The organism is Clostridium sp. UBA3061, assembly GCF_002367465.1.
GTDB classification, from domain to species: Bacteria; Bacillota; Clostridia; order Clostridiales; family Clostridiaceae; genus Clostridium_J; species Clostridium_J sulfidigenes.
This window is the reverse complement of the sequence record NZ_DFCF01000012.1, coordinates 1-115,343: the sequence shown is the minus strand read 5'-3', so window position 1 is coordinate 115,343 and position 115,343 is coordinate 1. Positions and strand designations below refer to the sequence as shown.

General features: G+C 29.1%; 116 protein-coding genes, 1 tRNA gene, 2 pseudogenes and 2 other annotated features (1 of these 121 running past the window's edge). Of the genes and pseudogenes, 7 read left to right on the top strand and 112 right to left on the bottom strand.

All coding sequences use genetic code 11. The features are described from left to right. The 10 genes from spoIVA to B2P65_RS10980 form a co-directional block, all read right to left on the bottom strand. Positions 1-1,173, bottom strand: the 5' portion of a protein-coding gene (gene spoIVA / locus B2P65_RS11025; protein ID WP_346848331.1) for a stage IV sporulation protein A. It extends 306 nt beyond the left edge of the window; only the first 1,173 of its 1,479 coding nucleotides appear in the window; it begins with the start codon at positions 1,171-1,173; the stop codon falls past the left edge of the window. Positions 1,174-1,311: 138 nt separating this feature from the next. Further along, entirely contained in the window at positions 1,312-2,262 is a 951-nt protein-coding gene (locus B2P65_RS11020) for a M15 family metallopeptidase (RefSeq protein ID WP_346878610.1), read from the bottom strand. 135 nt (positions 2,263-2,397) lie between these two features. Beyond that, positions 2,398-3,399, bottom strand: a complete 1,002-nt coding sequence (locus B2P65_RS11015) for an NAD(P)H-dependent glycerol-3-phosphate dehydrogenase (protein WP_346848329.1) — start codon at positions 3,397-3,399, stop codon at positions 2,398-2,400. 128 nt (positions 3,400-3,527) lie between these two features. Beyond that, positions 3,528-4,847 carry a ribosome biogenesis GTPase Der gene (gene der / locus B2P65_RS11010; protein ID WP_035132691.1) on the bottom strand — a complete coding sequence of 440 codons (1,320 nt, stop codon included), beginning with the start codon at positions 4,845-4,847 and terminating at the stop codon, positions 3,528-3,530. Between the two features lies 1 nt (position 4,848). After that, on the bottom strand, positions 4,849-6,183 hold the full coding sequence (locus tag B2P65_RS11005) for a DUF512 domain-containing protein (RefSeq protein WP_346848328.1): 1,335 nt from the start codon (positions 6,181-6,183) through the stop codon (positions 4,849-4,851). A 198-nt stretch (positions 6,184-6,381) separates the two neighbouring features. Next, positions 6,382-7,035, bottom strand: a complete 654-nt coding sequence (gene phoU / locus B2P65_RS11000; protein ID WP_346880163.1) for a phosphate signaling complex protein PhoU — start codon at positions 7,033-7,035, stop codon at positions 6,382-6,384. 60 nt (positions 7,036-7,095) lie between these two features. Then, positions 7,096-7,845 carry a phosphate ABC transporter ATP-binding protein PstB gene (gene pstB, locus B2P65_RS10995; protein ID WP_346848326.1) on the bottom strand — a complete coding sequence of 250 codons (750 nt, stop codon included), beginning with the start codon at positions 7,843-7,845 and terminating at the stop codon, positions 7,096-7,098. Between the two features lie 29 nt (positions 7,846-7,874). Beyond that, positions 7,875-8,699: a phosphate ABC transporter permease PstA gene (gene pstA, locus B2P65_RS10990; protein WP_346848325.1), complete on the bottom strand. Its 825-nt coding sequence runs from the start codon at positions 8,697-8,699 to the stop codon at positions 7,875-7,877. Position 8,700: 1 nt separating this feature from the next. Beyond that, a complete protein-coding gene (gene pstC, locus B2P65_RS10985; RefSeq protein ID WP_346848324.1) occupies positions 8,701-9,609 on the bottom strand; it encodes a phosphate ABC transporter permease subunit PstC in 909 nt (302 codons plus the stop codon). Between the two features lie 85 nt (positions 9,610-9,694). Continuing rightward, complete coding sequence (locus tag B2P65_RS10980) at positions 9,695-10,564, bottom strand: phosphate ABC transporter substrate-binding protein (RefSeq protein WP_346848323.1); 870 nt, start codon at positions 10,562-10,564, stop codon at positions 9,695-9,697. Positions 10,565-10,854: 290 nt separating this feature from the next. On the opposite strand from B2P65_RS10980, the gene B2P65_RS10975 reads away from it, so the two are divergent. Then, positions 10,855-12,161, top strand: a protein-coding gene (locus tag B2P65_RS10975; RefSeq protein WP_346848504.1) for an IS3 family transposase whose coding sequence is annotated in 2 segments (ribosomal slippage) — positions 10,855-11,197 and positions 11,197-12,161 — 1,308 coding nt in all. Because the reading frame shifts where the segments join, the coding sequence is not laid out codon by codon here. Positions 12,162-12,240: 79 nt separating this feature from the next. On the opposite strand, the gene B2P65_RS10970 is transcribed toward B2P65_RS10975, so the two are convergent. From B2P65_RS10970 to B2P65_RS10815, 32 genes are all read right to left on the bottom strand, one after another. After that, positions 12,241-13,974 carry a HAMP domain-containing sensor histidine kinase gene (locus B2P65_RS10970; RefSeq protein ID WP_346848322.1) on the bottom strand — a complete coding sequence of 578 codons (1,734 nt, stop codon included), beginning with the start codon at positions 13,972-13,974 and terminating at the stop codon, positions 12,241-12,243. Further along, positions 13,964-14,674 carry a response regulator gene (locus B2P65_RS10965; protein ID WP_278245238.1) on the bottom strand — a complete coding sequence of 237 codons (711 nt, stop codon included), beginning with the start codon at positions 14,672-14,674 and terminating at the stop codon, positions 13,964-13,966. The genes B2P65_RS10970 and B2P65_RS10965 overlap by 11 nt, the downstream gene beginning before the upstream one ends. Then, positions 14,674-15,408, bottom strand: coding sequence for a peptidoglycan editing factor PgeF (gene pgeF / locus B2P65_RS10960; RefSeq protein WP_346848321.1), 735 nt, complete (start codon positions 15,406-15,408; stop codon positions 14,674-14,676). The genes B2P65_RS10965 and pgeF overlap by 1 nt, the downstream gene beginning before the upstream one ends. 1 nt (position 15,409) lies before the next feature. After that, positions 15,410-15,865 (bottom strand): transcriptional regulator NrdR, encoded by a 456-nt coding sequence (gene nrdR / locus B2P65_RS10955; protein WP_035132824.1) that lies wholly within the window; start codon positions 15,863-15,865, stop codon positions 15,410-15,412. Between the two features lie 86 nt (positions 15,866-15,951). Further along, positions 15,952-16,209, bottom strand: a complete 258-nt coding sequence (locus tag B2P65_RS10950; RefSeq protein ID WP_346848320.1) for a YlmC/YmxH family sporulation protein — start codon at positions 16,207-16,209, stop codon at positions 15,952-15,954. A 91-nt stretch (positions 16,210-16,300) separates the two neighbouring features. Next, positions 16,301-17,863, bottom strand: a complete 1,563-nt coding sequence (locus B2P65_RS10945) for a ClC family H(+)/Cl(-) exchange transporter (protein WP_414632445.1) — start codon at positions 17,861-17,863, stop codon at positions 16,301-16,303. A 507-nt stretch (positions 17,864-18,370) separates the two neighbouring features. Continuing rightward, positions 18,371-19,144 carry an RNA polymerase sporulation sigma factor SigG gene (gene sigG / locus B2P65_RS10940; RefSeq protein ID WP_035132671.1) on the bottom strand — a complete coding sequence of 258 codons (774 nt, stop codon included), beginning with the start codon at positions 19,142-19,144 and terminating at the stop codon, positions 18,371-18,373. Between the two features lie 73 nt (positions 19,145-19,217). Next, positions 19,218-19,958 (bottom strand): RNA polymerase sporulation sigma factor SigE, encoded by a 741-nt coding sequence (sigE, locus tag B2P65_RS10935; RefSeq protein ID WP_346848319.1) that lies wholly within the window; start codon positions 19,956-19,958, stop codon positions 19,218-19,220. An 11-nt stretch (positions 19,959-19,969) separates the two neighbouring features. Then, positions 19,970-20,773, bottom strand: coding sequence for a sigma-E processing peptidase SpoIIGA (gene spoIIGA, locus B2P65_RS10930; protein ID WP_346878609.1), 804 nt, complete (start codon positions 20,771-20,773; stop codon positions 19,970-19,972). A gap of 312 nt (positions 20,774-21,085) precedes the next feature. Beyond that, entirely contained in the window at positions 21,086-22,198 is a 1,113-nt protein-coding gene (gene ftsZ, locus B2P65_RS10925) for a cell division protein FtsZ (RefSeq protein ID WP_346848317.1), read from the bottom strand. Further along, positions 22,195-23,454: a cell division protein FtsA gene (gene ftsA, locus B2P65_RS10920; protein ID WP_346848316.1), complete on the bottom strand. Its 1,260-nt coding sequence runs from the start codon at positions 23,452-23,454 to the stop codon at positions 22,195-22,197. Before ftsA ends, ftsZ begins: the two co-directional genes overlap by 4 nt. Positions 23,455-23,760: 306 nt before the next feature. Further along, on the bottom strand, positions 23,761-24,759 hold the full coding sequence (locus B2P65_RS10915; RefSeq protein WP_346848315.1) for a type IV pilus twitching motility protein PilT: 999 nt from the start codon (positions 24,757-24,759) through the stop codon (positions 23,761-23,763). Positions 24,760-25,035: 276 nt separating this feature from the next. Continuing rightward, a complete protein-coding gene (gene sigK, locus B2P65_RS10910; protein WP_035133266.1) occupies positions 25,036-25,737 on the bottom strand; it encodes an RNA polymerase sporulation sigma factor SigK in 702 nt (233 codons plus the stop codon). A 133-nt stretch (positions 25,738-25,870) separates the two neighbouring features. Beyond that, positions 25,871-27,535: a penicillin-binding transpeptidase domain-containing protein gene (locus tag B2P65_RS10905; protein ID WP_346880162.1), complete on the bottom strand. Its 1,665-nt coding sequence runs from the start codon at positions 27,533-27,535 to the stop codon at positions 25,871-25,873. A 90-nt stretch (positions 27,536-27,625) separates the two neighbouring features. Then, positions 27,626-28,252, bottom strand: coding sequence for a uridine kinase (gene udk / locus B2P65_RS10900; protein ID WP_346848313.1), 627 nt, complete (start codon positions 28,250-28,252; stop codon positions 27,626-27,628). Continuing rightward, entirely contained in the window at positions 28,252-29,478 is a 1,227-nt protein-coding gene (locus B2P65_RS10895; RefSeq protein ID WP_346848312.1) for a U32 family peptidase, read from the bottom strand. Before B2P65_RS10895 ends, udk begins: the two co-directional genes overlap by 1 nt. Beyond that, a complete protein-coding gene (locus B2P65_RS10890) occupies positions 29,429-30,127 on the bottom strand; it encodes an O-methyltransferase (protein WP_346848311.1) in 699 nt (232 codons plus the stop codon). Before B2P65_RS10890 ends, B2P65_RS10895 begins: the two co-directional genes overlap by 50 nt. A 168-nt stretch (positions 30,128-30,295) precedes the next feature. Then, positions 30,296-31,279 carry an endolytic transglycosylase MltG gene (gene mltG / locus B2P65_RS10885; protein WP_346876445.1) on the bottom strand — a complete coding sequence of 328 codons (984 nt, stop codon included), beginning with the start codon at positions 31,277-31,279 and terminating at the stop codon, positions 30,296-30,298. A gap of 24 nt (positions 31,280-31,303) precedes the next feature. Continuing rightward, entirely contained in the window at positions 31,304-33,127 is a 1,824-nt protein-coding gene (gene typA / locus B2P65_RS10880) for a translational GTPase TypA (RefSeq protein WP_346848309.1), read from the bottom strand. Between the two features lie 213 nt (positions 33,128-33,340). Continuing rightward, positions 33,341-35,008, bottom strand: a complete 1,668-nt coding sequence (locus tag B2P65_RS10875) for a ribonuclease J (RefSeq protein ID WP_346848308.1) — start codon at positions 35,006-35,008, stop codon at positions 33,341-33,343. Between the two features lie 177 nt (positions 35,009-35,185). Beyond that, positions 35,186-35,629: a Fur family transcriptional regulator gene (locus B2P65_RS10870; RefSeq protein WP_035133257.1), complete on the bottom strand. Its 444-nt coding sequence runs from the start codon at positions 35,627-35,629 to the stop codon at positions 35,186-35,188. A gap of 39 nt (positions 35,630-35,668) precedes the next feature. After that, positions 35,669-35,932 carry a DUF1292 domain-containing protein gene (locus B2P65_RS10865; protein ID WP_035133255.1) on the bottom strand — a complete coding sequence of 88 codons (264 nt, stop codon included), beginning with the start codon at positions 35,930-35,932 and terminating at the stop codon, positions 35,669-35,671. 128 nt (positions 35,933-36,060) lie between these two features. Then, a complete protein-coding gene (gene ruvX, locus B2P65_RS10860) occupies positions 36,061-36,474 on the bottom strand; it encodes a Holliday junction resolvase RuvX (protein ID WP_346848307.1) in 414 nt (137 codons plus the stop codon). A 377-nt stretch (positions 36,475-36,851) separates the two neighbouring features. Then, positions 36,852-37,103, bottom strand: a complete 252-nt coding sequence (locus B2P65_RS10855; protein WP_035133250.1) for an IreB family regulatory phosphoprotein — start codon at positions 37,101-37,103, stop codon at positions 36,852-36,854. Between the two features lie 62 nt (positions 37,104-37,165). Further along, entirely contained in the window at positions 37,166-39,811 is a 2,646-nt protein-coding gene (alaS, locus tag B2P65_RS10850) for an alanine--tRNA ligase (protein WP_346880161.1), read from the bottom strand. Between the two features lie 83 nt (positions 39,812-39,894). After that, positions 39,895-40,064, bottom strand: a binding site (T-box leader). 123 nt (positions 40,065-40,187) lie between these two features. Beyond that, positions 40,188-41,222, bottom strand: a complete 1,035-nt coding sequence (locus tag B2P65_RS10845) for an AI-2E family transporter (RefSeq protein ID WP_346848305.1) — start codon at positions 41,220-41,222, stop codon at positions 40,188-40,190. After that, positions 41,209-41,727 carry a PRC-barrel domain-containing protein gene (locus B2P65_RS10840; protein WP_035133245.1) on the bottom strand — a complete coding sequence of 173 codons (519 nt, stop codon included), beginning with the start codon at positions 41,725-41,727 and terminating at the stop codon, positions 41,209-41,211. The genes B2P65_RS10845 and B2P65_RS10840 overlap by 14 nt, the downstream gene beginning before the upstream one ends. Positions 41,728-41,831: 104 nt before the next feature. Then, positions 41,832-42,236: a Fe-S cluster assembly scaffold protein NifU gene (gene nifU / locus B2P65_RS10835; RefSeq protein WP_346848304.1), complete on the bottom strand. Its 405-nt coding sequence runs from the start codon at positions 42,234-42,236 to the stop codon at positions 41,832-41,834. A gap of 140 nt (positions 42,237-42,376) precedes the next feature. Continuing rightward, complete coding sequence (gene mnmA / locus B2P65_RS10830) at positions 42,377-43,456, bottom strand: tRNA 2-thiouridine(34) synthase MnmA (RefSeq protein ID WP_346848303.1); 1,080 nt, start codon at positions 43,454-43,456, stop codon at positions 42,377-42,379. 13 nt (positions 43,457-43,469) lie between these two features. Then, positions 43,470-43,898 (bottom strand): Fe-S cluster assembly scaffold protein NifU, encoded by a 429-nt coding sequence (gene nifU, locus B2P65_RS10825; RefSeq protein ID WP_035133240.1) that lies wholly within the window; start codon positions 43,896-43,898, stop codon positions 43,470-43,472. A gap of 2 nt (positions 43,899-43,900) precedes the next feature. Next, a complete protein-coding gene (gene nifS / locus B2P65_RS10820) occupies positions 43,901-45,109 on the bottom strand; it encodes a cysteine desulfurase NifS (RefSeq protein ID WP_346848302.1) in 1,209 nt (402 codons plus the stop codon). Further along, a complete protein-coding gene (locus B2P65_RS10815) occupies positions 45,102-45,542 on the bottom strand; it encodes an RrF2 family transcriptional regulator (protein WP_035133236.1) in 441 nt (146 codons plus the stop codon). Before B2P65_RS10815 ends, nifS begins: the two co-directional genes overlap by 8 nt. A 148-nt stretch (positions 45,543-45,690) precedes the next feature. Between B2P65_RS10815 and B2P65_RS10810 the strand changes: the two genes are divergently transcribed. Continuing rightward, positions 45,691-47,034 (top strand): aminotransferase class V-fold PLP-dependent enzyme, encoded by a 1,344-nt coding sequence (locus tag B2P65_RS10810; RefSeq protein ID WP_346848301.1) that lies wholly within the window; start codon positions 45,691-45,693, stop codon positions 47,032-47,034. 187 nt (positions 47,035-47,221) lie between these two features. On the opposite strand, the gene trpB is transcribed toward B2P65_RS10810, so the two are convergent. Further along, on the bottom strand, positions 47,222-48,388 hold the full coding sequence (gene trpB / locus B2P65_RS10805; protein WP_346880160.1) for a tryptophan synthase subunit beta: 1,167 nt from the start codon (positions 48,386-48,388) through the stop codon (positions 47,222-47,224). A gap of 676 nt (positions 48,389-49,064) precedes the next feature. Between trpB and B2P65_RS10800 the strand changes: the two genes are divergently transcribed. Then, positions 49,065-49,448: a DUF5658 family protein gene (locus tag B2P65_RS10800; RefSeq protein WP_346848299.1), complete on the top strand. Its 384-nt coding sequence runs from the start codon at positions 49,065-49,067 to the stop codon at positions 49,446-49,448. Positions 49,449-49,478: 30 nt separating this feature from the next. On the opposite strand, the gene B2P65_RS10795 is transcribed toward B2P65_RS10800, so the two are convergent. From B2P65_RS10795 to nadA, 7 genes are all read right to left on the bottom strand, one after another. Further along, positions 49,479-50,042: an NUDIX hydrolase gene (locus B2P65_RS10795; RefSeq protein WP_346848298.1), complete on the bottom strand. Its 564-nt coding sequence runs from the start codon at positions 50,040-50,042 to the stop codon at positions 49,479-49,481. Positions 50,043-50,141: 99 nt separating this feature from the next. Beyond that, on the bottom strand, positions 50,142-50,615 hold the full coding sequence (msrA, locus tag B2P65_RS10790; RefSeq protein WP_346848297.1) for a peptide-methionine (S)-S-oxide reductase MsrA: 474 nt from the start codon (positions 50,613-50,615) through the stop codon (positions 50,142-50,144). Positions 50,616-50,663: 48 nt separating this feature from the next. Then, positions 50,664-52,469, bottom strand: a complete 1,806-nt coding sequence (locus B2P65_RS10785) for an FUSC family protein (RefSeq protein ID WP_346848296.1) — start codon at positions 52,467-52,469, stop codon at positions 50,664-50,666. Positions 52,470-52,576: 107 nt separating this feature from the next. Beyond that, entirely contained in the window at positions 52,577-53,254 is a 678-nt protein-coding gene (locus tag B2P65_RS10780) for a pseudouridine synthase (protein ID WP_346848295.1), read from the bottom strand. A gap of 113 nt (positions 53,255-53,367) precedes the next feature. After that, positions 53,368-54,207: a carboxylating nicotinate-nucleotide diphosphorylase gene (gene nadC / locus B2P65_RS10775; protein WP_346848502.1), complete on the bottom strand. Its 840-nt coding sequence runs from the start codon at positions 54,205-54,207 to the stop codon at positions 53,368-53,370. After that, complete coding sequence (locus B2P65_RS10770) at positions 54,185-55,507, bottom strand: L-aspartate oxidase (RefSeq protein WP_346848294.1); 1,323 nt, start codon at positions 55,505-55,507, stop codon at positions 54,185-54,187. The genes nadC and B2P65_RS10770 overlap by 23 nt, the downstream gene beginning before the upstream one ends. Before the next feature lies 1 nt (position 55,508). Next, the gene (gene nadA, locus B2P65_RS10765) at positions 55,509-56,417 is read right to left on the bottom strand and encodes a quinolinate synthase NadA (RefSeq protein WP_346848293.1); all 909 of its coding nucleotides are present in this window, start codon (positions 56,415-56,417) and stop codon (positions 55,509-55,511) included. A gap of 244 nt (positions 56,418-56,661) precedes the next feature. Here nadA and B2P65_RS10760 point away from each other — a divergent pair, with 244 nt between their 5' ends. Further along, positions 56,662-57,453: a lipid II flippase Amj family protein gene (locus B2P65_RS10760; protein WP_346848292.1), complete on the top strand. Its 792-nt coding sequence runs from the start codon at positions 56,662-56,664 to the stop codon at positions 57,451-57,453. 72 nt (positions 57,454-57,525) lie between these two features. Here B2P65_RS10760 and B2P65_RS10755 read toward each other — a convergent pair whose 3' ends face one another. The 3 genes from B2P65_RS10755 to B2P65_RS10745 all read right to left on the bottom strand — a co-directional run bounded on the left by B2P65_RS10755 (position 57,526) and on the right by B2P65_RS10745 (position 61,398). Continuing rightward, entirely contained in the window at positions 57,526-58,419 is an 894-nt protein-coding gene (locus B2P65_RS10755; protein WP_346848291.1) for a class I SAM-dependent methyltransferase, read from the bottom strand. 233 nt (positions 58,420-58,652) lie between these two features. Next, complete coding sequence (locus tag B2P65_RS10750) at positions 58,653-60,638, bottom strand: ABC transporter permease (protein WP_346848290.1); 1,986 nt, start codon at positions 60,636-60,638, stop codon at positions 58,653-58,655. Further along, a complete protein-coding gene (locus B2P65_RS10745) occupies positions 60,628-61,398 on the bottom strand; it encodes an ABC transporter ATP-binding protein (RefSeq protein ID WP_346848289.1) in 771 nt (256 codons plus the stop codon). The genes B2P65_RS10750 and B2P65_RS10745 overlap by 11 nt, the downstream gene beginning before the upstream one ends. A gap of 1,936 nt (positions 61,399-63,334) precedes the next feature. On the opposite strand from B2P65_RS10745, the gene B2P65_RS10740 reads away from it, so the two are divergent. Beyond that, positions 63,335-63,568 (top strand): tyrosine-type recombinase/integrase, encoded by a 234-nt coding sequence (locus B2P65_RS10740; protein ID WP_346848288.1) that lies wholly within the window; start codon positions 63,335-63,337, stop codon positions 63,566-63,568. Positions 63,569-63,663: 95 nt separating this feature from the next. On the opposite strand, the gene B2P65_RS10735 is transcribed toward B2P65_RS10740, so the two are convergent. From B2P65_RS10735 to B2P65_RS10690, 10 genes are all read right to left on the bottom strand, one after another. Next, the gene (locus B2P65_RS10735) at positions 63,664-64,722 is read right to left on the bottom strand and encodes a sensor histidine kinase (RefSeq protein WP_346876432.1); all 1,059 of its coding nucleotides are present in this window, start codon (positions 64,720-64,722) and stop codon (positions 63,664-63,666) included. A 39-nt stretch (positions 64,723-64,761) separates the two neighbouring features. Continuing rightward, positions 64,762-65,433 carry a response regulator transcription factor gene (locus B2P65_RS10730; protein ID WP_346848286.1) on the bottom strand — a complete coding sequence of 224 codons (672 nt, stop codon included), beginning with the start codon at positions 65,431-65,433 and terminating at the stop codon, positions 64,762-64,764. A gap of 89 nt (positions 65,434-65,522) precedes the next feature. Beyond that, entirely contained in the window at positions 65,523-66,077 is a 555-nt protein-coding gene (locus B2P65_RS10725) for a histidine phosphatase family protein (RefSeq protein WP_346848285.1), read from the bottom strand. Positions 66,078-66,105: 28 nt separating this feature from the next. Then, the gene (locus tag B2P65_RS10720) at positions 66,106-66,933 is read right to left on the bottom strand and encodes a MerR family transcriptional regulator (RefSeq protein WP_346848284.1); all 828 of its coding nucleotides are present in this window, start codon (positions 66,931-66,933) and stop codon (positions 66,106-66,108) included. 92 nt (positions 66,934-67,025) lie between these two features. Then, positions 67,026-68,345 carry an MATE family efflux transporter gene (locus tag B2P65_RS10715; RefSeq protein ID WP_346848283.1) on the bottom strand — a complete coding sequence of 440 codons (1,320 nt, stop codon included), beginning with the start codon at positions 68,343-68,345 and terminating at the stop codon, positions 67,026-67,028. Positions 68,346-68,758: 413 nt separating this feature from the next. After that, positions 68,759-70,558, bottom strand: coding sequence for an oligoendopeptidase F (gene pepF, locus B2P65_RS10710; RefSeq protein WP_346848282.1), 1,800 nt, complete (start codon positions 70,556-70,558; stop codon positions 68,759-68,761). Positions 70,559-70,640: 82 nt separating this feature from the next. Then, entirely contained in the window at positions 70,641-71,063 is a 423-nt protein-coding gene (locus B2P65_RS10705) for a hypothetical protein (RefSeq protein WP_346848281.1), read from the bottom strand. A 530-nt stretch (positions 71,064-71,593) separates the two neighbouring features. Beyond that, a complete protein-coding gene (locus B2P65_RS10700; protein ID WP_035133205.1) occupies positions 71,594-71,923 on the bottom strand; it encodes a winged helix-turn-helix transcriptional regulator in 330 nt (109 codons plus the stop codon). Between the two features lie 140 nt (positions 71,924-72,063). Continuing rightward, positions 72,064-72,654 (bottom strand): TlpA disulfide reductase family protein, encoded by a 591-nt coding sequence (locus B2P65_RS10695; RefSeq protein WP_346848280.1) that lies wholly within the window; start codon positions 72,652-72,654, stop codon positions 72,064-72,066. 9 nt (positions 72,655-72,663) lie between these two features. Next, positions 72,664-73,341 carry a cytochrome c biogenesis CcdA family protein gene (locus B2P65_RS10690; RefSeq protein ID WP_346848279.1) on the bottom strand — a complete coding sequence of 226 codons (678 nt, stop codon included), beginning with the start codon at positions 73,339-73,341 and terminating at the stop codon, positions 72,664-72,666. 201 nt (positions 73,342-73,542) lie between these two features. Between B2P65_RS10690 and B2P65_RS10685 the strand changes: the two genes are divergently transcribed. Beyond that, positions 73,543-75,273, top strand: a complete 1,731-nt coding sequence (locus tag B2P65_RS10685) for a WG repeat-containing protein (protein ID WP_346848278.1) — start codon at positions 73,543-73,545, stop codon at positions 75,271-75,273. A 96-nt stretch (positions 75,274-75,369) separates the two neighbouring features. Here B2P65_RS10685 and B2P65_RS10680 read toward each other — a convergent pair whose 3' ends face one another. The 3 genes from B2P65_RS10680 to hflX all read right to left on the bottom strand — a co-directional run bounded on the left by B2P65_RS10680 (position 75,370) and on the right by hflX (position 79,422). Then, positions 75,370-76,137, bottom strand: coding sequence for a MerR family transcriptional regulator (locus B2P65_RS10680; RefSeq protein WP_346848277.1), 768 nt, complete (start codon positions 76,135-76,137; stop codon positions 75,370-75,372). A 147-nt stretch (positions 76,138-76,284) separates the two neighbouring features. Then, positions 76,285-77,619 (bottom strand): branched-chain amino acid transport system II carrier protein, encoded by a 1,335-nt coding sequence (brnQ, locus tag B2P65_RS10675; RefSeq protein ID WP_346876425.1) that lies wholly within the window; start codon positions 77,617-77,619, stop codon positions 76,285-76,287. A 201-nt stretch (positions 77,620-77,820) separates the two neighbouring features. Next, positions 77,821-78,090 (bottom strand) — a binding site (T-box leader). Between the two features lie 78 nt (positions 78,091-78,168). Beyond that, positions 78,169-79,422 carry a GTPase HflX gene (hflX, locus tag B2P65_RS10670; RefSeq protein ID WP_414632444.1) on the bottom strand — a complete coding sequence of 418 codons (1,254 nt, stop codon included), beginning with the start codon at positions 79,420-79,422 and terminating at the stop codon, positions 78,169-78,171. A gap of 638 nt (positions 79,423-80,060) precedes the next feature. On the opposite strand from hflX, the gene B2P65_RS10665 reads away from it, so the two are divergent. Further along, positions 80,061-80,387: a hypothetical protein gene (locus B2P65_RS10665; protein ID WP_346848274.1), complete on the top strand. Its 327-nt coding sequence runs from the start codon at positions 80,061-80,063 to the stop codon at positions 80,385-80,387. 101 nt (positions 80,388-80,488) lie between these two features. On the opposite strand, the gene hcp is transcribed toward B2P65_RS10665, so the two are convergent. From hcp to B2P65_RS10435, 46 genes and pseudogenes are all read right to left on the bottom strand, one after another. Then, positions 80,489-82,129 carry a hydroxylamine reductase gene (hcp, locus tag B2P65_RS10660; protein WP_035133194.1) on the bottom strand — a complete coding sequence of 547 codons (1,641 nt, stop codon included), beginning with the start codon at positions 82,127-82,129 and terminating at the stop codon, positions 80,489-80,491. A gap of 208 nt (positions 82,130-82,337) precedes the next feature. Further along, a complete protein-coding gene (locus tag B2P65_RS10655) occupies positions 82,338-83,018 on the bottom strand; it encodes a Crp/Fnr family transcriptional regulator (protein ID WP_346848273.1) in 681 nt (226 codons plus the stop codon). Positions 83,019-83,052: 34 nt separating this feature from the next. Next, on the bottom strand, positions 83,053-84,021 hold the full coding sequence (locus B2P65_RS10650) for a lysylphosphatidylglycerol synthase domain-containing protein (RefSeq protein WP_346848272.1): 969 nt from the start codon (positions 84,019-84,021) through the stop codon (positions 83,053-83,055). A 183-nt stretch (positions 84,022-84,204) separates the two neighbouring features. Continuing rightward, entirely contained in the window at positions 84,205-84,375 is a 171-nt protein-coding gene (locus B2P65_RS10645) for an aspartyl-phosphate phosphatase Spo0E family protein (protein WP_346848271.1), read from the bottom strand. A 158-nt stretch (positions 84,376-84,533) separates the two neighbouring features. Beyond that, a complete protein-coding gene (locus B2P65_RS10640; protein ID WP_035133185.1) occupies positions 84,534-84,731 on the bottom strand; it encodes a hypothetical protein in 198 nt (65 codons plus the stop codon). Between the two features lie 182 nt (positions 84,732-84,913). Further along, a pseudogene (locus tag B2P65_RS10635) lies at positions 84,914-85,418 on the bottom strand (IS3 family transposase); the annotation flags it as partial. A gap of 118 nt (positions 85,419-85,536) precedes the next feature. After that, complete coding sequence (locus tag B2P65_RS10630; protein ID WP_346848270.1) at positions 85,537-85,758, bottom strand: hypothetical protein; 222 nt, start codon at positions 85,756-85,758, stop codon at positions 85,537-85,539. A gap of 159 nt (positions 85,759-85,917) precedes the next feature. Then, a pseudogene (locus B2P65_RS10625) lies at positions 85,918-86,043 on the bottom strand (Gp15 family bacteriophage protein); the annotation flags it as partial. Positions 86,044-86,069: 26 nt separating this feature from the next. Beyond that, positions 86,070-86,144, bottom strand: a tRNA-Glu gene (locus B2P65_RS10620). A 150-nt stretch (positions 86,145-86,294) separates the two neighbouring features. Further along, the gene (locus B2P65_RS10615) at positions 86,295-87,611 is read right to left on the bottom strand and encodes a 2-hydroxyglutaryl-CoA dehydratase (protein WP_346880159.1); all 1,317 of its coding nucleotides are present in this window, start codon (positions 87,609-87,611) and stop codon (positions 86,295-86,297) included. A gap of 3 nt (positions 87,612-87,614) precedes the next feature. Beyond that, positions 87,615-90,521, bottom strand: a complete 2,907-nt coding sequence (locus B2P65_RS10610) for an acyl-CoA dehydratase activase (protein ID WP_346848268.1) — start codon at positions 90,519-90,521, stop codon at positions 87,615-87,617. Positions 90,522-90,903: 382 nt separating this feature from the next. After that, a complete protein-coding gene (locus tag B2P65_RS10605) occupies positions 90,904-92,916 on the bottom strand; it encodes an ATP-dependent DNA helicase (RefSeq protein ID WP_346848267.1) in 2,013 nt (670 codons plus the stop codon). 170 nt (positions 92,917-93,086) lie between these two features. Continuing rightward, a complete protein-coding gene (gene msrB / locus B2P65_RS10600) occupies positions 93,087-93,539 on the bottom strand; it encodes a peptide-methionine (R)-S-oxide reductase MsrB (protein ID WP_346848266.1) in 453 nt (150 codons plus the stop codon). 54 nt (positions 93,540-93,593) lie between these two features. Beyond that, positions 93,594-94,943 (bottom strand): TrkH family potassium uptake protein, encoded by a 1,350-nt coding sequence (locus B2P65_RS10595; protein ID WP_346848265.1) that lies wholly within the window; start codon positions 94,941-94,943, stop codon positions 93,594-93,596. 325 nt (positions 94,944-95,268) lie between these two features. Then, a complete protein-coding gene (locus B2P65_RS10590; RefSeq protein ID WP_035134530.1) occupies positions 95,269-95,502 on the bottom strand; it encodes a TIGR04540 family protein in 234 nt (77 codons plus the stop codon). A gap of 253 nt (positions 95,503-95,755) precedes the next feature. Beyond that, on the bottom strand, positions 95,756-96,697 hold the full coding sequence (locus tag B2P65_RS10585) for a lipoate--protein ligase (protein ID WP_346848264.1): 942 nt from the start codon (positions 96,695-96,697) through the stop codon (positions 95,756-95,758). Next, positions 96,690-98,384 (bottom strand): dihydrolipoyl dehydrogenase, encoded by a 1,695-nt coding sequence (lpdA, locus tag B2P65_RS10580; protein WP_346880158.1) that lies wholly within the window; start codon positions 98,382-98,384, stop codon positions 96,690-96,692. The genes B2P65_RS10585 and lpdA overlap by 8 nt, the downstream gene beginning before the upstream one ends. A 96-nt stretch (positions 98,385-98,480) precedes the next feature. Beyond that, a complete protein-coding gene (locus tag B2P65_RS10575; RefSeq protein ID WP_035134524.1) occupies positions 98,481-98,834 on the bottom strand; it encodes a carboxymuconolactone decarboxylase family protein in 354 nt (117 codons plus the stop codon). Between the two features lie 99 nt (positions 98,835-98,933). Next, positions 98,934-99,356 carry a MarR family transcriptional regulator gene (locus B2P65_RS10570; RefSeq protein WP_346848262.1) on the bottom strand — a complete coding sequence of 141 codons (423 nt, stop codon included), beginning with the start codon at positions 99,354-99,356 and terminating at the stop codon, positions 98,934-98,936. Between the two features lie 72 nt (positions 99,357-99,428). Beyond that, positions 99,429-100,334: an AEC family transporter gene (locus tag B2P65_RS10565; RefSeq protein ID WP_346880157.1), complete on the bottom strand. Its 906-nt coding sequence runs from the start codon at positions 100,332-100,334 to the stop codon at positions 99,429-99,431. A gap of 487 nt (positions 100,335-100,821) precedes the next feature. After that, positions 100,822-101,289, bottom strand: coding sequence for a hypothetical protein (locus B2P65_RS10560; protein WP_346880156.1), 468 nt, complete (start codon positions 101,287-101,289; stop codon positions 100,822-100,824). A gap of 24 nt (positions 101,290-101,313) precedes the next feature. Continuing rightward, positions 101,314-101,493 carry a hypothetical protein gene (locus tag B2P65_RS10555; protein ID WP_346880155.1) on the bottom strand — a complete coding sequence of 60 codons (180 nt, stop codon included), beginning with the start codon at positions 101,491-101,493 and terminating at the stop codon, positions 101,314-101,316. A gap of 147 nt (positions 101,494-101,640) precedes the next feature. Continuing rightward, positions 101,641-102,006, bottom strand: a complete 366-nt coding sequence (locus B2P65_RS10550) for a hypothetical protein (RefSeq protein WP_346880154.1) — start codon at positions 102,004-102,006, stop codon at positions 101,641-101,643. Between the two features lie 78 nt (positions 102,007-102,084). Next, positions 102,085-102,468: a hypothetical protein gene (locus B2P65_RS10545; protein WP_346880153.1), complete on the bottom strand. Its 384-nt coding sequence runs from the start codon at positions 102,466-102,468 to the stop codon at positions 102,085-102,087. Positions 102,469-102,615: 147 nt separating this feature from the next. Further along, positions 102,616-103,287, bottom strand: coding sequence for a hypothetical protein (locus B2P65_RS10540; protein ID WP_346876408.1), 672 nt, complete (start codon positions 103,285-103,287; stop codon positions 102,616-102,618). 130 nt (positions 103,288-103,417) lie between these two features. Next, positions 103,418-103,567, bottom strand: a complete 150-nt coding sequence (locus tag B2P65_RS10535; protein WP_346876407.1) for a hypothetical protein — start codon at positions 103,565-103,567, stop codon at positions 103,418-103,420. Positions 103,568-103,884: 317 nt separating this feature from the next. Then, positions 103,885-104,268, bottom strand: coding sequence for a hypothetical protein (locus B2P65_RS10530; protein ID WP_346876406.1), 384 nt, complete (start codon positions 104,266-104,268; stop codon positions 103,885-103,887). Further along, positions 104,265-104,648: a DUF2691 family protein gene (locus B2P65_RS10525; protein ID WP_346880223.1), complete on the bottom strand. Its 384-nt coding sequence runs from the start codon at positions 104,646-104,648 to the stop codon at positions 104,265-104,267. The genes B2P65_RS10530 and B2P65_RS10525 overlap by 4 nt, the downstream gene beginning before the upstream one ends. A gap of 530 nt (positions 104,649-105,178) precedes the next feature. Then, the gene (locus tag B2P65_RS10520; RefSeq protein WP_346880152.1) at positions 105,179-105,481 is read right to left on the bottom strand and encodes an immunity 53 family protein; all 303 of its coding nucleotides are present in this window, start codon (positions 105,479-105,481) and stop codon (positions 105,179-105,181) included. Positions 105,482-105,615: 134 nt separating this feature from the next. Beyond that, positions 105,616-106,170: a hypothetical protein gene (locus B2P65_RS10515; protein ID WP_346880151.1), complete on the bottom strand. Its 555-nt coding sequence runs from the start codon at positions 106,168-106,170 to the stop codon at positions 105,616-105,618. A 15-nt stretch (positions 106,171-106,185) separates the two neighbouring features. Further along, on the bottom strand, positions 106,186-106,347 hold the full coding sequence (locus B2P65_RS10510) for a hypothetical protein (RefSeq protein WP_346880150.1): 162 nt from the start codon (positions 106,345-106,347) through the stop codon (positions 106,186-106,188). Then, the gene (locus tag B2P65_RS10505) at positions 106,338-106,652 is read right to left on the bottom strand and encodes a hypothetical protein (protein ID WP_346880149.1); all 315 of its coding nucleotides are present in this window, start codon (positions 106,650-106,652) and stop codon (positions 106,338-106,340) included. Before B2P65_RS10505 ends, B2P65_RS10510 begins: the two co-directional genes overlap by 10 nt. Next, positions 106,631-106,930 carry an RHS repeat-associated core domain-containing protein gene (locus B2P65_RS10500; protein WP_346880148.1) on the bottom strand — a complete coding sequence of 100 codons (300 nt, stop codon included), beginning with the start codon at positions 106,928-106,930 and terminating at the stop codon, positions 106,631-106,633. The genes B2P65_RS10505 and B2P65_RS10500 overlap by 22 nt, the downstream gene beginning before the upstream one ends. Before the next feature lie 64 nt (positions 106,931-106,994). Further along, complete coding sequence (locus tag B2P65_RS10495; RefSeq protein ID WP_346880147.1) at positions 106,995-107,129, bottom strand: hypothetical protein; 135 nt, start codon at positions 107,127-107,129, stop codon at positions 106,995-106,997. Between the two features lie 607 nt (positions 107,130-107,736). Then, a complete protein-coding gene (locus B2P65_RS10490; RefSeq protein ID WP_346880146.1) occupies positions 107,737-108,504 on the bottom strand; it encodes a tetratricopeptide repeat protein in 768 nt (255 codons plus the stop codon). A gap of 24 nt (positions 108,505-108,528) precedes the next feature. Beyond that, positions 108,529-108,870, bottom strand: coding sequence for a hypothetical protein (locus B2P65_RS10485; protein WP_346876397.1), 342 nt, complete (start codon positions 108,868-108,870; stop codon positions 108,529-108,531). Positions 108,871-109,051: 181 nt separating this feature from the next. Then, the gene (locus B2P65_RS10480) at positions 109,052-109,354 is read right to left on the bottom strand and encodes an immunity 53 family protein (RefSeq protein ID WP_346876396.1); all 303 of its coding nucleotides are present in this window, start codon (positions 109,352-109,354) and stop codon (positions 109,052-109,054) included. A gap of 202 nt (positions 109,355-109,556) precedes the next feature. Continuing rightward, positions 109,557-109,814, bottom strand: coding sequence for a hypothetical protein (locus tag B2P65_RS10475; RefSeq protein ID WP_346876395.1), 258 nt, complete (start codon positions 109,812-109,814; stop codon positions 109,557-109,559). A gap of 873 nt (positions 109,815-110,687) precedes the next feature. Next, positions 110,688-111,362 carry a hypothetical protein gene (locus tag B2P65_RS10470; RefSeq protein WP_346880145.1) on the bottom strand — a complete coding sequence of 225 codons (675 nt, stop codon included), beginning with the start codon at positions 111,360-111,362 and terminating at the stop codon, positions 110,688-110,690. A gap of 11 nt (positions 111,363-111,373) precedes the next feature. After that, the gene (locus B2P65_RS10465; RefSeq protein WP_346880144.1) at positions 111,374-111,565 is read right to left on the bottom strand and encodes a hypothetical protein; all 192 of its coding nucleotides are present in this window, start codon (positions 111,563-111,565) and stop codon (positions 111,374-111,376) included. 216 nt (positions 111,566-111,781) lie between these two features. Next, positions 111,782-112,213 (bottom strand): hypothetical protein, encoded by a 432-nt coding sequence (locus B2P65_RS10460; protein WP_346880143.1) that lies wholly within the window; start codon positions 112,211-112,213, stop codon positions 111,782-111,784. 97 nt (positions 112,214-112,310) lie between these two features. After that, positions 112,311-112,532, bottom strand: a complete 222-nt coding sequence (locus tag B2P65_RS10455) for a hypothetical protein (RefSeq protein WP_346876391.1) — start codon at positions 112,530-112,532, stop codon at positions 112,311-112,313. 448 nt (positions 112,533-112,980) lie between these two features. After that, entirely contained in the window at positions 112,981-113,223 is a 243-nt protein-coding gene (locus B2P65_RS10450) for a hypothetical protein (protein WP_346880142.1), read from the bottom strand. 525 nt (positions 113,224-113,748) lie between these two features. Continuing rightward, positions 113,749-114,180, bottom strand: coding sequence for a hypothetical protein (locus tag B2P65_RS10445; RefSeq protein ID WP_346880141.1), 432 nt, complete (start codon positions 114,178-114,180; stop codon positions 113,749-113,751). Positions 114,181-114,444: 264 nt separating this feature from the next. Then, positions 114,445-114,693: a hypothetical protein gene (locus tag B2P65_RS10440; RefSeq protein WP_346848239.1), complete on the bottom strand. Its 249-nt coding sequence runs from the start codon at positions 114,691-114,693 to the stop codon at positions 114,445-114,447. Between the two features lie 53 nt (positions 114,694-114,746). Then, the gene (locus B2P65_RS10435; protein ID WP_346876386.1) at positions 114,747-114,962 is read right to left on the bottom strand and encodes a hypothetical protein; all 216 of its coding nucleotides are present in this window, start codon (positions 114,960-114,962) and stop codon (positions 114,747-114,749) included. Positions 114,963-115,343: the final 381 nt, after the last annotated feature.

The window sequence follows — 115,343 nt, the reverse complement described above, 5'->3', positions numbered from 1 at the left end:
TACTCCATATTGATTACCCTTCTTAACAATTTCAGGCTCTTCTAGTTTCATTTCAGTAAGCTGTGGTGCAACTAATCCATAACCTGTCTCATTAACTTCTTTTAATGCCTCCTCAACCTTATCATATTCTATTTTAGCCTTGTAGAAACTCTCCATAATATTTAATAAATCATTTTCATTTTTTATATTAGTATTACAAATCTCTCCAAGAATCTTATAAAATAATTCATGTTTTGGATTAATATCCACGCAGGAAGTACCTTCTCCCATGTTCATTTCTTTAACTTTTATGTCTGATAAGAATTCAATTCCTTTAAAGGCATCAAGACATCTCTTAACATCTCTAACTTTATAGATATCTTTACACATGGCTTTTAGAATAGTCATTATGTTTACCTTTAGCCAATGAGATGAATTTAAACTCTCCATCCACTGAGGCATATCAATATTTATTTCTTTTACCGGGAACTCTCTTAGAACTGTATCAAATATTTCTGTAATCTCATTATTTCCTATATTCATTACATCCATAACTTTTACAGGAACATCATACTTTTCTTCTAGTTCCCTTCCTAGTCCTTTACTCTCTTCTGAATTTGGATTTACAGTGTTTAGAACTATTATAAATGGCTTATTTATCTCTTTAAGCTCCTTTATAACTCTCTCCTCAGCATCTACATAATCCTCCCTATCTAAGCCTGTGATACTTCCGTCTGTAGTTACAACTATACCTATTGTAGAGTGATCTGTTATTACCTTCTTAGTTCCTATTTCTGCCGCTTGCTCGAATGGAATTTCATAATCATGCCATGGAGTAGAAACCATTTTAGGTGCATCAGCCTCTGTATAGCCTAATGCATTCTTTACTATATATCCAACACAGTCAACCATTCTAACTTTAAATTTCACTCCGTCCTCAAACTGAATTTCTACAGCCTCATTAGGAACAAATTTAGGTTCTGTAGTGTGAATAGATTTTCCTGATCCACTCTGTGGCAATTCATCTTTTGCTCTGTCCTTCTTATGAGGATTTTCTATGTTAGGTATAACCATTAGTTCCATGAACTTTTTAATAAAAGTAGATTTACCTGTTCTAACTGGTCCAACTACCCCCACATATATATCCCCTTGAGTTCTTTCTGCTATATCTTTATATATATCAAAATTTTCCAAGGCTACCCTCCCGCAACTACATATTAACATTATATATATATTGATATAGAATTAATATTATGCATTAATAAAATAAAAAAGTTCCCCTTTTTATTTTCAAAGGAAAACTTTTAATACTTGATAAGTTTTTAAATTAAATTATTCACTTTTAGCATAACTAAGTAATTCTTCTAATGTTAAGTCCTTATTGTGACAAAGTTTACTAATTGTTTTATTTCCAACATATCTATAATGCCATGGCTCATATTTATAACCTGTTATATCTTCTTTAGTCTTAGTATACCTTAAAATAAAGCCATACTTATAAGCATTTTCTAGAACCCAAGCACCTTCTTTGGTATTCTCAAAGGATTGATTTAAATCAAAGGCCATATCTCTGCTAGTAATATCAATAGCTAATCCAAGTTGATGTTCACTTTCACCAGGTTTTGCTACATATTCACTATGTTCACTGTCTTTATTTTGAATATCCTCATTGTAGATATATGTCTGAGAATCATATCCTCTAAATCCATTACTTAAAAATAAATTAATACCTTCTTCTTGAGCATCATAAAACATCTGCTCTAAATCTTCAATCATAGTTCCACTAACTAGGTTTTTTTCATTACTTCTTTCAGATACTAAGTTGATATTCGGAATAACTAAATTACCTGGCATATACTCCTTAGAAAGTAAATTTTCTTTGTTTACCAATGTATATAATCCTGTCGTATCACTATTAATAATATTTTTTATTTCATTTATCTCATCCTTTGTTAAGGTAGCGCTAACTGTAGAGTCATTTAAATCAGGTACTTCTTCTAAATCGTTATACTCATGTTCATTAATACTATTGCCCCTAGAAGGTGTTGTTTTCCCTTGGCTATATTTAGAAGTTTTATTCTCATAATCATTGTTGAATATATTAGCTGTATTAAGGACTTTTGAATCTTCCTTTAACACAAGTCCGATCATTATACCCACTAAAAATAACAACCCAATAATTATTGTAGTTCCATTATTAAAACCTGATTTCTTTTTATAGAAAATATCTTTTCTTTTATAAAATGCATTTTTTTTCTTTGTATAATTTTTATTATTTAACATACGTTTTTGTTAGCCTCCTACCTTTATCTTCAATTTTTCATTGAAAATAAAATTAATTCTCATCTATCTAACCTTATATCATTATATCAAATATTAAGATATTATCAAAATAAAATATTTTAATTAAATAAATGTTTACAATTCATTGTTTTCATCCTTATATTTTCTTCCCATTAATTTTGTAACACATTCTTTAGCATTCTTACCTTTAAAAAGAACTTCATACAATGCAGTAGTTATCGGCATATCTACATCAGTTTTAGATTTTAATTCATGAAAGGCTTTAACAGCCTCAATTCCTTCTACAACCATACCTATCTCTTTTACGGCTTCTTCCATTGTCTTTCCACTTCCAATTAATATTCCTGCTCTTCTGTTTCTACTATGCATACTAGTGCAAGTAACTATTAAATCACCCATTCCTGTAAGCCCATAGAATGTCTCAGCTTTTCCTGAGAGCTTAGTTCCAACCCTTATTATTTCACTCATACCTCGAGTCATTAGAGCTGCTTTAGTATTATCTCCATATCCAATGCCATCTGAAATCCCAGCAGCAAGGGCAATGATATTTTTAAAAGCTCCCCCTATTTCCACTCCAATAAGATCATTATTTGTATAAACTCTAAATGTATTATTGCTAAATACATCCTGGATTTTTTTTGCAGCTTTCATATCCTTTGATGATACCGTTACTGTAGTAGGTATATTCATTGCTACTTCTTCTGCGTGACTAGGACCTGATAGCACTACTACAGGATGACCTTTTATTTCATCTTCAATTATTTCTGACATTCTTTTTAATGTATGATTTTCTATGCCCTTAGCCACAGTTACAATTATTTCATCACCTTTAAGAAAAGGCTCTACTTTTTTTGAAATCTCTCTAATAGCCTTTGAAGGTACTGCAAGAACTATTATATTACTATTTTCTATAGTTTCTTCAAGATCACCATAGGCAGTAACTTTTTCTGGTATGGCAATTCCCTTAAGATACTTTGCATTTTCTCTTTTTATATTAATATCATTAACTGTGCTTTCACTATGGCACCATACAGAACATTCTGCCCCTTTCTTAGAAAGTAATACAGCTAAAGCTGTACCGAAACTTCCTCCTCCTATAAAAGAAATCTTATTCACCTTATCCCTACTTTCTTAAATTATATAAAACAATGAGAATAAATATTATATTATTTATTCTCATTGTCTCTATTAATTTCTTCTTATTTACTAAAAATCCATTTGTAATAAAGGATATAAAACTTTTATTAATCTTCTTTTCTCTTCCTAAATATAGTTTTTATTCCAGTACCTTTAAAATCAAAACTTTCCCTTAACTTATTCTCTAAATATCTCTCATAAGAGAAGTGTAGTAAAGCTGGATCATTTACAAAAAATATAAATGTAGGTGGTTTTATATCCACTTGGGTTACATAATAAATTTTTAGTCTTCTTAATGCAACTACTGGAGGTTCATTCATAAGTACAGCTTTACTTACCACATCATTTAATACCCCTGTAGCTATCCTCTTGGTATAATTATTGTAGCACTCTTTAGCTACATTTAAAACTTTGTTTACCCTTTGACCTGTTAATGCAGATATAAATAGATAATTAGCATATGGCATAAAAGATAATCCTCTACCGATTCTAGCTTTATAGTCATTCATAGTCTTGTCATCTTTTTCAATTAAATCCCATTTGTTAACTATTACAACTATTGCCTTATTAAGTTCATGGGCATATCCTATAATCTTTTCATCTTGATCACTTAACTCTTCTGTAGCATCAAGAATCAATATACATACATCAGCTCTCTCTATGGCTGTAAGAGTTCTTATAACGCTATATCTTTCTATCTCTTCTTTAATTTTACTTTTTCTTCTTAATCCTGCAGTATCTATTAATATAAATTTACCCTCATCAGTTTCTAATTTACTATCAATAGCATCTCTTGTGGTGCCTGGAATATTACTTACTATATTTCTATTTTCACCTAGTAACTTATTTATAAGTGAAGATTTTCCAACATTAGGCTTACCCACCATGGCAATTTTTATGTATTCTTCATCTTCTTCGCTACTTCCCAACTCATCAAAATGAGCTACAACTTCATCAAGCATATCTCCAAGACCTAATGCTTGAGTCGCTGAAATAGTTACTGGATTACCTATACCTAAGTTATAAAATTCATAAGCATTATCTTCTAATTCTCTTCTATCAATTTTATTTACTACTAATGTTATTGGTTTTCCTGATTTTCTAAGCATTTGTGCCACTTCATAATCTGATGGATGAAGACCGGCTTTACCATCTACTATAAATACAATTACATCTGCTGTTTCAATAGCAATATTTGCTTGCCTTCTCATTTGAACCATTATAATGTCTTCATTTTCTGGCTCAATTCCACCAGTATCAATAATTGTAAAGTTATGTCTTAGCCATTCAGCCTCTGCATAAATTCTATCTCTTGTAACTCCTGGTGTATCTTCTACTATAGCTATTCTCTTTCCTGCTAATTTATTAAAAAGTGTAGACTTACCTACATTTGGTCTTCCAACAATAGCAACTACTGGTTTTCCCATATTAATCCTCCCTTAAATGTTCATTTATTATGGTTATTAAATCATCTCCTGTGAAATCACAAATAATAACTTTTCTATTTAATTCTCTAGACAAATCTTCCACAGTATAATCATCTAACAGTATGGCTTCATCTGAATTAGAAAGTTCATATCCTTTTCTAAGGACGTTATCGGGTATTATTATATAGTCTCCAACTTCTCTTTCTTTAAGTGTGTTTATTATGTCTACTCCTGTTAAAAGCCCTGTTACTGTTATAGTCTCTCCAAAAAACTTATTTGGTATCTCCTCTACGGTAATATTTATATTATTATTTAACCTTTGAATTTTATCTTTTATATGTACTATTTCAGGATAAACTAAAGCCCCTGTTACAAAGGTAAAAGATCCCACTCCATCTTTCTTTAAATCTGGAAGTGTAGTATCTATGGTATCCTTTAATAGAGTTACCATTCCTACACCATCTTCAATTTGCTCAAATCCTTGGTAATGCTCAGAGTCTGGTAATTGCTCACCTGATACTATATAAAATTCGTCTGACAATCTAACAAAGGGTGTTCCACTTTCTTCATAATACTTTTTTTGTAGCTCTTTAACTAAATTGATTTGTTTTAAAGAAGTTTCTTGTGTAAATAAATTTAGCTTTTTTAATCCTTCTCTATGCTTAGTTATCCCTAAGGGTACTACTGCTACACTATTAACATTAGGATAAAGTCTATATAAATCTTCTATAGAGTTAACTAATTCTTCTCCATCATTAATTCCTGGGCAGCAAACAATTTGAGTGTTCATCTTTATTCCTGCTGCTGATAACCTCTTAAGTATATCATATATTTTACCCGCAAATCTATTGTTGAGCATTCTAACTCTAAGTTCTGGATTTGTAGTATGTACAGATACATTTATAGGACTTATCTTGTATTTTATTATTCTTTCTATATCCTCTTCTTTCATATTAGTTAAAGTTAAAAAATTTCCTTGTAAAAAGGATAGTCTAGAATCATCATCCTTAAAATATAAAGTTTCTCTCATTCCTTTCGGTAATTGATCTATAAAGCAAAAAATACAATCATTATGACATGTCATAGGTTTATCAATAATTCCTTCTCTAAATACTATCCCTAAATCTTCATCATAATCCTTCTCAATTTCAATTTCCCAAATCTCTCCATCTTTCTTCTCCACTTCTAAAAGAAGTACTTCATCAGTAATAAGAAATTTATAATCTATTATATCTTTAACATCATTTTCATTTATCCTTAAAAGTCTATCTCCAACCTCGATATCTACTTCTTCTGCAATAGAATTTGGAATAACCTTACTTATTTCATTTTTCATATTTGTATCTCCTTCATTCCTATAGCATGATTATACCACTATTATGTTATATTATCTTAATTATATTCCCTAGTCAATGCACCTCATTAAGATTACCTCAAAGCTTTCTATTTTTCAACAAAAATATAATTTAATTTCTAAGTAAAATAAAAAAGCTGACTACACATAGCCAACTTGTAATTTGAAGGTGGATTTAAATTAATTTAATTTTAGTTTTTCTCCGCTCTCTAAATATATAGTCCATTCACAAATATTGGTAGCATGGTCTGCCATGCGTTCCAAAAACTTGCATATAAATAAAAATTGACTAGCTTGATTTATAGTAGTTTGATCATTTCTCATTATTACAAGTAATTCATCAAATATACTCTTAAATAATCTATCTACCTGATCATCCATTTTACTTACTTCATGAGCTCTATTTATATCTGTAGTTATATATACCTCTAAAGAGTCTTTAATCATTTTTTCTACAATTTTAGCCATATTAGGTATATCTATAAGTTCCTTAATATAAGTTTCTCCTATAAGTTTTTTTGAAATCTTAGCTATGTCTACAGCATGGTCTCCCATTCTCTCTAAATCAGTTATGATCTTTGTAGTGATAAATATCCTTCTTAAATCACTGGCTAAGGGCTGCTCTGTAGCCATTAGTTTTATGCACTTATCCTCTATATCTTCTTCAAAGTCATCTATTACATCATCCTTTTGAATTACTTTTTCTGCTAAGATTTCATCCTGTTTTTTTAATGAATCAATGCTATCTTCTATTTGTTTGGCTACAGCCTCACCCATGGCCATTAAATCTTCATGAAGTTGTTGTAATTTAAGATCAAAACTATTTCTTGTCATCTTCTTCACCTACACTTTATAAATTTTAATTATTGATAACTACCTAATTTCATTCTATTATTAACCAAATCTTCCTGTGATATAATCTTCTGTTCTCTTATCCTTTGGCATATGAAACATCTCTTCTGTCTTTCCATACTCCACAATTTCTCCATTTAAGAAGAATGCTGTTTTATCTGATATACGTCCTGCTTGTTGCATATTATGAGTTACTATGACTATAGTGTATTTTTCTTTAAGCACGTCCATAAGTTCCTCTATCTTAGAAGTTGATATTGGATCCAATGCAGAAGTAGGTTCATCCATTAGTATGACCTCAGGTTCAACAGCTATGGTCCTGGCAATACAAAGTCTTTGTTGTTGACCTCCCGATAATCCTATAGCACTTTTTTTAAGCCTATCCTTTACCTCTTTCCAAAGAGCTGCTCCTTGAAGAGATTTCTCTACAATTTCATCTAACTTCTTTTTATCCTTTATTCCATGAATTCTAGGTCCATAGGCAATATTATCATAGATAGACATTGGAAATGGATTTGGTTTTTGAAATACCATTCCTATTCTTTTTCTTAATTCTATTTCATTTAGCTCTTTGTAGATATTGTTATCTTCAAAAAAAACTTGCCCTTCTATTTTTACATCATCAATTAAATCATTCATTCTATTTAAAGTTCTAAGAAAAGTAGACTTTCCACACCCCGATGGACCTATTAAAGCTGTAACACTATTCTTATCTATTTCTATATTTATATTTTTAAGAGCATGATTTGTTCCATAGTGTAAATTAAGATCTTTTACAGATATTATTGACATTATATTTCCTCCTAGTTACATTCTAATGATTAAAATTTTTCTTTATTTATTGTTTTGGTGATTCCCTTAGCTATCAAGCTTAAAGCTAAAATTATAAATATTAGTATAACTCCAATTGCAGATGCTAGCTCTATATTTCCAGCTTCCTTAGTAACTAGATAAGCATGTACAGTAAGAGTCCTACCACTAGACATAAGGTTTTGTGGCATTGCAGCTACTGTACCAGCGGTTAAAAGAATTGCTGCTGATTCGCCTATAATTCTTCCAATAGATAATATTACTCCTGATAAAATTCCTGGCATTGAACTAGGAACTACTATTTTGTATAAAACTTCAAACTTAGTTGAACCTAAAGCTACTGCACCTTCTTTATAACTTTGAGGAACTGTCTTTAAAGCTTCTTCTGTGGTTCTTATAATTACAGGTAATACAATAATAGCTAATGTTAAAGAACCTGATACAATTGAAAATTGCAATTTAAGAGTAGATACAAAGAATACTGTTCCAAATAGTCCATATATTATAGATGGTATACCTGCAAGACTTTCTGTTGCAAACCTAATTAATTTAACTCCTCTTCCTTGCTTTGCATACTCTTGTAAATATATAGCTCCACAAATCCCTATTGGAATTGATATTAATAAAGATAATATTACCGTTAACAATGTAGTAACAATCATCGGAAATATACCACCACCATTTGTGGGAGAATAATCTCCAAAAATGAAGTTAAAATCTACAAGTCCAAAACCTTTTTTAAATATATATCCTACTATAATAGCAATAATTAGAGCTGTAATAGCTGCAGATAACCATAAAATAGTTTTTAATATATTGTCTTTTATTTTTCTCATATTAATTACCTGCCTTTTCTGATATTTTAGCTATTACAAAATTTAACAATAGAATGAAAGAAAACAAAACTACTCCTGTTGCAAAAAGCATTTCTTGATGTGTTCCAAAGGCATATCCCATTTCCAATGCTATATTAGTAGTGAGAGGTCTTACACTATCTGTTATATTATTTGGTATTATGGGGCTATTCCCAGCAACTAAGATAACTGCCATGGTTTCTCCTATTGCTCTTCCCATCCCTAGTACTATAGCTGTTAAAACTCCAGACTTAGCTGCTGGTAAAATTACTTTAAATATAGTTTCAATTTTAGATGCACCTAAAGCTAAAGATGCCTCTTTATATTGCTTTGGTACTGATCTTATAGCTGTTTCTGCCACTGAAATAATAGTTGGTAGCATCATTACTGAAAGAACTATTATAATTGCAAGTAAACTTTGTCCTTTAGGAAGGGATAATTTACTTTGAATAGCTGGTACTATTATTCCAAGTGCAAAGACTCCAAATAATACAGAAGGAATTCCTGCTAATAATTCCACTCCCTGAGACATTATCTTTGCTACTGATTTAGGTGCTATTTCAACAATAAAAATAGCTGTTAATATTCCTATGGGTACCCCTATAACAAGAGAGCCTAGGGTTCCATATATAGAAGCAATTATCATAGGAAGAATTCCATACTTTTCTGAACTAGGTATCCACTCTGTTCCTAGTAAAAATTCTCCAAAGGAATATCCTTTAGATATAAACGGTGTCAAACCCTTATAAAATACAAAACCTATTATTAAAATTAAACTTATTACCGCTATTAAAGCACATACTTTAAAAACATTCTCTGATATATCATCAATTATATATTTTATCCCCTTAAGTTTGTGGGGTTTTTCCGTCTTAACTGATTTCACTGACATATATTTGACCTCCAATTTTAATTCAATAGACCTTTAAGATAATTTTTCTCTCAAAGGTCTATACCCATTGTGGCGCATAAATTATCTATTTTACTTTTATTCCACCAGCTTCTTCAACAATACCTTGACCTTTTTCACTTAAAATGTAGTCAATAAATTGTTTTCCATCCTTTGTTAATTTATCTTCTTTATATACTACTAAGAAAGGTCTTGATAATTTATACTCTTTGCTTAATACTTTTTCAGGTGTTGCTTCACTTCCCTCTATTTTTAAATCCTTAATTGAATCATCTAATTGTTCAAAAGAAATATATCCTATTGCATTTTTATTTGTTGAAACTGTAGTTTTAACACTTCCATTACCTTCTGCTATAGTTGCATTTTTCTCCAATTCTTCTGAAGTATATCCTACAATTTCTTGGAACGCATCTCTAGTTCCTGAACCATCTTCCCTTGAAACTACCACTATTGGGGCATCAACTCCTCCAACTTCCTTCCAGTTAGTTATAGCTCCTGTATATATGTCCTTAATTTGTTTCATAGTTAAGTTTTCTGCTTTATTTGATGGATGGACTACTAAGGCTATTCCATCATAAGCAATTACTGTTTCAGCAAGTTCTGATTTTTCTTCATCTTTTAACTCACGTGAAGCCATACCTATTTCACTAATACCTTCTACAGCATTTTTTATTCCTGCTGAAGATCCTATTTGTTGAACCTCTACAGTAACATTTGGATTTTCATCTTTGTAACTCTCTGCTTCCTTTTCCATTAATGGCCCTACAGAAGTTGAACCTGATATTTTAATAGTTATTGCTTTTGCTTTATTATCACTAGTATTATTACCGCTATTATTTGAATTGGAAGTATCCTTTCCGCCACAACCTACTAATAATCCCATGGTCATTGTTGCAACTATTCCTGCTATTAATAATTTTATTGACTTCTTTTTCATTTAAATTCCCCTCCAATTTGTTTTTTTATTTATCTTACAATATTGATTATATCCTTTCTTAGTTAAGCTATTATTATCCATATATTAAAAAAACTTTACTTAGGTTAATAATACTTAACATAAACAAAGCTCTTAACTTCATAAGAAAAAGACTAGAGAATTTTAAAATGTACCCTATAGGATAGACACTAAAAAAGTCTATCCCGTAGGGTACTTTTATGTATAATGAAATAAAGAGGAGTTTACATTAGGAGAAATATAATGAGCAAAAATTATTTACTGAATGTCAAATAGAGATTTTATCTAAAAATAAATATGTTAAAAAGGTTAGTATCAAAGGAATTACATACTCGGATGAGTTTAAAAGAATATTTATTAGTGAAAATGAACGCGGAAAGTTTCCAAGACAAATATTCGAAGAATATGGCTTTGATATAGAAATTATTGGAGAAAGTCGTATTCGATCATCAGGTAAAAGATGGCGTGCGGCTTTTCGAAAGAATGGAATTGCACAGCTGCAAGATACAAGGAAATTCAATAGTGGAAGGACTAGTGAATGTAATTTATCCATTGAAGAAAAATATGAAAAATTACAGGCTAAAATTAAATTATTAGAAGCAGAAAATGAACTTTTAAAAAAGTTAGAGATGTTAGAAAGGGGTGTGAAAACCCAAAAATAAAGTTGCTGACGCAAGAAAAATATCTCATCATAAAGTCAGTTATTGATAAATATAAACTTAAAAATATGGTTAGTTATTTATGTAAAATATCAAATGTTTCTCGTTCTGGATATTATAATTACTTTTCTATGAAAGCGCATACTAATCGTATAGCACGCGAAGAGCGTGATTTGGAGAGTTATAACAATGTATTATTAGCATTTAAATTTAAGAATCGTGAAAAGGGTGCTAAACAAATTAAAATGACTTTAGAAAATCAGTTTAATATGCAATATAATCTAAAGCGTATTAGAAGAATCATGGATAAATATGATATCATATGCCCACATAGAAAAGCTAACCCATATAGAAGAATGATGAAAGCCACCAAAGAACATTCAGTCCTACCAAACTTACTAAATAGAGAATTTAAGCAAGAAGTCCCTGGAAAGGTATTACTTACTGATATAACATATCTATTTTATAAAAATGGTCAAAGGACTTATTTGTCAACCGTTTTAGATGGTTCAACCAATGAATTATTAACCTATAATATATCTAAAAGTCTAAAAATAGATATTGTGACTGAAACTATTGAAAAATTGGTTTCATCAAATAACTATTTAATATCTTCAGATTCATTTATTCATTCAGATCAAGGAGCACATTACACTAGTCCCATATTTCAGAAATTGCTTAAAAAGTATAATATAGGACAATCTATGTCTAGACGAGGTAACTGCTGGGATAATGCTCCGCAGGAGTCATTCTTTGGACATCTTAAGGACGAAACAAATATTAAAAATTGTAATACATTTGCTGAACTCTTGGAAGAAATTGATGAATATATGGATTACTACAATAATTATAGAGGTCAATGGAATTTAAAAAAGATGACTCCTGTAAAATACAGAAATCATCTTCTTAGTACCGCCTAGTCTTTTTTAAAACTGTCCTTGACAAAGGGTACATTTTATTTTCTCTCTAGTCTTTTATGAATATCTTATCTTAATTATTCTATTTTTCTATATGATATGGAATTGTAATAATAAATTTTGTACCAACGCCTAAAGTACTTTCTACATCTATACTACCATTAAAACCAATAATTATATGTTTAACTATAGCAAGACCTAATCCTGTTCCACCCTTTGCCCTAGATCTAGCTTTATCTACCCTATAAAATCTTTCGAAAAGTCTTGGTATATATTCTTTTGCAATTCCCATACCACTATCTTCTACAATAACTTTAAAGTAGGTATCATAAATTATCTTTGTTATTACTACTGTATCAAAGGCTTCACTATATTTTATTGCATTATCTACTAGATTTATAAGCATTTGTTTAAATTTATCCTTATCTCCTAGAATATTAGGTATCTCATCTCCAACTATACTTACATGCACCTGCTTTTGTTCACCAGTATTCTTCATTAAATAAAAAACATCCTCTATAGCTTTATTTACATTAAATACTTCTTTCTTAAATTCTTGTTTATGCTCAATTTGTGATAACAATAATATATCTGATATAAGTGTTGTAAGTCTTTCTGCTTCTTCATTTATTATAGTTAAAAATTTTTTCTTAGTCTCATCATCATCAACCTCTTTTAAAGTCTCAGCAAAACCTCTTATAGATGTAAGCGGAGTTTTAAGTTCATGGGATACATTAGCCACAAATTCAGTTCTCATATTTTCTAGCTTTTTCAAGTCAGAAATATCTTGTATTACTGCTACTGCTCCAATATGCTGATGATTATGAACTATAATATCTGCGGTTCTAACCCTAAGAAATTTTATAGTAGGAGCACTTAACTTAAACTCTTTAATATCTCTATCTCTCATAGAAAATATAAATTTTAAATTCACTTCTTTACATATATTTTCAACTGGATTGCCTACTACATCTTCTTTAATATTAAAAATTTTCTTTGCATAGTTGTTTATCATTATTATATTGTGACTATTATCTATAGCAATTACGCCACTTTCCATACTTTGAAGAATTGCTGAAAGTCTATTTTGCTTTTCACTTATCTCATGTAAGCTACTTTCAAGTCTATCAGCCATATGATTAAAGTTCAAAGCTAACTTACCAAGCTCATCATTGGTGGTAATTTTAATTCTTCTACTTAAATTTCCATTAGTGATCATAGAAGTAATAACATCTAAATCTCTAATTGGTTTAACAATTATATAGGATAACTTATTGGCAATCCAAAGAGATATAAAAATCATTATAATTATAGCACTACCATACCATACTATATATGTATCATTTAATTTATGTGTTGCTTTTACAGGGGTTGAAACTCTAACCACTATACCATCTTCTATAGCTACAGCATAGTAAATAACATACGTTTCTTCCCTATCACTATATCTAGTAACAGTACCTTCCCCTTTAGATTTAGCCATGATAACTTCATCTTTATTATTATAATTTATTAATTTTTCCACATCTCCTAAAGAATCAAATTGGGCAGTGCCATTGCTATTTATAATAGTAATTCTAATATTCAAATTTTTCATTTTATCTACTACATTAGAAAAACTCGCCTGGTCAATGTTGTGTAACTGTTCACTTACTAAATAAGCATAAACATTTAATTGTTCTTTAGCACTCTCTTCACTTTCATAGGTAACTATTGTATAAAATACTGTAGTTAGAAATCCTAATACAAAAACTAATGCTGCAAAAACACTTAGCATTAGTCTTTTTTTCATAGTTCTTCGTGAATTATCTTTCATAACTGTCCCCAGAATTAAATTTATATCCTATACCTCTAATAGTTTGAATATAAATTGGATTTTTGTCATTATCTTCTATTTTCTGTCTTAAATGTCTCACATGGACATCTACAGTTCTAGTTTCTCCTACATATTCGTAGCCCCATATCTTATCTAAAAGAAAATCTCTTGTCATAACTTTTCCTTTGTTTTTTATCAGTATTTCTAAAAGTTCAAACTCTTTTAATGTAAGCTCTATTTTTTCTTTTCCTTTATATACTTCATGTTTTTGATAATCTATATTTATATCTCCAAACTTAAAGCTATTGTCTTCTTGTTTAAAACTCGTTCTTCTTAATATAGCTTTAGCTCTAGCTACTAGTTCCCTCACCGAAAAAGGTTTTGTTATATAATCATCTGCTCCTAACTCTAAGCCCAAAATCTTGTCTAACTCCTCACCTTTTGCTGTAATCATAATTATTGGTGTAGACTCTATAGATGATTTTTTTCTAATAGACTTACATACTTCTAACCCATCCATCCCCGGTAACATGAGGTCTAAAAATATTAGATCTGGTTTTTCATCTTCAGCTATTTTTAATGCATCAATTCCATTATCAGCAGTTATAACCTTAAACCCATTCTTAGTTAAATTAAATTTAATTAGTTCCTGAATATGTGCCTCATCATCAACTACTAATATTGTTTTTTCCATAAATATCACTCCTTAAACTCATGGATAAATACAAAGGAAAATAACCTACCATGAGATTCTTCTTCTTTTCTATATGAATATAACTTTTTATCCTTGCTACAGTATGTACATAAATTTAAACATACTATATCATTATTTTTGATACCTTCATTCATTAACTGTATCTCTACACACTTTTGTAAATCTAAATTTCTACCATAATTAATCTGTTGATTTTTAAATAAATCACAATCCTTGAAATTATCTATAAGCTCCTGGCTTACTTCATAGCAACAGCTTTTATTATGAGGTCCTATAAAAGCTTTAATATAGCTATGATTACACCCATAATTTTCTTTCATAACTTTAATTCCTTTAGAAACTATATTATTCAAAGTTCCTTTCCAACCACTATGAAGAGCTGCTATTACTTTATTTTTAGTATCTACTAAAATTATTGGTACACAATCCGCTGTAAATACTCCAATAGCAACCTGTTTTTCTTTTGTTACAATACCATCTCCATCATAGTTTACTATATCCATATTTTCTTCATAAGAAAATACTTTAGTTCCATGAACTTGATTTAAATATACAACCTCATTTACTTTAAACCACTTTTTTAAATTATTTAAACTAGACTTTCCTTCATTAAATGCTTTATTAAAGTTTAAATTATTTTTTGCTGTAGAAAATCCAATGGTTATATCATCTAAATCATAGGTTAGAAATTCATTATTTTCTATGTTATAAGATCTCATATTACTTATCACCACTTAAACCCTTTATCTCTTCTATAAAGCTATTAATATCATCAAACTTTCTATATACAGATGCAAATCTTATATAAGCAACTTCATCCATATACCTTAATTTCTCCAATATTAATTCTCCTATTTCCTCAGATCTTATTTCACTAGTCATGGTATTATTAAGTCTTTTTTCAATAGAATTTACTAAGTTTTCTATCTCTAATCTCGATACAGGTCTTTTCTCACAGGCTCTGATAACACCACTTATGATTTTATCCCTATTAAATAACTCTCTAGTTAAATTTCTTTTTATAACAAATATTTGTATATCCTCTATTTTTTCATAGGTAGTATATCTTTTATTGCAATTAAGACATTCTCTTCTACGTCTAATTGCACCATCATCTTCTGTTGCTCTAGAATCTACAACCTTACTTTCTTCTCCATTGCAATAAGGACACTTCACTATAATCACATCCTCTAAGTTTTTTCTGTTTATACTACGATTATACACAAAGTATTCACTATTTGTATATAATTAATTATTTTCTCCTAATTATTTTCAACAATACCCTCTCCATCTACTAAAATAACATCTACTCCAATTTTTTTAATTCTCTCCCAAGGCAATTCTATATCTTCATTTTTTGAAAACCATCCTGATTTTTGTGTTGGAAGTATTATTGCTTCTAATTTATATTCTTCACAATTAACTTTAAAATCTTTTATATAGCCAAGTTTAGTACCTGTGTTAATATCTATTATCTCCATAGTTTTTAAACTATTTATTGCAAACATTGAAGTTTCCATAAAAAAACTCCCTCCTTAAATTTTATATCATTTAATCTATATTCTCTTTAAAATAATATAGAACATAAAAAAAGAGCCTAGGCTCTATTTTTTATACTAAAGTAAGTTTATTTATTTCTTCTATTATAAAACATCGTCTATCTACATTTACTAAAACAACTATATAATCTCCACCTATTAATTTTACATTACCTGTTGGTATTATTTCTTTTTCTCCTCTTTTTATAGAGACAAGAAGACAGCCCTTCGGCCAATCAACCTCACTTATAAATTTCCCTTCACCTATACTTCCCATTTCAATGCAAAATTCTAATATGGTCTTTTTACTGTCACTTTCCTCTTTAGTTAATCCAACCCTTTTTAGCAATCTTTCTAATAGCACCTCATAAATTGGTTCATTTTTTAACAACTCTGAAGTAATGTATGAAATTATAACTACTACTGATAAAGACAACAAATGATTAAAAGAACCTGTCATTTCCATTATAAGAACAATTCCCGTTATAGGAGCTTTGACTACAGATGCAAAATATCCTGCCATACCTAAAGCTATAAAGTTAATAATATATGAGCTATTTATTCCAAAAACATCTATTGAAAAACTTCCAACTATAGCTCCTATAATTGCTCCTAATAATAACATTGGTAAGAATATCCCACCTGGTACCCCAGATCCAAAACAAATTAAAAGTAATAAAAATTTAATTATGTATATTATTATTAAAAATAAGATTGATTTTTCTTCTAAAGATAAATGTAATATCAGCTCATGACCTCCACCTAATAACATAGGTACTGTCAATCCAATAATTGCTGTTAGTACAAAGGGGATCATTATTTTTACTTCTTCAGGTATATTTTTAAATTTAGAATATAAATCTTGAAATAAATATATTCCCTTTGAAAATATAACTCCCATTATTCCTGTTAAAATACCTAATATAATTAAAATCCAATAATAATTTAATGGTAATGCATCCATTGCACCCACAGTTAAAGCTGGCTCAATGCCTAAAAATCTTTTTGTCACAAAATCTGCAGTTATAGCCGCCGGCATAACCGTCAATAATACTAATGGAGAAAAATTTCTATGAATTTCTTCTAATGCAAAGATTATTCCAGATAAAGGTGAATTAAATGCAGCAGACAAACCTGCCGACGCTCCAGCTGTTATTAAAAATTCCTTTTTAACTGGCATATTTTTATAACTTTTTTCTCCAACTCCTTCACCTATTGAAGCTCCAATTTGAACTGAAGGACCTTCTCTACCAACAGAAAGCCCAGCTGACAAAGCTAAAAATCCTCCAATAAACTTGTATATTAATATTCTAGACCAATTCATTTTTAATTTATTTATAACTCGTCCTTTTACTTGAGGAATACCGCTACCTGAAATCATGCCTTCATGTTTAACCATGATTCCTACTATTATTCCAATAGTTGCTAAAATTCCAATAACTAAAATCGCTTTTAATAAATCCTTATTTCCCCATGAATAAAAATTATTAAAAAGTAGCGAGAATTTATTTATTAGTATCCTATTAAGTACTATTACTACTCCTGTTACTAAACCTACAATAATTCCTTGAAAAACTAATCTATACTTCATATTTTTTCTCTGGATCATTATTTCCTTTATCCTTTCGCCTTCCACTATTCCATCACCTCAATTTCAAATATATACTTAACTTCATCCAATATTTCAGAATTACTAAAATCTGCTCAAATAACTTATCCTATAATAATCTATTTCGTTAATAAATTACAAACATACTATTTTTATCCATCAGCATGATAAATTCAAAAAAATTTAATACATAAGTTAAATAATATCTCCCCTAAAAATATTTTAACAGAACAGCTATCTTTTAATCAAATTTTACTCAATTTGAAATTTTCATAATTTTAAGCTTACCTATTCAATATATTGTATAAGATATAAATGTTTATTTTCATACAAAGGCTCATATCAAATTATCCACATATTCTAAATCTATAATAATCTATAAAGCAAAAAGGAGCCTAGGCTCCTTTTTGTAGAGTTATAATTTTTTAATTTTAACCTCATTGCAATGAATTTTAATACAATATGATTTCATTACATAAACTATTGCAACTAGTTTTAATTCTAAAATAAGCTACCTACCTGTAAATAAGCATATTACACATGTTTCCTCATATGTTTAAGTGCTGTCTTTTCCAATCTCGAAACCTGAGCTTGAGATATTCCAATTTCATCAGCAACCTCCATTTGGGTTCTTCCTTGAAAAAATCTTAAGTTTAAGATTAGTTTTTCCCTATCTGTAAGCTTTTTCATACCTTCTTTTATTGATATATTTTCAAGCCATCCATCATCTAAATTCTTACTATCACTAATTTGATCCATAACAAATATGGCATCTCCACCATCATGGTAAATAGGTTCAAATAATGAAATGGGGTCTTGAATTGCATCTAGTGCAAATACTATCTCCTCTTTAGGCATTTCTAGTTCTTTTGCAATTTGAGAGATAGTTGGCTCTTTATTATCTTTGTTAACAAGCTTATCTCTCACTTGTAATGCCTTATAAGCAATATCTCTTAAAGATCTACTTACTCTAATAGAGTTATTATCCCGAAGGTATCTTCTAATTTCTCCAATTATCATCGGTACTGCATAAGTGGAAAATCTAACATTCTGACTTAAATCAAAATTGTCAATAGCCTTCATTAGACCTATGCAACCTACTTGAAATAAGTCATCTACATTTTCCCCTCTGTTATTAAATCTTTGAATTACACTTAATACTAACCTTAGATTTCCTTTTATAAAATCCTCTCTACAGCCCTTATCACCTTGCTTTATCTTGATTAGTAGTTCCCTCATTTCCTTCTCTTTTAATACAGGTAGTTTCGAAGTATTCACTCCACAAATTTCTACTTTATTAATCATCATAAGGTCTCATTCCCTTCAGAATAATTACATTAAAATTATTTCCTGATGTAGCTTTTTTATACTAAAGACAACCTTATAACATTTTATTAATTTCTTTTTTAAGTCTCTTAATTATTCTTTTTTCCAATCTAGAAATGTAGGATTGAGATATACCAAGCATATCCGCAACTTCCTTCTGGGTTTTTTCTGTAATTCCATTTAGTCCAAATCTCAACTCTATTATTTCTTTTTCCCTACTATTTAATTTATCCATAGCAATTCCAAGAAGTTGTTTATCTACTTCTTCTTCTATATAGTTATATACTACATTACTATCAGTTCCTAATATATCTGATAATAACAGTTCATTTCCATCCCAATCAATATTTAATGGCTCATAAAAAGATATTTCTGTTTTTATCTTATTATTTCTTCTTAGATACATAAGTATTTCATTTTCTATACATCTAGAAGAATAGGTTGCTAATTTAATCTTCTTTTCTGGTGCAAAAGTGTTTACAGCTTTTATAAGTCCTATAGTACCTACTGATATTAAATCCTCTACATTTACTCCTGTATTTTCAAATTTTCTTGCTATATAAACTACCAATCTTAAGTTACGTTCAATTAATATGGATCTTATGCTTTCATCTCCCATTTCTAGGTTTTCTACCAATACTTCCTCTTCTTCTTTAGTCAATGGTGGTGGTAATGCATCATTTCCCCCTATGTAGTAAATTGATTTTGCAAAGCCTTTAAACTTACTTAAAAATCTACTTAGTATGCTTTGCAACCCATTTCTCACTTCTAAAAATTTTTTTGATATTTTATTCATAAAAATTCCTCCTATTCTATAATCCCCCTTGGTAAAAGTCCATTATAATCACTATGTTTACTAAGCTTATTATCACAAAATGCCAATATCAAACTTTCCTCTTTTATATTTCCGTTAATGTTTATCTTCACACTATCTGGTCTAATTCCAATAAGTTTTCCATTACATCCACTTACCACAGAATAAGGAATGTTATATATGCTATGGTTCTTTAAATTTAAATCTTTGAAAAACTTCCTTTCTACAATTATTACAGGCAAATTTGTTGCCGGCTCTCTAAGTTCATTACCTGTATCTAAAAAGGCTTTTATTATAGTCTTCACATTATCGATACATATTTCAGTAGTATATACATAATTAATTAATGAGCGTCTATCTTTTACATATACAGTCAACTTATAAATTAACATATAAATAATCATTAAAGACAATATAAGATTTTTATAGGAAAAATTATATATCATAGCACTTGATGATAAAGATGGATTATCCTTTATGGCTATATAAAAAGACATTCCTGCAAGAAGCACAGAATACAATATAAATATTCCCGTAGCTTTTAATACTTCACCCATGCTTTTATCTTTAATAGATATCATCATCATCAGTAGAGCTACTACTATTTTAAAGGGCGTAGATGTAAAAAACTGTAGCTTAGGAATAAGTATAGCAAAAACATATGAAGCACCAATAGCTGAACTTAGCATTAACCTACTCATTAAAACCTTCTTTTTTATAGTTTGCATAGTTATTGTTAATAAAAATAAATTCACTAAAAAATTTTCTAACAAAAGCATATCTAAGTACACTACCATTTTATTTACCCCCTTAAAGATTATTATATAGGTTACTTACGGTAAAATTTGTAAAATTGTATGGTAAAATTTCATATTATTACTAGAAAATTATGTCATTTTACGATTTTTTTTTTAAATTAAGTATCTGTTAAAAAATAAACTGTGTAATTTAAACAAAAGTCCCTGAAATAATAAAGGGCTGAAATAGAATACCTTTCATTCTAAATCAGCCTTTACATGGAATTTTTAAAATTTAAATAAGAAGAGACTATTGCAAAATGATNNATCATTTTGCAATAGTCTCTTAATAAAATATATAATAATCTTATATTATCTCATGCTTTTTCTTAGCCATGTAGGAACTGTAAAATCTTCACTTTCCTCTTTAGAAGTTGTAGTAGCTTCACTTGATTGAGTTGCTGCTACCTCTGATTTAGGACTCTGACTTTTAATAGAGTCAAAGCTTACTCCACTTTCCATTTTAGCTTTTTCACAATCAAATCCAGTAGCAATAACTGTTATTCTTATCTCATCATTTAAGCTCTCATCAATTACAGCACCAAATATAATATTTGCATCTGGATCAGCTTCTTCCTGTACTATTTGTGCAGCTTCATTAATTTCTAACAAAGACAAATCAGATCCCCCAGTAACATTTAAAAGTACTCCAGTTGCCCCTATAATTGAAGTTTCTAAAAGTGGGCTTGCTATTGCTTCTCTTGCAGCATCTTGCGCTCTATTATCGCCAGTTCCAACACCTACTCCCATATGAGCAAGTCCTTTATTAACCATAATAGTGCTTATATCTGCAAAGTCCAAGTTAATTAATCCTGGTATAGTTATTAAGTCAGAAATACCTTGTACACCTTGTTTTAAAACATCATCTGCTTTTCTAAAAGATTCTACAAGAGTAGTTTTTTTATCCACAAGAGATAATAATCTTTCATTTGGAATTGTTACTAATGTATCAACTGATTCCTTTAAAGCCTTAATTCCAGCTTCTGCATGAATCATTCTTTTTCTTCCTTCAAAAGGGAACGGTTTAGTTACAACACCTACAGTTAAAATCCCCATAGATTTAGCTATTTCTGCTACTACTGGTGCAGCTCCTGTACCAGTTCCTCCACCCATTCCACAAGTAACAAATACCATATCTGCACCTTTTAACGCTTCAATTATTTCTTCCTTACTTTCTTCTGCTGCTTTTCTTCCTATTTCGGGATTTGCACCTGCACCTAAGCCTCTAGTAAGCTTGTCTCCTAATTGGATTTTAAACTCAGCCTTAGATAAAACTAATGCTTGTTTATCTGTATTAATACCTATGAATTCAACATTTTTAAGTCCTTCTTCAATCATTCTATTTACAGCGTTGTTTCCACCGCCACCACAACCTACAACTTTAATTTTACATAAATCATCATTTTGAACATCGAAATCAATCACTTTATTACCTCCTCATTAGAAAAACTCTTTAGAATTCCTTTTAGTCTTGCTATAAACTTATTTTCTTTACTTCTATTATTGCTACTACTCAACTTTTCATTACAACTTTCACAGGAACTTTTTTCTTTATTAAATATTTCTTCTTTACTTAAAACATCTCTTATGATTCCTGTAGCTGTTGAATATATTGGGTTTGCTGCTCCAACATAATTTGGAACACCTATTCTAACTGGCTTTCCTAATATTTCTGAAGCTATAGTCGTAATATCTCTAAATAAAGATATTCCACCTCCAACAATTACGAAACTGCCAATTTGATCACTTAATTGCTCTTTTTCAATGCGCTTATTTATTATTTCAAGTAGTTCTTTAACTCTTTCACCTATTATATCTACTAACATTTCATAATTAATTTCCACTATACTATTTCCACTAGTATTAATCTTTATTTTATGACTTTCAGTTGAATTATCGTTCAATAAAGTATTACATTTAAATTTTAATCTCTCACTATCTTGTAATGATAACTTTAGGCAAATAGAAATATCATTTGTAATATTATTACCACCTAGGGGTACTGAAAAGTAATCTAAGAATCTATTATTCTTAAAAACTGTAACTTCCATATTAGAACTTCCAATATCGATAATTGCTACACCTTTGGCAAGTTCAAGATCTTCAATTATATCCTTGCTTATACCTATAGCATTAACTACCCATCCCTTTATCTCGATTCCAGTTTCTTTTAAACATTTTTTATATCCATCAACATATTTTTTACCTAGTATAAATGCGTTGCCTTCTGATTCTAGTACCTTCCCTTTCATTCCTAATGGATTAGTAATATTCTTCATAGAATCAACTATGTATTCTTCAATATCAACTTGGACAATTTCTTGCTCCTTGCCAACACAAAACTTTGCAACTTCTCCCACATTTAATATATCTTCTTTGCTAATCTCTTTCATTTCTGGGAAAGACAAAACACCTTTAGTCTTTACGATTTCACATAAAGAAATTGGTACAGATAAGTATGCTTCTTCTAATGGTGAATTTACAATTTCCTTTAAACGCTCTACTACATTGCGTAAAATATAAGAAATATCCTCTTCATCCAACATTACATTATCCTTAACTCCCTCATAATCTGAAGTAGTAATTCCCATAACTTGTATTTTGTTTTCTTGGTCTAATCTCCCAACTACTCCACATACCTTTGAAGAACTTATATCTATTCCAACAATGTAATTATTCATATAACATATTCCTCCCACATTCTACTCCCTAAGAAGTTTACAGTGTACAAAGGTATATTCAACATGAAAAATGAAATTCCTTCAAAATAGCAGAATATTTTTAGAATATATTTATATAATGCCTAGTCTCTATAATACCTTACTACCATATACAGGTAAATAACGAAATTATCTCAATATATTATAAATACGCCATTTAATCATTTATATTCTATCTATAGTATAAAACTTAATTAAAAAAAACACAATAGTTAAATTCCCTATACCATTGATATTATAGGTTTTCTAAGAAGCAAAGAACTCTGTTTACAGTTCTTCTTTATCAATATATCTTATAATTTTACTTATAGCCATTTCCATAGTCTGCATACCATATTTTGACGAAGTTTCCATAGTTGATGGTATTTGATGTATTTTCCCTTCTCTAATTAAATTTTGAACTGCTGGGGTATTAACCATTACCTCAAGAGCTGCAACTCTTCCACTACCATCCACCTTCTTAAATAATCTTTGACATACTATACCTTTTAACACCGTAGAAAGCTGATTTCTTATCCTTAATTGCTGTTCTGACGGAAAATAATTTATGATCCTATCAATTGTTTTGTAGGCACTTATGGTGTGTAATGTAGAAATTACTAGATGTCCTGTTTCTGCTGCCAGAAGTACTGCTGACATAGTTTCTAAATCTCTTATTTCTCCAACTAAAATTACATCTGGATCTTCTCTAAGTATGGCTCTTAGCCCACTATCATAGCTTTCCGTATCCCTTCCTATTTCCCGTTGATTAATTAGAGACTTCTTATGATTATGTAAATACTCTATAGGATCCTCCAAAGTCACAATATGAGTTTTTTTATTTGAATTTATCTCATTTATCATAGCTGCCATAGTAGTACTCTTACCACTTCCAGTTGGCCCAGTTATAAGAATTAAACCATCCTTTTTATTTGTAAATTCCTTTATAATTGTAGGCATATTTAAATCTTCTAGAGTTGGAACTTTTACTGGTATTACTCTAATTGCAATAGTATCAAAACTTCTTTCTTTATATACATTAACCCTATACCTGCCTACATCCGGTAGAGTATATAGTATATCTCTCTCCCCTATTTCATTATATATAAAGTAATCTTCTCCAAGGATTTCCTTACTATATTTCTTAACTATTTCTTCAGATAAAACTTCTTCTATTATATTTAATAATTCTCCATTTCTTCGTAGAATAGGAGGTGCTCCTACAGACAGATGCAAATCTGAACCTTGATTTTCAACCACATATTTTAAAAGTTCCTTTAGTTCCATTTTTTATCTCCTTACATATAATAAAATACATTTCCACCTACATTGCTATATTTATAATTATCTACTTTACATTAAGTTTACTATAATTTTAATTAGTATATCAATTTATATAATCGTATTAAATATATTTATATTTATATAATTCTTTAACATTAGTTAAAGTTTTCTAAAAAATATGATATGTATTGATTCATAAAGATATATGAATCAATACATATCAATACCTTTTATAATATAAATATAATTATATAGTAAATAATTAATTAATATATATTATTAGCCTTCTCCAAAATTTAACTCTTTAAGTAGTTTCTTTAATGCTCTTTTTTCTATTCTAGATACATAGGATCTTGAAATACCTAATATTGAAGCTATCTCTCTTTGTGTTTTTGGTTTCCCATCTATTAACCCGTACCTCATTTCTATTATTCTTCTCTCTCTTTCTTGAAGACATGTTTGCAGTATACAATATAATTTTTTCACTTGTATCTTATTTTCCACTACCTCCAAAATGGAATCTTTATCACTACTTAATATGTCCATAAGGGATATTTCATTTCCTTCTTTGTCTAGACCTATGGGATCTTGCAAGTATACTTCACTTCTAATTTTCTTATTGTTTCTAATAAGCATAAGAATCTCATTTTCTATACATCTTGCAGCATAAGTCGCTAACCTAGTTCCCTTATCCATATCAAATGAATCTATTGCCTTAATTAATCCTACTGTTCCAATTGATATTAAATCATCCACTTCTTTCCCAGGAAATGAATATTTTTTTACTATGTGTGCTACCAATCTTAGATTTCTCTCAACTAAGACACCCTTTGCTTCAGGATCTCCATCTTTTAATCTCTGTAAATATTCTTTTTCTTCTACTTCTGTAAGTGGCTGTGGAAAAGAGTTATTTCCTGAAACATATCCTGTAAGTAAGGCATATTCGCTAATTACATTCAATAACCAACTCAAGCAAAACATTTATGCTCCCCCTAATAGTGCTTATTATTATAATATGTTTACTTTAGGGGAAAAGTGACTATATGGTAATATTTATTTCAAAGAAAAATTTTAAATTTTAGGAATATTATATTATACAATGTAAAATCTAACTTTAGTTTAGTTTCATAATATTACTATGAGTTAAACTTTCTACTATATCCTTAAATACAGAACATGCAATTTGACTACTACCACTTTTTTCTTCTACCTGTGGTAAATATATAACCATTGAATAATACTTGTTATCATATTTGAAAAACCCTGCGAACCAGCCATCAGAACACTTTTTATCTCCATTCAAATATTCAGTAGTACCAGTTTTGCCGCCGATTTCTATATTATCTATTTTAGAATTGCTTCCTGTACCAAGCTCATCATTTACTACACCTATCATACCTTCTTTAATTATATTAGCAGTACTTTCACTGAAGACCTCTATAGATTCACTTTCATACTTCTTTAAAATTTTTCCTTCTTCACTTATTATTTTATTTATAATTTTAGGTTTAATATATTTACCACCATTAACTACTGTATTAGGAATGGATAATGCTGCTAGCGGTGTAGTTCTCACCGTTTGTCCTATAGATGTATTAGTAATGATATCTAAGTTATTTTCTACCTTATATCCTTCTATCGTTCCACTTTTCTCATCTTGAAGATTTAGCGTCTTATTAAATAACCCTAATCTATTAGATAATTCATATATTCTATCCATTCCAACCTTCCATCCAATTTGAGCAAAAGTATCATTAGATGATGCTATGTATGCTTGCTCCATATTATATGAACCTAGCTTTTCAATACTTTTGGGGAAAATTTTCTTTAAATAGAACTTTTCATCTCTTCCTATTAATTGATTTTCTAAAGCTGCTTCATATAGTATAGTTTTAAAGGTAGAACCAAGTAAAAAACCATTTCCACTAGGTATTCCAATATTTACATTAGATAAACTATCATTTTTCTGCGCCATTGATAATATATCCCCAGTGGTGCTTTCCATTAGTACTGCTCCAATTTGACCGTACTCTTCATAATTTTTACTTTTTAAAATCTCTTCTACTTTTTTTTGAATATTATAATCTAGGGTTGTAGCTACATTATTATTACCTTTTATATCACTAAATACTTTTTTAATAATATTACCACTAACATCCTTTTCAAGCTTTAATTGCTCTTTTTTATTATCCTTAATATATTCATATATTTCTCTTTCTAGTGTTCCCTCATCTTTCAGCTTTGAATTATCAGAATATTTTACTCCACTAGCTAGTATATTCTTTATATTCCAATCATTATACTTTTTATATTCAGTATATTCGTATACATACATCCCTCTTACATCTTCTATATTTTTTAACTTTTCATAACACTCTTTATTAATTTCATATTGTTTATTTCCATTTTCAATTTCATATTGTAATAAGGAAATATCATAATCTCTATTAAAACTTCGCAGTATATAGGATACATTTTTCATTGAAATAAAAGCTGCTTCCTCATTTAATGTATAAAAAGTTAATGGATCTATCACTATATAATATTTTAATGTACTTTCAAAAATATTATTGTCATTTCGATCAAGCAACTTAAAGTTAATATTATTTATATCCTCTTCATAGTAATATTGTTCATTAGCAGATACTGAAAGTGTAGGCCCCTCCATTAATTGAACATAGATAAACCTAATAATTAATCCTATAAACATTAATATCATAATGGATAATAGGTAATAATTTCTCTTAGTTACCTGTCCTTTATTACTTTTTTGAAACAATAAAAACACCTCCCTTAGTATAATCTTTGACTAAAGAAAGGTGTTTAATACCAAATTTTTGAAATTTGATTATACTGACCTATGTAATAATTACTCTTGTCTTGCTAATATCTGGTGGATATTTCCTTTAATAACTTCTATAGCTACTTTATTATGTCCACCTTCTGGGATAATAATATCTGCATACTTCTTAGTATTCTCTGTAAATTGTTCATGCATCTGCTTAACTACAGTTAAATATTGAGTTATTACTGAATCTACAGTTCTTCCTCTTTCATTAAGATCTCTTACTAGTCTTCTTATGAATCTTACATCTGCATCAGTATCTACATATATTTTTATATCTAACATATCTCTAAGAGATTCATCCTCAAGAACAAGTATTCCTTCTACTATTACTATTTCTCTTGGTTCTACCATTATAGTTTCTTTTTTTCTATTATGTACCTCAAAATCATACTGAGGCTTCTCAATAGCTTTACCATCAATTAAAGATTTTAAATGATTTACTAATAAGGCTGTATCGAAGGCATATGGATGATCATAGTTTGTCTTTACTCTGTCCTCCATAGTTAAATGGCTTTGGTCCTTATAATAACAATCCTGTTCTATCATAGCTATGCAATTTCCATCAAAACTTTTGCATATTTCCTTTGCTATGGTACTTTTCCCTGAACCAGTTCCACCTGTTATTCCTATTATAACTGGACGTTTCATTAAACTTCCTCCTTAGCCTTTATTATAATATCATTTTCTTCTAATTCTTCATTAACTTTAGCCGTATATATCATTTTTGCACTAGGTGCTGACTCAATTTTATTTCCTTTTTCATCATGAAGGTCTCTAAGAACAACTTGCTTATTTTCTCCTATTGGTCTTAAAACCTCTACTTGAGCTCCTTCAACTACTTTATTTCTATGCTCAATTGTAACTATTCCTGTTCCTTTATTATAATCCTTAACTATACCTATAATGTCATAATTTCTTACATAGGCTGAACTATCTTGAACTTGTTTATTTTCTTCATTGAAATAGAATCCAGTATAGTATTGCCTATGACTAGGTTTATTTAAGTCTTCTAACCATCTTGGATTAAACTTATAGTCTTCTGGAGACTTCATATATTCATCTATAGCTTCTCTATAAGCTTTAACAACACTTGCCACATAGTAAGTGCTCTTCATTCTACCCTCTATTTTAAATGACAGTGCTCCAGTTTCCATAAGTTCTGGAATATGCTCAATCATACATAAATCCTTAGAATTCATTATATATGTTCCCTTATCATCTTCCATGATAGGATAATATTCTCCTTCACGTTTTTCCTCTACTAGATGATATTTATATCTACATGGTTGCGCACAAGACCCTCTATTAGAATCTCTCCCTACCATATAGTTAGATATAAGACATCTTCCTGAATATGCCATACACATAGAACCATGAACAAATATCTCTAAATCCATAGTTTCAGGTATTTTCTCTTGTACCTTTCTTATTTCTTCAAGGGATAATTCTCTAGCTAAAACAACTCTTTTTACCCCCATCTTATGCCAAAACTCACAAGTCTTCCAGTTAACAGTATTTGCTTGAGTACTTAAATGCAACTCCATATTTGGTACAGTTTCTCTAGCCATCAAAATTATACCAGGATCTGATACTATAATTGCATCTACTCCTGCTTCATATAATTCCTTCAGATAATCTTCTAAACCATCTAAGTCATCATTATGTGGAAATACATTTAAAGTTACATATACTTTTTTACCTTTTGAATGAGCAAATTCTATACCTTCTAATAATTCTTCATTGCTAAAATTATCTGCAAAAGCTCTAAGATTTAACTTGCTACCACCTAGATATACTGCATCTGCTCCAAAATTTAATGCTGCTTTAAGCTTCTCCAAGTTCCCTGCTGGAGCTAATAGTTCCGGTGTTTTCATTTTCATTCCTCCTAACTGTCAGTGCTATACCATCTCCCATTGGTATTACTGTTGTAAGTAAATTTTCATCCTTTGAGATTGTTTCCATATATTTCTTCATTCTTTTTACTATAGTAATTTTTCTTCTTATCATCAAGTCTTTACATGCAACCATACCTCTAAATAATACATTATCTGATATAATTATTCCATCCTTTGATAACATTCTTATGCAATGAGGTAAAAATTCACTATAATGACCTTTACCTGCATCCATAAAAATCAGATCATACTCATCAACTAATCCTTCAAGAACTTCCAAACAATCACCTTGTATTATTGATATCTTTTCATCTAAACCTGCTTTTTTTATATTTTCAGTTGCTATGGTTACCATTTTTTCATCTCTTTCAATGGTAGTTATAGTAACATTATTTTCCGATGCTAAGGACATTAAAATGGAGGAGTATCCTATTGCTGTGCCAAGCTCAAGTATCTTTTTAGGTTTTTTTAAATTAATCATAAACTCTATTAATCTAGCAGTTTCCTTTTGAACTATAGGCACTGCATTTTCTTCTGCAAAATTTTCTAACTCTTTTAACATCCCTTTAGAATCTCCTATGAGACCTCTTAAGTAATTTTCCATATAATCATATGTAATACCGCTCATTTCTTCCTCCATATAATCCTATATAATTTAATCATTATTTATATACTCTATTTAAAATCTCTTATACATATCATATACATTTACTATTAAGAATATAATAATTTTATAATACAAAGTTATAAGCTCAAAATTATTGAGCTTACAACTTTTTATTCTAAATTTAATATCTTAGTATCCTAATTCTTTTAACTTATTCATAAAGTCTACATCATTATCAGTAAAATAATGATGTGTTTTATCTTTTTCTAAAACGTAAAATAAATAATCAGTACTTTCAGGCTTAGCTGCTGCTAAAATTGATGATATTCCTGGACTAGATATAGGCCCCAATGGCAATCCATGATTTTTATAAGTATTATAAGGTGAGTCTACCTCTAAATGTTTATTTAAAACAGTATCTACATGCTCACCTAAAGCATAAATAACTGTAGCATCAATCTGTAGCTTCATCTCCTTTTTCAACCTATTGTATATAACTGAGGAAACTAATGGTCTCTCTTCATCTACTCTAGTTTCATTTTCAATAAGAGAAGCTATAGTTATTATATCGTAAATATTAGTTCCTTCAGGAATAATGCTATTAATTTTAGAATTAAAAGCATTATTCATAGTAGCTATAACTTCATTAGGTTTAACTCCTTGATTAAAGAAATATGTATCAGGAAATAAAAATCCTTCTAAATCATATCTCCTTCCTTCCTTTGATGGAATATAATCAGGAGCTGCATATTCTTTTATAGCTTTTAAGAACTCATCCTTAGTAAATAATCCCTTTTCCTCAAATAATATAGCCATTTTTTCTATATCATATCCTTCTGGAATAGTTACAGATATAGAGCCTTCATTATTTTTATTCTCTAAAACAGCAATTATCTCCTCAAAGCTTAAATTACCTGATAACTTAAATGTTCCTGGTACAAGTTCTGCTGAAGTATTATGCAACTTCATATAAATCTTGATTAATGTTTTACTTTTTACAAAACCTTGATTATCTAACCTATCTAATACGTTGTAAAGCGAATCCCCTTCATTTACAACTACGGTGACTTCTTCACCTTTTAATGGAGACTTTGTCGAATAATTGTAATAAAAACCACTGACTGTTAATATTACTATTAATACTATTACAATTATACTTACAATTTTCTTCATATTACACCCCCATGAACGGAAATATTATTTCTTTAATGCTGCTCTCTTTCTTAGGGTTGGATCTAGTATTTTCTTTCTTAATCTTATAGTTTTTGGAGTAACCTCTACAAGCTCATCAGAAGCTATAAATTCTATACATTGCTCTAATGACATATTAGGTACTGGTATTAATTTAAGTGCATCATCTGATCCTGAAGATCTTGTATTTGAAAGATGTTTCTTCTTACATACATTAACTTCTATATCTTCATTTCTTGAACATTCTCCACAAACCATTCCTTGATATACTGGAACTCCTGGTCCTATAAATAATCTTCCTCTTTCTTGTGCATTGAATAATCCATATCCAATAGACTCTCCAGATTCAAACACAACTAGAGATCCTCTGTTTCTCTCTACTATATCACCTTTGTATTTTTCATAACCAACTAAAACGTGGTTCATTATTCCATTTCCTCTAGTTTCAGTCATAAACTCATTTCTTAATCCAATTATTCCTCTTGATGGAACTTTAAATTCAAGTCTAGTATATCCATTAACAGCACTAGTCATGTTAACCATCTCTGCTTTTCTTGGACCCATTTTTTCCATAACAACTCCCATATACTCTTCTGGTACGTCCATTGTTAAGTTTTCCATAGGTTCTAAAAGTTCTCCATTTTCATGTTTGTATATAACAGATGGCTTAGATACTTGGAATTCATATCCTTCTCTTCTCATAGTTTCAATAAGAATTGAAAGATGAAGTTCTCCTCTTCCACTAACTTTAAATGAGTCTGCTGAATCAGTTTCTTCAACTTTTAAACTTACATTAGTTTCAAGTTCTTTCATAAGTCTATCCCTTAAGTGTCTAGATGTAACAAAATCTCCATCTTGACCTGCGAAAGGTGAGTTATTAACTATAAAGTTCATACTAAGCGTTGGCTCATCAATATCAACAAATGGCAATGCTTCTGGGTTTGTAGCATCTGCTATTGTTTCTCCAATATTTATACCAGGAATTCCTGATATAGCTATAATATCACCAAGTTTAGCTTCTTCTACCTCAACTCTTTTTAATCCATCGTAAGTATAAACATTTGATACTTTTACATTTTTCTTTGATCCGTCCTTTGACATTTGAGCTACGGTTTGATTCTTTTTAATAGTTCCTCTTTCAATCTTACCTATTCCAATTTTACCAACATATTCGTTGTAATCTATTGATGTTACTAGCATTTGTAGTGGCTCGTCTATGTAACCTTTTGGTGGATGCACAGTTTCAATAATTGCTTCAAATAATGGAACCATATCTACAGGTTCATCTTCAAGTTCTGATACTGCAACTCCATCTCTAGCAGATGCATATATTATTTTAAAATCTAATTGCTCATCTGTAGCACCTAATTCTACAAATAAGTCAAAGATCTCATCTATAACTGCCTCTGGTCTTGCATCTTTTCTATCAATTTTATTGATAACAACCATTGGATCTAATCCAAGCTCAAGGGCCTTTTTTAGAACGAATTTAGTTTGTGGCATAGCTCCTTCATAAGCATCTACTACAAGTAAAACACTATCTACCATTTTAAGTACACGCTCAACTTCTCCACCAAAATCAGCATGGCCTGGAGTATCTATAATGTTTATTTTTACTCCATTATACATTACTGCAGTATTTTTTGAAAGAATAGTTATTCCTCTTTCTCTCTCTAAATCATTTGAGTCCATAACTCTCTCTTGCATTACTTCATTTTCTCTAAATACTTTACTCTGCTTTAAAAGCGCATCCACTAAAGTTGTCTTACCATGGTCAACGTGAGCTATTATAGCGATGTTTCTTATATCTTCTCTTGTATATAAATTCATATTTTTCCTCCAAAATTTTATTTTAATAATAAACCACAAAATAAAATTGGATACTTAAGTATCCAATTTAAATTAACTATTTCAATTCTAATATTATGTGGATAAAAAGTCAATGTTATTAAAACATTATTAAATCCCAATACAGAATAGATTTATCATTAATTACTATTTGTGTAATCTCAACTTATAACAATTAATGAAAAATGAAGTTTTTTAAACTTCCATAATTATAGGTAAAATCATTGGTCTTCTCTTAGTCTTTTCATAAAGGTACTCTCTAAGAGCTTCTCTAATTGTTGCTTTTATAGTAGGCCATTCCGTAATGTGTTTTTCTTCACAATGTGCAAGGGCCTCTTTAACAACCTCTCTAGCCTTATCCATTAAATCCTCAGATTCTCTAACATAGACAAAGCCTCTTGAAATTATATCTGGACCTGCAATAACACTTCCAGTATCTTTACCCATGGTAACTACAACAGTTAGGATACCATCTTGTGATAGATGTTTTCTATCCCTTAGAACAATATTTCCTACATCTCCAACTCCAAGTCCATCTACAAAAACTTGCCCTGAAGCTACTGTACCTGCTTTTCTTATAGATGTTCTACTTACTTCAATAAGATCTCCATTTTCTCCTATATACACATTTTTCTCCGACAAACCTAACTTAACAGCTAGTTCACCATGTTGTTTTAAATGTCTATATTCACCATGAACTGGTATGAAGAATCTCGGTTTTACTAAAGAATGCATAAGTTTTAACTCTTCCTGGCATGCATGACCTGATACGTGAACTTCTGCTAGTGATTCATATACTACTTCTGCCCCTTGTTTAAACAATTGATTTATAACCTTAGAAACTAATTTCTCATTTCCTGGTATAGGCGATGCAGATAATATTACTAGGTCTCCCTTTTGTATATTTACCTTCTTATGTTCAGAAGCTGCCATTCTTGAAAGAGCTGCCATAGGTTCTCCTTGACTTCCAGTAGTTATCATAACTATTTCATCATCACGATATTTCCCCATAGAATCTATACTTATTAATGCATCTTCTTCTATAGTAATATATCCAAGTTCTATAGCAACTGCGATTATATTTTCCATACTTCTACCAGAAAGTGCAACTTTTCTATTATACTTTCTAGCTGCTGTTATTATCTGTTGAACCCTATGAATATTAGAAGCAAAAGTTGCAACAATAACTCTTCCCTTAGCACCATGGAAAATCTTTTCGAAACTTTCTCCAACTATGCTTTCAGACATAGTGTATCCTGGTCTCTCTACATTAGTACTGTCTGCTAAGAGTACAGTTACTCCTTTTTTCCCTAGCTCTGCAAATCTAGTTAAATCTGTAACCTTGCCATCTATAGGTGTAAAGTCAATCTTAAAATCTCCAGTATGAAGTACTACACCTAATGGTGTGTGTATAGCTATAGCTACCGAATCTGCTATACTGTGATTTGTTTTAATAAATTCTACAGATACACTAGTAAGCTTTATGATATCCTTTGGCTTAACTTCTCTTAAGTCAACCACTCCTAATAATGCATGCTCTCTTAATTTACTTTCCACAATTCCCAGTGTAAGTTTAGTCCCATAAACAGGAACATTAATTTGCTTTAATACATATGGTAAAGCACCAATATGATCTTCATGAGCATGGGTTAAAAATATTCCAGTTACTCTATCAATATTCTTAACTAGATAAGTAACATCTGGTATAACTACGTCAATTCCCAACATCTCATCATCTGGAAATTTCAATCCGCAATCGATAACAACTATATCATTCTTATATTCTATAGCAGTTAGATTTTTACCTATCTCATTTAATCCCCCTAAAGGAATTATTTTAATCTTCTCTTTTTCTTTTTTCAAAACCTACCCTCCTTTTCTACATAATTTTCTTTATGCTCTGCCTAACTTTATTAATATAAAAGATTAGGTTTTTGAGCATCTTAATCTAATCTGTACATATATACATTTAATTTCTAATAGAAATTTTAATATCATATAGTATAGATTTATATAACATCTCTACTAATAATAAAGTTATTATTGTAAAGAACAATTATCACAAATTCCATAAAACTTTAAACTATGATTTTTTATTTTAAAGTTATACTTTTTTTCTATTCCCTGCTCTAACTCCTCTAAAAGATCTCCTTCAACCTCAATGACTTTACCACAATTTTGACAAATCAAATGATGATGTTGATGACTTTCATCTTCATCACAAAGTTCGTATCTACTGCATCCATCATCTAAATCAAGTTTATATAGCACTCCCATTTCTTCTAATAACTGAACAGTTCTATACACAGTTGCAAGTCCGATTTCCGGACAATTAACCTTTACTAAATCATATATTTCTTCTGTGGTTAAGTGGCTACCTTCATTTTTAATAATCTCATCAAGTATAGACCTTCTTTGAGGTGTCAATTTATAGCCCTTTTCTTTTAGAATAAGTTTTAAATTTTCAATTTTCTCATTAGACATAAATTAACACTACTCCTTTCACCACTAGGTGAAGTATATTTATTCTATAACACCTTCATCATATAGAGTTTCAAAAGCATCATTAACCATGTTAAACTCTTCTTCATCCTCTACTGTTGCAAAGTATTCTTCTCCATCTTCATCCTTAAGAACCTTTAATGCAATAGCATCCTCATTTTCATCATCAATAGGCGCTACTATAAAATACTCTGTATCTTCTATTTCTAACTTGGTTATAACTTCAAACTCAACGTCATTACCTTCTTCGTCAGTCAATGTTATATTTTCTAAAAAATTTTCCATAAAAATTTCCTCCTTCTACATATTGGTAGTATTTTTCTATATAGAAATTATCTATATTACAATTCTATTCTGTAAGCTATAAGTGCCTATTTAAGTTTATACTATATATTATCTTATTCATGATAATATTATTTACTAAGACTATCTAAGTACCCCTGTAAAATATAAGTAGCAGCTATCTTATCAACCAAGCCTTTTCTTTTTTTTCTTGACATATCAGCTTCTAACATAGCCATATGTGCTGCCCTAGTAGTAAGTCTTTCATCCCAAAATTTAATTTCTATGTTTACGTGCTCCCTTAACGCTTCACAAAATCTTTGTACCTTTTCTGCTTGCTCACCTATAGTACCATTCATATTCTTAGGTAATCCTGAAATTATAGTTTCAACATTATATTCGTTGCATATTTTTATAATTTCTTCTATATCTGCCTCTTCCTTTTTACGTCTTATGGTGGTAATTCCTTGAGCTGTGAAGCCTAGTGGGTCACTTATAGCTACTCCAATAGTTCTATCACCCACATCTAATCCAAGTACTCTCATGCTCTTCTCCTAACTGTATATTACAAATATAGGAGCTCCATTATGATAAACAGAGTTCTTTGCTTCAGAGGGAGTTTTTACTCCCTCTGAAGGTTAGAAATCGTTATCCAGGGTCGTAGCCGCTCTTTACTCCCACTTTGAAGAAGATGGGAGTATTAGAGCGGGTAGTCATAGGATAAACCTCTTCTTTATCCTTATATGGGTGCTCCTTATTCTGATCATTACAAATTAATAATTATATGCTATTATAATTAACACTAATGGATAAAATCAATTTATTATTCCAACACTATATACATCTTTAATGGACTGTATTACACTTTTACCTATTACATATTATGTGTAATTTTAAAATAAAAATGCCTTAAAAGGCATTTTTATTTTATATCTAGATAAGATTTTAAAACTTCTTCTAATATCTCGTCTCTCTCTAGTTTACTTACTAATGCTCTTGCGCCATTATAGTTGGTTATATAAGTTGGGTCGCCAGATATAAGATAGCCTACTAACTGGTTAACTGGATTATAGCCCTTCTCAATTAGAGCATCATATACATCAGTTAGTATAACTTTTGTCATATCTTTCTTATCTTTCATTACATCAAACTGAACTGTATGTTGTTTATCCATTATATCACCTTCTCAACCTTACTTTATTTTCTATTATACCATCATTGGATGCAAAAAGTATACTATTTTACTAAAGTTTCTACTATTTGACTTACCTTTGAAATTGCTTCATCTAGTTTTTCTGGTTTCTTTCCACCTGCTTGTGCCATGTCAGGTCTTCCACCACCACCACCGCCAGTGATGATAGCTACCTCTTTAATAATCTTTCCAGCATGAGCACCCTTTGCAACTGCTTCCTTACTAGCCATTACAACAAATTGAACCTTTCCAGCAACTCTACTCCCAAGAACTACAACTGCATCTGAAACCTTATTTCTAAGTTTATCACATAGATTTCTAAGTGCATCTCCTTCAATATCATCTAGCGCAGCTGCAATTACATTGATTCCTTTAATATTTTCAGCTTTATTAATTATTTCATCTTCAATACCACTAGCTAATTTTTCCTTTAATCCTTGTATTTCTTTTTCTTTTTCTTTTAAAGTAGTAAGTAATCCATTTAACTTATTTAATAAATCTTTTTCTCCACACTTTAAAGTTGCCGATATTTCTTTTAATAACTCCTCTTTTTCATTTACATAGCTTTCAGATTTAATACCTGTAACAGCTTCAATTCTTCTGATTCCTGCTGCTACTCCACTCTCATTTAGAATCTTAAACAGCCCTATTTCGCCAGAATTCTTAACATGAATTCCACCGCATAGTTCCTTGCTATATTCACCTACAGATACAACTCTAACATCCTCTTTATATTTATCATCGAATAAAGCCACAGCTCCCTTTTCTTTAGCTTCATCTATAGTCATAATCTCCGTGTTTACATCATAAGCTTTAAGAATTTCACTGTTTAAACTTTCTTCTACTTCTTTAAGTTGTTCTGAAGTCATAGCTGAGAAATGGGTAAAGTCAAATCTTAATCTATCCCCATCTACATAAGATCCAGCTTGATTTACATGGTCTCCTAAGACTTCTTTTAAAGCTTCATGAAGCATATGAGTAGCAGTATGATTTTTGCATATATTACTTCTCACAGTGGAATCTACTAACAGTTCAACAATTTCATCTATCTTAAGTTCTCCTTTAATAGCTTCTACAAAGTGAAGTATATGACCTCTGGTACTTTTTTTACAATCAAAAACTTTTCCTTGGAATTTATCCGTGTGTATAGTTCCAATGTCTCCTACTTGCCCCCCCATTTCTGCATAAAATGGAGTTTTTTCAGTAACAACTACAAATCTTTCCCCTTCTCCTACTTTGCTTACAAACTCATTATCTTTTATCATAGATAAAACTTTACCTTTACTACTTATAGTTCCATAGCCTAAAAACTCAGTAGTTATTTCCATTGGAATATTGTTTAAAGCACCTTCATCATTTCCCATGTAGTTTGATGTACCTCTTGCAGCTCTTGCTGTATTCCTTTGATTTTCCATTTCTTTATGGAAAGCATCAAAATCAATTTTCATTCCCTTTTCAACTAAAATTTCTTCGGTGAGTTCAACTGGGAATCCAAAAGTATCATAAAGTTTAAATGCTTTTTCTCCACTTAATACATTTATCTTTTCAGTATTCATTTCATCGATATAGGATTTTAATATATCCATACCTTGGTCTATGGTTTCTGCAAATCTTTCTTCTTCTAAGCTAATGACTTTCTTAATATAGTCTTTTTTCTCTTCTAATTCTTTATAAGCTCCCTTTGAACTATCAATAACTACGTTACAAAGTTCATTTAGAAATGTACGTGTGATTCCTAAAATTCTTCCATGTCTTGCAGCTCTTCTAAGAAGTCTTCTTAATACATATCCTCTACCTTCGTTAGATGGTAATATTCCATCTCCAATCATAAAGGTAATACTTCTTACATGGTCAGTTATTATTCTTATAGACACATCTAAATCTTTATTTTCGCCATAGGTTTTTCCAGCTTTTTTACAAACTGCACTTAAAACATCCTTAATTGTATCTACTTCAAAGATATTATCTACACCTTGCATTATAGTAGATATTCTCTCAAGTCCCATTCCTGTATCTATATTAGGATTTGCTAATCTCTCATATCCACCCTTACCATCTCCGTCAAACTGTGTGAAAACTAAATTCCAAAATTCAATTACTCTATCTTCATCACCAGCTTTAATAAATTCTTCAGTAGTTTCTATTTGCGGAAGATCTGATTTTCTATCATAATGAATTTCTGTACATGGACCACATGGACCAGCACCATGTTCCCAGAAGTTATCTTCTTTACCTAATCTAAAGATCCTACTTGACTCTATATCAGTTTTCTTAGTCCAAATATCAAAAGCCTCATCATCTTCAAGATATATAGTTACATATAGTTTATCCTTAGATATTTTTAAAACCTCTGTTATATACTCCCAAGCCCATACTATAATTTCTTCTTTGAAATAATCTCCAAAAGAAAAATTTCCTAACATCTCAAAAAAAGTACCATGCCTTGAGGTTTTTCCTACATTCTCAATATCACCAGTTCTTATACACTTTTGACAAGTTGTTACTCTTTTACTTGGTGGCGTCTGAATACCAGTAAAATATGGCTTTAATGGAGCCATCCCCGCATTTATTAGTAAAAGACTCTTATCATTCTTAGGTACTAAAGAAAAGCTATTAAGTCTTAAATGCTCTTTACTTTCAAAGAACTTTAAAAAGCTTTCTCTTATTTCATTTAAACCCATATTATCCATATTACATTCCTCCTAATTATTTCTAATAACAATGACTTTTATTCAATTTTTCTAAAATAAAATAAAAAAAACTTCCATCCCTGAAAAGGGACGAAAGTTTTCCGCGTTACCACCCTAATTATACTAGATTAACTAGTATCTCTTAATTAATTATAGCTCCAAGACAGCTTCAATATGTTTCACTGAAAGTTTTCACCTACCACTTTCTCTCTGAAAGTTTCCCATATCTACTAATTCTTATCATAACTTCATATTCAATTGGAACTCGACTCACTACGTTCGCTGAGTAAGTGAGTCACACCAAATCATAGATTCTGGTTCTCTACTTATATGATAAATTATATTTAGCATTTCAGCAATTGTCAATAATTCTAAACTAAAATAAATAATAATCTATTTCTCCTACAACTATTTTAATCATTACCCATACTGGAATTACAATAATCATCCCTAAAATTCCACCTATACTTCCACCTATTATAAGTAGTAATAATATGGTTACTGGATGAGAATCTACAGTTTCACCTAAAATTTTAGGGCATATAATATCTCCTTCTAGCTGTTGAATTACAAACAACCAAAATATAACAATAACAGCTTTCTTAGTAGATGTTAAAAGTGCTATTAAAATTATTGGAATAGCTCCTATAACCGGACCAAAATATGGTATTATATTAAACACTGCATTTACTAAAGATAATATTAAAGCATATTTTATACCACTTACCTTTAGTGCTATAAAGGTCAATATACCAATTATTCCACACAATTCAAACTGAGTTATTATATATCTTTCCATTACCTTATCCATGTGATTTAAAGCTCTTCTAATGGCATATTTATTGCTAAAAGGCATATACTTCATGATTCCTTTTGAAATACTATCTCCGTCGCTTAAAAAGAAATACACTAAAGTTGGTATTATAAATAGCAATAACAAATTTTCAGCTATAGATACAATTTTTGATAAAAAATTCGATATAATTACCATAAGAGCGTCTTTGAATCTTTCATAGGAATTATATAATACTTCCTTAACGAAAGGACTATCAGTAACATATTTAATATCTCCAGTAATTCTTTCATAATAACCTTTCATCTCACCTATTACTTCAGCAAAATTGGAGCTTTCATTATATATCCATGGAACTAAAATAGAAAATATTATAACTACAAATAATATAATAGATAGAATTACTATTAAAGCACTTAACTTTCTATTAAGTCCCCTTTCCATAAAGAACTTATGAAAAGGTCTAATACTATATGAAATTATAAAGGATATTATCACTACTCCTAAAACCTCAGTAAAAATAGGAAACTTCCACAATAAAAATATTATTATACCTATAATTAATAGAGCTATTGCTAATCTACCTAAGTTACTCCAATTCCAATCAATCTTTTTCATAATATACATCCTTATTAGTAGCTTTTTTCTTTCCTACATTAGGCATACATTCCAAAGCTATATTAGTGTTTTCAGCTGTATATAATATATAATCGTCTCCTAGTATCAAGTATGGTTTTAATAAAATACTTCTACTTTTAAACATGCTGAATATATTATAATCTTTTACTGCAAGTCCTTTTATTTTAAAGTCATCATCACCGAATATAACCTCACTTACTAAACCTAATATATTAGAACATTTATCTATAACATGCATATTCAGAATACTTGAAAATTCTAAGTACTTATCCTTAACTATATTGTTAATTACTAGCTGAGACTTATAATATACTATATTCTCTTTTAGTACGTTAAACTCCTTACCCAATAATCTATATGGGCTAATTTTAAATCCTATCACTTCCCCCTTATTAAAATCAACTAATAAATCCTTTATATATCCTATCTTTTTTCCTTGGATATTCATTACATCCATATAGATGTAATCTCTACTTTTAGCCATAAAATAAACTCCCTTCATAGGAAATGATATTTCTATCCTTGCCTATTTAAAGAGAGTTTATACTAATATTAATGTGGACTAAGTTATATAACCAAAAACATCATCTATTCATTGTTATACTTATCCTTCCACTTTTCAAGTCCATGAGATTCTCTATAGTTATTAATAGCCTTGTGTATAGTTTGTTCTGCAAGTACGGAGCAATGAATTTTAGAAGATGGTAATCCATCTAAAGCTTCTATAACAGATTCATTAGTAAGATTCCAGGCTTCTTCTAGAGTCTTTCCAATAATAAGTTCTGTGGCAATACTGGATGATGCAATAGCAGATCCACAACCAAAGGTCATAAATTTAGCATTTTTAATCACATTATCTTCTATAATTAAATATATCTTCATTACATCTCCACACCTTACATCTCCACATTCACCTATGCCATCAGCATCAGGTAAAGTACCTACATTTCTTGGTGAATAAAAATGTTCTAGAACTTTATCACTGTAATCCATAAAAATCCCTCCTAGAATGACTTCAAGGATTGTCTTAAAGATTGCTAAACTTATATCAATAAATCTAGCTAATTCCCTTTAAGACAACCCTAAAATATCATTCAATCTTTTTATTGTACTTTAAAATTATATTTAATTTACTATTTTATAACTCTTTCAATAATTCCTCCACCAACAACAAGGTCACCTTGATAGCAAACGACAGACTGACCCTTAGTTATAGCCCGTTGAGGGGTTTCAAAGTCTAACTTAATATGATTTTCATCTAATTGAGTTAGTTTTGCAGGAGCCGGTTTAGCTGAATATCTTACCTTAGCCTCAACCATAATCTCTCCTTCTATTTTATCCATAGGAATTAAATTTATGTTTTTAGCAATAAGCGTAGTATTAAAGATTTCTGATTCTTCGCCTAAAACTACTTCATTTCTTTCTGGGATTATGTTAGTTACAAATACAGGTTTTCCAAGAGCAATTCCAAGACCTTTTCTCTGACCTATAGTATAATATACTATGCCCTTATGCTTACCTAAAATTTTTCCAGTACTATCTACAAAGTTTCCTGGTACAACTTCTCTTCCACTAAATCTAGAAAGATAATTACCATGATTGTTATCAGGTATAAAGCAAATTTCTTGAGAATCTTTCTTTCTAAATACTTCCAAACCTATTTTTTCAGCGATAGCCCTGATTTCTGTTTTAGAATAAGCTCCACAAGGCATCAAAGTATGTGCCAATTGATCTTGTGTTAGAGTATATAGCGCGTAGGTCTGGTCTTTTCTATCATCTTCTGAACGCTTTAATCTATATCTTCCATCTTTGAAATCTATAGTAGCATAATGCCCAGTAGCAATATAATCAGCGCCTAGCCCTTGAACTTTTCTCAAAAATTCTTCAAACTTAATTTTTCTATTACATTCTATACAAGGATTTGGGGTTCTCCCACTAAAATATTCCTCTATAAAATTGTCTACTACATGCTCTTTAAAAGGAGCTTTAAAATTCATAACATAGAAGGGTATATCTAAAACATCTGCTACTCGTCTTGCATCATTAACTGCTGAAAGAGAACAACAACCACCTTCATTTTCTGCATATTCAGGATTATCTGGAGATAACTTCATCATTATTCCAGTTACATCATATCCTTGTTCTTTTAAAAGATATGCTGCTACAGAACTGTCAACGCCTCCACTCATCCCTATTACAACTTTTTTCTTCATCTAAGTATCACACCTATTCTCCATGAACTTGATCATGTATATCATCATGTTCTTCGTAATCCCAAGGCTGTAATCCTTGTTTCTCTCTGTAATCATTTATAGCTTTATGAATAGCTTCTTCTGCAAGAACTGAGCAATGCATTTTAACTGGTGGAAGTCCATCTAAAGCTTCTGCTACAGCTACATTTGTAAGTGTCCACGCTTCATCTAAAGTTTTTCCTTTTATTAGCTCTGTAGCCATACTAGAAGATGCTATGGCAGATCCACATCCAAAAGTCTTAAATTTACAATCTACGATTTTCTCATCTTCAACTTTTAAATAAACCCTCATTATATCTCCACATTTAGCATTCCCAACTTCTCCAATTCCGCTAGCATTTTCTATTTCTCCAACGTTTCTTGGGTTTGTAAAATGATCCATTACTTTTTCACTATATATCATAATTATTTATCCTCCTTGTTAAAAAAACTTTTAATTTTTCCATTTAAGAAACTGTCATATAATGGTGACATATCTCTAAGCCTTTGTACTATTGCAGGTACAGTTTCTATTACATAATCTACTTCTTCTTCAGTTGTTTTAGCACCCATTGTAAGTCTTAATGAACCATGTGCAACTTCATGAGGAAGTCCTATAGCCAATAATACGTGAGATGGATCTAAAGATCCAGATGTGCAAGCACTTCCACTTGATGCACATATTCCTTTAGCATCAAGCATTAAAAGTACTGACTCTCCTTCTATAAATTCAAAACTAATATTTACGTTTCCTGGCAGTCTTCTATCTCCTACAGAACCATTAAGTTTAGAATATGGAATCTCTAGTAATCCCTTTATAAGCTTATCTCTTAAATAAGTTAATCTTTCTTTTTCTTCAGTTAAATTTTCCATAGCTAGCTCTATAGCCTTTCCTAATCCAACTATTCCAGCTACGTTCTCTGTTCCAGCTCTTCTGTTTCTTTCTTGAGCTCCACCATGAACCAAGTTGTGAATTTTTATGCCTTTTCTTAGGTATAAAACTCCAACACCTTTAGGACCATAAATTTTATGTCCTGATAGAGATAGTGCATCTATATCCATATTTTTAACATCCATATCTATATGACCTATAGCTTGAACTGCATCTGTATGGAAGAAAACTTTTCTTTCTTTACATATAGCGCCTATTTCTTTAATAGGTTGTACAGTTCCAATCTCATTGTTGGCAGTCATTATAGTCACTAATATAGTACTTGGCTTTATAGCATTTTTTAGTTCTTCTAATCTAATAGACCCTTCTTCATCCACATCCAAATAAGTTACTTCAAATCCTTGTTTTTCAAGATATTCACAAGTATGAAGTACAGCATGATGCTCTATTTTAGTAGTTATAATATGATTTCCTTTATTTTTGTTAGCAAGGGCTATTCCCTTAATCGCCCAGTTATCTGCTTCTGATCCACCACCAGTGAAATATATCTCTGCTGGATCCGCATTAATAGCTTTTGCTATTCTATTTCTTGCTTTATCTATAGCTTTTTTAGTTTCCCTTGAAATCGAATATATAGATGATGGGTTACCATAAAACTCCGTAAAGTAAGGTATCATATCCTCTAATACTTCTGGTTTTGTGTATGTTGTTGCCGCATAATCCATATAAACTGTTTTATTCATTTAGGTTCACTCCTTTAATTTTCAATATGTTAGAATAATCGTCTACAATATCCTGTAAAGTTATTGCCATTGTTACAGAATCAATGCTATCCTTAATTTTTTTCCATACTATTCTAGTTGCGCAACAATCAATATTATTGCAGCCATCACTATCTAAGCAGGTTGAAATTTCGATAGGTCCTTCTAGCACCTCTAATACTTGGTATACTGTAATTTCTTTTGGATCCTTGGCTAGAATGTATCCTCCATTGGCTCCTCTTATACTCTTTATTAGCTCTGCTTTTCTTAACACAGAAAATAACTGTTCAAGATAATATTCCGAAATATTTTGTCTACTTGAAATACTCTTAATAGATATAGGGCTTTTTCCGTAGTTAATAGCTAGGTCAACCATAGCTTTAACCCCGTATCTTCCCTTAGTTGATAACTTCATAAAAATCATTCCTTAATGTTGAGTACTTTACTATGGTTTAATAATATCAAATCAGAGTATTTATGTCAACTATTCTTTTAATATCTGCACCAATAAAATATATCTTTAATATTATATAATAACAACTATTTAATTAAGGAGGTAAAAAATGAGTAACTTTAGGGATAATCCATATCGAGACTTAGTTTATGGAGTAGATATTAAAGTCCCATTGATAGATAAATCATATTGCATAGGTATCAATTTCGATAATGCAGCTACAACGCCTCCATTAAAATCTGTAATTGATGAAGTAGTAAATTTTTCTCCTTATTACTCCTCAATACATCGAGGAGATGGATATAAATCTCAGTTATCCACCTATATGTATGAAACTTCAAGAGAAATTGTGAAATTTTTCATTAATGATTATAGTGATATGATGGATGTTATATATGTAAAAAACTGTACTGAAGCTATAAATAAGCTAGCTAGTATATTAGCTAATCAAGATAAGGAGTCAATTATTCTATCCACTTCTATGGAGCATCATTCTAATGATCTACCATGGAGAAAAAATTTTGAAGTGAAATATATAGAAGTAGATGATGAAGGTTATTTAGATATGGATGATTTAAAGTCTAAACTAGAACAATATAATGGAAGAATTTCTTTAGTTGCAATAACCGGAGCTTCAAATGTCACTGGTATTAAAAATCCTATATATACCATAGCAAATTTAGCTCATAGTTATGGAGCTAAAATTTTAGTGGACGGAGCTCAACTGATTCCTCATAGTAAATTTTCTATAGGCCTTCAACTCCCTTTAGGACCTATTGACTTTGTTGCTTTTTCAGCACATAAGATGTACGCCCCCTTTGGTTGTGGTGTATTAATTGGACCTAAAGATTTTTTTAATGAGTATGAACCTGACCATACCGGCGGAGGAACCATTAAATTTGTATCTCACGATAAAGTAATATGGACCGCTTCCCCTGATAAGGAAGAAGCTGGTTCCCCAAACCTTATTGGTTCAATAACTTTAGGTGCTGCTATAAATGAGCTTTCAAAAATTGGAATGTCTAATATAGATGAATATGAAAAATATTTAACTGTATATACTACAAAACATCTTCAATCTATACATTCAGTAAAAATATATAGTAATTATTCCGATTTTCAAAATAAAGTTAGTATTATTCCATTTAATATAGAAGGAATACACCATACTATAGTGGCTAAAATACTAGCCTATGAATTTGGTATTGCTGTAAGAAGTGGATGTTTCTGTGCTCATCCATATCTACAAAGGCTTTTAAAAATTCCTAAATCTATGATAGAAGAAATGACTCTTGCATCTAAAGATATTCAGCCTGGTATGGTTAGAATTAGTTTTGGTATTTACAATACAATAGATGAAATTAATAAATTCTTATATGCCATAAAGAAAATTGTAGATAATAAGGGTTATTACACAAAAAAATATAGCTCAATGGGAGGTGGCTTAATATAATTTATTAATGTTTTTGAAAATGAAAAACCCCTCAAACCCACATGAATAAAACAACTATTTAAATAGTTTTATATTTACCTAGTTTCCTATATAANNTTATATAGGAAACTAGGTAAAGTTTTCATACTTTAAATAAAGGATTTTCAATTTAAATTAGATGATTAAATTTATAACAGTTAAAATCATACTAATTAAGAAGTTTATTTATAGCAGACACATCCTTATCCCCTCGACCTGAAAGATTTACTACTATGACTTCATTTTTCTGTAGGGTTTTTGCTAGTTTAATAGTATAGGCAATGGCATGAGCACTTTCAATTGCAGGTATTATTCCCTCTAACTTTGATAAAAGCATAAAAGCTTTTATAGCTTCATCATCTGTAATATATTTATAGTTTGCTTTACCAATCTCACTTAAAAATGCATGTTCAGGTCCAACTCCTGGATAGTCAAGCCCAGGGGAAATAGAATAAGCTTCCTTAACATCTCCACTATCATCCTTTAATACAAGGGTATTCATACCGTGAATGATAGCCTCTTTTCCTTTTGTTATTGTAGCTGCATGCATTTCTGTTTCTACTCCAAAGCCTGCTGCCTCTACTCCAATAAGATTAACATCTTTATCTTCTAGGAAAGCTGTAAAAATTCCAATGGCATTACTTCCTCCTCCAACACATGCAACTACATAATTGGGAAGTTTATTTTCCTTTTCCAATATTTGTTTTCTAGCCTCTTCACCAATTATTTTCTGAAATTCCTTAACAATTTTGGGATAAGGATGAGGTCCCACAGCGGAACCAAGGACATAAAAAGTATCTGAAATATTATTTACCCATTTTTCTAAAGCTTCATTCACTGCATCGTTTAATGTTTTAGTACCACTAGTTGCTGGAGTAACTTTTGCTCCTAATATTTTCATTCTAAATACATTGAGCTCTTGTCTTTTTATATCTTCCTCTCCCATTACAATTTCACATTCCATTCCAAATTTTGCAGCTAAAGTTGCTGTAGCTACTCCATGCTGACCAGCTCCCGTTTCTGCAATTACTTTATTTTTTCCCATTCTTTTAGCCAATAGAATTTGTCCTAAAACATTATTTATTTTATGTGCTCCTGTATGATTTAAATCTTCTCTTTTCAAATATACCTTAGGACCTCCACAAAATTTTGTTAGGTTCTCAGCAAAATATAAGGGTGTTTCTCTGCCGCTATAATCCTTTAAATAGTAATTATACTCCCTCATAAACTCCTTATCTTCAATAGCTTTTTCAAAAGCTTCTTCTAACTCATTTAAAGCTTTTTTCACCTCATTTGAAACAAATGCTCCACCATACTTACCAAAATATCCTTTCATGATAAAATCTCCTTCTCTCCAAAATTATTTCTATAATTTTTATTAAATATATTAAGTTTTGCTTTTAATTCTTCGCACTTTCACTTCATACATACCACCACCTAAAACATTTCAAATACTTCCATACAACAATAAAAAGATAAAAAAAACTCCGTCCTATAAAAATAGGACGGAGATACTTCCGTGGTGCCACCTAAATTGCTATTGATAAATACACTAATACAAATTTATCAATATGCCTCTTAATTTCAAGTACTTACATACTCTATCTACTGTAACGTGTAGCCTACGATATCAGGTATTCTCACTAATAATTTCCCCTTATTTCTCAAAGGTCCATTCATCTAATTCCTTCATGCTAGGATTCCACCATCCCCAACTCTCTTTATCAAAGCTAAATTAAACTACTCTTCCTTATCATCAAATTAAATTATATTTATTTTTACCATTGTATGTTTTTACTATTATATATTTTATAAAGTGGATATGTCAACACTATATTTAAAAGATTCTGTTGAAAATTACAGTGATAAAATATACAAACTATGTTGATACACCTTTACATTATCGCATAGAACTATTTATTCTACGATATAAGTTGTAACTCACATAAACTTTTAATATAATAGCATATTTTAACATAATATGGATATATTTCTTTGTGAGGTGTTATTTTATGAATTTTATTAAATTTACAACTAAATCAGAAGTTACAACTTCAAAGCCTATAAGAAAAAAATTACTCTTTATTCTTTTTTTTAATATTAGTGATTTGCTTTTTACTTGGCTTTTTGTGGGTAAGTACAGTGGTATATTTTACGAGGCTAATGCTATTGCAAAAGTCATTATGACTAATTTTCCTCTATGTTTCTTTTTAAAAATATCTATAGTATTATTAGTTATCCTTTACTGGAACTATAGGCTTAAAGGCGCAACCTTAAAAGGGCTTTTCATTTCAAATATCACTGCTAATTTAGTGCTTATAATGTATATATTAATCAATGTTCTTCACCTATTTAATCTATTAGTTTTATTATATACAAAAGGATTACTATCTTAAATGCACTTATAACTAATTATCCATTTTTCATTACCATCCTCTACTTTTTATTTTATCATTAAATTTTTCATATAATTTTATCATATTAGGCTCATTACTATGTTTGTGAATTTCATCAATAGGAAGCCATTTAACACCACTATTTTCATCTTCTTTAATTTTAACTTTTTCCTCTTCATCAGCTTCTAGCAAATATGCAAGAGATAAATGAAGATGGGCTGAGACGTATTTACCTCTTTTAAAATGTCCAATAACCTCTAATATATCTAGAGATAATATCTCTGGAGTAATGGCTCTCATATCTTCTAATCCAGTTTCTTCCTTTGCTTCCTTTATTGCTACATGAAGTAAATCTTCATCCCCATCAGCATGTCCACCTGTCCAACACCAAGTTCTATAAATATTATGATGAACCATTAAAACTTTAGTTCTATTTTTATTTACAATATATCCTGAACTGGTTACATGAATTAATGGATTTTCTCTAGTTAACAAATTATTAAATTTACTTATACTTAATAAAGCTACATTTTTATCCTGTTCCTCTTCCTCATTATGTGGAATATAATTTTTTATATCTTCAATCCATCCCATGATTAACTCTCCTTTATAACACGCTATGATTTTAATTTATATATTTAATAGTAACATAAAGGTTCAACACAGTGTAGAAATACTGCATTGAACCTATTATTAATCTAATTTTATATGGCAATATCCATTAGGATTTTTCTTTAAATACTTTTGATGATATTCTTCTGCTCTATAATAATTTTCTAAAGTTTTTACTTCTGTAACTATTTTCTTTATATAATTCTTCTGTACTTTTTCTATATTTCTTCGAATTATTTCTTCATCTAATTTATCAACATAATAAACTCCAGTTCTATATTGACTTCCTCTATCATTTCCCTGTCTATTCAGTGCGGTTGGGTCTATTATTCCCCAAAATTTATTTAGTATTTCCTCTAAGGAAATTATACTTTCATCATAATCTATCACACATACTTCTGCAAAATATGTATTACCATAGCATACATCTTCGTAGGTAGGATTTGTTGTTCTACCATTGGCATATCCTACTTCTGTATTTGTTACACCGTGAATTCTAGAAAAAAATTCTTCTACACCCCAAAAACATCCTCCTGCTAATACAATTCTTTTCATCTTGTTAACTCCTTTATATTTTTCTTTAATCTATATTTTACATTACCATTACATATGCCGTATATTATTATTAAAGTCTTCATATAGATTCAATATTGATTCTATATTTTCCTTCTTAACATTTTCATTTTTCCCATATAATATTAACACCTTATATCCTACCTGTATCACATATTTATTATTAATAGCTATAAATTTATTAATCTCATCATCATTGTATTGAAGATTTCTCATATATAGTTTTTGACATAAAAGCGTAGAATGGATAATCAAATCCCTTATTTCATGAATCTGCTTATTACTTTGTAAAAATTCCATACTATCTTCTATAAGCTTTTTATTCAACCTAGCAATTTTATCTATAAGTTGTTCTACTCCATCCTTTAGTCTATATTGGAAAACAACTCTATTCACTATAACCACTACAACTACCCCTATAATCACGTATACTATTCTATATAAAATCAATACATTTATATTTTCTGTTAAAGAGGCTATACATATAGATGCCATAGCTGCAAATAGTGATATTTTATAGTATTCCTTAAAGGCGTAGATAAGATAAAGAGATATAATTAAAATTCCCAAGGTAATTATTTGAGAACCTGCCACATTAATAAGTATACCTGTAAATAGAATTCCTAATATATTCCCTATAACTCTGTCTTTAGCCTTTTTAATGGTATCTTCATAATAAGGTTGCATAATAGACATTATTGTTATTGCTGCCCATATTATTTTATAAAATCCTAAAACCCCTCCTATTAGTAATGCTATAGTAAGAGTTATTGCCATTCTAATAGCAAATTTAAACCTTATAGTGTTGGGTCTGAAATATTCTTTAAAGGTTACTCTAGTTTTATCTATGTCAGCTCTAGCCCACTCTTTATATACCTTATTAGAACCTCTTTTTTCCATGGAGTTCAATTCCTTAATACTACCAAGAAGATTTTCTAGTATTAGGGATATCTCTAAATGATATTCTTCACCTTTACTCCACTCTTTTATAAAGTTATCAGTAGATTCTTTTATAGTTTGAAACTCTATATTATCTTTGCATAACTCTATTATAGCTTCTACTATTTCTTTTAATTTTTCTACATATTCCTTGGAAATACTTAGATTTTTAATACCTCCATACAGTTGAATTATATATAAATTAAAGTATTCTACATTGATAAATATTTGAAATTGAACCTTTCCTAAATTAGTTGTCAAATATCTTCTATGCCTTGTTACATATACTTTATAAGCAATATCTCTCATCATTTTAGAACATTTATCTTCTATGGTATGATCATACTCTTCCTTTAAGATATTTTTAAATTGATTATATATTAAAATAAAAGCCTCTTCCATACTTTTTCCTAAAATGGATCTTTCATTTACTCTATTTATATAACTTGCCCCTACTACTATTAAAACTCCAAATATTACAGATAAAATCCTAAAAGGAAGTTCTCCTAATGATACCTGTGCATATTGAGTAAATACATATAGCATTATAAAGGGTTTGTAAAAAGTTAAATCATAGGGCGATACGATAGTATACATTATAAGAAAAATAGCAAAAAAGTTTATAGGTATCCCCCAAAATATATTCATAGATGAAAAATATGCTGTTAAAACAATAACTAAATCAATAAGGATTATTTTAATTGCTTTGTTATAGGTCTTAACCTGAAAATTTTGCCTTCCCATAACTGTTGAAGTAAGGGCTATTGGAAAAGCAATCATTATATTCTTTATTCCAAATAATATACCTACTCCAAATAGAGTTATTACAGCTACAGATCCATGCTTTATCATAGAATATGTATTTATATTGAATTTCTTTACTAGTTTATTGTACATGACACTAACATCCTTATTATAGATATTTATTTACTTATTATTAGCTAATTTAATTTAGGTATTCTATATAATATTCTAGTATTTATCTACTTGTTATATATCATGCTCTATTTCATTAAGTCTATAACCTCTTCCTCAGTAAGATACCTCCACATACCTTCTTCTATTCCTTCTATATTTATAGAACAAATTCTTATTCTTTTTAAATCTACCACATTATATCCTAATGCCTTACTCATTCTCCTAATTTGTCTATTTAGTCCTTGAGTTAATATAATTTTAAATGTACATTCATCTACTTTTATGATGCTACAAGGTCTAGTTTTTTCTCCTAGTATATATACTCCTGCAGACATATTCATAAGAAAATTATCATCTATAGGTTTATCTGCTTTTACTTCATATTCCTTTTCGTGGTAATTATCTGAATTTAATATTTTGTTTGCTAGTTCACCATCATTAGTCATGAGAATTAATCCATGAGATTCTTTATCTAATCTTCCTACTGGAAATATATATTCTTCATAGTTTATAAAATCAATGATGTTATTTTCCACATCACTAGCTGCAGTGCATGTAACTCCCATGGGCTTATTAAAAGCTATGTAAATTTTCTTTTTAGCTATGATAGGCTTATCATCAATTAAAATTTCATCCTCTAGTTCTACCCACTGCCCAGGAATAGACAGTTCTCCATTTACTTTTACTCTTCCTTCTTCTATAAGCCTATTAGTATCTTTTCTTGAGCAAATTCCAAGATTACTAAATAATTTATTAATCCTCATATGTTGTCCTTTCCTTTGTCATACTAATATTTATTAAATAAACCAAATAAAAAAATATGATTACTATATATTTAGTATAGCAATCATATTTAAACAATTATATCATTTTATATTTATATTTTTCTAAAGTTTTTTAATGAAATATCAAAGGCTTTTACAGAATGGGTTAATTCTCCAGAGGAAATATAATCTACTCCTGTTTTGCCGTAGTCTGTAACAGTATCTAAGGTGATATTTCCTGAGCACTCTGTTAATGCTCTTCCATTAATTAATTTAACCATATCCCTTGCTAAGTCTGGACTCATATTATCAAGCATAATTATATCCGCTCCTGCTTCTAGAGCCTCTAAAACCTGCTCTTTAGTTTCAGTTTCAACTTCTATTTTTCTTACAAAAGAAGAATTCTTTTTAGCAAGCTCAATGGCTTTTTTTATACCACCTGCATATCCAATATGATTATCTTTAATTAGTATTCCATCAGATAAGGAAAATCTATGATTTACTCCTCCACCAATTTTAACTGCATATTTTTCAAGAGCTCTTAAATTAGGTGTAGTTTTTCTAGTATCTAGTATTTTTGTATTAAGTCTCTCTAGCTTCTTTACATATTTGTTAGTTAAAGTAGCAATACCACTCATTCTTTGAAGTAAATTGAGGGCTATTCTTTCTCCTACTAATATATTGCCGGCGTTTCCTGTTACTTTACCGATAACCATAGTATTCTTAACTAAGTCTCCATCTTTAACAAACACATCGACTTCAACTTCTCCTAAGATTTCAAATACCCTTTTAAAAATATCCAATCCACAAATTATCCCATCCTCTTTAGTTATTAAATCAACCTCAGCTCTTTCTAGAGGTGAAACTATAGCTGATACAGTTACATCCCCATAGGGACTATCTTCTTTTAAAGCCCTCTTAATAATATCATCAACAATTAAAAAGTTTAACATATTCACCATTTACCTTTCCCTTCAAATAACTAATAAACTTATACTTATATTCTTCATTTGCATTTTTAACATCACTTATAGCCTTAAGATTAATTCTTTCAACTAATTCTCCACTTAGTTTATCATCACATTCATCTACAAGTAAATTAATATGCTGTGCTGCCTTTCTACTGAAAACTAAGCCCTCTAATAAAGAATTGCTAGCTAGTCTATTGCTACCATGTACCCCGGTACAACTAACTTCTCCTATAGCATATAAATCTTTCATAGATGTTTTTGAATTCAAATCAACCTGAATTCCTCCCATACAATAATGATGAGCTGGAGCAATTGGTAATAAATCCTTCTCCATCCTATAACCACGTTTTAAACATTGCTCATAAATATATGGGAATCTATTTATTAAAAACTCCTTAGATTTATTAGTCATATCTAAAAAAACATAGGGTGTTTGTGGAGTCTTACATATTTCCTTTAAAATCTCTCTTGAAACTATATCTCTAGGTAGTAAAGGGTTTACAAATTTCTCTCCCAATGCATTTCTTATTACTCCCCCTTCTCCTCTAAGAGATTCTGATAGTAATAACTTTCGTCCCCTTACTTCTTCTTCATATAATGCAGTGGGATGAAGTTGAAGATAGGATATATCCTTCATAAGAATATTATGCTTTAATGCAATGCTAAGTCCATCACCTGTGATAGTTTCGATATTTGTTGTAGAATTAAAAATCCCCCCAATGCCACCAGTAGCTAATACTGTTGCCTTAGCATTTATATTTATAATCTCATTTGAGTGTTCTATAATTCCGCCTATACATCTATTTTTATATTGAATTATATCTAGTAATGTAGTGTCTTCCAATATAGTTATATTTTCTTTACTAGAAACATAATTTATTAGTTTTTCAATTACTTCCTTACCTGTTTCATCTTTAGAATGCACTATTCTAAACTTACTATGACCACCTTCTCTAGTATAGTTTAATTCATCAATATCCTTATCAAAATCTACTCCTAACCTCAATAATCTATTAATATTATCAGTAGAATTTTCAACTATCTGGGTAACAGCCTCCAATTTATTTTTATAATTGCCAGCTTTTAAAGTATCCTCTATAAAAGCTTCCTTGTCTCCAATATCCCTTAGGGTTGAAATGCCACCTTGAGCTAAATAACTGTTGCAATCTCTTAGCTTATTTTTAGTTATTATTAAAACTCTAAGATTATCCTTCAAATTACAAGCAGTGTAAAGTCCTGCAATACCTGTCCCTATAATTAATACATCATATTTTTTATTCATTTTACTTATTAGATAGAAGATGCATATTTTCTAAAGATTTATGAGCTTTCAATCTTAGCTCCTCTTCAATATGCACTTCAAACTCCTCATTAATTAAGCAATTATATAAATCTTTCATTGATATTTTTTTCATATTGGGACAAATCATTCCGTTGTCAATAGGGATAAAGGTTTTATTGGGACTTTTTTCTTTCATCTGATAAAGAACGCCTTCCTCTGTTACTACTATAAATCCATTAGTTCCATCTTGAACACTATAATCTATAAGTTCAGAAGTACTTCCTATAAAATCTCCCAAATCTCTTACTTTTTTAGAGCACTCTGGATGAACTAGCACCTTAAAATTTGGATATCTATTCTTTAAAGTTAAAACCTCTTCCTCTTCAACTCTCTCATGAACTGGACAAAGCCCATCATAAAGTATAAACTTCTTGTTCTGTATATTTTCTTGCAAATAACTACCTAGATTTCTATCTGGAAGGAATATTATTTCTTCTTCCTCTATGTTATTTAAAATTGCCTTAGCAGAGGATGATGTAACACAAACGTCAGATAATGCTTTAATATCTCCATTTGAATTTATATATGTTACTACCTTTGCTTTAGGATTTCTTAATTTCATAGCTTTTAATTTATCTACTGTAGCCATATCTGCCATTGGACATGTAGTATCATTTACTGGAATTAATATTCTTTTATTAGGTGATAATATTTTTGCACTCTCAGCCATAAATTTTACTCCACAAAATACTATTATATCTTTAGAACTTTCCATAGCTTTCTTGCTTAAAAAATATGAGTCTCCTACTATGTCTGCAACTTCCTGTATTTCTGCTTTTTCATAAAGATGAGCTAAAACTAAAGCATTCTTCTCTTTTTTTAACTTTAATATGTCTTCTTTTAAACCCAAATTTTACACACCTCCGTCACGTAACTATACATCTGTATATACACCTAGTATAGCACCATCTTGGAGCTTGTCAATAATATGTGAAGTTATATTAGAAAATATTTATATGAATTTTCCTCTCCTTAGTGCTTCTTATAATAATTGAATAACCTAGTTTTATTTATGAATATGTTATATACTATTAATACATTTCTAATTGTTGTAAAAATATAGATATATTTGAAAATGGAACGGAGGAATAACTTTGAGTACTCAAATTATAATTGTTTTAGTTTTGAATTTTATAATTGCCATAATAGGAACATTAGCTTACTCTGTAAGACTTGTAGGTGTTAGAACAGGTAAAATAGCAATAACCTTTGCTGTATTTAATATATTATCTTTAGTATCAAGAACAGCCTTAACTTTTCAAGCTCCTTTACTAACAAAGTTTGTTGAGAATAGTACAGGTGGAAGTGATGTGTTAAACCTTTTTAAGTTAATTATAATAGTTTCTGGTATAGCTACCCTAGTAGGCGCATTTTTAATTCCTACTTTTCAAAGATTATTTTATAAAGGTGTTATCCGATTTTCTATTGATAAATCTATACCCAAACTAATTATGCACAGTTTTTCAAAGGCAGGTGTCCATTATATGAGGGACTGTATTTCAATTCCAGTGAAAGAAAGTGTAACTAAAATTAATTTTAAAAAGTTACCTTTAAAAATAATAATTTATAATATAATTGCAGTTGCAATATTAACTGTAGGAGCCTTAGCACCAATTTATGCCGGTACCATAGTTCCTGATTTAAGGGCAACTTGTATAACCCTATCCTCAGTAATAAATGGATTTGCTACAATCCTAATGTCTATTTTTATAGATCCACAACTATCCATTATGACCGATGATGTAATAGATGGTAATTGTCCTGAAGAAGATTTTCGTAGCTGTGTTATTGCCATGATAGGAAGTAAAACTATTGGAACCTTCGCTGCTCTTCCACTTCTTATTCCAGCCTCTTATATAATAGTATTTGTAGCTAAAATTCTTTAATTTCTCAATGTAAAAATAGCTAGACTTGTATGAATACAACCCTAGCTACTTTAGATTTTTAGAGAATTTATTTTATTTTTTTGTACCATAAGATATAAGGGTACATGGCATTTGAATAATATATGCACTATCTTTATTACTCATAACATATTCACTTATTTTTGACTCACCATCTACGAATATTTTAGCTTCCTGCTCACTTAAACCTCTATCTATAAGAGCGTTTATATAGCCTACCTTCTCATTCTCTGATAGCTGTTTATTCCAATTCCAAGCATCAGTAATTGCATCAAATTGTTTAGCATGTTCTTCTTTATTACCATGGGGATTAATAAATTTAACCCTATCATTCATTCGCACATCAACATTATGTAATCCTAACTCTTGCATAATTTCAGGAATTTTAACACCAACTCTATAATCTCTACCTCCATTTTCTAATTCCTTCTTATACATTTTTCGATGTAAATGTATAATTCCAAGTTCAGTGTAATCTAATCCACTAAAATATTGACCTGTCTTTTCTATTTCTAGGTCTGCTTCCATACAAACAACTAAACCACCACTTACAACTGATTGTATCATTTTATCAAGAATATTCTTTGTATTTGGAATATGTCTTAATACCGCTTGCGATATAGCTATATCATAATCTTCAGTTGGTATATACTCATTCAAGTCTGCCTTTATAAATTTTGTTATATAGCCTGAATTTGCAAAAATGTCTTTTGCATCATCTAAGAGAGTATCACTAATATCAATACCTGTATATGTACTTCCTTTAGGTAATATGGGCAATAATAGTAATCCAACATATCCAAAGCCACAACCAAAATCAATTATATTTACAGGTTTACTAATTTTCCAAACCTTCTCTACAAGGAATTCTATATAATCATTATTACACCATCCAGTACGTATAGCTTTTAAAAAATCCAACCTTCCATTCCAATATGACTCATTCATATTTTTCCCCTCCTTAATAGAATAAAGATAATATTCCCTGTTCTTTCTACTCAACAAGCTCCTCAAATTATTTCTTTTAAAAAAGATTTTCTATTACATATAATTGAATTTTATAGCTTATATGGTAACATATTCTATTCTATATATCTATACATTAAAAAGAAACTACCTCAAATTCCATTTAATTTGAAGTAGTTTACTATACTAATATATTATAAAATTTAAACTTTTTATTAATTTCCTTTAATCATTTTTTTACTTCCAGAATAGGTGGCTAAGAAGTATCCACCATAAACTATTACTAATACCACCGATGCAACTATTATATGATCCACCATGCTTGCACCTCCAAATATAGCTACTATATCTGAAGCCAATTTTAATCCTACTATAGAGTGAACTATAGCTAAGGATAAGGGCATCATAAAGTAAATTGCTACTTGGGTTAATACAGAGTGATTTATCATCGATTCATCTACTCCAACCTTTCTTAGAAGATTGTATCTTTCTGTGTTATCTGCAGATTCTGATAACTGTTGAAGGGCTAGTACTGCTGCTGAAGTAATTAGGAATATGATTCCCATGTATATGGCAAGGTATGATGCTAAAGCTCCTAGCCCTGTAGACTGCTCCTTAATCTCTTCCTTAGTAATATATCTAGTATTTAAATCATCATTGCCACCATATTCTCTAATATTAACATCTAAAGCTTCTCTTATCTCACTACCATCCCCACTATAGTTTAAATTCAAATATCCCCTAGTGGGAGTTAGTCCCTCTACTATAGAATCCTCTACTAAAAATACACAAATATTTTGCTTCATCATAGAAGAATAAGTTACCGCCTCTAAAACATTACCATGATATGGTTTTAGTTTATTATCACCTATAGTAATTTCTTTTCCACTATCTACAGTTTCTTGTAAATTTTTAATCATATCGCTTATATCACCAAAGACCGCATATTCTCCAACCTTAAGTTTTACTTCTTCTCTATTTAACATTTTCATTATTTTATTAAAATCCGATACCTTCATAACACTAATTGGTAAATTCTTAAATACAGGATAATAGTTATTTCCATCTTCTAAGCCTTTTTCACTTAAAAAATCTCTATAGCTAACTCCACTATCATATTCCTTATAGCTTACATAGTTATTTTCATATTTTGATATATCTACATTATATTTTTTTAACACAGTGTCTATATCTTCTCCTTCATTGTCCCAAAAGCTCATATCGAATTGAGTTAAATCCTCAATTTCAGTATTCATAGCGGTACTAATTCCAAGTCCTCCTGAAAGAGTACATATAGCTACAAATAGCATCAAACATATAAAGGTCATAGATATAAAGGTAGTGTTAATTTTACTATTTATTTGTCTTAACACAAACATATTTAAATTTCTTAAATAAAACTTCTTACTACTTTGAACTACCTTGAGTAAGAATCCTGCAAGGGAAAAGAAAAATAGAAATGTTCCTACAGCTCCAAGTGCAATGGCTATTAATATATTTCTATCAAAACTAGATATTCCATTTTTAAGCACTATGTAATATCCACTTCCTATAGTTATTACACTAATTATAAATACAACTACAGAGGTCCATATGTTTTTTATTTTCATCTTTTCATTAAACTTAGCAGAAGTTAATAGATTTATTAGTTTTACTTTTCTTACAATAATTGAGTTAAAAATAAGAATTATAAGGTATATAACGCCGAAGCAAAGAATAGTTTTTATAAAGGCATCCATAGAAAATATAAATCTAAACCCTGTTAAATCCACTTTAAAAAGTTTTGCTGTAACTACAGATAGTCCTTGTGATAAAAATATTCCTAATATAAGACCTAATGCTAAAGAAATTACTCCTATCATCATAGTCTCTATAAATAATAAGGAGGATAATCTAGAGTTTTCCATACCTAAGGTCATATAAACTCCAAATTCCTTTTTTCTTCTTTTAATTAAGTAATTATTGGCATAGACTATCAGAAATCCTAATATAAAGGAAATAAATATTGATGCTACTCCCATAATTTCACTTATTAGGTGGAACATATTTTTATGCATTTCACTAACTTCCATTAAAATACTTTGAGCTTCAATGGAGTTAAAGGTGTAAAAAATACATACTCCAAATACTAGAGTTAAGAAATATATGGTATAATCCTTAAAACTTCTTTTTAAATTCCTAGCAGCTAATTTAAAATACATCTCTTTGGTCACCTCCAAGTAGAGTTACCACTTCAATTATCTTATTAAAGAATTCCTTCCTTGAATCCTTTCCTCTAATTAACTCATTAAATATTTTACCATCCTTTATAAACAGAATTCTACTAGCATAGCTAGCTGTAAAGGCGTCATGAGTTACCATCATAATAGTAGCTCCTAAATTAGTATTAAGCTCCTCCAAGCTTTCTAGTAACATCTTTGCTGATTTTGAATCTAAAGCACCTGTAGGCTCATCTGCAAGAACTAAAGATGGATTTGTAATTATAGCTCTAGCTGATGCCACTCTTTGTTTTTGACCACCTGACATTTCATAGGGATATTTATTTAAGACTTCCTCTATATTTAAACTCTTAGCAACCTCTTCAACTCTTCTATTAATCTCTTTGTGATTTACCTTTCCAATAGTTAGTGCTAATGCAATATTTTCATAGGCAGTTAAGGTATCTAAAAGATTAAAGTCTTGAAATATAAAACCTAAATTTTCTCGTCTAAATCTAGCTAATCCCTTAGAATTTATTGAAGTTACATCCTTTCCTTCAATATGAATATGACCACTAGTTACCTTATCTATGGTGGATATACAGTTTAACAAAGTTGTTTTTCCACTACCGGAAGCCCCCATTATTCCTATGAATTCTCCTTCTTCCACAGAGAAACTAATATTATTTATGGCCTGAGTTATATTACCATTACTTCCATAGTACTTTTCTATATTACTTACTTTTAATACTTCTTTATTCATTTGCTTTCCTCCTGTTCTCTATACCTATATATTACATGTATAGAAAATATCCATCCATAGAAAAACCTAACAGAAATCTTACGTTTTTGTAACTAAGCTTAATATTTTTAATAATATTAGATAATTCAAGGGAAATTAAGCTTTTTATAAAAATGAAAACTCAAATATTATAATAAAATTAAAAATTATTTTTGACGAATTTTTGACGTCATATAAAAAAGAGTAGATATATTCAGTTATATTCTACTCTTTTTTATTTTAAAACAAATTCTATAAAATATATAGATTTGTTATAAACTCTTCTTTACTTGACAATAATTAATTTGAGGTGATTTATAATGAAGAAAAAAAGAAAATTAAACGTAACTGTCACTACGCGACCAAATACATCTAGATTAGTAACAGAGTCGTTATTGAGGTTAGTAGATTCACGCAAAGAAGAACTTCTACACATTTTGAAAGGAAGATAAACTTAAGGAAATTGAGTAATGATTCTAAAAATCAAGAAAAGAATTTCATTATTATTATTTTTACATTTAATGTATATAATCAATATAAAGTGTCTATAATTTATTTGAGTTCACTCTTACATGTGTTTATACAAAAGAAAAATAAGGTAGAAAGTAATATTGCATTTCTTTCTACCTTTTAATAGTTAAATTTATACTTTGAAAAAATAGTAATGAATATGTTTAAATATTATAATTTTGTTTATAATTTAGATACATCTATCCTAAACCATATTCTGATATAAGTAAAAAAATAGGGGCATTAAGAGAAACCTTATTGCTCCTATTTTTTTATACTTATTTTTATATAACTAATTGTTGATATTCTTACATTTAATGTATATAATAAAAGTTAACAGTCTGTATTTTCTTTAATTCAACCTCTACTTATATCCTATTCAGTAGAAAGAGAGCTACAGTATATATAAATATACCGTAGCTCTTTTTCTATATTGTATCTAATTGTATTATTAATCCTCTAATTAAGAGGAAGTTCTATACTACATATTATTAAACTCCCTAAAATGTTTCCTATATTAAATTTAACAGTTTTTGAATACTCATATTTACATTTGCTAATACTAACTTAGAATATAAATTAATAGTTGTTGGAATTCCTAACACCCTTAATTAATAGTTGTTCCCTTGTATATTATAATCCTACACTAACTTTTAAAATTCAATACTGTTAATTTATATTAATCATAAATATTTAGTGACATAAATAAAAGCAGTAATTTCCCTCTATAAATTACTGTTTTTTATCTTTTGATAATATACTAATGACAACCTTAACAATTCTATTTCAGGCTGCTTTCAAGGAGATTATATAACTAAGTTATGAATAATGCTGTTATTTTGTTCCTAATTTAAATACATAGTCATATTTATTCTTATTTAGGAGAACCATATGCTATTTTTATTTAATTTATAAGATATAGTAGTTTCTAATATATCTTATTCCATTGATATTAATTGTGCTGCATTCTTGATCAATAAAAAATGTAGGAGCCAGTTCATTCCCTACTAGCCTTTAATATTATCTACCTAACTTCTTACAATAAGCTATACCCTTATCTAATGTTTCCTGTCTATTCTTCCCCTGGATAAGTACATTTGTATAACCACTCTTATTCTTAGCCTCTCCTACTGCAATAACTGTTTTATATTGTCCATAATGTGCATATGGTCTTAAACAGTTTATTGTTGGACAGTTAAGCCTATCAGCTATTATCTCAGCTATTGCCTGGTCTGTTGCATTTGAATATTGTAGTGTTACTTATTAAGGCTATTATCTCACCTTGTTGAATATTTAAGGCAGTAGTATTGCTCTCTGTAACTTCTTTCATGGTAGACAATGCACTTGCAAGACTTGTAGAGTACTCTAATTCTATAGTTGGATTTATTAGACTACCCTCAATTAAGAAATGAATGCGACTACTTGCAGAATAAATTTACACTATGCATTAAAAAAATCTTTTAATGTATATATACATGAATTAAGGCATACTTACACTACATTATTAATCCAAAATGGTTTTGATTTTAAAACTGTTGCTGAATATATTGGTGATAATGTGCAAGAGGTAATAAGGACGTATAGTCATGTAAATGACGATATGAGAAAAATAGGAAATGAGAAGATAGCAGAAATTTTTTAAAATTTATTTTTGACGAATTTTTTGACGAATTGTCTTAAATATAGTATTTTCAAAGCCTTGCAAGGATATAAACAGAAATCTTACGTTTTGTTAGGTTAATCTTTTAATATGAACATTTTATTTATAGGAAACAAGATAGATACTGTAGTACCTTTATAAGCTTTAGACCTTATCTTTATACCAAGCCCTAATTTTTCGCAGAGATTTTTACAAAGGTATAAGCCTATTCCTGTGGATTTTCCAAAGATTCTTCCATTTTCTCCGGTGTACCCTTTTTCAAATACTTTACCAATAGAGCTTTCGCCAATACCTATACCATTATCTTCTATGTTTAGAATAATGTCCTCTTCCTTTTCTATGCAATATATTTTAATAGTGTCTTGTTTTTTATGCTCTTCACCTAATGAGTTTTTTCTAACACTCTTAGGGAATTTCATATATTTAATAGAATTTGATATAATCTGATTTAATATAAATTCTACCCATTTACTATCCGCATAAACGATTTTATCTACATTATCAATTTCAATTTTAATTCCATTTTCAATAAGAACTCTAGCATTCCTTTTTATTGTTGCATTAATACAGTTTTTAAGACTTATCTCTCTAATCATATAATCCTTCTCTATATTATTACTTCTAGTATAAAAAAGAGCTTGCTCTATATAATTTTCTACCTTATCTAAATCTTCCTCTATACTCTTTGTAATGGGAGATGGGTTATTTTCTATGGTTAATCTACTAGATGCAATAGGTGTTTTAATTTCATGAACCCACAACTCTATATAATCTTTATATTCACTATTTTTAATGGTTAAAGTAGATATTTCATCATTCATAGCCTTATCTGTCTCTTGAATTACTTCGTATAAAATTCTTCCCTCTAAGAAGTTAGGCTCCTCTATAACTTCAGAAATAAGATATTTCTTATCTAGATTATTTAATCCATGTAAAAGGTTATTATAAAATTTTCTTTTTGTAAAATAATCAAATATATAAAACAGTGATGAGCCTATAAAATTTAGAACCTCCACAAAAAAAATGGCATAGATATCCACCTTTAATGCTTTTAACAATATTCCTGTAAATAGAAAAATTATTGAATTTATAATCAAAAAAACAATTTTTTCTTTTATATACTCTCTAAAACTCATTAAAATTTCCTTCCTTTAGGTTTAATTTACTTTAATGTTTTAACCTAAAATATACCCCTGACCTCTTTTAGTTTGTAAATAGTCAACAGCTCCTATTTCATCTAGTTTTTTTCTTAGCCTATTTATGTTTACAGTTAAGGTATTATCATCTACAAACTCATCAGATTGCCATAGACATTTCATAAGTTCATCTCTAGATACTATTTTTTCTTTGCTTTTAATTAATGTATATAGAATTTTACTTTCATTTTTAGTTAATTCTTGTTTTTTATCATCAAATTCTATTTCACTGGTAGAAAGATTATATTTAAGTTCTCTACAAGCAAAAATCTCCATATCATTACTTCTATAAGTTCTTCTAATAATTGATGCAATCCTAGCTAATAATATTTCAGTGTTATATGGTTTAGTAATAAAATCATCAGCCCCTAGATTCATACTCATTAATTCGTCCATATCACTATCTCTACTAGTTACAACAATAATAGGCACACTAGAGGTTTTTCTTATTTCTCTACAGATATAGTATCCATCATAATATGGTAAATTAATATCTAATAATATTAAATTAGGTTCTGCCTCTAAAGCCTCCTCTACTATGTTCTCAAAATTATCAGAGGTTATAATGTCATATCCATATCTATTTAAAAAAGTACCTAGTTCTCTTCTAATCTTTTCTTCATCTTCAATAATAAAAATCTTTTCTTTCATAAGTTAACCACCTCATCTATGATTATATCTAATTGGGTTTATTTTAACAAAATCTATTATGTTTCTTCAAAGAAAATTTTTATCTTATTCTAAGCCTTCCATACTCTCTTAATATCTACTATACTTTTTATATCATTAGTTTCAAATCTCAATAAATATACATCTGGATTACTTAAGTTCTTCCAAAAATCAAAACCTGAAACCTTATCAAAATACCTCATTATTAAAGAAAATAACTCTCCATGGGTGACTATTGCTACATTTTCCTCTTCTAGCTTTAAAATATCAGTTAAAGCTTCAATAGCCCTTTTAGTAGCTTCATTTGAAGATTCTCCTCCATGAAAGGTTATATCCATATCTTCATAGGCTTCTAATAAATAAGGTGTGTAATCATCTACCACATAAGGTATCAATAACTTTTCTCTCACTCTTTCATCAATATTTACTTCTAACCCTAAATGCTTTGCAAATGGTGTTATTGTCTTTATAGCCCTTACATAGGGACTAGATACTATATAATTAATATTATACTTTAGTAAATAGTCCTTTAATTCTAGCGCTTGATCTATACCAACCTCTGTTAACTCTGCCTCAGCTGGCTGTCCATATGCCTTACAATGTCTAATTAAATAAATGTTCTTCATGCTATCTCTCCTATATTGTCATTTAAAATTAATTATTCTCATCTATTAAAATTTGAATTTGTCCTAAAGCTTTTTCTTCTTTGTCTATCCCGCATCTTGTCATTATATATATCTCATAAAAATCCCCATTAACTATTATATTATTTTTTTCAATATACTCAACTAGCTTTCTGTAATATTTGCTTGTATCTTTATAATCGTCATCAAAGTTTATTGTAATATAATTTCCTGATTTTAGAGTAATTACTTTCTTTTCATCTATATCCATGTTTTCATTTATACTTATCATTAAATTATTGTATGTTAACATTTCTTTACTTTTAAAATCTTCATAAGATGTTGGAAAAACTAACTCTTTATTAGTGCTTCCATATTTTTTTTCTATATATCCTAAGGCTTTAGATAGATTTATTTCAAATTCTTCTGTATATCTATGGGTATTACTATATTTTATAAATTTTCTCTCAGTACAATATTTTATAAAAGGTTCATTTATTCCCTCTTTTAATACGGTTTGAATTCTATCCTCTAAAAAACATATATTATTTTTTATGCTATCTAACTCTTTTATCTTTTCTTCTACTATTTCTTTTTGCTTTGTTATTATTTCTAAAATAGAGTTAACGGAAGTATAATTATTCACTAGTATTTTTATTTCATCTAGAGATAACCCCATAGCTTTACATTGTTTTATCAAATCTAAAATTATAAAGTGTTTTACTGAGTAGTATCTATACTTACTCTTTTCATTTACATAAGCCGGCTTTAACAATCCAATTTTGTCATAATGCCTTAATGTTTGTATAGAAATATTATGTAATTTAGATACTTCACCAATTGAAAATCTTGTATCCATATACTCTCACCCCATTATTATTATATCCTAAATTTCAAAAATAGGCTGTCCAAAATCCTTAAATTTTGGACAGCCCTCTACTATTCTAAATTTTATGCACTTAATACTTCTTTAGTAGATACTCTTATATTAGCCACTATACTTATAGTTATAAATGTAAGGCTTTCCGATAATATTGTACCTGCCCAAATTCCATTGGCTCCAAAGACTTTATAAAGTATCATTAGTGAAATTGGCAAGTATATAACAGACCTTAAAAGACAACTTAAATTTGAGTATTTTGGCATCTCTAAGGCTTGGAAATAAACTAATGTATTTAAATTTATTCCAACGGCAAAATAACTTACACTTGCTATTCTAAGTGCTATATATGCAAGATTTGCAATTACAGGATCTGCTGTAAATATACCTATAAGTGCTGGACCAAATATAAAACATATTATAACAGAGAAACCACTAATTATTGTTGAAGATATACATGTTATCTTGAAAAATCCTAGCATTTGTTCTCCATCTTTTTTACCAAAATTATAGCTTATTAGAGGTTGTACTCCTAAAGTCAAGCCATAAAGAACCATATATATATTTGTTGTTATATAGTTAATTATACTATAGGCTGAAATTCCTTTTTCTCCAAGAAACATAACTAAAACAATATTATGTATTAATACCATTATTGAATAACTTCCTTGAGCAAAAAAAGACGGAAATCCTATTAAACAAAATTCTTTTAAATCTCTTTTATTTATTTTTACATTACCAAAGGTTAAATAACCTTTCTTCATAATAAAATGCGGCAATAACACAGATACTGTAATAATTTGACCAAGACCTGTAGCTATTGCAGCTCCCTTTATACCTAATCCAAATTTAAATATAAATATATAATCTAAGATAATATTAGTTACTGCTCCTGCAATTGTTGATATCATGGAAAGCTTTGGCCTTCCATCATTTCTTACAAAACTACTTAGTACTATTCCTATCAAGTTAGGGATACAAAAGATTGCATAAAATCTTAAATATTCCACTGCTAATCCTTTCAAACTAGTTGTTGCTCCTAAAATAGTTACTATTTGTTCTGTGAATATAATACAGGTAATACTTATAATACCGCTAGCTATTAAAAGAAACTTAAATACTTGTCTAAAAATAATTACTGCTCTATCTATATTCTTTGCACCTATGTTTTTAGACACTAAAGTTCCTCCACCTATGGCAAACATTGAAGCAAGTCCAAATAACATAACTGTAAAGGGAAGTACAATATTTACTGATGCCAATGCTAAATCACCAACACCTTGACCAACAAATATTCCATCTACTACTGTATATAAAGATGATATGAACATGGCAAGGGCAGAAGGCACTGCATATTTAAAAAACTCTTTCAATCTATTCTCTTTTTCCATACTTTATTCTCCTTTGTTTTTTATACTACCTTATACATAATAAAGTCTATCCTTAGTATAGAGTCAATAGTTTTTTCATATATATCCATAAATTATATATCTATCTAATGAATAGCTTGTTATTATCTTTAGAAAAGACTGCAGTAAAGAAAAAAATTTCATAAATAATCAAAGAATATTAGTAAACAGCATATATTATAATCACTTATCATTTAATATGAAAAAATGCATTAGTGAACTTTAATATAGTTGATAATTTTCTAAACACATAATAGCAATTTTTATATTGCAATAAAAAATAAAGATGATTTCAAAGTACATAATTACTTTAAAATCATCTTTATTTACTATTATAACCTAAAAAATCTTAATATATTTAAATTCACTTTCCAATATTCCAGGTATAATTTTTCTTATAATTCTTTTTCAAGCATAGCCAAAAGTTCATCAAATCTATTAATAGTATCTTCTAAAGGCTTTGGTGTAGTCATATCTACCCCAGCTTTTTTTAGTATTTCAATTGGATAGTCACTACATCCAGCTTTTAAGAAGCCTTTATATTTTTCAACTGCCTCTTCCCCTTCATTAAGAATTTTTTCATAGAAAGAGTTAGCTGCTGCAAAACCTGTTACATATTGATATACATAGAAATCTCTATAAAAATGAGGAATCCTTGCCCATTCAATGTCAATTTCACTATCCACTACCATAGTATCTCCAAAGTAGTTAACATTTAAGTCATGATAAATCTTGCATAAATCATCACTAGATAAAGCTTCCCCCTGCTCCATTTTTTCATGGACAATCATTTCAAACTCTGCAAACATGGTCTGTCTGAATACAGTAGTTCTAATTCCTTCAAGTTGTTGATTTATTAAATATAGTCTTTTAGCTTTATCTTTTTCATTTTTTATTAAATAGTCTATCAATAAACACTCATTAGTAGTAGATGCAACTTCAGCACAGAATAATTCATAATCAGCATAGGTATATGGTTGATTATTTCTTGAATAATAGGAGTGTATGCTATGCCCCATTTCATGAATTAAAGTAGATACATCATTCACTTGATTTTTATAGTTTAATAAGATATATGGCATAGAGGTATAGCTACCACTAGAGTAAGCTCCTCCTCTTTTTCCCTTGTTCTCATAAACATCAATCCAACCTTCTTTAACACCTTTACTAAAGATATCAATGTACTCTTTCCCCATTGGATCTAGAGCTTTTTCACAAAGAGCTACTCCTTCTTCAAAAGCTATATTAAACTTTGGTGCATCAATAATTGGCACATATAAATCATACATATGAATTTCATCTAAGTTAAGTAATTTCTTTTTTAACTCTACATATCTGTGAAGAGAATCTATTCTTTTATTCACTGTGTTTACTACATTTTTATATACTTCCACAGGAATTTTATTAGGTTTTAAAGATGCTTCAAGACAAGAGTTATATTTTCTAATTTTACTTTCAAAAATAAAGTTCTTAACAGAAGCAGTATACGAAGTTGACACGGTATTTTCATAATTCTTATAAGTTTTAAATAGCACCTCAAAGGCTTCTTTTCTGACTTTTCTGTCTTTACTTGTGATAAATACTGAATAATTTGAAGCTGTAAGCTCTACTTCGTTACCCTCTTCATCCTTTATTTTTGGAAAAGTTATATCAGCATTAGTAAGCATAGTGAATATATTACTTGGCGCACTTAGACAATCACTAACATTTGCTAATATATTCTCTTCTGCTTCACTTAAAATATGAGGTTTACCTTCAAATATATTTGTAATATATCTTTCATAATGTTTTAATCCAGAAGTATTTTCTATAAGCTTCTTAATATCTTCCACTTCCATAGTTAACAGTTCTGGAAGGAAAAATGAAATTAATCCACTAAATTCAGCTCCAAAAGTAGATATTTTATCCATCATAACTTGATATTTAGAATTAGATTTATTTTCATCACTTCTTAAGTGAGCATATACTACTAAATCCTCATATAAACTTGCCATCTCTTCATATTGATGTAAGTAATCTAATAGTTTAGCTCCTATACTAAGGTGTCCCTTAAATTCTAAAAGACTTGGAGATTTTTCCTTTAATTTTTTAAAATCTTCTTCCCACTTTTCATCAGTGGCGTACATTTTATCTACTTTCCATTTATATTTTTCTTCGACTTCTTCTCTTGTCTTTATCTTTTCCATTGTTACCATATTGCACCTCCATATTACTATTTAATGATAAAATTTTCCTTAATCACTATTATACCCTAATACATATTTTTTTGTAAAATATCTACTTCTTTTTACATAAGCCTCTAGTGTTTTCAATAACAGCTGCTCTAATTTTCTCCTTTATGTATGGATTGTTATATATATGATCAGAGTTAAATTTACAACTATTCATTAATGAAATAAAAGTAATTCTTCTATTTCCTTTATTTAATCTAGCTATGGCTCTATCTATTTTTTTATCTATAGCTTGAATTTCCTTTTCAAACTTTATTTTTTCTAAAATATATCCTCTTAATTCAGGATACTTAAAAACAGTAATATTAGTAATATCAGCTACCTTTACTACACTGGCAAAAACTAATCTATCTTCCTTAGAAATTATAGCTTTGATTGCTTCATCTATGTCTAATTTATACTTACTTAAATTATCTGCATTCTCCACATCATTATAAAATTCATTATCTTTAGTTATGTAGTTTTCCATCTTAAGCTCCTTTTTAATCCTCTTATGTGTTTGCTTTTTAACTTATCATACTAATAAAAAGAACTAACAATATAGCTATTAAATCTTCATATTTTAGCATGTTTTTAATGCTCTACTTAAATGACAAACCCCTGAAACCCGCATGAACAGAACAACTATTTAAATAGTTATATATTTATATAGTTACCTATTTAAATAGGTATATTTTAAAATAGATTCATATTTAAATAGCTTAAATTATCATTACTAATAATCATTATAACTTATTTTATTAATACTTTAAAACCTGAATTTAATTGTAAGCTTAATATAAAAGGATATCTTAGCTTATTAACTTTAATAGCTTTAAGATATCCTTTTTATTTTGTCCGATGACTACCAGCTCTAATACTCCCATCTTCTTCAAAGTGGGAGTAAAGAGCAGTTACGTCCCTGGATAACGATTTCTAAGCTTCATTGGGAGTTAATACTCCCTCTGAAGCAAAGAACTCTGTTTATTAATTTTGATTTCCCTCATTTATATTATAATCTTACTTGCAAGGCAAATTTTTTTCACCCCATAAAACCATTTGCTCAATAGTTGGGAGTAAGGATTTCCCCTTAGGTGTAAGATAATAAACTGACTCTACTTGATTGTTATTTATCTCTTTTTCATTATCTATGATCTCGCTATTTATAAGAATTTCTAGCTGCTGAGATAGCATTTTCTTGCTACAGCCCTTCATTCGACGATTTAATTCTCCAAATCTTTTACTATCCTTACTTAGTGACCAAATTATATTAGCTACCCACTTCTTGCCTAAAATATTTGCTAAAGCTTCTACTGGGCAGTGATATTCTTCATTATTTGCTACAAACATAACTTCTCTCCTTTAGTATATACCTCTAAAAACTTTTATATAATTAAATAAGTATACGCTACTAAGTCTATATTATACCTGTATCATTTTTCTTTAGCTACTCTTAATACACTTTTTTCACTAATTATTAATAGTTTTATCTATTTCTTAATCCTCTCTATCATAGCCTCTAAAAATTCTTCATTGACTATACCAATTCTTTCCATAGTAATGAATCCTTCCTTATCGATAAAAACAGTTCTTGGTATACTTGCAACATTGTATTTATTAGCAAAATCTAAATCCTTATCATATAAAGTGAGCATATCATATTCATTATCTACCATGAACTTTTTAGCACTTTCTGCAGTTTCTTTTTGTCCATCTGTCATATTTATCATTAATATTTTAACATTGTCTCCATATTTATTATTTGCTTCTTTGAATAGCGGCATTTCACTCTGGCAAGGTCCACACCAACTAGCCCAATAGTTTAGTACCACTGGTGTGCCCTTGTAATCTGATAGTTTAACTTCCTTTCCATCTTCATCATATACTGTAAAATCTACAGCTTTGGCCTTTGTATCCTCTGTCTTACCTTCCTCACCAGTGATAAGACTATCACTTATTCCTTTATTGTTATTTTTCTCATTTTCATTATATCGAGATGATAGTTCATTATATCCTAGATAAACTAATATAAAAAATATAATGAAACCTATAATCCATATAATTATATTCTTATTTTTCATAACTGCCTCCTAAAAACTTAAAATTGAAAGTATTTTATTTAAATATCCTGTCATCATTGCAATTCCAATAACTACAAGAATTAGTCCAGAAATCCTATTAATTATTTTATAATTTCTTTTTATAAAATCTAAGGTTTCCTTTAGCTTCCCTATCAAAATAGCAGATATAATAAAAGGGATTCCTAATCCTATACTATAAATGAATAGCATTAAAGTGCCCTTTAAAACTTGCTGACTATTAGCAGCAATCATCAGGGCTGATCCTAAAAATGTACCTACACATGGCGTCCATCCGATGGCAAAAACTACTCCAAATAAGATTGAAGAAATAAATTTTAGAGACTTAATCTTCATATCCATCTTAAAACTTCTCTCTAAAAATGAAATTCTAAGTAAACCCATGTAGTTTAGACCAAATATAACTATTATTGTTCCACCTATTATATTAAGTAGTGTATAGTAATTTCTAATAAAGCTTCCAAAAGTCCCTGCTAAGGTTCCTAACAGTGTAAATATTATTGTAAAACCAATTACAAATCCTAAAGCATTTATTAAAGTATTATTTTTCTTTCCATCTTCTAAATTATTATCTCCCGCAAAGTAAGAAATATATATAGGCAACATTGGTAAAATACATGGAGATATGAAGGTTATAATTCCTTCTAAAAATAATAAAATATATTCCATATCTTACTCCTTTCAAAGTTATTTACACTAAATATATCAATATACACTTAACCTTTCAATTGGTCACCTTTTAGTAACCTTTATTATGATATACCTATATGTAATAATTAATTCTTAATAATGTTAAACTTTATAAATTCATTGAAACATATTAAATAAACTTAAATACACTAATATTAAGTAATGAATAGGAGAGTATTTATGAGTGATTTCAAAGAATCTTGCGTAGATTTATATCCAGCTCTAACAAATACACAAAAAGGAAGCCTATATGGATATATTAATTCTAAAGGAAATTTTATTATATCACCTAGCTTTTCTACAGCATCAAGCTTCAATGAAAATAGATTAGCTATAGTTTGCAAATATAATAATTGTGGGGTTATTAACATTAATGGGGAATATGTAATTCCACCTATATATAATTCTATAGAACCCTTTGTTGAATCTAGAGCTGTATATGTACAAGGAGACATTATGGGTGTTATAGATGAAGGTGGAAAAATAATTACTAAAAATCCATATACCTTTATCTCTAGCTATAGTGATTCTCTAGCCCTTGTTAGTATTAAAACTTCTTCAGATGACCAACTATATGGTTATATAGATATGGATGGTAATGAAGTACTACCACCAAATTATTTGGAAGGTAGTGACTTTAAAAATAACTATGCACTAGTTAAATCTCGTGATGGTACCTATCAAGTAATTGATAAAAGTGGAACTATTATTACAACCTTTCCTTATAAATTTGTAGGTAATTATAATGAAGGTGTATTTACTTTTTCCGAAAGTCTAGGAGGGCTTATTGGTTATGTAGACATATATGGTCGTGTTCTTATAAAGCCTAAATTTACATCTGCTTCTCCTGTAAATGATGGATACATGGTAGTAAGCACCGCACCTAATTATAAAGGTAATTATGGAGTTGTAACTTTATCTGATCATATTCTATATCCTTTCATTTATGACGACATAAGATATGTTGGAGATAATAGATTTGCCCTAGGCATTTATCGTGGTAATAATGTTAATACTTCTTTTAATAGTATCTACGCGTTAGGAGACAACAAGGGCAATACCCTTACAGATTTTAAATTCTTATATATTCAAAAATTTAAAAATGGATTAGCCTCTGCTTATAATCTTGAAAATAGTTTCTTTATAGACCTTAGTGGTAGAATTGTTAGAAACTTACCTGTAGTTAAAGGAACTGGCACCTTAGAGCTTCAATGTGACATTGTTTATGCCGATATAGACTATATTCCTTATTACCTGAATACAAAGGGTGATATAATCTATAAACCCAATAATCGAATTAAATTAAATGATGAATATACTATACTAAAACTAAAATATAAGCCTAATGTAGATTATTTAGTATATTATCCTCAAATTAATCAGTCTACTCCATCTACAGTAATTGAAAACATCAATTCAAAATTAAGGGAATTGTGTGCTCTTAAGATAGTTGATCGTAATGAAGTTTTAGATTATAATCTCTATGGAAATTTTGAAACTTTATTCTTTAAAAAAGACTTATATATTCCAGAAATAAATACCTATTATTATCCTTTTGGCGCTGCTCATGGAATGACCGCTAGAAGCACACCAAATATTAACTTAAAAACTGGAGAGTTTTATTCCTTATCTGATTTATTTGATTGTACTACTCGTTGGATAGATGAAATAAATAAAATCATAGAAAATATGATAGAAACTGACCCTCAATATTCTTATGTATATGAAGATGGATTTAAAGGTATTACTAGTAACCAGAATTTTTATGTAGATGAAGATAATCTATATATATTTTTTGCACCTTATGAGATTGCACCTTATGCTGCTGGTTTTGTTACCTTCAAAATTCCTTTTGCAGATATAGATTCTCTACTTTGTAAAAAGGGAAGTTTTTATAACTCATTTAATTGATAAATAAGGGTGTCTCCAAAGCCTTACCTTAAGTTTATTTTAGTAAACTTATACTTTGGAGACACCCTTTCATATCCTTAAATTTTAATGTTTATATTAATATTTATCAGTTCCTGTATATATGAATATAGCATCCCTTAAAAAAGCTGCCATTCCTGGTTGTTTAGCATCATAATATGCTGTAAATCTTTCATCATCCACATACATTTGGGCAAGTCCTGCATGGGCTTCTTTACTGTAACTGCTCCAGTAATATTCTATCCATTTGCGATGTAATTCTGCTGTTTTCTGAGCTAGTTCTCCAGCTGGATTACCTGTTTTAAAAGCTGCTGATAAAGTATTCATAATTTCTTCTGCCAGGTTTGTTACTTCCTCATATTCTTTTTCTGACATATCTTTTACTTTTGCATTAGATTTATTTACTTCCTCATCACCATATTTTCCTCTTATTTCTTTACCGTATTTCTTCTCATTTTTATCTATTAGTTTTTGTTTGAACCCTTCAAACTTTTCTTTATTACTCATCTTAATTCCTCCTTTTTTGTTAGCTATGGTCTTTTCAACATTAGCTATTAACAAATCTATTTGTTTTCTTTTTTCAAGGAGTTTAAGGCGATGTTCTATAAGTGCATTAATCCCATCAAAGGAAGGTTCATTTATTATATTTTTTATATCTATTAAACTAACCCCTAATTCTCTATAAAACAGTATTTGTTGCAGTCTATCAAGTTCTGCTTGCCCATAAATTCTATATCCTGATGAATTAATTCTTGCCGGCTTAAGAATTCCTATTTCATCATAGTATCTAAGGGTTCTTGTACTTATCCCTGCTAACTTACCTAAATTTTGCACTGTATATTCCATATTCTCACTCCTCCTAATATTCAATATACAGCTTTACGTAACGTGAATGTCAACAGTTTTATTAAAATTATTCCCCTTATAATTTTAATATACTTATCCCATGTCTTTCTTCTAGTTTATGTTGGAAATTATAGTTATAGAGTATTTTTATAATTCACTTACTTTACTATAGCTTATTTTTTCTTCAACTAACTTGTATACAGTTCCAAGTATTATACCAATTAGCGCTGGCACCACCCATCCTAATCCTTTAGAATAGAGCGGTAACTTGATAAATAAATTCACAATAAAGTTCCATTGTATTCCAACTTGCCCTAATGCATCAGCTACACTTATAATTCCCGTAAACAATATTGTTAATCCATATACCACTGTACTTCCATTAAAAAACTTATCTAGCATTGCAAGGACTATAAGCATTATTGCTATTGGATAAATTGCATTTAATACTGGTACTGATATAGCAAGAATTTTTGTTAATCCCATATTGGCAAGAATCATACTGGAAAGTGATAATATTCTAACCCAATTTTTATATGATAATTTACTATTTAATGCGGAAAAGTATTGACTACAGGAAGTTATAAGTCCAACACAGGTTGTAAGACAAGCTAATGTAAATATCACTGCTAACAGTACAGCACCTGGTTTTCCAAATATATAAGTCATGATATTTGTTAAAGTTTGTGCTCCATTTTCAGTAGTTCCAAATCTTCCTCCACTAGTTGCTCCTAGATGTGCCAGTATAGAATAAACTACTATTAATAATCCGCCTGCGCCTACACCAGCCTTTACAGATGTAGAGATAATTGCTTTTTCATCCTTAATTCCTTTAGATTTTATAGCTAAAGCTATAACTATTCCAAAATTTAAAGCGGCTATGGTATCCATAGTTAAGTATCCATCTAAAAAGCCTTTAACAAAAGGTGAATTTACATACTCTTCTGTGGCTACCCCATAACTACCTAATGGTCTGAAAATTGATGCTATAAAAATTAGTGAAATTAGTACTAATAGGATTGGTGTCAAAAACTTACCCATACGATCCACTAATTTAGCAGGGGTTAATGAAAGCCAATAAGCTACTGAAAAGAATATTAAAGTAAATATAAAAAGTGCCCAGATTTTTGATATGCTTTCTGGCAAATATGGTGCTACAGCCATTTCAAAAGGTAAACTTCCAGCTCTTGGAATACCTAAACAAGGTCCAATAGATAAATATATAAGTACTGTAAATACCCCTGCAAATAACGGATTAACTCTTTTAGCCAAATTATGTAGTCCCCCTGATTTAGCCACTGCAACTACTCCTAAAACAGGAAATCCTACTGCCGTTATAAAAAATCCTGCCATAGAAATCCAAGTTGCTCCCCCTGCTAATTGTCCTAGAAATGGTGGAAATATTAAATTTCCGGCTCCAAAGAATAATGAGAAAAGCATTAAGCTTATTAATACTAAATCTTTTTTTGATAAGTTATTCATTTTTATTCCCCCTCGTTTATGCTGTGAATTTTCTACTAGCTAATAATATCACCTTGTATATCCATAATATTCCCCCTTTTCAGTTTATTAGCGCCTTGCTTCCCTTCTTTTAGCACTGATATACATCCAAAAGATTTTCTATGTCTTTTCTTTCTTACATTTTTAATTCTAATGTAAAATAAAAAACCCGTCCCTTGAAAAACAAGGGACGGGTTAAACCGCGTTACCACCCTAATTCTGTAAACAAATCTAAAAACAATACATTAATAGATTCAATTACAACACTTAGATACGTATCTAACAATACGCTTTTCTTTTAACGGTGAAAGACTCCGGCAAAACCTACTAAAATATTTCGGCGTTGCTTCTCAGAGATGATTTTCAGTTGTATATTGAACATTGGCTTTCAGCAAAATGCCAATTCTCTTTGGAACAAAAATACTACTTACTTTTTCTCTTCATAGAATTTCTTGAATTTATATGCTATTAATATTATATGCATATTGAACTTCTGTCAATACTTTTTAATATTTTTTAATTATTTTTAATTTAGCCTATTACATATTCCCTATATTTTTCATAATCTATATTGGAACACTCAATAGATAACTCAGTACCATCATTTCTATATTTTCTATCTATAACTCTTGCATTATCATTTAAATAAGATAACAAATTTCCTTTATCATAAGGTATAAACATATTACAATTTATATAATTATTAAATACCTTATTAGATATAGTTTCTACAAGTTTATCTATACCTAAATTTTTCTTTGCTGATATATAAACTCCATTTTTTTCAGTTAAATAATAATCTACTAAGTCAATCTTATTATAAACATAAATCATAGGAACTGATTCTGCTCCTATCTCTTTTAATGTTTCATTTGTTACTTTAAGATGATGTTTATAATCTGGATTAGAAATATCTACAACATGGAGTAATAAGTCAGCTTCGCAAACTTCCTCTAGGGTAGATCTGAAAGCCTTTATTAAATTGTGTGGTAAGTTACTTACAAACCCTACTGTATCTGACAATAAAAATTTTTTATTATCATCTAACTTTATGCTTCTTATAGACGTTTCTAAGGTTGCAAACAGCATATCTTTTTCAAAAACCTTTTTTTCTTCACTATCTTTAAATGTATCTATCATACTATTCATAATTGATGATTTCCCTGCATTAGTATATCCAACTAAGGCTATTTGGGGCACACTAGACTTTCTTCTTAAGTTACGCTGTGTTTCTCTTTGATGTTTTAACTCTTCAAGTTCCTTGTTTAAGGCAGCTATTTGGGCCTCAATCTTTCTGCGATCAAGCTCTAATTTTTTTTCTCCAGCACCTTTGTTTTTTGTTCCTACACCTCCACTTTGACGACCTAAATTTTCATTAGCCCCAATTAGTCTTGGTAATAAATACTGAAGTCTTGCTACCTCTACCTGAAGTTTTGCTTCTCTAGTTTTTGCTCTTTCAGCAAATATACTTAGTATTAGTGCAGTTCTATCAATAACTTCACATTCAATAGCCTTTTCTATATTTCTTAATTGTGATGACGATAGCTCATTATTAAAAATTACTATGTCTACTTCTTCACTATTTACTAATGATTTTAATTCATCTAGCTTTCCACTTCCAATATAATGTGCCTTATTGATTTGTTTTGAATTTTGTACAAGCTCTCCTATAGCTTCAATATCACAGGCCATACATAAATTCTTAAGTTCAACCATAGATTCTTCAAATCCATTTTCGTTATTTATATTTATTCCTACTACTATTCCTTTTCTTTCCATTTCCATAATCTCCTTTAATCATACTATTTAAGCTACTATAGTACGGATTCATGATTATAGAATTTTAACTTTAAAGTTTACTTCTTTAAAGAAATCTCCATGATATATACGGAGTAAATTCTACTATCTAAATCATATGTTTAGATAGCCACATTTAAGGCAACTCATAAATCCACCTTTTAGCCTCTTAATCTAACACTAAAAATTCCACTCTTAATTCTCATCTTACACGCCTCCATAACCCTGAATTATTTAATAAAAAAATACCTTGGCATAGAAAATTATCCATTTCTCTGCTCAAGGTATTATAATTACTTAAATAAAATATTATAAATTACATAAATAAAGCCTTAAATAACCCTATTATTATAAGCAGTATGGATTTTATTAAATTTCTTTAAAACTATAAATAATTTTTTCATTTCATACCGCTCCTTTTCTTTGTAATCATTTACCAATAATATAGCATACATTACTTAAGTTGTAAACATTATAATAAATTATTTTATTTCTTAGGTCTACAAAATTTATATTTTATATTTCTTACTGATAATCATTTTAATGAATTATTAATTGCAAATCACTTTCATTTTATGTATAATACATGTTAAATAACCATAAACTTACCTAGAGGAGGTAATAAAATGTCTGTATATCAAATAACTTATTATATAGCTGAAACTCATAATCATGAATGTGATCATGATCACCAGCATGATGAGAATTGCAACCACGACCATCATCACCACCATAATAATCTGCCTAGAAAAATTAAATCTTTAGGGTCTTGGGCAAACATTATGCCAACCACATTTCTTTTACATACTGAAATGAATTCTAAGGATATAAAGCTAGCTTTAGATGAAGTAAAAGAAGATAATGAAATATTTTTCATTTCTCAAGTTACTTTGGATAATGATGGTTCTATGCATCCAGGTGCCTTAGCTTGGATTGAATCTCGTCTTAAGTAAAAGAAATATATACTAAATTAAGAGGTCCACTAGAATATTAATTTTAGTGAACCTCTTTTAATAGTTACATATTGGGCTTAATTATATATTTATTTTTTCAACTACATTTCCATGAACATTTTCATATCATCTTCTACGTTAGTTATTCCACCTATTCCAAAATTTTCAACTAAAACATTAGCTACATTTGGAGATAGGAATGCTGGAAGCGTTGGTCCTAAGTGAATGTTTTTTACTCCTAAGTGTAGTAGAGATAATAAAACTATTACAGCCTTTTGCTCATACCATGCAATGTTAAATGCTATTGGTAATTCATTTATATCTTCTAACTCAAATACTTCTTTTAATTTTAAAGCAATTAATGCTAGTGAGTATGAATCATTACATTGACCTGCATCAAGTACTCTTGGAATTCCTCCAATATCACCTAAGTCTAACTTGTTATATTTATATTTCGCACATCCTGCAGTTAAGATTACCGTATCTTGTGGTAATGCCTTTGCAAAGTCAGTGTAGTATTCTCTTTTCTTTTGTCTACCATCACAACCTGCCATCACAAAGAATTTCTTTATAGCTCCAGTTTTTACTGCTTCTACAATTTTATCAGCCAAGGCTAATACTTGATTGTGTGCAAAACCTCCAATGATTTCACCATGTTCAATTTCTATTGGAGCTTCACAAGTTTTAGCTAATTCTATCAATGCTGAAAAATCTTTATTTCCTTTTTCATCAGCTGCAATATGTGTACATCCTGTATATCCTGCAGCACCTGTAGTAAACACTCTTGCTTTGTAGCTATCTTTAGGTGGTACTATACAGTTTGTAGTCATAAGAATTGGTCCATTAAAGCTCTCAAATTCTTCTGTTTGCTTCCACCATGCATTTCCATAGTTTCCTATGAAGTGTGAGTACTTTTTAAATGCTGGATAGTAGTGAGCTGGTAACATCTCTGAGTGAGTGTATACATCTACTCCTGTACCCTCTGTTTGAATTAATAATTGCTCTAAGTCTTTTAAGTCGTGTCCAGACACAAGAATTCCAGGCTTATTACTTACTCCAATATTTACTTTTGTAATTTCTGGATGTCCATAGCTTTCAGTATTAGCTTTATCAAGTAATGCCATACCGTCTACTCCAACTTTACCAGTTTCTAATGTTAATGCTATATATTCATCTATTGTTATCTTATTATCTGCTGTTGCAGCTAAAGCTTTTTGCATAAATGCACATATGGCTTCATCATCATATCCTAATGCATTAGCATGTTTAACATATGCAGCTAATCCTTTCAATCCATAAGTTATCATTTCTCTTAAACTTCTAATATCTTCATTATCAGTAGACAGTACTCCTACTAAACCAGCTTTACTATCCATTTCAGCTTCTGTTTTAGCTGTCCATAATGCAGCGTCACTTAAATCTTCTTTATTGCTTAATTTTGAAAGTAATTCTTCCTTAAGATTTAAAGTTTCTTTAACCATTTTATAGAATACCGCGTCATCAAAATTTGCATTTGTAATTGTAGTGAAAAGATTCATAGTCACAGCTCTATTTATTATATTAGAAACAGTTACTCCTTCTTCCCTAGCTCTTGTAGCTACTTCTGATAATCCTCTTGAACTGTATATTAATAAGTCTTGAAGTTTTGCAAGATCAGGAGTCTTACCACAAACTCCTCTTACAGTACATCCGCTGCAACCAGCTGCTTCTTGACATTGAAAACAAAACATCTTATTCTCCATATTTAACTCCCCTTTATTTCTTAATAATATTTTTTACTTTGTTGATTTAATAATTGAATTCATTTGAACTATGGTCTTATTGTACATAAAATAAATGCAGGAGTCCGTAACCTATGTTACGAACTCCTGTGATAATATATTTTTTTAAATGTTTTTATTTACATTGTTTGTATTCCATATTTATTAATACTTATCTTTTATATAATGTTTAATTAAACATTTCTTCTTCTAAAGCTTCTATATCTAATATTTTTATATTGCTTCTATCAAAATCTATATATCCCATATCCCTAAGATTTATTAGCTCCCTTGACAATGATGGTCTTGGTATTCCTAAAGCTGCAGCAATACTTTCTTTACTTTCTTTTAATTTAATTGTACTATTCTTCTGTAGTTTCATAGCTTCTAATATGTAATTTATAACTCTATGCCTTATATTCTTAAAAGATATATTTTTAATTTTAGAATTTAGCATTAGCACTTTATTACTAAGAAGTTCTAAAAAATTCTCAAGAATTCTTTTTTCTCTTGAAAATAGTTCTAACATATCTACCTTATCAATGTATAATATACTGCATTGATTTAGTGCAATAACTGTTGCTGGATAATTCTCTTGCTTTGAAAATATTATGGCTTCTCCAAATACATCACCAAGGGTAAGTTTATTTAAAACTATATATTTACCACTTGGATATATCCTTTGAAGTTCAATGGTTCCTTCTAATATAAGTCCTATAGTACTGCATTCTTCTTCTTCATGGGCAATAATTTCCCCTTTATCATATTTATTAATATGATATTTTGTTTCCTCATAAATTTTTTTTAGATTCTCAGAATCAATTCCTTTAAAAAGGAAATTGTTTTGTAGTAATTTTAATATATCTTTCATTATTCATCCTCTTCTTTTATTGTATTAACTTATTTTATTCTCGTATATGATTACCTAATTTATTTGACCTTAATACTACTCTTCCTACCCATAGAATTACTCCAATAATCCAAGGTATTATAAAGTAATATAGTCTAAATAAAAGCGTTATAGATAAAGCTGAGTTAGGAGAAAACCCCAGAGTCTTTAGTCCTAGTATCGCTACTAAATCAAAGGACCCTACACCTCCTGGTATAAAGCTTATAAGTGCAGCAATACATGCTAATATATTTACTCCTGTAACCGATACAAAGCTTGCATCACCTTTAAAATATTTAGCTATGGTAAAAAACATCATACTTCTCACTATCCACTCGCAGGTAGATAGAAGGGTTAATCTGACCTTTAAATTTATACTTCCTTCAAAGTATAAATTAAATTTTTCAAGTTTATTGCTTAACCAAGTGAACCTATCTAAAAAATAATATATAGGTAGAAAAGCACAAAATATTAATATTACTATCCAAAGCCACTTTTGGTTATGTAATAATGGATATATTTTAAATACGTCTAATACACCTAAATAGCACATAACTGATAAGCCCACTATAGTTGTAGGTATTAGTATCATATTAAAATTTATCATGTCCTTAGTATCAATATTTTCATCTTTAAATAAAACAGTTCTAAGTGTAGCTCCTGTAAGCCCTCCAAACCCTATTATGTCATTAAAGCTATGAGCAATCCATGCAACTACAAATACCTTAAACTTATTTATATTGTATCTATAATGATCAGCTAGTACTACATCATAAAAGCATAAAAACGATATAGATATAATTGCAGATATTAAGAATATTACAAGATATGTATTAGGTATATTTCTTAATATATCTAGAACCTGATTTATATCTATCTCCTTAAATATACTCCTAGCTTCATAAATTACAAAAAGCATAATTATTATGGGAATTAAAATCTTTCCTCCACTTTTCACTTTACTTTTTCTTTGATTACCACTCACATTATGTCCCCCTAATCCAATTTGAAAGCTAAATAAAATATATATATTTTACTTAGCTTATATTTTCAACATATTACCATTCTACTACTTATATGCATTAAAATCTATATTTTAGATTTTATAGATACTTTTATTTATTTTATCTCCTTGGAGGAGAGACTTTAGATCTCTCCAACTTTTGTTTTACTCGAGGATTTTTCTCAGTATTGCATGATACTCATTTAAAACCACATCGAGTTTTTGGCTTGCGATGATTACTTCTGGATCTAGTAAATTAGTTTTTTCACTAATTAACTTTTGTAAATTTTGTCTCATTTCACAAACCCTTTTATCCATTTCATCAATTTTTCCCATATCGCCCCTCCTTTCGCTATAATTATAGCAATAAGAGGTTAATAACTTGAATATAAAATTAATTATTTTATACGGTTATAAATGTTAAAACAAATAAAGCAAATCTACTTATTTATAAAGTAAATTTGCTTTCCTCTAGATATAATAATTTCAATATATTAATCCTCTAATGTGTTATAAAGATATCCTTCTCCCTTTTCTATGGAATTTTCTATAGACTCCTTGTTCCTCTTTGTATTAGCTTCACTCTTTAATTCATTATCACTAACCTTATTTCTTACTTCCCTTCCAAGATCTCTTTCTATAGTTCCTGGATTATTATTTAATAAAGAATGATGTTCACTTTTTAAATTCATAATCTTACCTCCTAAAATGTAATTTATATTATTATCTTCATTAAGTAAGATTCATATACTTATTTATATAATAGAAAAACTTAATTATTATCTATTCTTCATAAATTATTTTCAATATAAAAAATTAAAGGACTTAGCTATAATAAAGTGTACCCTAAGTCAAGTACATTTTTAAAAAGACTCTAAGATAAAAGATGATTTCTGTATTGAACAGGAGTCACCTTTTTTAAGTTCCATTGACCTCTATACTTATTATGATACTCCATGTAATCCTCAATCTCACATAAAACATCTTCAAAGGTTTCACAATGCTTTAGATTTGTTTCATCTTTTAAATGACCGAAAAATGACTCCTGCGGAGCGTTGTCCCAACAATTTCCACGTCTAGACATTGATTGTCCTATATTGTTTTTGCTTTAATTTTGATTGGAATATTGGACTAGTATAATGAGCACCTTGATCAGAGTGAATAAATACATCTTTACGGAGTAAATGCTTGTTCGATTTCACCAAATTATCAATTGTTTCTGTAACAATATCAATTTTTAAACTTTTAGAAATGTTATATGCTAAAGCTTCATTGGTAGAAGCATCTAAAATAGTTGACAAATAAACCTTTTGACCATTCTTATAAAATAAATAAGTTATATCTGTTAACAACACCTTACCAGGTATTTGTTGCTCATATTATCACTCCTAAAGCTATATATTAATTGTATTATACATAAAAATACCCTATATAATAGACTTTTTTTAAAGTGTCTATTATATAGGGTACATTTTAAAGTAAGTGCTTAAATTTATTTTATGCTTTCCACCTTTTGCCACAATTCTGACAAACTGCTTCACTATGTGTTTTAGATTTAGTTTTACTATTAGTTATTAAAGGTATAATTATTATTAAACCCAAAGTACAAATAGCTAACATAATCCATATCAACCACCCTAAACAACCTCTATGTTTTGTTTTCGTTGTTGTAACTGCTTGAACTGTAACATTCTGACTTCCACATTTAGGACATTTCATAATATGTAACCCCTTCCCCTATGTAAATATAAATTAATTATACATTATACAAGGAATAAATTACAATACTTTACTACCATCTCCACCATTAAGTAGAATTTGATTAATTTCATCAAGCTTTTCTTCTTCATCATTGTTAATAGGTATCTTATATAAGTTTTATATCTTTGTATAGTGTGCCTTTTGTTCCTTATCTTTTATTTTATTAATATCCATAGCACGATAACCCATAATTTTAACTATCTCATTATCCTCTTTAAGAGCTTTGAACATGGCTTTAAACCTGTACCAATGTAATTATTACAAATATATGGTAGCCTGTAGGGGGATCGAACCCCTGTTTCCACCGTGAGAGGGTGGCGTCTTGACCACTTGACCAACAAGCCTTATTAACAGTTTGATTACTTATTTTCTCTACCTGTTAATAATATCATACAATTTAATTTAATTCCATATTATGAATTATTTTATTATACAATAGATTTCTTAACATCTATTCAAATTTATAATTGAATAACTTTTTAAAAATTGTGGTTTTACACTAATGCAATTTCCTTATCTATATCACTATTAATATCTTTCGGATTGATATTAAGTTCCTTATGATCTAGTTGTTCCTTTGCAATGGCAAGCATAAGTTTAATTCTATTTTCCTGATTTACTCTAGTAGCACCAGGGTCATAATCTATAGGTACTATATTAACATCATGATGAATGTTTTTTATTTTTCGTACCATTCCCTTACCTACTATATGATTTGGCAAACATCCAAAGGGTTGAGTGCATATAATATTTTTATATCCTAAATTATTCAACTCTAACATTTCTGCTGTAAGAAGCCATCCCTCTCCCATATTATTACCATATCCAACTACACCCTTTGCTAACTTTTTAGTTTCTTTAAAGGATGATGGTGGTATAAAATCTGAATTTTCCTTTACTGAAGATATAAGTAAACTCTCAATTTTCAATAGGTAATTCATAAATTTTTGAACAATAAACTTAACTACCTTACTTCCACCATAAAGATTTATATTGTCTATTCTTTCATCTGTACAATAAAATACAAATCCAAGAATTCCTGGTATCATTACTTCACAATTCTGTGTAGCTAAAAATGCTTCTAAATCATTATTCCCTAATCTTGCATATTTAATATATATCTCTCCCACTATACCCACTTTTACTTTAGGAGTTTTTTCAATTTTTATATTTGCAAAGTCTTTTGTTATGTTATCCATATTGGTCTTAATTTTTTTTAGAGAATAAGCCTTATTATTTTTAAATTGCAAAGTTAACTCTTCAATCCATTTTTTTATTACTTTATCACTTTCACCTTTACTTATTTCATAGGGTCTCACTTGATTGCTCAAATGCATCAAAAGATCTCCATAAATGACTCCTGATAACATTTTATGAACCATAGGCAATGTTATTTTAAAGCCACTATCTTTTTCCATTCCGGCTAAATTAAAAGAAATAACAGGAACCTGTCCATATCCAGCCTTTTTTAATGCCTTTCTAAGTAAGTATATATAGTTTGATGCTCTGCATCCTCCTCCAGTTTGAGTGATAATTAAAGCTGTTTTATTAATATCATACTTTCCACTATTTAAAGCATCTATCATTTGACCTATAACCAGTAAAGCCGGATAGCAAGTATCGTTATGAACATATTTTAGTCCTGTTTGTACTACTGATTCACCTTTATTAGTTAATAGTTCTATCTGATATTTACTATTTAGGAATACATTTTTTAAAACTTCAAAATGTATGGGTGCCATCATAGGCATTAATATAGTATAATCTTTACTCATTTCTTTAGTAAAGGTTACTTTATTTTCATTATCCATTACTTATTCACCCTCCCCTTGATGGATTGCTGCAAATAAACTACGAAGTCTTATTTGTATCGCTCCTAAATTTGTAATTTCATCTATCTTAATTTGGGTGTATATCTTATTTGACTCTTCTAAAATTTCTCTTACCTCATCGGTAGTTATTGCATCCACGCCACAACCAAAGGAAACCAACTGAACTAAATTCATATTAGGCTTGTCTGTTATATACTTAGCTGCCTTATACAATCTAGCGTGATATGTCCATTGATTTAACACCTGAAGGCTCACCTTATCTACCTTATGAGAAATCACATCTTCAGATATAACTGCAGCTCCATAGCTATTAATATACTTATCAATTCCATGATTTATCTCACTATCTATATGATAAGGTCTACCAGCAAGGACAATTATATCTTTACCCTCCTTTTCTGCTTTCTCAATAATTTCTTCACCCTTTGTCCTTACTTTTTTTAAATATCTATCATATTCTTTGTAAGCAAGAGTAGTTGCTTCCTTAACTTCTTTTAAAGATATGTCCTTAAAATATTTTAACAATATGCTATGCATCTTCTTTGAAAAATCCTTAGGTCTATGAATTCCTATATAATCATAAATATAGGTTACCTTTGAAACATCTGGCATATTTCCTTCAATTACTTCAGAGTAATATGCAACTACTGGGCAGTTATAACAGTTATCAGCTGAACTATCTTGTATATTATAGGTCATGCATGGATAAAAAATTGTATCTACTCCACCATCTATTAGTGACTGTACATGTCCGTGAATTAGTTTTGCTGGAAAGCATACTGTATCTGATGGTATAGTTGTTTGCCCCTTCAGATAAATTTCTCTTGAAGATGGTTCAGATTTTTCTACTTCAAACTGTAAGGTTGTAAAAAATTTATACCAAAATGGGTATAATTCATACATGTTTAATCCCATAGGAATCCCAATTTTTCCTCTTTTACCTGAAATTTTAGGATAACTATCTAGTAAGCTTCTCTTATACTCATATATGTTGGACACTTCTCCATGATTTTTATTACTTATAGGTCTATCACATCGATTTCCACCAATATACTTTCTACTTTCTCCAAAGGTATTTATAGTTAATCTACAATGATTATTGCAAAGCCCACAGTTAGTCATTTTTACTTCATGATTAAAATTCTCTAATTCACTCTTATTAAGAATAGTACTTTTATCATTATTTTTTCCATGAGCATACAAAGCTGCCCCATAAGCACCCATAAGCCCAGAAATTGTAGGCCTAAGGACTTGTACATTTAATTCTTGTTCAAAGGCACGAAGTACAGCATCATTTAGGAAAGTTCCTCCTTGAACTACAATATTTTTTCCTAGAGACTCTGCATTACTGGCACGAATTACCTTATATAGTGCATTTTTAACTACACTAACAGATAATCCTGCTGATATATCTTCTATGGTAGCTCCATCCTTCTGCACCTGCTTTACAGAAGAATTCATAAATACAGTGCATCTAGAACCTAAATCTACTGGATTTTTAGAGAATAATCCTAAGTTAGCAAATTCTTCAACTGAATATCCTAATGCATTAGCAAAGGTCTGCAAGAAAGAGCCACAACCTGATGAACAAGCTTCATTTAAAAATATATTATCTATAGCTCCATTATGTATTTTAAAACATTTTATATCTTGTCCTCCTATATCAATAATAAAATCAACATTATTCATAAAATGTTTGGCTGCTGTAAAATGAGCTACCGTTTCTACCATACCATAATCTACCTTAAAGGCATTTTTTATTAATTGTTCACCATATCCTGTTGCTGCAACTGCTGAAATTTTAACTTCGGGATATGTGTTATATATATTTTCTAAGTATTCCTTAACTACCTCTACAGCATTTCCACTATTAGGTCTATAAATTGAAGATACAATTTCTTTATTTTCATTAATAGCAACAATTTTTATAGTTGTAGAACCAGAATCTATTCCTATAGTTATTGGTGATGCAATATCAATTTCATCCTTGACAAGCACCTTGCTTTTTTCATGTCTAAGCTTAAATTCATCATACTCTTCTTTTGTTTTAAATAGTGGTGGTGCCATAGAATAAGTTTCATCTTCACGATAATTATTTAAAGTAATAATCAAGTTATCTATATCTATCTTTTCACTAGCATAATAGGCTGCCCCTAAAGCTACATAATATAGTGAGTTATCTGGACACTTTCCTGTTAATTTCAAAGTTTTGTCAAAGGCTTTTCTCAATTCTGAGTTAAAGCTTAGTGGTCCTCCTAGATATAATACGTTACCTTTTATAACTCTACCTTGAGCTAATCCTGCAATAGTTTGATTTACAACAGCAAAGAAAATACTTGCTGATAAATCACTTTTAACAACTCCTTGATTTAGAAGAGGTTGAATATCTGACTTAGCAAAAACTCCACATCTAGAAGCAATAGTATAAATCTTTTTATAATCCTTAGCAGTCTCATTCATTTCGTCTAATGACATATTTAATAAAGTAGCCATTTGGTCAATAAATGCTCCTGTTCCACCTGCACATGAGCCATTCATCCTTACTTCCATACCATCCTTTAAAAATAGTATTTTAGCATCTTCTCCCCCTAATTCAATGATAACATCCACATCATCTTCTAAAGTAGTTGCAGCAATCCTTGTTGCATAAACCTCTTGAACAAAGGGTACCTTCCATTTTTCGGCCATACCCATAGCAGCAGATCCAGAAATGCTTAGTTCCATGGACTTCTCTCTTGGATACTTATCTCTAATTTTCTTTAGCAGTTCTGAAGTCTTTTCTTTTATTTTACAATAATGACGTTCATATGATTGATAAATAACTTTTCCAAAGTTATTTAAAACAACAGATTTAATTGTGGTTGAGCCCACATCAATTCCTATTTTCATAGTAAATCCTCCTAAATAAATGCCATACTATATAGCTTTTACCCTCTTAAAAATAACAATTAAAGATTTAGTTTTATAAATCTTCTACATATTATCTAAACACCATATTATACCATATTATTTACTAAATAACATATATTTAACTATTATTTAACATACTGTAAACAACTATTTCTCTATCTTTAGAAATTATAGTTTTTCAATTTTATAAATATTACTTTATTATTAAATATTTATAAATATATAACCATATACTTTAATTTATATTACTTATATAAATTATTTTCAAGTTACTGTTAATGTGCTTTAAGTCGTTATTTCATGATATTTATAATAAAAAGCAAGATATAGAATAACTTCCTTTCTATATCTTGCTTAAGCTCTATTCATCCATTTTCATCCAAAAACTTTCTATTTCTCTTATATCATTAGTTCTATTTTTAATAGGGAGGGAATCAAACACTATATTTTTATACGGGCTATTAGACAATTCACCAATTCTAGAATCTAAGATTGCCACTATCCCCTTATCATCATGCTTTCTTATTACCCTTCCTACTCCTTGCCTAAGTTTTACTATCATTAATGGTACACTTACCTCCATTAAAAAATCTTCTGATAAAGTCCTTTTATATTCTATAATTGGATCTGGTACCGGAAATGGTAGCTTAAATATAATTAAATTCGATAATGATTTTCCAGGCACATCTATTCCTTCCCAAAATGTTCCTGTAGCTAATAATACGGAATTCTTATCCTTTTTAAATTCTTCAAGTATATCATCCTGAGAGGACATATGTTGCTGTTTTAAAATCCTATATTCTAAATTTTTATGTTTTAATATCTCATAAACTTCCTTTAGATCACTTTTAGATGTAAATAAAATTAATGCTTTTCCCTTTGTAATATTCAGAAGCTTTACTATTTTTTCTGCCCCCAATTTTATAAACCTTTCTCTCGCCTCTACTGGATGAGGCATATTTTCTGTATAATATATCATGGCATTGTAATTGTACGGAAAAGGTGATGGTTTTGGTGTTGATAAAAATCCTGTACTAGTTGGAAAGCCTGTACTTTTAATAAAATACTCATATCTCTCTTCTTCACTACCTTGACTCTTATCTGCAATAGTTGCTGAAGTTAATATAGTAGTTTTTAACTTATCAAAGTATAAAGAATTTATCTCCTTACTTATATTTTTAGGACATGCAAATATATGAATATCATTAAAATTTTCTAACCAAAATAAATCCCTACTCTTTATAGATATCAAACTTTTTATAAAGTCTTGAAGATTCTCTAGCTCTTCGAATACTTCTTCACATAAATTATCATCACTATAAAATTGTACTTTATAATTTATTAAATCAATTTTACTATTTAAAAGTAAAAGCTCTTCTCGTATTTCATCTATATTAATAAAATACTTTTCCATTTCTTCACCCTTAGGTGATGAGTTAATTTGTTTTTTTACTTGATTATTTAGTTTATTAGAAATAACATTCAAAATATGAGCTATATTATTAAAATTTTCGTAACTCTCTCTTCTTATAGCTGACATTTTTATGGTTTCAATTACATCTCCTAAAATAGATTTTATTTTATATTTGTTATAGCTTTCTATTAAAGATGCTCTAACTTTTTCCTCCAAATTATGAGCTTCATCTATAACAATTAAATCTATTTTCTCATTTAAAAGCCCCTTTTGACCTTTCTTTAACTTTTGAAAATGTACAGTTAATAAGTCTTGATTACATAAAATTATGCCATCAGTATTTAACATATCTCTTCTTAGAGACATAAAACTGCAATTATTATAATGTTCACACCTATTATGATCTGTTGCCTTTACATTCACATTGTCCCATATATTATTATCTACATCTAACTTTATATTTTTTCTATCTACTACTCCATTATTTATGTAATTACATAGTATTTCTAGATTATCATTAAACTCTTTCCTATTAATCTCTTTAAAATATTTATCGGCTCTACTTTTACATGCAAAATGAGTCATGCCTTTAGCTAAAACTATTTCTGGTTTATGATTAATATAAGAACAAATTTTTTTTACATCCTTAATTAGTTGCTCTTGCAGAGCTATAGTTGACGTAGCTATTAATACAGGTTTATTAAAAAGTTTATTATAATAAAGTAAGGGAACTATATATGCATAAGATTTTCCTATTCCTACTCCTGCTTCCACTATAGTATGTTGTCTGTCAGCTATAGCGTTACATATATCTAACGCCATATCTTCTTGTCCTTCTCTCTGTTCAAAACCTAGTTTAGGAATTTTGTTCATAAAAAAATTCCATACTAGCTGCTGTAATTCATCTTCTTTTGAAAGATTTTTATCTACCTTCTTACTATCTTCTGAAAACCAAAACATCTATATCCCTCCTTATTAAGACTTTTTGTAATATAGCTTTATTTTCACATTTTTCTCCTTAAAATACAACCGTAGATTTCCACATTTAATCTCTTAAACATAGAAAAAGATGTGATTAAATAGATAAATCCATCTAACCACATCTTAGTGCCATACTCTCATCTGTATATTTATTTATCAAGTAAATCTAAGTACTCTTCATACCCTTCTTCCTTCATCTTATCCTTTTGAATAAATTTAAGTGAAGCTGAATTTATACAATATCTTAATCCACCTAGTTCCTCAGGTCCATCACAGAATACATGACCTAAGTGGGAATCTCCACTTTTACTTCTTACCTCGGTTCTGACCATTCCATGACTTTTATCTATATTTTCTTTAATAAAATCTCTATCTATTGGCTTGGAAAAAGCTGGCCATCCACATCCTGAGTTAAACTTATCACTAGATATAAATAATGGTTCTCCTGTTATTATATCTACATAAATACCTTCTTCGTAAAAGTCAAAGTATTCATTTTTATAAGGTAGCTCGGTACCATTTTCTTGAGTTACGTTATATTGCTCCTTGGTTAATATTTTTTTCAACTCTTCCTTACTTCTTTTCATATATTTATTATCCATACCATATTAACCTCCTATATAATAGTTTTTTTATTTAATATTTCACAAATGTGTTTATCCTATCAATATCTTTCCTTCAGGATACTTGTAATTAGTACCTTTCTTTCTGCTAATTAGAGCCATTACTACAGTAAGTGGACCAACTCTTCCTAAATACATCAACATAATAATTATAATTTTTCCTGGTTCACTGAGCCTTTGAGTTACACCTGTAGTTAATCCTACTGTTCCAAAGGCTGATGTAGCTTCGTATAACACATCTAAAAAGGCTTCATTAGGTTCAGCTATAGTAAGTGCCATAGTGACTGTGGTTACTAATCCCATTCCTATTATTAAAAGAGTAACAGCTTTTAATTGTAATCCTCTTGGAATGGTCCTTCCGAATATGTCAGCATTTTCTTTTCCTTTAATTACAGAAATAGCTGTACATAAAATTATACCAAAGGTGGATGTTTTTAATCCTCCTGCTGTAGAACCTGGAGAACCTCCAATAAACATAAGTATAACAGTTATAAATTTTGATGTTGTAGTCATCTTATCTATTGGTACACTGTTAATTCCTGCTGTCCTTGGACTTATGGAAGCTACAATAGAGTTTACTATTTTGTCCTTAATATTCATATTTCCTAAGGTATTAGGATTATTATATTCTAGGATAAACATTACTATAGTTCCTCCCACTATTAATATAGTAGTTATTAATAACACTACCTTAGCGTGTAAAGATAACTTTTTTGTACTTTTATAATTATAAAGTTCTAACAATACAATAAAACCTAACCCTCCAATAGCTATTAATGCACTTACAGTTAAAAGTATAATGGAATTATCATAATATGCTGTATAACTATTAAAATTTCCAAATAAATCAAAACCAGCATTGCAAAAGGTAGATATAGAGCTAAATATACTAATATATATACCTCTAGCTACACCAAACTCTGGTATGAGCTGAGTGGATAGTATTAATGCTCCTATAAACTGTATTATAAAAGTAAATAACATAACCTTTTTAAGCATTTTTACTAACCCTTGAATATTAAAGGTATTCATTGCTTCTTGCATTAATAATCTACTTTTTAAAGTAATTCTTCTTCCTATTAGTACAGATATAAAAGTTGCAAAAGACATAAATCCAAGACCACCGATTTCAATTAATATCATAATAACGGTCTGTCCTAATAGGTTCCAATGAGTACCTGTATCTACTGTAACTAACCCTGTAACACAGGTGGCAGATGTAGCTGTAAATATTGAATCCAAGAAATTTGTGGCCTCTCCACTAGCAGATGATATGGGTAAACTTAATATTGTACCTCCAATAAAAATTACTATAAAAAACCCAAGGGCTAATACCTGTACTTCACTAAATTTAGTTTTTTTTAAAATTTTAAGACTTTCCATAAAGTAACCTCCAGTCTATAAGTCTTGAAATAAATATCTTATAATTTTATACTTAGTTTTTTGTAATTGATTTCCTTCATATATCATATATAATTTATACACCTTGTTAAATAGATTTTGTAACAAAACCTGATTATTTAACACGGATTTAACATTGCTATATATAAATTAAATTTAATATATTAACTTTAGTATACACAACTCTTTCTATATAAATGTTTGTATATTTTATATACTTATTTTTTAACGCTAAATAAAAAAGATAAGCTTACATTATTTTAATCAATAAAGCTCATCTTTTTTTATAAATTTATAATAAGATTTTTTAATTATTTTTATCTAATATATCTTTTATAATTGCTATTCTATCTTCCTCTAGAATATTTGCAATCTTTATTTCAACATCACCATTTTTAAAGAATCTTTCTACATTAGAATCTACAATTTTAATAACCTTATCTGATAATTTTTCATAGGTCATTAAATCATCTCTGTATAAATCTACAATATCTCTTAAACAAGCACCTAATTCCTTAGGGTTTTTATAAATTGTTCTCATGCTATAATCCTCCATAGTTTTACAATAATAAATATACTGTAAATATATTAGCAATAATTTATTTGTTAGCTACTATATTTACAATATACATATTATACCCTACATTATTTTTAATTACCAAGGTTATTTTACATAAAAATATGGATTATATCATTAAAATATAATCCATATTAGAAATGTTAAATTTTCTTGACTTATCTAGATGAGGTAAATATATTTTAGCCTAAGAATATTATAATTTATACAAATATTTTTATACATATTTTTCTGATACCTGTCTTATATAGTCATCTATTAATTTTACAACTTCATCTCTAGCGAATATAATGCCTATAAGCTGTTCTTCAACTTTTCCTAAATTTATATTCTCTAAAGTGTCCGAAAATATTTTAGCCTTTACTATTCTTCCTGACTCCACTGATAAATTTATATCTATATTACCTATGACAGTTTTTTCTTCGAGAACTACATCATATTGTGGGCTCTCACCATAATTCCAGAACTTACTAGAGTATTTATCATATAATTTAGGTACATAACTACTCATATTATAAATATATGGGTTTTGCAACTCTCCATAAATATTCTTAAAGGAATTTACCAATGACTGAATTAAATTATCTACATTTAATTCACTACAAACCTCTATTAAATTTATAACCCTACTTTTTACTGATTCTATGCCTTTAGATTTTAATTTTAACTTAGATGGAGTAAGAACCTTTTCAAGTTTAGTAATATCTACATCAATCATAAGAGTACCATGATGAAAATAATTACCATCTTCACAATAAAATGCATGTCCTGAAAACTTTCTATTATTCAAAAGCAAATCATTTCTTCCTGAAAACTCAACCTTAAAACCATAGGACTCTACAGCACCTTTTATAACCTTAAGTTGTTTATCTAAGTTACTCTCAATTTCCTTTGTTATAAAAGTAAAGTTTAAATTTCCTAAATCATGAAAAACTGCTCCACCTCCAGAAATTCTTCGAGCTAATATAATATGGTTTTCTTTCATATAATCTAAATCGCATTCTTTATAAGGATTTTGATTTCTTCCAATAACTACAGTATTTTCGTTTTGCCAAAGATATAATATGGTTTCTTCTGACTTTATATTTCTTAACAATTCTTCTTCTAAGGCTAAATTATAATAAGGATTAACTTCCTTTGAAATAATTACTTTATTCATTATAATGTATTGCTCCTATAGATAATCCTAATACTGCTTCATGTATACCTTCACCTGTAGTTGGATGTGCAAATACAGTCTCTGCTATGCTCTCTTCTGAAATATTCTGCTGAATAATAAGTGTTAGCGTACTTATCAATGATGAAGCATCTGGACCTATTATTGACCCTCCAACCATTTTATCTGAATCTAAATCTTTTATTATTTTAATAAATCCATACTCTTGACCCATAGTTAAGGCTTTTCCATTGGCTGCAAAAGGGAACTTGCTTATTTTTATATTCATATTTTTATCAATACATTGTTTTTCATTAAGACCAACTGAAGCAATTTCTGGAGCTGTAAATATTACATTAGGAATACATTCATACTTCATTTCTTTATTTTTTCCTAATATATTATCAACTGCTACAATTCCTTGATGTGAAGCTACATGGGCTAATTGGATCTTGCTATTAACATCTCCAATAGCATATATTCCTTCCACATTTGTCTTTAAATTACCTTCAACCTTTATACCTCTATTCCTATCATTTAGTTCTATATCAGTATTTTCAAGATTTAGCCCTTCCATATTAGGCTCTCTTCCAATTGCTACTAATACCTTTTCTGAAACTAAAAGCTTCTCATTACCTTCATTTTCAAATATAACTATACCTTCACCTGATTCAGATTTTTCAATTCTAGTAACCTTTGAACTTGTATATATACCTATGCCCTTTGATTTTGCTATATCAAGTATTTCCTCAGAGACATCTAAATCCACCATGTTAAGGATTCTATTTTCGTATTCAACCACGTTTACTTTAACACCAAAATTTGAATAAAGGAATGCAAATTCCATACCAATAACTCCACCACCAATTATAGTAATTGATTTTGGTAATTCTGTGTTACTAAGAGCTTCTGTACTATTTAATACAAAAGGTAACTCTATGCCTGGGATACTTATTTTTGATATTTTAGAACCAGTAGCGATAATGATATTTTTAGCTTCAATAATATACTCATCTTTACCTTTTTTCACTAATACTTTATGGTTATCTATAAAAGATGCTTCTCCCTTAATAAGTCTTATATTATTTTTATTTAATAAATAGTCTATGCCACCAACTAAATTATTTCTAATTTTATCTTTTCTAGCTATGACCTTTTTCATGTCTAGCTTTATATCTTTTATTTCAAATCCAAATTCTTCTCCATTTAATGCTTCATTGTATGCTTCAGCAGATTTAACTAGAGATTTTGTAGGAATACATCCTACATTAAGACAAGTCCCTCCTAAATTATCCTTTTCAACTATTATAGTTTCCAAACCTTTTTTAGCTCCATATATAGCAGAAACGTATCCTCCTGGTCCTGCACCTATTACTAAAAGGTCTATATTTAAATTTTCTTTTTTACCCTTTATTAAGCTACCAAAGTAATCAACTTTTTTAGTTTCTTCTGTTAAAGCTTCTCCACTTACTATAAGTAATGTATCTCCAACCTTTACCTCTTGTCCCTCTGTAACCTTTATTTCTTCAATTTTATAGCTTCCTTTAGCTTTTACAGGTGAATTTCCTTTATTTGTTTCTAGCTGGAACATTACATCATTTAACTTAACATTCTCTCCAACTTGTATATTAATTTTGCCTACTTTAGCAGACTTGCTTTTTCCTGATAGACTTTCCAACTTAATATCCATTTCAACCTCTCCTTTAATACCAAATATATATTAGTTTAAGATTCTGGATTTAAGACCCTGAGTATAATACTCAAGGTCTTAAATTTAAAATCTTATTTAGTTAAAATCTTTTTCAAATTCATCAACAGCATCTTTTAATAAAGTTACAGAATATGCCATACTAGGACCTCCACCAAAGGCAACAGATACCATAGCAGCTTCCATTATTTCAGCTCTAGTTGCTCCTGCTTCTAAAGCTTTGTAAACGTGGAAAACTATACAATATTCACATCTGTTATATGCAGCAATTCCAACACTAATTAATTCCTTTGTTTTAGTATCTAATGCACCCTCTTCATAAGTCTTACCTAACAGCCCCATGAAAGCGTTAACATTCTCTCCATTAGTTTCGCCTAATTCACCAAGTCCGTTCATAAAGTCATTTAACATTTCTCTTACATCTTTTTTCATATCTATACCCCCATATCATTTAATAGTTGCTAGTGCAATAGTTAGCACTACAAGCATTTATGATATAAAAATACCACCATGGGGTGGTATTGTCAATAGCTAACATATATTATCTGTCATCCTTTGCAAAACTTCTTTAAAAATCTCTAAATTTTCTTTCGATATTCCCTTTAATACATCATCTTGGAACACTTGTCCTCTAGGCATAAGTTCTTCTTTTAAAAACTTACCTTTATCAGTTAATATTATCTTTGTTATTCTTCTATCTTCTGAATCCTTTCTTCTCTCCACTAACTCTTCCTTTTCCATTCTATCTATAAGTCTTACCATTGAAGACTCTTTAATATCCATATAATCCGAAAGTTCTTTTTGAGAAATTTCTCCTGCTTTACCTATATAAAATAAAGCTATCCATTGTACTCTAGTTGTACCATTCTCTTGTAATCTTCTATTAAATTCGTCAGCTAATTTCTTTGCGCTTTTATTTGTTATAAATGCAATACAATCATCTAAATCAAACATATATAATTTACATTCCCTTCTATACTTATTTAAAATGGCCAAATCATTAAAACCTATCATCTATATAATTAATTATCTTACTAAATATATAAATAGTGGAACAGTTATAACGGATAAAAGTGTAGTTATAAATACACACTGTGAGCCATACTTACCATCTCCACCAGCAGATAATGCAATTACAGGTCCTACCACCGCTCCTGGCATAGCCATAAGTAAAGTGCATATAGCTACCAACATTGGCTCTATACTAAACATATTCATAGTAAAATATGTTGCTACAGGAACTAAAATTAATCTAACTATAGATAAATAGTATAAACTAAAATCTCCTATCATTTCCTTTATGTTAGAACTACAAAGCATAGATCCAATGATTATCATAGATATTGGAGTCGTCATATTTCCTACACTTTTTACAGTTGAGTTAATGGCAAAGGGTAGTTTAATTTGACCTACAAATATTATAATTCCTATAATTACAGCCCATATGGATGGATTCTTTAAAATGCTTTTACTAGCTTCCTTCATAGATATTTTCCCTGTAAATAAAGATACCCCTATGGTCCACACTAAAGCAGTGAATACCATAGTAAAAATTGAAGCATAAAACACTCCTATTTCTCCAAAAATGCTGTTTAATACTGGATAGCCCATAAATCCACAGTTAGAAAAGGATGTTGTAAATATAAGTAGTGGTTTTTTTCTATCACTAGCCTTAATATAAATATATCTTGATAAAATAAGTAACACCAAATGTATAACTACGGAATAGAAGAATATCTTTATAGCATTTCCCATAATAGCTTTATCAAATTCTAAGCAAAAACTATTTATGATCATTAATGGTAAAGTTATATTGATTAATATTGCACTTAATCCCTTCTCTACTCTATCATCTATAAAGCCTTTCTTTCTAGCATATATTCCTATAACCATCATAATGGATAGAACTAAAACTTGATTTACTGCATCCATTAAATTATCCCCCATACATAAAAAAATTAAATCCCATACTAATTATACTCTATTTTCTTTGGTTTTTAATTATTATTTTATTGTTACCTTAATACTATTCTAATGGGTAAACCTCTTAAACCCGCATGAACACAACAAATAGTTAAATAGTTATATAGCTAAATATTATACTAGTTTTATATGTATATAGTAAAATAGTCTCATTCATAGTTTCCATTTACTTTTGCACAATTGATCTTCTACTATACACTTTTATCTATTGTAATTTTATATACATTTTGATTTATATTGACCACCCCTCATTTAATAATGTTAAGTTACAAATTCTCACTTTAACTTTATGTCATCTTATGTTATTCAAGTAATGTAAGCCTATGAAAGAATATATAATTGTTAAAATCAAATATTTTATTCCCTTTTTAAGTTAATCTTTTCCTTCTAATGTATATTTACGGTTTCTTAATTACATTTTGAACAAAAATTTATTTTAACTTATCTTTTTAAACATAATTTTCTTAAACTCCATGTATGCACTATTTCTATTTGACATTAATATTTCATGACTAATTATAGCATCACCTATTGGAATTATCTCACTATATAACAAGACATTATTTTTGATGTTATTTTTAATACTTAAATCTATATTATATTTAGTAACATTAATATATTTTATTAAGTATCTAATGTCATCATATCTAATTATCAATTCAACATTAAAAGCATCCTTTCTTTTTCCTTGATCTTTATAAAAATTTATGGATTCTATATTATAGTCATGAAAAGCATGCGTACTGTATTCTTTTACAAAACTATAAGGTAATCTATCCTCATATTTTTTAAAATTATTCCAATACGTTTCAAGATTTCCCATCCAAAGTCTGTCAGCAATTTCACGTTCTGACTCTATCGTGCTATTCGATTTATCTAATAGTTCTAAAGTAAAGTACTTCATATAATATCCTCCTCTCATTATATATTATGGTGCCAATGCATTGCCAGGAATAGTCCATCTAAAGGCTGGGATTAATGAAGGATCCTTCTTAACATGTGGGTTATCTGCTCTCCCATCGTATCCCTTTCCAAGGCCTACTTCCCCATACTTAAGTTTCATTTCTTCATGAAATGCTCTTTTTCCTTCTATATAATTTACTAACAACTAATATCATATATTATTGAAAAATAATAGTTGTTCCATTTGCTTGGAACAACTACCCCCTTTTTAGGTATTTACTTTTAATTTTACAAGTTACTTATTTTTATACTTATGTCTACCAATCACGACTATTAATAATTTTCAACATAATTAACTATCTTGAAATACAGTAATATATAATGATTCATCATCTTCAATTATATCTACAACTATATTCATATCAGGGAATCTTTCATTAAAACCTAAAGTCCAAATTTTTTTTAATATATTTCCTAGTGCTTGTATTTGTTCATTTATATTTTTATCTTCAAAATCTGTATTCATATGAAAAAATTCTTTAATTTCATATGAATTAATAGCCTTCTCTAAAGTTTTTTTATCATTACACACAACTTTCCATTGTTCATACCTTTCGCTTGAAAAGTTATCCTTTATAAAGATACAGTTGTCTATCTCAATTATTTCGGGGTAGAAAAACTTAGCGAATCCCAGTTCAATTTGAATATCTGACTTCATATTTACATAATTCCACCATGAAAAACTTTTATGATTAGCCTTCTTATATATCATATATAAGTTTTAATTATAGAATATCTAATTTCGATATTTTTTTATAATTATCATTGATATAATAATTATACCTAAAAGTGCCAATATACCACTTATTAGTAGTACTAACAACAATACCTTATATTCTGTGATTATTTGAGGAAAATAACTTAAAAATAAAGCCATTATAATAGCACTAACACTTGCAATTGCGAATAGAATTGCAAGTACTATATAACAAGCTCTCTCTCCTCTTATTAGCTTTTTATTCGATATTCCAATTAAAAACATAGCATATGAAGCTGCTAATAAACCTATGCTAATGGGTACTGGTATATTCTCTATTCCTAAATTTCCAAGTATAATCTTCGATATAATAAAGACAGCTATTCCTGCTACTGCATATGTACCTTTATTACTACTATTCATCTTTCCTCTCCTTATAAAACTGTAATACATTATTTATTTCTTTATCATATTAGTTTTCTTTACAATAATTTAAAATATTATTACTCCCAAAATTGCTGCAAAAACTCCATTATACATTTCAAGCATCCTAAATATACTATTCAAATTTTATTTGCTCAATTTTTGAAATGACTTGTTATTCTTTATATTATACAGATAATTAGATATTGCTGTAATGTATGATATGCTAAAACATATAGTAACACCTATCCCTATAATACTTACAATAAACAGTTTTAATTCTCCTTTTTCAATTATAATTGGGCTTGAATCTAGCACCTTAGCAATTGTTATTATTATCGCAGAAATAATTAAAGATAAAACTAAATCTTTTTTAATATATTTTATATGAGTGCCTTCACTTACACTAGTAATATAAGCTTTATCTTTTACTATTATTCTTTTATAAAAAACCCATAAATTTATAAATAAATAATTAAAAAATATCAATACTTTTGTAATTAAACTTTGAGGCACTAGCTGATTTACACAAACTAAATAAATAGATAGCAATGCTACAATTCCATGTATTGATCCAAATATATGATACGTCATATATATTCTTTTTTCATTTATACTTAATATTAACATTACTATACCTAATATTATAGATAATCCTATTAATATTGGCGATATATTAGAATACACCTCTTTATCTATTAGCAATGCTCCATTAAAAATTAAACTTGCTATCATAAATGCTATAGAAACAAAAATACTTAATTTTTTCAAATCTTTAATTTCCATCTCTTCTTCTTGTTTAATTTTAGATGATTTCATTTTCTCCTCCTTCTAACTTCCCGATATTATTGAAAATTTTATCTTTTCTACCGTCTTATCTAATAATAGACTTCCTCCCACTGCTAAAGAATCTACTGCCTACCCTATTACAGCGTGTTTAATATTTCCATCATATTCTTATATAATTACTTACATCACTTGATACTAGTCCAACTGCAGCAAATCCTTTTATAGAACCTTTAAATGTATCTATTGTCTCACTTAATATATATTTACTTTTGCCGATAAAAGTATCAGTAATCCCTGCTCCATAACTCATTACTTTTCCGCTATGTGCCTTAGTTCCATTTTTAACAACATGAATAGCTCCTTTACCAAGATTGATTCCAAAATCATAGACGGATGTGCCCAGAATGATCCTGATTTTATTCCATCTCTCGTTTCATTGGTATATTTAGTACCAACCCCCTCAGTAATTGAACTGCATGGTATATAAAATAAATAAAATTCCAATATATTAAGTATACCAGAATTTTATTTCTAATTTTTTATTAAATACAAATATTTCTAAATTGCAACTATATTTTTAATAGCACTCTTCCTATACATCATATATAACTTTTTATCATATGATAACTAGTTTTGATACTTTTTTTTAATTATCATTCCTGCAATAGTCAAACATAGAAGCGATGATATACTAATTATTAATAATATTAGCAATAACACTTTATATTCTTCTACATTTTGTGGAAAATAACTTAAAAATATAACTATTATTATAGTGCTAACAATAGTAGCTGCCAATGAGATTGCACTTACTATATAACAAGTTCTCTCTCCTCCTATTAATTTTTTATTAAGTGTTCCAATTAAAAACATAGCATATGAAGCTACTAGTGCGACTATGATAATGGGTACTGGTACATTCTCTATTCCTAAACTTCCAAGTATAATCTTTGATATAATAAAGACAGCTATTCCTGCTACTGCATATGTACCTTTATTATTGCCATTCATCTTTCATCTCTCCTTATAAAGTTCCAATAAAACTTTTCAATCATCTCTGTGACTCGCCATTTTGCCCCTTCAGTAATTACACCAATACCTAAATCTACACTTATTGCTCCCCATCCTTCACTGGCTGTAAAGGCATCTGCCACTACTGATGAATCTGTACATAAAATAATCATTACGCAACTGCTTCTTAAAAAGTCTTTGAATGTTTTTATTTCGATACGCTCACTACCAAGAGAATATACTTTTATATCAGCAAATATCATGTAATAACTGTCTCTTGATATACACTTAATGAATTCTTCTGCATTTAAAACATCTGCTCTAAAAAAATCTTCTTTTAACTCACCATTGTCAAAATATAAAAAATTATCAGCATTTATTTTTCAAACATAATTAAATAAATTAACACCATTTAAGATTTTATTTAGATAATTACTATATCCATTTTTCACCTTAATATCTAAGCTAATCAAATTTTTTCACTCCTTTTTATTAAACTAATTACACTTAAGTATATTTCCTTCTTCATCAAATGTATATACTATAGTCTTTCTTAATACATGGTTTACTTCTCTTATAAGTTGATTTAATTCATTATAATAATATTTATTTTCCTTCAATTATTTACAATTTCAATTCTTCCTAAGGCATCATAGGCATCCTTTATTTCACTACTACCATTATTTCTTCATTAAATACTCTTTTTCCTTCTATATAACTTTTTAACATTCAATATCTTGTATAATTATTTTATTTTTTTAATTCTATTCATAATTAAAATATCTTTAAAAATACTAGTAGTTTTAAAAATATAAAAAACGCCAACAGATATTCTAGTCTGTCGACGTTATAGTATTACTTTTCTAACCTACTCTTAGCACTTTTGATCTTATATATTTATACTACTTTATTAATGATATTTTTTATTTTCAGTTGCCCATTGCCTAAATATTTTTAGTATTTCCTCTAACTTATCTATACTACCTCCGCCTTTAAATACTCCATCTGCAACACTACAATGGATCCAATTTAAATCATCAATATATATTTGAACTTTATTAAATTCTACATCTTCTAAATAAGTATCTACCAAGTCTATATCTACTTTCCATCCTGGATTATCAAGTGTATCTATTTTTATTCCATAATAGTGTTCCCAATCACCATCACAATTGCTTTTGTACCATTCACTTAACCATGCTATCATATCCATCTTATTTACACCCCTTATTTTAAATTGAGTTATATAAACACAAGCTTATATAGAAGATTACCTATAAAATATTAACTAAAAGAATATCTTATAGGCAATCATTAAGCTAATTATCTTAAATTAAATATATAGTTTTACTCTACTTTGTTTATTGAATAAGGATAATATGAATAACAATCTTGAAAAAGACAATTATACACACTTACTGGAGGTTCTCTTAGTTCAAGACATATATCCGAAACTTCTCTCATTAGTGTATTATCATCCAAAAGAATAAGGTTATAGTCTGAAATAAAATCATTTATTATCTTATGAAACTCCATATGCTCTTCACAATAAGGTATAGAACTAGTTTCACATTTTATTTCTTCATCAACATAGTATCTTACATATTTAAATATACAATACGGTGCTAATACAGAAATTTTTATACTAAGTATATATAAGTTTTCATTTTCTAAGATATAATTATCAAATTCTTCAGTACCTATACTTCCTTTGTTATCTGATAAATTAATATACATAGAAAAGCACTTATCATAATTAAACTCCGTAAGATTATCAATATATTTATTTGGAAAATATTCCTGCAACTTATCAATCCAATAATCTCTATCAACATATTTAAGCAATAAATAAGATCCAGCTGAGCTCCTATATAGACTTTTAACTATTTCTATAATATCCATTTGATCACTCCATTTCTATTTAACCGGATAACCGTGTATTGTATCTTTACTAGGTGCATATTTAACATTAACTTTTGTTTCTCCATTTGCTCCTATTGGCCTTCCTGTGTCCCATACCCTTACATCAGGATTCTTTGTAACTCTCCCTTTTAACCATCCTTCCTGTGTTAAATCCACTCCATTTTCTCCTTCAGGCCATGTTGATTTATTTCTTCCTTCTGATAGACTTTGCTTATTTGATGGTGTCCTATTACATGTTTACCTTTTTTGCCAGCATCTACAGGCGGTGCCCCTTTTATATTTCCAATTACCTTTCCTTGATTAGTTAAATTCGATGTATTAGTATTTCTTTTAGCCTTAGAATTATCATTTTTACTGTTGTTACTAGAAAAAGTTATAATTTTCCAAATAGTTCCTATTGTTCCAACAGTGCCATACCATGCTACTTTTACAGTGTCTGCTAAAGCTCCACTACCAACCATAGCAGCAGCCCGAAACCGCCTCTACCACCATATTCATTTGACATATAATATGACAACTCTAATAGGTCTTTAAAAATTACGGGATTATTAGCACAATATGCAAACATATTATGAGATAACATTCCTTGTCCTGTAGATACTACTCCATCCGCATTCAAGAATCTCCCCCACTCAGGATTATAATATCTTGATTGTAAGTAGTAACATCCAGTCTCTGTATCGTATCTATAGCCTCTATATCTATAAGGATTTTTTTCTCCTAAGGCTTTAAGTGACACTCCAAATTTTAATTTGGTTAGTGGAACTTACTCATTTGAATGTATATGAAAAGGAGTTTCCTTTTTAATCCACAGATATTAATTTGCCCCAGGTGCCATAAATATAAGAAACAACTTGTTTTCCAATAGAATTTATTATTTCTATAATATCACTTTGAGCATTCCTAATGTAGAAATATTCTTCAGTATCCTTTAGCATGAATCCTACAAGACCACTATCTCCATAGTTATATAAAATTTTATCTGATGGCTAGTATCACTAAGTTTCACTAAGGGCTACTACGCCCCTAGATAACGATTTCTAACCTTCTGTGAGAGAAAACCATTCTCACACAAGCTAAGAACTCTGTTAATCTACATTACTTCCATTAGTTATTTCTTCATAAGCTACCTTGTTTCCTTCTGATATATAATCATATTTAGCTCCATCAGCTAGTTTCCCTATCATACCATTCAATACAATATAATTAACTTTTACTTTAATTTACCTAAAAAACATCAACAAGTATCAGAACATGTCGACGTTTTTCATTAGCTTTAATAAGCTATTGTATCAAATTTTCACTACCTAAGTTATAATTTCCTAGGATAGTGCCCTAGAATATTTATTCTGGTATTCAATTTGCATTTTAAGGTACTTTTTCACTTATAAATTATCGTTTAATGCACTTTTATTATTATGAGTTGAGTAATAAAACTAATATTAATATGAAATAATACATCTTAAATATGAAACTAATCATAAAATATTCTTCAGTAAGTTTTTCATAATTAATACCTCTATTTTATAAATTAATAGTTTTATTTTACTCTCTCAACTTTAAACTTAAAATTTTAAGAAGTTTATTTGCAAATGTATTATCTGAATCAATAATCAATGCCTTCTTGCACCATACATAGGAATTCTTAAAGTCAAGTATTTTATAATAACAATGAGCAATATCTAGTACATTATCAATATCGTCAGGTTGTAAAATACTAAAAGCATATAGTTCTTTTAGTGCTCTTTCATAGTCATTCATTTCAATATATACTAAGGCTTTATTCTGTATAGCTTCTACACACTCTCTGTCATATTTGTATGAATGGCTAAACGATTCTAATGCTTCTTCATATAATTTTAACTCAAAGCAACATATACCTAAATTTAAATAAGTTTCTGACTGCTCATTGTCTATTTCTAACGACTTTTTATAATACATCTTTGCCATTTCTAACTCACCAACTTGTTGATGATATACTCCTAAGTAATAATAACCATCTTCACTATATGGATTTATAGTAATTGCTTTTTTAAAGTTATCTAATGCAGTATCAAGCTCACCTAACTTCATGTAGGCTCTACCTAAATTAAAAACTGGTCTCTCTGAATTAGGACAATCTTCTATTATTGAGTTAAATATTTTAATGGCTGCATAATAATCTTTGATTCCTAAATAACAGCATCCGATATAATTTAAACAATCGTTAGACTTATTTATTTTATAGCAGTTCTCAAAATATTCTATTGCCTTCTCGTACTCTCCATTAATGTAATATTTCTCGCCCATATCGAAATTTTCTTCAAAATTCAATTGTCAGCACCTCCTCTTTAAACATCAATATCCTCCAAATGCTCTTATAATTAAAGCTCCTCCAGCAGTTATTGTAATTCCATCATTTGCAATGCCTAACCCGCCAGTAGCTACATCTTCAACTATAGTCCCACCTATTATTGCTATACCTGCGCCTACAAGTACAATTTTCTCTACAGGACTTATATAAAATTTGTGAAAATTTCCATTAACTAAATCGTCATAAGCCTTATTATTATAATTGGCATCACCATTTTTCTTCTTACTATTATGCAACTCTCGTGATTTCTGTTCCCGCTCCTTCGAGCCTCTTTTACCTAATGCACTATCTATATCTCGTTTTCCTTCTATATAATTTTCTAACATTCAATATCTTGTATAATTACTTTATTTTTATAATTCTATTCATAATCAAAATATCTTTAAAAATACTAGTATTTTTAAAAAGATAAAAAACGCCAACAGATATTCTAGTCTGACGACGTTATACTATTACTTTTCTAACTTACTCTTAGCACTTTTGTTCTTATATATTTATACTACTTTATTAATGATATTTTTTATTTTCAGTTGCCCATTGCCTAAATATTTTTAGTATTTCTTCTAACTTATCTGTACTACCTCTTCCCCTAAAAATTCCATCTACAACACTGCAATGAATCCAATTAAAATCATCAACATAGATTTGAACTGTATTAAATTGTACATCTTCTAAATAAGTATCCACCAAATCTATATCTACTTTCCATCCTGGATTATCAATCGTATCTATTTTTATTCCATAATAGTGTTCCCAATCACCATCACAATTGCTTTTGTACCATTCACTTAACCATGCTATCATATTCATCTTATTTACACCTCTTTATATTATTAATTTGTTAATGGTTGCCTGGAATTTCCCAAGGTAAAGGACGTCTAACCCCTCCTGGCACTGTCTTATCATGCACATGCGGCATAAGATTCTCTCCAGTAATAGAATTCTTATGTGACTTACCAATTCCATCATATCCTTTCTCTAACTCAAACCCTGTAGAATTATTTAGATTTGGTTACCATATCTTATAATTAGTTATCTCTCCTGTATTAGGATTCTGCTTAAATGTACTATGTGACCCTTCCACCTTAATATCTGATTTAAGTTTATTTTTAGCTCTCTCTTGTTTTTCTGGCTTTGATTTATTATTTGAACTATTATTTGTGGTGTCGCTACTAGAAAAGGTTATAATATTCCAAATAGCTACTATTGTTCCAACAGTGCCATACCATGCTACTTTTACAGTGTCTGCTAAAGCTCCACTACCAACCATAGCAGCAGCCCGAAACCGCCTCTACCACCATATTCATTTGACATATAATATGACAACTCTAATAGGTCTTTAAAAATTACGGGATTATTAGCACAATATGCAAACATATTATGAGATAACATACCTTGCCCTGTAGATACTAACCCATCTTCATTTAAGACTCTTCCCCACTCAGTATTATATGTTTTGATTGTAAGTATTAATATTCAGTATATATCTATAAGGATTATTTTCTCCTAAGGCCTTAAGTTACACTCCGAATTTAAATTTGGTTAGTGGAACTTACTCATTTGAATGAATATGAAAAGGAGTTTCCTTTTAATCCACAGATATTAATTTGCCCCAGGTGCCATAAATATAAGAAACAACTTGTTTTCCAATAGAATTTATTATTTCTATGATATCACTCTGTGAATTTCTAATGTAGAAATACTCTTTACCATTTAGAGTAAAACCTACTAAACCATTAACACCATAGGCATATACTATCTTATCTGATGGCTATATCCCTAAGTTTTACTAAGAGTTACTGCGCCCTAGATAACGATTTCTACACAACTTTCCTTAGTTAATTCTTCATAAAATACATCATTTCCTTCTAAGGTATATTTAAATTTAACATCAAAATTCAAGGACTTAGTTATTGAAACTTACTTATACCATTTAAAGTAAAATTTACGTAGAAATACTTTTAAATCTTTTTATATAAAACTAAAATAACTAATTAATTCTATGGTATATAAAATAAATGAAACTCCAGTATATTAGGTATACCGAAATTTTATTTCTAATTTTTTATTAAGTATAATACTTCTAAATTGTAACTATATTTTTAATAACACCCTTCTTATACATCATATATATAAGTTTTTATCATATTAATTTAATATGTTTTGGGGAATTTTTATCCTTAACACTATACAAATAGTTAGATATTGCTATTATATAAACAATACTTAAACATACAGTAACTCCTATCAAAAAAATACCTGAAATAAATTTATCTCCATTACCTTCTTCAATTATTGTTGGACTAGAGTCTATAACTTTAGCAATTGTTAATAATATTGCAGTTACAATTAATGAAACACTTAAATCTCTCTTTATATATCTTCCATGGGTACCTTTTTTAACACTGCTAATATAGTCTTCATTTTTTACTATTATTCTTTTATAAAAAATATATAAATTTACTATTATAAAGTTGAAAAATATTATTATTTTTGTAATTGTGCTTTCTAATGTTAGGCAATTTACAGCTTCTAGATATAATGATAATACTACTAGAATTCCTTGTATTGGAATTAAAATGTAAACACTTTTATATATTGGTTTCTTATTAACGTTTAATACTATATTTATTACATTTAATATTAAAGTAAGTACTAATAATACTGGGGCTATGCTATGGTACACTTTATCATCACTACTTAATATCAAATTAAAAAGTATACTTCCTAACATACATCCTATTGAAATAAAAACATTTAATTTCTTTAAATCTTTAACTTCCATCTCATCTGCTTGTTTAATTTTAGCTGATTTCATTTTTCCTCCTTCTAAAACCCTGATATAATCGAGTCCTTTAATTTACCTATATCATCTTCATAATATTTTGCTACTCCATAACTAATACTAGATGCTAAAAGAGCAGTCCCCCATAATGGAGCTGTTATTCCTAGGTAAGCTACTCCCGCTGCTATAAATACTGCCGTTGCTGTCCCTATTGCTATATCTGCTAAAGTATCCACTGAACATCCTATTGCAGTATGATTAATCTATATTTTTCATTACTAACCTAATAGAAAAAGTGACAGCATTCAATTATACTAATAACTATCACTTTTTTTCATAAGTTTTTTATTGTATTTATGTAGTAATTCCGTTATTAACCCTTCACTATTTTAAAGTTTACTTTTTTTACTGCTACTCTAATACATACATTACTTATTAAATAATTTTATAGTTTATTCCTGATTGTTAAAATATTTAATATTTAGCTTAGTTGCAAGATTTTTAATGTCATCATAAAACTGTTCACTCTCTATATTAACAATATTAAACTTATGATTATCTTCCGCTGTTTTTATATAAATGTATTTTACCACCCCCTGAATCCTACTCCCCGTAAAAGAATTGCCAATTTCTATTTCCACTATATTTTCTAACGGAATTTGTGTCTTTTTTATAAATGATTTATAGAGTACAATTTCTTCATCAGATATTACTAATTTATAATTATTATACCTTGCTACTAGAATTATTACTGTTGCTATTATACTAATAATAATAGCACTTATCTTAGAAATATTTGTTGTATTAACAAAAATTATAGTTCCAATAATAGACATTATAATCCAAACAACTATATCTTTAATAACTGAATATTTATTGTTCATAGATCCTAATTCTCCCTTTTAATTTCTATTCTAAATTACAATTTACTTCATATTAATCTCTAAACAAGTTATATTTGTATAACTTTAATGGTATCTTTTAATTAATTCCCATTGATGGAGCACTAATTATTGGTTGACATGTCCAATCAACCATAATTTGAATGTTTTCTGGCATATAATCATAAGCATCCTTTAATCCTCCAGATCCTATTCCAACAATTGCTCCCCATGGTTGTGGTATAAAATTAGAGCCTAGAGATACAACAGAAATTTGACGTTTAAACCAAGATTTTTCTGTAGCAAAACTTTTTATATCCATAAAACAGGATTATAATATCTTAAATGTACATTCATTATTTCTTCATTAAACGCTCTTTTTCCTTCTATATAATTTAATAACAAGTAATATCATATAAAAAGAAAAAGTGATAGTTATTCCACTTGATTGGAACAACTATCACCTTCATAAGTATTTTCCTTTTATTTTTAAAATTACTTATCTTCATTTTATAGATACATAGGTTACTTCTTAAATCTCCATTTATACTAATTTAGGGATTGTATAAAAATGCCTACTTTATACTTTATTTATGTTTCCCTATATAATATACTTAAAATCGGGTGTATCACATATACTTTACGCAACCAACTTCATAATACTCCTTTATTTACCACATTAAATTTTTTCTAGATATTTCTTTCGAAGCTTTATATAGTAAATTTTTCTTTATAAAAATATATTTTAAAAAACAATTAATTTTTCTGTATTATATTTTCATTAAATATAATACTATTTCTATAATAAATTTAATTATTATCATTCCACAACCATATATAGAAAAACCACATAGTAATCTGAGCCAATTCATCATGAACTTATCTTTACCAATATATTTTTTTGATTTAAGAGATTTAGAGCTTTCCTTAAATCCAACATAAGAAAGTAAAAAAATCATCAACATTAATATAGTATAAGCAATTTTTAATAAAATATCTCCTACAATATTCACGATAACCTCCCCCTCTAGTTGTTAATGTAATTTAATTAAAATTAAATTAGATATAACCGTATATATGATAATAATAATATACACTAATCCTATCTTTAATTCTTTCATTTTAACTTTCTCTCCACTTGGCAACCCCTTCATAATATGCTGTACAGCTTTAAATGTTAAAATTATACATGGAATTGTAATAAATATAATTATTAATCCAACTTTTATATTCATAATTGACATACTACCTACTTAAATATTCCCCCATTTTAGTATTGCTTAACTAATGTTTAATCCAGACTTTTAATGATGTTTCTAGACCAAAATTTAAAAAAAATTCTCCTATATAATGTATAATTACAATTTTATTTAATACGAAAAATAGAGACAGGAATCACTCCTGTCTCTCACATAATAATTGGTATAAATCAAATTCCTACTTATATTTTTCAGATTAATATATAACGATTCTCTACAGAATAGTTATATGTATCTTTAAGTAGCAACTAAGCTAGTTCATACTTATTTTATTGAATACTAACTATTAATTTTAGATGGGATAGGAATTTGATATCTTTTAAATAATCCAACTATGAAATTTCTTTCTTCATTTGTTATCTTCTTATCATAGTATAGAAATAACTCCCTTCCATTTCCAATTACTTCTTTTATGGATGGCACGGTGTAAATAGCATTGAAGAACATATTTTCATCTGCTATGCTATAAAATCTTGGTAGTTTATCAATCTTAACTTCAACAAGATTTTCTTTTTGTTTTGTATTCTCTTCTGTTTTGCTTTTGTTTAGGTTTATAAGCAAACTTTCAACTAACAAAAAAGCCCTTTCTTGAGTTGAAGCTTTTCTCCAATCATCATCAAAACAATCACTAGGCTGATTGTATTTATATATTTCTCCCGGAACTGAAAAAATTATATCCTGAATTTTTTTTAATAATTCATCGCTGTTCATTTTAACCCCTCCTAAACATGTGTTTTTATGGACAAGCAACATTTGCCGGATTACTTTTCATTTGTTACTTTAATAAAAAAAGTTATAGCATTCAATTATAGAATCACTACCACCTTTTTTACATATACTATTTATTCCATTTATCCAGTAATTCCTTTATTCTTACATCTATAAAAACCTCTGAATTATCCTTTGTTCTTTTATATACGATTCTTACTATATCTCTATATACTTTTACTTCATAGCTATAACCATATCGTAACTTTAAGTAAGTAAATCTATTATCTTTAGCATTAAGTTGCTTATAAATATAATGCTAAAAACAATAAAAACTAATGCTAGAACCTTATAATAATTAATCCAAAACTTATATAATACTTCAGAACTTTTTTCTTTTGGTCTTTTAGATAAATCTTTAAAGAATACCCATACAACTAACATTAATATAAATAATAATATTATGTATGTTACATTAATTAAAACTTCTACAACTACTTGATTTATATTTATCACCTCTCATGTGCAGCAAGCACTATCAAATTATAACACTAACTCTTCATTTTATATTACCTTCTATTATTCAAATAATAAGTAACTATAGCAACATATATAACTGTTATAACTAAATATTTTACTCCTTTCTTAAGTTCCTTTTTTCTTTCATATTTATCCAAATTGTTACCAAAGGATGTAACTGTCCTTAGAATAGGAAAGACCCATTTGTAATTTAAATATATACTTATAATAAAAATTATACTATTTACTATATTGTTTTTGCTCATACCTTATATCCTCCATACCGCTATTTAATTTTTTTATACCTTAATTCACAAAATTCATACAGAGTTTTTATATACTTATTACACCTATATCTGTATCATATCTATATCCTCTATATCTATAAGGATTCTTTTCTCCTAATGCCTTAAGTGACACTCCGAATTTTAATTTGGTTAGTGGAACTTACTCATTTGAATGAATCTGAAAAGGAGTTTCCTTTTTAATCCACAGATATTAACTTACCCCAAGTATCGTAAGTATAAGAAACAACTTGTTTTCCAATAGAGTTTATTATGCCTATAATACCACTCTGAGCATTCCTAATGTAGAAATATTCTTCAGTATCCTTTAGCACGAATCCTACAAGGCCTTTATCTCCATAG

What these genes read in the sequence shown, in the direction of transcription:
- B2P65_RS11020 (WP_346878610.1), bottom strand. Translation starts at nt 2,262, where the DNA reads ATGTTAAATAATAAAAATTATACAAAGAAAAAAAATGCATTTTATAAA.
- der (WP_035132691.1), bottom strand. Translation starts at nt 4,847, where the DNA reads ATGGGAAAACCAGTAGTTGCTATTGTTGGAAGACCAAATGTAGGTAAG.
- B2P65_RS11005 (WP_346848328.1), bottom strand. Translation starts at nt 6,183, where the DNA reads ATGAAAAATGAAATAAGTAAGGTTATTCCAAATTCTATTGCAGAAGAA.
- phoU (WP_346880163.1), bottom strand. Translation starts at nt 7,035, where the DNA reads ATGACAAGAAATAGTTTTGATCTTAAATTACAACAACTTCATGAAGAT.
- pstB (WP_346848326.1), bottom strand. Translation starts at nt 7,845, where the DNA reads ATGTCAATAATATCTGTAAAAGATCTTAATTTACACTATGGAACAAAT.
- pstA (WP_346848325.1), bottom strand. Translation starts at nt 8,699, where the DNA reads ATGAGAAAAATAAAAGACAATATATTAAAAACTATTTTATGGTTATCT.
- pstC (WP_346848324.1), bottom strand. Translation starts at nt 9,609, where the DNA reads ATGTCAGTGAAATCAGTTAAGACGGAAAAACCCCACAAACTTAAGGGG.
- B2P65_RS10980 (WP_346848323.1), bottom strand. Translation starts at nt 10,564, where the DNA reads ATGAAAAAGAAGTCAATAAAATTATTAATAGCAGGAATAGTTGCAACA.
- B2P65_RS10970 (WP_346848322.1), bottom strand. Translation starts at nt 13,974, where the DNA reads ATGAAAGATAATTCACGAAGAACTATGAAAAAAAGACTAATGCTAAGT.
- pgeF (WP_346848321.1), bottom strand. Translation starts at nt 15,408, where the DNA reads ATGAGATCTTATAACATAGAAAATAATGAATTTCTAACCTATGATTTA.
- B2P65_RS10950 (WP_346848320.1), bottom strand. Translation starts at nt 16,209, where the DNA reads ATGGAAACTTCAATGTTTGCAATAAATAGTTTAAAAACTATGGAGATA.
- sigG (WP_035132671.1), bottom strand. Translation starts at nt 19,144, where the DNA reads ATGATGATTAATAAAGTAGAAATTTGTGGAGTGAATACTTCGAAACTA.
- sigE (WP_346848319.1), bottom strand. Translation starts at nt 19,958, where the DNA reads ATGAATAAAATATCAAAAAAATTTTTAGAAGTGAGAAATGGGTTGCAA.
- spoIIGA (WP_346878609.1), bottom strand. Translation starts at nt 20,773, where the DNA reads ATGGTAGTGTACTTAGATATGCTTTTGTTAGAAAATTTTTTAGTGAAT.
- ftsA (WP_346848316.1), bottom strand. Translation starts at nt 23,454, where the DNA reads ATGAATAATTACATTGTTGGAATAGATATAAGTTCTTCAAAGGTATGT.
- B2P65_RS10915 (WP_346848315.1), bottom strand. Translation starts at nt 24,759, where the DNA reads ATGGAACTAAAGGAACTTTTAAAATATGTGGTTGAAAATCAAGGTTCA.
- sigK (WP_035133266.1), bottom strand. Translation starts at nt 25,737, where the DNA reads ATGTTTTGCTTGAGTTGGTTATTGAATGTAATTAGCGAATATGCCTTA.
- udk (WP_346848313.1), bottom strand. Translation starts at nt 28,252, where the DNA reads ATGAAACGTCCAGTTATAATAGGAATAACAGGTGGAACTGGTTCAGGG.
- B2P65_RS10895 (WP_346848312.1), bottom strand. Translation starts at nt 29,478, where the DNA reads ATGAAAACACCGGAACTATTAGCTCCAGCAGGGAACTTGGAGAAGCTT.
- B2P65_RS10890 (WP_346848311.1), bottom strand. Translation starts at nt 30,127, where the DNA reads ATGAGCGGTATTACATATGATTATATGGAAAATTACTTAAGAGGTCTC.
- mltG (WP_346876445.1), bottom strand. Translation starts at nt 31,279, where the DNA reads ATGAAGAAAATTGTAAGTATAATTGTAATAGTATTAATAGTAATATTA.
- typA (WP_346848309.1), bottom strand. Translation starts at nt 33,127, where the DNA reads ATGAATTTATATACAAGAGAAGATATAAGAAACATCGCTATAATAGCT.
- B2P65_RS10870 (WP_035133257.1), bottom strand. Translation starts at nt 35,629, where the DNA reads ATGTCTAATGAGAAAATTGAAAATTTAAAACTTATTCTAAAAGAAAAG.
- B2P65_RS10865 (WP_035133255.1), bottom strand. Translation starts at nt 35,932, where the DNA reads ATGGAAAATTTTTTAGAAAATATAACATTGACTGACGAAGAAGGTAAT.
- ruvX (WP_346848307.1), bottom strand. Translation starts at nt 36,474, where the DNA reads ATGAGAGTACTTGGATTAGATGTGGGTGATAGAACTATTGGAGTAGCT.
- B2P65_RS10855 (WP_035133250.1), bottom strand. Translation starts at nt 37,103, where the DNA reads ATGGATAAACAACATACAGTTCAGTTTGATGTAATGAAAGATAAGAAA.
- alaS (WP_346880161.1), bottom strand. Translation starts at nt 39,811, where the DNA reads ATGGATAATATGGGTTTAAATGAAATAAGAGAAAGCTTTTTAAAGTTC.
- B2P65_RS10845 (WP_346848305.1), bottom strand. Translation starts at nt 41,222, where the DNA reads ATGAAAAAGATTGATTGGAATTGGAGTAACTTAGGTAGATTAGCAATA.
- B2P65_RS10840 (WP_035133245.1), bottom strand. Translation starts at nt 41,727, where the DNA reads ATGGCTAAAAGTAGAGATTACATCTATATGGATGTAATGAATATCCAA.
- nifU (WP_346848304.1), bottom strand. Translation starts at nt 42,236, where the DNA reads ATGGATTACAGTGATAAAGTTCTAGAACATTTTTATTCACCAAGAAAT.
- mnmA (WP_346848303.1), bottom strand. Translation starts at nt 43,456, where the DNA reads ATGAAGAAAAAAGTTGTAATAGGGATGAGTGGAGGCGTTGACAGTTCT.
- nifU (WP_035133240.1), bottom strand. Translation starts at nt 43,898, where the DNA reads ATGATATATAGTGAAAAAGTAATGGATCATTTTACAAACCCAAGAAAC.
- nifS (WP_346848302.1), bottom strand. Translation starts at nt 45,109, where the DNA reads ATGAATAAAACAGTTTATATGGATTATGCGGCAACAACATACACAAAA.
- B2P65_RS10815 (WP_035133236.1), bottom strand. Translation starts at nt 45,542, where the DNA reads ATGAAGTTATCAACTAAGGGAAGATACGGGGTTAAAGCTATGGTTGAC.
- B2P65_RS10810 (WP_346848301.1), top strand. Translation starts at nt 45,691, where the DNA reads ATGAGTAACTTTAGGGATAATCCATATCGAGACTTAGTTTATGGAGTA.
- trpB (WP_346880160.1), bottom strand. Translation starts at nt 48,388, where the DNA reads ATGAAAGGATATTTTGGTAAGTATGGTGGAGCATTTGTTTCAAATGAG.
- B2P65_RS10800 (WP_346848299.1), top strand. Translation starts at nt 49,065, where the DNA reads ATGAATTTTATTAAATTTACAACTAAATCAGAAGTTACAACTTCAAAG.
- B2P65_RS10795 (WP_346848298.1), bottom strand. Translation starts at nt 50,042, where the DNA reads ATGGGATGGATTGAAGATATAAAAAATTATATTCCACATAATGAGGAA.
- msrA (WP_346848297.1), bottom strand. Translation starts at nt 50,615, where the DNA reads ATGAAAAGAATTGTATTAGCAGGAGGATGTTTTTGGGGTGTAGAAGAA.
- B2P65_RS10785 (WP_346848296.1), bottom strand. Translation starts at nt 52,469, where the DNA reads ATGTACAATAAACTAGTAAAGAAATTCAATATAAATACATATTCTATG.
- B2P65_RS10780 (WP_346848295.1), bottom strand. Translation starts at nt 53,254, where the DNA reads ATGAGGATTAATAAATTATTTAGTAATCTTGGAATTTGCTCAAGAAAA.
- nadC (WP_346848502.1), bottom strand. Translation starts at nt 54,207, where the DNA reads ATGTTAAACTTTTTAATTGTTGATGATATTATTAAGAGGGCTTTAAAA.
- B2P65_RS10770 (WP_346848294.1), bottom strand. Translation starts at nt 55,507, where the DNA reads ATGAATAAAAAATATGATGTATTAATTATAGGGACAGGTATTGCAGGA.
- B2P65_RS10755 (WP_346848291.1), bottom strand. Translation starts at nt 58,419, where the DNA reads ATGAATGAGTCATATTGGAATGGAAGGTTGGATTTTTTAAAAGCTATA.
- B2P65_RS10750 (WP_346848290.1), bottom strand. Translation starts at nt 60,638, where the DNA reads ATGTATTTTAAATTAGCTGCTAGGAATTTAAAAAGAAGTTTTAAGGAT.
- B2P65_RS10745 (WP_346848289.1), bottom strand. Translation starts at nt 61,398, where the DNA reads ATGAATAAAGAAGTATTAAAAGTAAGTAATATAGAAAAGTACTATGGA.
- B2P65_RS10740 (WP_346848288.1), top strand. Translation starts at nt 63,335, where the DNA reads ATGAATGCGACTACTTGCAGAATAAATTTACACTATGCATTAAAAAAA.
- B2P65_RS10735 (WP_346876432.1), bottom strand. Translation starts at nt 64,722, where the DNA reads ATGAGTTTTAGAGAGTATATAAAAGAAAAAATTGTTTTTTTGATTATA.
- B2P65_RS10730 (WP_346848286.1), bottom strand. Translation starts at nt 65,433, where the DNA reads ATGAAAGAAAAGATTTTTATTATTGAAGATGAAGAAAAGATTAGAAGA.
- B2P65_RS10725 (WP_346848285.1), bottom strand. Translation starts at nt 66,077, where the DNA reads ATGAAGAACATTTATTTAATTAGACATTGTAAGGCATATGGACAGCCA.
- B2P65_RS10720 (WP_346848284.1), bottom strand. Translation starts at nt 66,933, where the DNA reads ATGGATACAAGATTTTCAATTGGTGAAGTATCTAAATTACATAATATT.
- B2P65_RS10715 (WP_346848283.1), bottom strand. Translation starts at nt 68,345, where the DNA reads ATGGAAAAAGAGAATAGATTGAAAGAGTTTTTTAAATATGCAGTGCCT.
- pepF (WP_346848282.1), bottom strand. Translation starts at nt 70,558, where the DNA reads ATGGTAACAATGGAAAAGATAAAGACAAGAGAAGAAGTCGAAGAAAAA.
- B2P65_RS10705 (WP_346848281.1), bottom strand. Translation starts at nt 71,063, where the DNA reads ATGGAAAACTACATAACTAAAGATAATGAATTTTATAATGATGTGGAG.
- B2P65_RS10700 (WP_035133205.1), bottom strand. Translation starts at nt 71,923, where the DNA reads ATGTTTGTAGCAAATAATGAAGAATATCACTGCCCAGTAGAAGCTTTA.
- B2P65_RS10695 (WP_346848280.1), bottom strand. Translation starts at nt 72,654, where the DNA reads ATGAAAAATAAGAATATAATTATATGGATTATAGGTTTCATTATATTT.
- B2P65_RS10690 (WP_346848279.1), bottom strand. Translation starts at nt 73,341, where the DNA reads ATGGAATATATTTTATTATTTTTAGAAGGAATTATAACCTTCATATCT.
- B2P65_RS10685 (WP_346848278.1), top strand. Translation starts at nt 73,543, where the DNA reads ATGAGTGATTTCAAAGAATCTTGCGTAGATTTATATCCAGCTCTAACA.
- B2P65_RS10680 (WP_346848277.1), bottom strand. Translation starts at nt 76,137, where the DNA reads ATGGAATATACAGTGCAAAATTTAGGTAAGTTAGCAGGGATAAGTACA.
- brnQ (WP_346876425.1), bottom strand. Translation starts at nt 77,619, where the DNA reads ATGAATAACTTATCAAAAAAAGATTTAGTATTAATAAGCTTAATGCTT.
- hflX (WP_414632444.1), bottom strand. Translation starts at nt 79,422, where the DNA reads ATGGAAATGGAAAGAAAAGGAATAGTAGTAGGAATAAATATAAATAAC.
- B2P65_RS10665 (WP_346848274.1), top strand. Translation starts at nt 80,061, where the DNA reads ATGTCTGTATATCAAATAACTTATTATATAGCTGAAACTCATAATCAT.
- hcp (WP_035133194.1), bottom strand. Translation starts at nt 82,129, where the DNA reads ATGGAGAATAAGATGTTTTGTTTTCAATGTCAAGAAGCAGCTGGTTGC.
- B2P65_RS10655 (WP_346848273.1), bottom strand. Translation starts at nt 83,018, where the DNA reads ATGAAAGATATATTAAAATTACTACAAAACAATTTCCTTTTTAAAGGA.
- B2P65_RS10645 (WP_346848271.1), bottom strand. Translation starts at nt 84,375, where the DNA reads ATGGGAAAAATTGATGAAATGGATAAAAGGGTTTGTGAAATGAGACAA.
- B2P65_RS10640 (WP_035133185.1), bottom strand. Translation starts at nt 84,731, where the DNA reads ATGAATTTAAAAAGTGAACATCATTCTTTATTAAATAATAATCCAGGA.
- B2P65_RS10630 (WP_346848270.1), bottom strand. Translation starts at nt 85,758, where the DNA reads ATGAAATGTCCTAAATGTGGAAGTCAGAATGTTACAGTTCAAGCAGTT.
- B2P65_RS10615 (WP_346880159.1), bottom strand. Translation starts at nt 87,611, where the DNA reads ATGGATAATGAAAATAAAGTAACCTTTACTAAAGAAATGAGTAAAGAT.
- B2P65_RS10610 (WP_346848268.1), bottom strand. Translation starts at nt 90,521, where the DNA reads ATGAAAATAGGAATTGATGTGGGCTCAACCACAATTAAATCTGTTGTT.
- B2P65_RS10605 (WP_346848267.1), bottom strand. Translation starts at nt 92,916, where the DNA reads ATGTTTTGGTTTTCAGAAGATAGTAAGAAGGTAGATAAAAATCTTTCA.
- msrB (WP_346848266.1), bottom strand. Translation starts at nt 93,539, where the DNA reads ATGGATAATAAATATATGAAAAGAAGTAAGGAAGAGTTGAAAAAAATA.
- B2P65_RS10595 (WP_346848265.1), bottom strand. Translation starts at nt 94,943, where the DNA reads ATGGAAAGTCTTAAAATTTTAAAAAAAACTAAATTTAGTGAAGTACAG.
- B2P65_RS10590 (WP_035134530.1), bottom strand. Translation starts at nt 95,502, where the DNA reads ATGAGAACAATTTATAAAAACCCTAAGGAATTAGGTGCTTGTTTAAGA.
- B2P65_RS10585 (WP_346848264.1), bottom strand. Translation starts at nt 96,697, where the DNA reads ATGAATAAAGTAATTATTTCAAAGGAAGTTAATCCTTATTATAATTTA.
- lpdA (WP_346880158.1), bottom strand. Translation starts at nt 98,384, where the DNA reads ATGGATATTAAGTTGGAAAGTCTATCAGGAAAAAGCAAGTCTGCTAAA.
- B2P65_RS10575 (WP_035134524.1), bottom strand. Translation starts at nt 98,834, where the DNA reads ATGAAAAAAGATGTAAGAGAAATGTTAAATGACTTTATGAACGGACTT.
- B2P65_RS10570 (WP_346848262.1), bottom strand. Translation starts at nt 99,356, where the DNA reads ATGTTTGATTTAGATGATTGTATTGCATTTATAACAAATAAAAGCGCA.
- B2P65_RS10565 (WP_346880157.1), bottom strand. Translation starts at nt 100,334, where the DNA reads ATGGATGCAGTAAATCAAGTTTTAGTTCTATCCATTATGATGGTTATA.
- B2P65_RS10560 (WP_346880156.1), bottom strand. Translation starts at nt 101,289, where the DNA reads ATGAAGTACTTTACTTTAGAACTATTAGATAAATCGAATAGCACGATA.
- B2P65_RS10550 (WP_346880154.1), bottom strand. Translation starts at nt 102,006, where the DNA reads ATGAAGTCAGATATTCAAATTGAACTGGGATTCGCTAAGTTTTTCTAC.
- B2P65_RS10545 (WP_346880153.1), bottom strand. Translation starts at nt 102,468, where the DNA reads ATGAATAGTAGTAATAAAGGTACATATGCAGTAGCAGGAATAGCTGTC.
- B2P65_RS10540 (WP_346876408.1), bottom strand. Translation starts at nt 103,287, where the DNA reads ATGAAATCATCTAAAATTAAACAAGAAGAAGAGATGGAAATTAAAGAT.
- B2P65_RS10535 (WP_346876407.1), bottom strand. Translation starts at nt 103,567, where the DNA reads ATGAGTTATGGAGCAGGGATTACTGATACTTTTATCGGCAAAAGTAAA.
- B2P65_RS10530 (WP_346876406.1), bottom strand. Translation starts at nt 104,268, where the DNA reads ATGAATGGCAATAATAAAGGTACATATGCAGTAGCAGGAATAGCTGTC.
- B2P65_RS10520 (WP_346880152.1), bottom strand. Translation starts at nt 105,481, where the DNA reads ATGGATATGATAGCATGGTTAAGTGAATGGTACAAAAGCAATTGTGAT.
- B2P65_RS10515 (WP_346880151.1), bottom strand. Translation starts at nt 106,170, where the DNA reads ATGGATATTATAGAAATAGTTAAAAGTCTATATAGGAGCTCAGCTGGA.
- B2P65_RS10505 (WP_346880149.1), bottom strand. Translation starts at nt 106,652, where the DNA reads ATGGTTGGTAGTGGAGCTTTAGCAGACACTGTAAAAGTAGCATGGTAT.
- B2P65_RS10495 (WP_346880147.1), bottom strand. Translation starts at nt 107,129, where the DNA reads ATGCTAAAGGATACTGAAGAATATTTCTACATTAGGAATGCTCAAAGT.
- B2P65_RS10485 (WP_346876397.1), bottom strand. Translation starts at nt 108,870, where the DNA reads ATGTTAGAAAATTATATAGAAGGAAAACGAGATATAGATAGTGCATTA.
- B2P65_RS10480 (WP_346876396.1), bottom strand. Translation starts at nt 109,354, where the DNA reads ATGAATATGATAGCATGGTTAAGTGAATGGTACAAAAGCAATTGTGAT.
- B2P65_RS10475 (WP_346876395.1), bottom strand. Translation starts at nt 109,814, where the DNA reads ATGGTTGGTAGTGGAGCTTTAGCAGACACTGTAAAAGTAGCATGGTAT.
- B2P65_RS10470 (WP_346880145.1), bottom strand. Translation starts at nt 111,362, where the DNA reads ATGAAATCAGCTAAAATTAAACAAGCAGATGAGATGGAAGTTAAAGAT.
- B2P65_RS10460 (WP_346880143.1), bottom strand. Translation starts at nt 112,213, where the DNA reads ATGAACAATAAATATTCAGTTATTAAAGATATAGTTGTTTGGATTATA.
- B2P65_RS10455 (WP_346876391.1), bottom strand. Translation starts at nt 112,532, where the DNA reads ATGGATATAAAAAGTTTTGCTACAGAAAAATCTTGGTTTAAACGTCAA.
- B2P65_RS10445 (WP_346880141.1), bottom strand. Translation starts at nt 114,180, where the DNA reads ATGAACAGCGATGAATTATTAAAAAAAATTCAGGATATAATTTTTTCA.
- B2P65_RS10435 (WP_346876386.1), bottom strand. Translation starts at nt 114,962, where the DNA reads ATGAGCAAAAACAATATAGTAAATAGTATAATTTTTATTATAAGTATA.